General features: G+C 59.4%; 92 protein-coding genes, 4 tRNA genes, 1 rRNA gene and 1 other RNA gene (1 of these 98 running past the window's edge). 74 read left to right on the top strand and 24 right to left on the bottom strand.

Annotation, left to right across the window (positions count from 1 at the left end):
• From dppA to FT726_RS02680, 12 genes are all read left to right on the top strand, one after another.
• A protein-coding gene (dppA, locus tag FT726_RS02735) for a dipeptide ABC transporter periplasmic-binding protein DppA (protein WP_058758078.1) crosses the window boundary here: on the top strand, positions 1–784 show its end. 827 nt of this gene lie to the left of the window's left edge; 784 of the gene's 1611 nt are visible here — the last part of the coding sequence; its start codon lies off the left edge, out of view; it ends in the stop codon at positions 782–784.
• A gap of 245 nt (positions 785–1029) precedes the next feature.
• Positions 1030–2049, top strand: coding sequence for a dipeptide ABC transporter permease DppB (gene dppB, locus FT726_RS02730; protein WP_021507021.1), 1020 nt, complete (start codon positions 1030–1032; stop codon positions 2047–2049).
• 9 nt (positions 2050–2058) lie between these two features.
• Positions 2059–2961 (top strand): dipeptide ABC transporter permease DppC, encoded by a 903-nt coding sequence (gene dppC / locus FT726_RS02725; RefSeq protein WP_021507020.1) that lies wholly within the window; start codon positions 2059–2061, stop codon positions 2959–2961.
• A 12-nt stretch (positions 2962–2973) separates the two neighbouring features.
• Positions 2974–3960, top strand: a complete 987-nt coding sequence (gene dppD / locus FT726_RS02720) for a dipeptide ABC transporter ATP-binding protein (protein ID WP_021507019.1) — start codon at positions 2974–2976, stop codon at positions 3958–3960.
• Positions 3950–4960: a dipeptide ABC transporter ATP-binding subunit DppF gene (gene dppF / locus FT726_RS02715; RefSeq protein ID WP_021507018.1), complete on the top strand. Its 1011-nt coding sequence runs from the start codon at positions 3950–3952 to the stop codon at positions 4958–4960. The genes dppD and dppF overlap by 11 nt, the downstream gene beginning before the upstream one ends.
• A 474-nt stretch (positions 4961–5434) precedes the next feature.
• A complete protein-coding gene (gene bcsO / locus FT726_RS02710) occupies positions 5435–6067 on the top strand; it encodes a cellulose biosynthesis protein BcsO (protein WP_288421186.1) in 633 nt (210 codons plus the stop codon).
• Positions 6058–6858, top strand: a complete 801-nt coding sequence (gene bcsQ, locus FT726_RS02705) for a cellulose biosynthesis protein BcsQ (protein WP_031279622.1) — start codon at positions 6058–6060, stop codon at positions 6856–6858. Before bcsO ends, bcsQ (FT726_RS02705) begins: the two co-directional genes overlap by 10 nt.
• A 61-nt stretch (positions 6859–6919) precedes the next feature.
• Positions 6920–9025, top strand: a complete 2106-nt coding sequence (gene bcsA, locus FT726_RS02700) for a UDP-forming cellulose synthase catalytic subunit (protein WP_021507015.1) — start codon at positions 6920–6922, stop codon at positions 9023–9025.
• Complete coding sequence (gene bcsB, locus FT726_RS02695; protein WP_346302375.1) at positions 9022–11541, top strand: cellulose biosynthesis cyclic di-GMP-binding regulatory protein BcsB; 2520 nt, start codon at positions 9022–9024, stop codon at positions 11539–11541. Before bcsA (FT726_RS02700) ends, bcsB (FT726_RS02695) begins: the two co-directional genes overlap by 4 nt.
• Before the next feature lie 11 nt (positions 11542–11552).
• Positions 11553–15356 (top strand): cellulose synthase subunit BcsC-related outer membrane protein, encoded by a 3804-nt coding sequence (locus FT726_RS02690; protein WP_346302374.1) that lies wholly within the window; start codon positions 11553–11555, stop codon positions 15354–15356.
• A complete protein-coding gene (gene bcsD / locus FT726_RS02685; protein WP_282996014.1) occupies positions 15356–15802 on the top strand; it encodes a cellulose biosynthesis protein BcsD in 447 nt (148 codons plus the stop codon). Before FT726_RS02690 ends, bcsD begins: the two co-directional genes overlap by 1 nt.
• Positions 15803–15811: 9 nt before the next feature.
• Entirely contained in the window at positions 15812–16816 is a 1005-nt protein-coding gene (locus FT726_RS02680) for a glycosyl hydrolase family 8 (RefSeq protein ID WP_031279620.1), read from the top strand.
• A gap of 119 nt (positions 16817–16935) precedes the next feature.
• On the opposite strand, the gene bcsC is transcribed toward FT726_RS02680, so the two are convergent.
• Genes bcsC through bcsR form a run of 5 tightly spaced genes read right to left on the bottom strand, consistent with a single transcriptional unit; the run spans position 16936 to position 26159 of the window.
• Positions 16936–20316: a cellulose synthase complex outer membrane protein BcsC gene (bcsC, locus tag FT726_RS02675; protein ID WP_346302373.1), complete on the bottom strand. Its 3381-nt coding sequence runs from the start codon at positions 20314–20316 to the stop codon at positions 16936–16938.
• Positions 20309–22606: a cellulose biosynthesis cyclic di-GMP-binding regulatory protein BcsB gene (bcsB, locus tag FT726_RS02670; protein WP_407075048.1), complete on the bottom strand. Its 2298-nt coding sequence runs from the start codon at positions 22604–22606 to the stop codon at positions 20309–20311. Before bcsB (FT726_RS02670) ends, bcsC begins: the two co-directional genes overlap by 8 nt.
• 15 nt (positions 22607–22621) lie before the next feature.
• A complete protein-coding gene (gene bcsA, locus FT726_RS02665) occupies positions 22622–25237 on the bottom strand; it encodes a UDP-forming cellulose synthase catalytic subunit (protein WP_346302371.1) in 2616 nt (871 codons plus the stop codon).
• Entirely contained in the window at positions 25234–25965 is a 732-nt protein-coding gene (gene bcsQ / locus FT726_RS02660) for a cellulose biosynthesis protein BcsQ (protein ID WP_088516562.1), read from the bottom strand. The genes bcsA (FT726_RS02665) and bcsQ (FT726_RS02660) overlap by 4 nt, the downstream gene beginning before the upstream one ends.
• Positions 25965–26159 carry a cellulose biosynthesis protein BcsR gene (gene bcsR, locus FT726_RS02655; protein WP_021507005.1) on the bottom strand — a complete coding sequence of 65 codons (195 nt, stop codon included), beginning with the start codon at positions 26157–26159 and terminating at the stop codon, positions 25965–25967. The genes bcsQ (FT726_RS02660) and bcsR overlap by 1 nt, the downstream gene beginning before the upstream one ends.
• Before the next feature lie 196 nt (positions 26160–26355).
• On the opposite strand from bcsR, the gene bcsE reads away from it, so the two are divergent.
• From bcsE to FT726_RS02625, 6 genes are all read left to right on the top strand, one after another.
• Positions 26356–27900 (top strand): cellulose biosynthesis protein BcsE, encoded by a 1545-nt coding sequence (gene bcsE, locus FT726_RS02650; protein ID WP_288421172.1) that lies wholly within the window; start codon positions 26356–26358, stop codon positions 27898–27900.
• The gene (gene bcsF, locus FT726_RS02645) at positions 27897–28085 is read left to right on the top strand and encodes a cellulose biosynthesis protein BcsF (protein WP_010617915.1); all 189 of its coding nucleotides are present in this window, start codon (positions 27897–27899) and stop codon (positions 28083–28085) included. The genes bcsE and bcsF overlap by 4 nt, the downstream gene beginning before the upstream one ends.
• Positions 28078–29715, top strand: coding sequence for a cellulose biosynthesis protein BcsG (gene bcsG, locus FT726_RS02640; RefSeq protein ID WP_346302370.1), 1638 nt, complete (start codon positions 28078–28080; stop codon positions 29713–29715). The genes bcsF and bcsG overlap by 8 nt, the downstream gene beginning before the upstream one ends.
• Before the next feature lie 204 nt (positions 29716–29919).
• Positions 29920–31932 carry a biofilm formation regulator HmsP gene (gene hmsP, locus FT726_RS02635; protein WP_288421301.1) on the top strand — a complete coding sequence of 671 codons (2013 nt, stop codon included), beginning with the start codon at positions 29920–29922 and terminating at the stop codon, positions 31930–31932.
• A gap of 232 nt (positions 31933–32164) precedes the next feature.
• Positions 32165–33445 carry a dicarboxylate/amino acid:cation symporter gene (locus tag FT726_RS02630; protein ID WP_031279619.1) on the top strand — a complete coding sequence of 427 codons (1281 nt, stop codon included), beginning with the start codon at positions 32165–32167 and terminating at the stop codon, positions 33443–33445.
• A gap of 242 nt (positions 33446–33687) precedes the next feature.
• On the top strand, positions 33688–35202 hold the full coding sequence (locus FT726_RS02625) for a pitrilysin family protein (protein WP_260641735.1): 1515 nt from the start codon (positions 33688–33690) through the stop codon (positions 35200–35202).
• A gap of 133 nt (positions 35203–35335) precedes the next feature.
• Here the strand turns inward: FT726_RS02625 and FT726_RS02620 are convergent, their stop codons facing one another.
• Both FT726_RS02620 and FT726_RS02615 read right to left on the bottom strand, forming a co-directional pair.
• On the bottom strand, positions 35336–36208 hold the full coding sequence (locus FT726_RS02620) for an alpha/beta hydrolase (protein ID WP_058758092.1): 873 nt from the start codon (positions 36206–36208) through the stop codon (positions 35336–35338).
• A gap of 396 nt (positions 36209–36604) precedes the next feature.
• Entirely contained in the window at positions 36605–37543 is a 939-nt protein-coding gene (locus FT726_RS02615; RefSeq protein WP_346302369.1) for a sugar kinase, read from the bottom strand.
• 283 nt (positions 37544–37826) lie between these two features.
• On the opposite strand from FT726_RS02615, the gene pdeH reads away from it, so the two are divergent.
• Together pdeH and FT726_RS02605 are read left to right on the top strand one after the other, a co-directional pair.
• Positions 37827–38600, top strand: a complete 774-nt coding sequence (gene pdeH, locus FT726_RS02610) for a cyclic-guanylate-specific phosphodiesterase (RefSeq protein WP_021506997.1) — start codon at positions 37827–37829, stop codon at positions 38598–38600.
• A gap of 61 nt (positions 38601–38661) precedes the next feature.
• Entirely contained in the window at positions 38662–40722 is a 2061-nt protein-coding gene (locus FT726_RS02605; protein WP_058775505.1) for an AsmA family protein, read from the top strand.
• On the opposite strand, the gene ppiC is transcribed toward FT726_RS02605, so the two are convergent.
• Positions 40723–41004, bottom strand: a complete 282-nt coding sequence (gene ppiC, locus FT726_RS02600) for a peptidylprolyl isomerase PpiC (RefSeq protein WP_288421161.1) — start codon at positions 41002–41004, stop codon at positions 40723–40725.
• A gap of 200 nt (positions 41005–41204) precedes the next feature.
• Here ppiC and rep point away from each other — a divergent pair, with 200 nt between their 5' ends.
• Positions 41205–43226 (top strand): DNA helicase Rep, encoded by a 2022-nt coding sequence (gene rep / locus FT726_RS02595; protein ID WP_288421159.1) that lies wholly within the window; start codon positions 41205–41207, stop codon positions 43224–43226.
• A 141-nt stretch (positions 43227–43367) separates the two neighbouring features.
• On the opposite strand, the gene ppx is transcribed toward rep, so the two are convergent.
• Positions 43368–44852, bottom strand: coding sequence for an exopolyphosphatase (ppx, locus tag FT726_RS02590; protein ID WP_031279616.1), 1485 nt, complete (start codon positions 44850–44852; stop codon positions 43368–43370).
• A gap of 6 nt (positions 44853–44858) precedes the next feature.
• Positions 44859–46154, bottom strand: a complete 1296-nt coding sequence (gene rhlB, locus FT726_RS02585; protein ID WP_031279615.1) for an ATP-dependent RNA helicase RhlB — start codon at positions 46152–46154, stop codon at positions 44859–44861.
• 116 nt (positions 46155–46270) lie between these two features.
• Between rhlB and trxA the strand changes: the two genes are divergently transcribed.
• The 19 genes from trxA to FT726_RS02490 all read left to right on the top strand — a co-directional run bounded on the left by trxA (position 46271) and on the right by FT726_RS02490 (position 62038).
• Entirely contained in the window at positions 46271–46603 is a 333-nt protein-coding gene (gene trxA, locus FT726_RS02580; protein ID WP_021313352.1) for a thioredoxin TrxA, read from the top strand.
• 345 nt (positions 46604–46948) lie between these two features.
• Positions 46949–48208 carry a transcription termination factor Rho gene (gene rho / locus FT726_RS02575; RefSeq protein ID WP_021506991.1) on the top strand — a complete coding sequence of 420 codons (1260 nt, stop codon included), beginning with the start codon at positions 46949–46951 and terminating at the stop codon, positions 48206–48208.
• A 280-nt stretch (positions 48209–48488) separates the two neighbouring features.
• Positions 48489–49565, top strand: a complete 1077-nt coding sequence (gene wecA / locus FT726_RS02570) for a UDP-N-acetylglucosamine--undecaprenyl-phosphate N-acetylglucosaminephosphotransferase (protein WP_021506990.1) — start codon at positions 48489–48491, stop codon at positions 49563–49565.
• A 37-nt stretch (positions 49566–49602) separates the two neighbouring features.
• Positions 49603–50652, top strand: coding sequence for an ECA polysaccharide chain length modulation protein (wzzE, locus tag FT726_RS02565; RefSeq protein WP_346302368.1), 1050 nt, complete (start codon positions 49603–49605; stop codon positions 50650–50652).
• Positions 50653–50662: 10 nt separating this feature from the next.
• Positions 50663–51787 (top strand): non-hydrolyzing UDP-N-acetylglucosamine 2-epimerase, encoded by a 1125-nt coding sequence (gene wecB / locus FT726_RS02560; protein ID WP_166712334.1) that lies wholly within the window; start codon positions 50663–50665, stop codon positions 51785–51787.
• A gap of 2 nt (positions 51788–51789) precedes the next feature.
• Positions 51790–53049, top strand: coding sequence for a UDP-N-acetyl-D-mannosamine dehydrogenase (gene wecC / locus FT726_RS02555; RefSeq protein ID WP_346302367.1), 1260 nt, complete (start codon positions 51790–51792; stop codon positions 53047–53049).
• Positions 53046–54122, top strand: coding sequence for a dTDP-glucose 4,6-dehydratase (gene rffG, locus FT726_RS02550; protein ID WP_215800478.1), 1077 nt, complete (start codon positions 53046–53048; stop codon positions 54120–54122). Before wecC ends, rffG begins: the two co-directional genes overlap by 4 nt.
• 23 nt (positions 54123–54145) lie before the next feature.
• Positions 54146–55027, top strand: coding sequence for a glucose-1-phosphate thymidylyltransferase RfbA (gene rfbA / locus FT726_RS02545; RefSeq protein WP_288421150.1), 882 nt, complete (start codon positions 54146–54148; stop codon positions 55025–55027).
• Positions 55005–55700, top strand: a complete 696-nt coding sequence (gene rffC, locus FT726_RS02540; RefSeq protein ID WP_058758102.1) for a dTDP-4-amino-4,6-dideoxy-D-galactose acyltransferase — start codon at positions 55005–55007, stop codon at positions 55698–55700. Before rfbA ends, rffC begins: the two co-directional genes overlap by 23 nt.
• Positions 55700–56830 (top strand): dTDP-4-amino-4,6-dideoxygalactose transaminase, encoded by a 1131-nt coding sequence (gene rffA, locus FT726_RS02535; RefSeq protein ID WP_346302366.1) that lies wholly within the window; start codon positions 55700–55702, stop codon positions 56828–56830. Before rffC ends, rffA begins: the two co-directional genes overlap by 1 nt.
• Positions 56830–58083 (top strand): lipid III flippase WzxE, encoded by a 1254-nt coding sequence (gene wzxE / locus FT726_RS02530; protein ID WP_058758104.1) that lies wholly within the window; start codon positions 56830–56832, stop codon positions 58081–58083. The genes rffA and wzxE overlap by 1 nt, the downstream gene beginning before the upstream one ends.
• Positions 58080–59150 carry a TDP-N-acetylfucosamine:lipid II N-acetylfucosaminyltransferase gene (locus FT726_RS02525; RefSeq protein ID WP_346302365.1) on the top strand — a complete coding sequence of 357 codons (1071 nt, stop codon included), beginning with the start codon at positions 58080–58082 and terminating at the stop codon, positions 59148–59150. Before wzxE ends, FT726_RS02525 begins: the two co-directional genes overlap by 4 nt.
• Positions 59147–60490: an ECA oligosaccharide polymerase gene (gene wzyE, locus FT726_RS02520; RefSeq protein WP_021506980.1), complete on the top strand. Its 1344-nt coding sequence runs from the start codon at positions 59147–59149 to the stop codon at positions 60488–60490. The genes FT726_RS02525 and wzyE overlap by 4 nt, the downstream gene beginning before the upstream one ends.
• 28 nt (positions 60491–60518) lie before the next feature.
• Positions 60519–61253 carry a lipopolysaccharide N-acetylmannosaminouronosyltransferase gene (wecG, locus tag FT726_RS02515; protein WP_021506979.1) on the top strand — a complete coding sequence of 245 codons (735 nt, stop codon included), beginning with the start codon at positions 60519–60521 and terminating at the stop codon, positions 61251–61253.
• A 159-nt stretch (positions 61254–61412) separates the two neighbouring features.
• A tRNA-Arg gene (locus FT726_RS02510) sits at positions 61413–61489 on the top strand.
• A 90-nt stretch (positions 61490–61579) separates the two neighbouring features.
• Positions 61580–61655: transfer RNA gene (locus FT726_RS02505), tRNA-His, on the top strand.
• 16 nt (positions 61656–61671) lie between these two features.
• Positions 61672–61758, top strand: a tRNA-Leu gene (locus FT726_RS02500).
• A 36-nt stretch (positions 61759–61794) separates the two neighbouring features.
• A tRNA-Pro gene (locus FT726_RS02495) sits at positions 61795–61871 on the top strand.
• 37 nt (positions 61872–61908) lie between these two features.
• Positions 61909–62038: non-coding RNA, RtT sRNA (locus FT726_RS02490), on the top strand.
• A gap of 607 nt (positions 62039–62645) precedes the next feature.
• Here FT726_RS02490 and hemY read toward each other — a convergent pair.
• The 4 genes from hemY to hemC are packed head-to-tail and all read right to left on the bottom strand — an operon-like array spanning position 62646 to position 66677.
• Positions 62646–63842 (bottom strand): protoheme IX biogenesis protein HemY, encoded by a 1197-nt coding sequence (hemY, locus tag FT726_RS02485; protein WP_058775512.1) that lies wholly within the window; start codon positions 63840–63842, stop codon positions 62646–62648.
• Between the two features lie 2 nt (positions 63843–63844).
• Entirely contained in the window at positions 63845–64975 is a 1131-nt protein-coding gene (hemX, locus tag FT726_RS02480) for a uroporphyrinogen-III C-methyltransferase (RefSeq protein WP_346302364.1), read from the bottom strand.
• 23 nt (positions 64976–64998) lie between these two features.
• The gene (gene hemD, locus FT726_RS02475) at positions 64999–65739 is read right to left on the bottom strand and encodes a uroporphyrinogen-III synthase (RefSeq protein ID WP_288424603.1); all 741 of its coding nucleotides are present in this window, start codon (positions 65737–65739) and stop codon (positions 64999–65001) included.
• Complete coding sequence (hemC, locus tag FT726_RS02470) at positions 65736–66677, bottom strand: hydroxymethylbilane synthase (protein ID WP_288424600.1); 942 nt, start codon at positions 66675–66677, stop codon at positions 65736–65738. Before hemC ends, hemD begins: the two co-directional genes overlap by 4 nt.
• Positions 66678–66994: 317 nt before the next feature.
• Between hemC and FT726_RS02465 the strand changes: the two genes are divergently transcribed.
• From FT726_RS02465 to FT726_RS02425, 9 genes are all read left to right on the top strand, one after another.
• The gene (locus FT726_RS02465; RefSeq protein ID WP_021506974.1) at positions 66995–69553 is read left to right on the top strand and encodes a class I adenylate cyclase; all 2559 of its coding nucleotides are present in this window, start codon (positions 66995–66997) and stop codon (positions 69551–69553) included.
• Positions 69554–69678: 125 nt separating this feature from the next.
• Positions 69679–69885 (top strand): LPS translocon maturation chaperone LptM, encoded by a 207-nt coding sequence (locus FT726_RS02460; protein ID WP_288424597.1) that lies wholly within the window; start codon positions 69679–69681, stop codon positions 69883–69885.
• A 29-nt stretch (positions 69886–69914) separates the two neighbouring features.
• Positions 69915–70739, top strand: coding sequence for a diaminopimelate epimerase (dapF, locus tag FT726_RS02455; protein WP_031279612.1), 825 nt, complete (start codon positions 69915–69917; stop codon positions 70737–70739).
• Positions 70736–71440, top strand: a complete 705-nt coding sequence (locus FT726_RS02450) for a DUF484 domain-containing protein (protein ID WP_021506972.1) — start codon at positions 70736–70738, stop codon at positions 71438–71440. Before dapF ends, FT726_RS02450 begins: the two co-directional genes overlap by 4 nt.
• Complete coding sequence (gene xerC / locus FT726_RS02445; protein ID WP_288424594.1) at positions 71437–72348, top strand: tyrosine recombinase XerC; 912 nt, start codon at positions 71437–71439, stop codon at positions 72346–72348. Before FT726_RS02450 ends, xerC begins: the two co-directional genes overlap by 4 nt.
• Positions 72345–73061: a 5-amino-6-(5-phospho-D-ribitylamino)uracil phosphatase YigB gene (gene yigB, locus FT726_RS02440; RefSeq protein ID WP_021506970.1), complete on the top strand. Its 717-nt coding sequence runs from the start codon at positions 72345–72347 to the stop codon at positions 73059–73061. Before xerC ends, yigB begins: the two co-directional genes overlap by 4 nt.
• 173 nt (positions 73062–73234) lie before the next feature.
• Positions 73235–75397, top strand: coding sequence for a DNA helicase II (gene uvrD / locus FT726_RS02435; RefSeq protein WP_346302363.1), 2163 nt, complete (start codon positions 73235–73237; stop codon positions 75395–75397).
• Between the two features lie 321 nt (positions 75398–75718).
• Complete coding sequence (gene corA / locus FT726_RS02430) at positions 75719–76672, top strand: magnesium/cobalt transporter CorA (protein ID WP_010617090.1); 954 nt, start codon at positions 75719–75721, stop codon at positions 76670–76672.
• 231 nt (positions 76673–76903) lie between these two features.
• The gene (locus FT726_RS02425) at positions 76904–77956 is read left to right on the top strand and encodes an AbrB family transcriptional regulator (RefSeq protein WP_058775517.1); all 1053 of its coding nucleotides are present in this window, start codon (positions 76904–76906) and stop codon (positions 77954–77956) included.
• Here the strand turns inward: FT726_RS02425 and rarD are convergent.
• Both rarD and FT726_RS02415 read right to left on the bottom strand, forming a co-directional pair.
• Complete coding sequence (rarD, locus tag FT726_RS02420) at positions 77927–78826, bottom strand: EamA family transporter RarD (RefSeq protein WP_021506967.1); 900 nt, start codon at positions 78824–78826, stop codon at positions 77927–77929. The genes FT726_RS02425 and rarD overlap by 30 nt on opposite strands.
• A 43-nt stretch (positions 78827–78869) precedes the next feature.
• The gene (locus FT726_RS02415) at positions 78870–79340 is read right to left on the bottom strand and encodes a thioesterase family protein (RefSeq protein ID WP_288424588.1); all 471 of its coding nucleotides are present in this window, start codon (positions 79338–79340) and stop codon (positions 78870–78872) included.
• A 164-nt stretch (positions 79341–79504) separates the two neighbouring features.
• On the opposite strand from FT726_RS02415, the gene pldA reads away from it, so the two are divergent.
• From pldA to rhtC, 3 genes are read left to right on the top strand one after another with little or no spacing between them, the layout of a single operon-like run.
• Positions 79505–80383 (top strand): phospholipase A, encoded by an 879-nt coding sequence (pldA, locus tag FT726_RS02410; RefSeq protein WP_021506965.1) that lies wholly within the window; start codon positions 79505–79507, stop codon positions 80381–80383.
• Between the two features lie 20 nt (positions 80384–80403).
• Positions 80404–82227, top strand: a complete 1824-nt coding sequence (recQ, locus tag FT726_RS02405) for an ATP-dependent DNA helicase RecQ (protein ID WP_058758115.1) — start codon at positions 80404–80406, stop codon at positions 82225–82227.
• Positions 82228–82239: 12 nt separating this feature from the next.
• Positions 82240–82863 carry a threonine export protein RhtC gene (rhtC, locus tag FT726_RS02400; RefSeq protein ID WP_021506963.1) on the top strand — a complete coding sequence of 208 codons (624 nt, stop codon included), beginning with the start codon at positions 82240–82242 and terminating at the stop codon, positions 82861–82863.
• An 81-nt stretch (positions 82864–82944) separates the two neighbouring features.
• Here rhtC and rhtB read toward each other — a convergent pair whose 3' ends face one another.
• Entirely contained in the window at positions 82945–83568 is a 624-nt protein-coding gene (gene rhtB, locus FT726_RS02395) for a homoserine/homoserine lactone efflux protein (RefSeq protein ID WP_021506962.1), read from the bottom strand.
• Between the two features lie 103 nt (positions 83569–83671).
• Between rhtB and pldB the strand changes: the two genes are divergently transcribed.
• Together pldB and yigL are read left to right on the top strand one after the other, a co-directional pair.
• Positions 83672–84667 (top strand): lysophospholipase L2, encoded by a 996-nt coding sequence (gene pldB / locus FT726_RS02390; RefSeq protein WP_058758116.1) that lies wholly within the window; start codon positions 83672–83674, stop codon positions 84665–84667.
• A 32-nt stretch (positions 84668–84699) separates the two neighbouring features.
• Positions 84700–85500, top strand: a complete 801-nt coding sequence (gene yigL / locus FT726_RS02385) for a sugar/pyridoxal phosphate phosphatase YigL (protein WP_058758117.1) — start codon at positions 84700–84702, stop codon at positions 85498–85500.
• Positions 85501–85534: 34 nt separating this feature from the next.
• Here the strand turns inward: yigL and glpT are convergent, their stop codons facing one another.
• Positions 85535–86875: a glycerol-3-phosphate transporter gene (gene glpT / locus FT726_RS02380; protein WP_058758118.1), complete on the bottom strand. Its 1341-nt coding sequence runs from the start codon at positions 86873–86875 to the stop codon at positions 85535–85537.
• 404 nt (positions 86876–87279) lie between these two features.
• On the opposite strand from glpT, the gene FT726_RS02375 reads away from it, so the two are divergent.
• Positions 87280–88158: a carboxylate/amino acid/amine transporter gene (locus FT726_RS02375; protein ID WP_262264947.1), complete on the top strand. Its 879-nt coding sequence runs from the start codon at positions 87280–87282 to the stop codon at positions 88156–88158.
• Here the strand turns inward: FT726_RS02375 and FT726_RS02370 are convergent.
• Both FT726_RS02370 and metR read right to left on the bottom strand, forming a co-directional pair.
• A complete protein-coding gene (locus FT726_RS02370) occupies positions 88155–88637 on the bottom strand; it encodes a DUF1456 family protein (protein ID WP_021506956.1) in 483 nt (160 codons plus the stop codon). The two genes, FT726_RS02375 and FT726_RS02370, sit on opposite strands and share 4 nt — an antisense overlap.
• Positions 88638–88727: 90 nt before the next feature.
• A complete protein-coding gene (gene metR, locus FT726_RS02365; RefSeq protein WP_021506955.1) occupies positions 88728–89660 on the bottom strand; it encodes an HTH-type transcriptional regulator MetR in 933 nt (310 codons plus the stop codon).
• Positions 89661–89886: 226 nt separating this feature from the next.
• Between metR and metE the strand changes: the two genes are divergently transcribed.
• The gene (gene metE / locus FT726_RS02360) at positions 89887–92157 is read left to right on the top strand and encodes a 5-methyltetrahydropteroyltriglutamate--homocysteine S-methyltransferase (protein ID WP_346302362.1); all 2271 of its coding nucleotides are present in this window, start codon (positions 89887–89889) and stop codon (positions 92155–92157) included.
• 52 nt (positions 92158–92209) lie between these two features.
• Here the strand turns inward: metE and FT726_RS02355 are convergent, their stop codons facing one another.
• Positions 92210–93049, bottom strand: coding sequence for a dienelactone hydrolase family protein (locus FT726_RS02355; RefSeq protein ID WP_021506953.1), 840 nt, complete (start codon positions 93047–93049; stop codon positions 92210–92212).
• A 300-nt stretch (positions 93050–93349) separates the two neighbouring features.
• On the opposite strand from FT726_RS02355, the gene udp reads away from it, so the two are divergent.
• From udp to tatD, 10 genes are all read left to right on the top strand, one after another.
• Complete coding sequence (gene udp / locus FT726_RS02350) at positions 93350–94111, top strand: uridine phosphorylase (protein WP_021506952.1); 762 nt, start codon at positions 93350–93352, stop codon at positions 94109–94111.
• A gap of 100 nt (positions 94112–94211) precedes the next feature.
• A complete protein-coding gene (locus FT726_RS02345) occupies positions 94212–95483 on the top strand; it encodes a hypothetical protein (RefSeq protein WP_058775536.1) in 1272 nt (423 codons plus the stop codon).
• Between the two features lie 117 nt (positions 95484–95600).
• Positions 95601–97112, top strand: coding sequence for a DNA recombination protein RmuC (gene rmuC / locus FT726_RS02340; RefSeq protein WP_021506950.1), 1512 nt, complete (start codon positions 95601–95603; stop codon positions 97110–97112).
• A gap of 75 nt (positions 97113–97187) precedes the next feature.
• Entirely contained in the window at positions 97188–97946 is a 759-nt protein-coding gene (gene ubiE / locus FT726_RS02335) for a bifunctional demethylmenaquinone methyltransferase/2-methoxy-6-polyprenyl-1,4-benzoquinol methylase UbiE (protein WP_021506949.1), read from the top strand.
• A gap of 6 nt (positions 97947–97952) precedes the next feature.
• On the top strand, positions 97953–98558 hold the full coding sequence (locus FT726_RS02330; protein ID WP_058758122.1) for an SCP2 domain-containing protein: 606 nt from the start codon (positions 97953–97955) through the stop codon (positions 98556–98558).
• Positions 98555–100192, top strand: coding sequence for a ubiquinone biosynthesis regulatory protein kinase UbiB (gene ubiB / locus FT726_RS02325; RefSeq protein WP_346302361.1), 1638 nt, complete (start codon positions 98555–98557; stop codon positions 100190–100192). The genes FT726_RS02330 and ubiB overlap by 4 nt, the downstream gene beginning before the upstream one ends.
• A 110-nt stretch (positions 100193–100302) precedes the next feature.
• Positions 100303–100545 (top strand): Sec-independent protein translocase subunit TatA, encoded by a 243-nt coding sequence (gene tatA, locus FT726_RS02320; RefSeq protein ID WP_010618194.1) that lies wholly within the window; start codon positions 100303–100305, stop codon positions 100543–100545.
• Between the two features lie 9 nt (positions 100546–100554).
• A complete protein-coding gene (gene tatB, locus FT726_RS02315) occupies positions 100555–101082 on the top strand; it encodes a Sec-independent protein translocase protein TatB (protein ID WP_021506946.1) in 528 nt (175 codons plus the stop codon).
• A 2-nt stretch (positions 101083–101084) separates the two neighbouring features.
• Positions 101085–101846, top strand: coding sequence for a Sec-independent protein translocase subunit TatC (tatC, locus tag FT726_RS02310; protein WP_021506945.1), 762 nt, complete (start codon positions 101085–101087; stop codon positions 101844–101846).
• 107 nt (positions 101847–101953) lie between these two features.
• On the top strand, positions 101954–102736 hold the full coding sequence (gene tatD, locus FT726_RS02305) for a 3'-5' ssDNA/RNA exonuclease TatD (protein WP_058758125.1): 783 nt from the start codon (positions 101954–101956) through the stop codon (positions 102734–102736).
• Here the strand turns inward: tatD and rfaH are convergent.
• The gene (gene rfaH, locus FT726_RS02300; RefSeq protein WP_031279607.1) at positions 102733–103221 is read right to left on the bottom strand and encodes a transcription/translation regulatory transformer protein RfaH; all 489 of its coding nucleotides are present in this window, start codon (positions 103219–103221) and stop codon (positions 102733–102735) included. The genes tatD and rfaH overlap by 4 nt on opposite strands.
• A gap of 209 nt (positions 103222–103430) precedes the next feature.
• Between rfaH and pepE the strand changes: the two genes are divergently transcribed.
• From pepE to fre, 3 genes are all read left to right on the top strand, one after another.
• The gene (gene pepE, locus FT726_RS02295; protein WP_058758126.1) at positions 103431–104162 is read left to right on the top strand and encodes a dipeptidase PepE; all 732 of its coding nucleotides are present in this window, start codon (positions 103431–103433) and stop codon (positions 104160–104162) included.
• Positions 104163–104235: 73 nt separating this feature from the next.
• On the top strand, positions 104236–105720 hold the full coding sequence (gene ubiD / locus FT726_RS02290) for a 4-hydroxy-3-polyprenylbenzoate decarboxylase (protein ID WP_021506941.1): 1485 nt from the start codon (positions 104236–104238) through the stop codon (positions 105718–105720).
• Positions 105721–105751: 31 nt separating this feature from the next.
• Entirely contained in the window at positions 105752–106453 is a 702-nt protein-coding gene (gene fre, locus FT726_RS02285; protein WP_021506940.1) for an NAD(P)H-flavin reductase, read from the top strand.
• Between the two features lie 88 nt (positions 106454–106541).
• Here fre and fadA read toward each other — a convergent pair whose 3' ends face one another.
• Together fadA and fadB are read right to left on the bottom strand one after the other, a co-directional pair.
• The gene (gene fadA, locus FT726_RS02280; RefSeq protein WP_282996583.1) at positions 106542–107705 is read right to left on the bottom strand and encodes an acetyl-CoA C-acyltransferase FadA; all 1164 of its coding nucleotides are present in this window, start codon (positions 107703–107705) and stop codon (positions 106542–106544) included.
• Positions 107706–107715: 10 nt separating this feature from the next.
• Positions 107716–109899, bottom strand: a complete 2184-nt coding sequence (gene fadB / locus FT726_RS02275) for a fatty acid oxidation complex subunit alpha FadB (RefSeq protein ID WP_288424561.1) — start codon at positions 109897–109899, stop codon at positions 107716–107718.
• A 185-nt stretch (positions 109900–110084) separates the two neighbouring features.
• On the opposite strand from fadB, the gene pepQ reads away from it, so the two are divergent.
• The 5 genes from pepQ to FT726_RS02250 all read left to right on the top strand — a co-directional run.
• Positions 110085–111416: a Xaa-Pro dipeptidase gene (gene pepQ, locus FT726_RS02270; protein WP_058758128.1), complete on the top strand. Its 1332-nt coding sequence runs from the start codon at positions 110085–110087 to the stop codon at positions 111414–111416.
• Positions 111416–112033: an IMPACT family protein gene (locus FT726_RS02265; RefSeq protein ID WP_288424558.1), complete on the top strand. Its 618-nt coding sequence runs from the start codon at positions 111416–111418 to the stop codon at positions 112031–112033. The genes pepQ and FT726_RS02265 overlap by 1 nt, the downstream gene beginning before the upstream one ends.
• A 27-nt stretch (positions 112034–112060) precedes the next feature.
• Positions 112061–113512, top strand: coding sequence for a Trk system potassium transporter TrkH (trkH, locus tag FT726_RS02260; RefSeq protein WP_021506935.1), 1452 nt, complete (start codon positions 112061–112063; stop codon positions 113510–113512).
• Positions 113513–113529: 17 nt separating this feature from the next.
• Positions 113530–114078, top strand: coding sequence for a menaquinone-dependent protoporphyrinogen IX dehydrogenase (gene hemG / locus FT726_RS02255; RefSeq protein ID WP_058781596.1), 549 nt, complete (start codon positions 113530–113532; stop codon positions 114076–114078).
• 393 nt (positions 114079–114471) lie between these two features.
• Positions 114472–115343 (top strand): 16S ribosomal RNA (locus FT726_RS02250); the annotation flags it as partial.

Raw genomic sequence — 115343 nt, 5'->3', positions numbered from 1 at the left:
GAAGAAAGACACCAAAATCAACCTGATGGAACAGCCAGGGCTGAACGTCGGTTACCTGTCTTTCAACACCGAGAAAAAACCGCTGGATAACGTCAAAGTGCGTCAGGCACTGACCATGGCGGTGAACAAACAAGCGATCATTGATGCGGTCTATCAGGGCGCCGGTCAGGCAGCGAAAAACCTGATCCCACCAACCATGTGGGGCTACAACAATGACGTCAAAGACTACGCTTACGATCCGGCCAAAGCCAAAGAGCTGCTGAAAGAAGCGGGCATGCCGGATGGCTTCAGCATTGACCTGTGGGCGATGCCGGTACAGCGTCCGTACAACCCGAATGCCCGTCGTATGGCGGAAATGGTTCAGGCTGACTGGGCGAAAATCGGCGTGAAAGCCAAAATCGTTACCTTCGAGTGGGGCGAGTACCTGAAGCGTGCTAAAGCCGGTGAACACCAGACCGTGATGATGGGCTGGACCGGTGATAACGGGGATCCGGATAACTTCTTCGCCACCCTGTTCAGCTGCGCGGCAGCGAAAGACGGTTCCAACTACTCACGCTGGTGCTACAAGCCGTTTGAAGATCTGATTCAGCCAGCGCGTGCTGAAGCCGATCACAACAAACGTATTGAGCTCTACAAGCAGGCGCAGGTGGTGATGCACGACCAGGCGCCAGCACTGATCATCGCGCACTCAACCGTGTACGAGCCAGTGAGCAAGAAAGTGAGTGGCTATGTGGTTGATCCATTAGGTAAACATCACTTCGAAAACGTCGACATCCAGGAATAACCTTTCGGATTATCGCGGTCAGGGCCAGCATGGCTGGCCCTCGGGCGGCACCTTCGCCGCCCGTACTCCGCACTTTATTTCCGGCTAATTTCTTATAAACCCTCAATACCTTGCGCTGATGCAGCGTGAAGTATGACGGGGATTTTGAAGCGCTTCTTGCGTCGCGTCCGGCTATGCCGGCTGCGGATTGTGAGCAATGTAGTCCATGGCGTTAGCGCCACGGAAAATGACTGAGAATCCGGCTTATGCTGCAATTCATACTCCGACGTCTGGGCCTTGTCATCCCGACGTTCATCGGTATTACATTATTGACCTTTGCCTTCGTTCACCTGATCCCCGGCGACCCGGTGCTGATCATGGCCGGTGAACGCGGTATCTCCCCCGAACGTCATGCGCAGCTGATGGCCCAGTTTGGTCTCGATCAGCCGATGTGGAAACAGTACATCACTTACATCAACGGCGTGCTGCATGGCGACCTCGGCATCTCGCTGAAAAGCCGCATCCCGGTGTGGGATGAGTTTGTGCCGCGCTTTAAAGCCACGCTTGAGCTGGGCATCTGCGCCATGATCTTCGCCGTTGCCGTGGGTATTCCGGTCGGCGTGCTGGCGGCGGTGAAACGCGGCTCAATTTTCGATCACACCGCGGTGGGCATCTCGCTGACCGGCTACTCAATGCCGATCTTCTGGTGGGGCATCATGCTGATCATGCTGGTGTCGGTGCAGCTCAACCTGACGCCGGTCTCCGGCCGCGTCAGCGACACCATCTTCCTTGACGACAGTCATCCGCTCACCGGCTTTATGCTGATTGATACGCTGCTGTGGGGCGAAGAGGGCGATTTCAAAGATGCGGTGATGCACATGATCCTGCCGGCCATCGTGCTGGGCACCATTCCGCTGGCGGTGATTGTGCGTATGACGCGCTCTTCGATGCTGGAAGTGCTGGGTGAAGATTACATCCGCACCGCGCGCGCCAAAGGCCTGACGCGCATGCGCGTGATCGTGGTGCATGCGCTGCGTAACGCCATGCTGCCGGTGGTCACGGTGATCGGTCTGCAGGTGGGCACGCTGCTGGCGGGCGCCATCCTCACCGAAACCATCTTCTCCTGGCCGGGACTCGGCCGCTGGCTGATCGAAGCACTGCAGCGCCGTGATTATCCGGTGGTGCAGGGCGGCGTGCTGCTGGTGGCAATCCTGATCATTCTGGTCAACCTGCTGGTTGATCTGTTGTACGGCGTGGTGAATCCGCGCATCCGTCATAAGAAATAAGGGGGAATCATGTCTGCTGTTGATCCCGCAAGCGTCACTGCTGCACCGAAGCCGATGACCCCGATTCAGGAATTCTGGCACTATTTTAAACGTAACAAAGGCGCGGTTATCGGCCTGGTTTACATCATTCTGATGCTGCTGATCGCCATCTTCGCCGATGTGCTGGCACCGCATGCCCCGGCTGAGCAGTTCCGCGATGCGCTGTTGCACCCGCCGGTGTGGCAGGAGGGCGGCAGCTGGAAATTTATTCTGGGCACCGATGACGTCGGCCGTGACATCCTGTCGCGCCTGATGTTTGGTGCGCGCCTGTCGCTGCTGGTGGGCTGCATGGTGGTGGTGCTGTCGCTGATTCTGGGCGTGATTTTCGGCCTGATGGCCGGTTATCTCGGCGGCGTGGTGGATGCAGTAATCATGCGCCTCGTCGACATCATGCTGGCGCTGCCAAGCCTGCTGCTGGCGCTGGTGCTGGTGGCCATCTTCGGCCCGTCGATTGTCAACGCCTCGCTGGCGATCACCTTCGTCGCACTGCCGCACTACATTCGCCTGACGCGCGCGGCGGTGCTGGTGGAAGTCAATCGCGACTACGTAACCGCCTCCAGCGTGGCCGGTGCCGGTACGCTGCGCCAGATGTTCATCAATATTCTGCCTAACTGCCTGGCACCGCTGATCGTGCAGGCGTCGTTAGGTTTCTCCAACGCCATCCTGGATATGGCCGCGTTGGGCTTTCTCGGTATGGGGGCGCAGCCGCCGACGCCGGAGTGGGGCACCATGCTCTCCGACGTGTTGCAGTATGCGCAGAGTGCCTGGTGGGTCGTGACCTTCCCCGGAGTGGTCATCCTGCTGACGGTTCTGGCCTTTAACCTCATGGGCGATGGTTTGCGTGATGCACTCGACCCGAAACTCAAGCAGTAAAGAGGCACCGAGATGGCGTTATTAAATGTAGAAAAACTTTCGGTGCATTTCGGCGACGAAAAGGCACCGTTCCGTGCGGTTGACCGCATCAGCTACCAGGTAGAACAGGGCCAGGTCGTCGGGATTGTCGGCGAGTCCGGCTCCGGTAAATCGGTCAGCTCGCTGGCGATCATGGGGCTGATTGACTATCCCGGCCGCGTGAAAGCGGAGAAGCTGGAGTTCAATCAGCGCGACCTGCAGCGCATCTCCGAAAAAGAGCGCCGCCAGCTGGTGGGCGCAGAAGTGGCGATGATCTTCCAGGACCCGATGACCAGCCTCAACCCGTGCTATACAGTGGGCTACCAGATCATGGAAGCGCTGAAGGTGCATCAGGGCGGCAGCAAGCGCACACGGCGTCAGCGTGCCATCGACCTGCTGGAGCAGGTGGGCATTCCCGATCCGGCGTCGCGACTTGATGTCTATCCGCATCAGCTGTCTGGCGGCATGAGCCAGCGCGTGATGATCGCCATGGCCATTGCCTGTAAGCCGAAGCTGCTGATTGCCGATGAGCCGACCACAGCGCTCGACGTAACTATTCAGGCGCAAATCATCGAACTGCTGCTGGAGTTACAGAAGCAGGAGAACATGGCGCTGATCCTGATCACGCACGATCTGGCGCTGGTGGCCGAAGCGGCGCAGCACATCATCGTGATGTACGCCGGTCAGGTGGTGGAGAGCGGCAAAGCGGTGGATATCTTTAAAGCGCCGCGTCACCCGTATACGCAGGCGCTGCTGCGTGCGCTGCCGGAGTTTGCCGCCGACAAAGCGCGGCTGGCGTCGCTGCCGGGCGTGGTGCCGGGCAAGTATGACCGCCCTAACGGCTGTCTGCTCAATCCGCGCTGCCCGTACGTGACCGACCGCTGCCGTACTGAAGAACCTGAGCTGCGCGATATTCCGGGCCGCCAGTCCAAATGTCACTTCCCACTGGATGATGCCGGGAGACCGACTTATGAGTCTTGATAACACGAAGCAGGATTACCTGCTGCAGGCAATTGACCTGAAAAAACACTATCCGGTGAAAAAGGGCCTGTTCGGCCAGGAGCGCCTGGTGAAGGCGCTGGACGGCGTCTCCTTTAACCTCGAGCGTGGCAAAACGCTGGCGGTTGTGGGCGAATCCGGCTGCGGTAAATCCACGCTCGGACGCCTGCTGACGATGATTGAAACGCCGACCGCCGGCGAGTTGTACTGGCACGGGCAGGATCTGCTGAAACACGATCCGCAGGCGCAAAAACTGCGCCGGCAGAAAATCCAGATTGTGTTCCAGAACCCGTATGGCTCGCTCAATCCGCGTAAGAAAATCAGCCAGATTCTGGAAGAGCCGCTGGTGATCAATACCGCGCTGAGCAAAGCGGAACGGCGGGAAAAAACGCTGGAGATGATGGCCAAAGTGGGCCTGAAAACTGAGCACTACGATCGCTATCCGCACATGTTCTCCGGAGGTCAGCGCCAGCGTATCGCTATTGCGCGCGGCCTGATGCTCGATCCGGACGTGCTGATTGCCGATGAGCCGGTCTCGGCGCTCGACGTCTCGGTGCGCGCTCAGGTGCTCAACCTGATGATGGATTTACAGCAGGATCTCGGCCTGTCCTATGTGTTCATCTCGCATGATCTGTCGGTGGTGGAGCACATCGCCGACGAAGTGATGGTGATGTATCTCGGACGCTGTGTGGAAAAGGGCAGCAAAGAGGCGATCTTCAGCAACCCGCGCCATCCGTATACTCAGGCGCTGCTGTCGGCCACGCCACGCCTCAATCCGGACGAACGCCGCGAGCGCATCAAACTGACCGGTGAGCTGCCGAGCCCGCTGAATCCGCCGCCGGGCTGCGCGTTCAACGCACGCTGCCGCCGTCGTTTCGGTACCTGCGTGCAGCTGCAGCCGAAACTGAAGCAGTATGGTGAGCAGCAAATCGCCTGCTTCGCCGTCGACCAGGATGAGAATCAGCCGGTGGCGACGCCGTAATTACGGCCAGCCAGTGCGAAAGGCTCCTGCGGGAGCCTTTGTTATTGGTGGCCTGATACATGAGTAAAATTAACCTGACGTGTCTTAATCGCCTGCGATGGCAGAAATGTATTACGCGACTGAATCTTTAAATCGCTGGTCCTGAACCACAGCGAAAAGGTTAAGGCAAATTCTGAATCCGTGCCGCATTGTGTGAGCGCCGTCACGGCCAGAGATAACTGCACATTTCAATGGTAAGTTGTTTATTATCAGTGCATTACTTTAATTATCTCCCGGCTGCTATTTCCGTTAATCGATTTTTATTAATCCTGCTCAATTAATCAGTGCATGCTTTTTGCATCTGTATATTTTCAATCTTTCAGATAAAACTCTTTTGTCGAATCTGCGGTTTTAATAATCAGAATTCTCTCACCGTGTCTTAACGTGTGTGTTATATTCGCGGAAATTACCCCTCCGCTTTAACAGGCTCTGATCATGAAGAACTACGACGATCTGCAGCGTTTCCAGGAAAAAACGCAAACGCTGGACATTGCTTTTAAGGATATGTCCGGGCAATCGCTGGAAGCCGATCACAGCCAGTGGGCGATCATCCGTCAGCTGGCGACGGATGATGAGCCGGAGCTGGGTAGCGGCCAGCGCGTCGATCTGCCGCAGCCGCAGCCGATTCGCGGCGATGAGTTTGTCGCGCCGCCGCAGGCTCTCAATCCGGCGCCCGTCGCCCGCAGTGAAAAGGCATCGCTGCTGCAGAGCCTCGCCGCCAGCGCGCCGGCACCCGACACAGAAACACCGCGCAGCGCGTTATTCCCGCCAGCAAACAGCGCGCCTACTGCCGCGTCCGTGTCGTCGCTGGCACCGGCAGCCACGCACGTAGCGCGTCAGGCGGCCACTTCACTGTTCCCACCGCCGCCGGTCAGCGCGCCGGTCGCTGAACAGGCGGTTGCCCCTGCTGCTGCTGCACCGGCCACTGCGCCCGCCGTGGCGCAGCCGGAGCCTGCTACGCCCTCGCGCTTTGGCGCACTGTTCCGCTCGCGTGCGGCGGAACCGGTTCATTTATCTAAAGAAACACTGCTCAAACCGTTACTGGAGAAGATCGCGCTATGCCATTAGTTTGTGTGTGCTCGCCAAAAGGGGGAGTAGGAAAAACCACCATGGCGGCCAACCTGGCCTGGAGTCTGGCGCGTGCCGGCAGCAAAGTGCTGGCGATCGATTTTGACGTACAAAATGCGCTGCGCCTGCATTTTGGCGTACCGCTGCACGACAGCCGCGGCTTTGTGGCGCGCTCGGAAGAGCAGGCTGACTGGAGTCAGTCGATCCTCACCACCGGCAGCAACATCTTTGTCATGCCTTACGGTGAAGTGACTGAAGCGCAGCGTGAGCGCTTCGAACACAACCTGGCGCACGATGCCCATTTCTTAAAACGCGGCCTGGATACCGTTCTGAATTATCCGGGTCTGGTGATTATTGCAGATTTTCCGCCGGGACCCGGTCCGGCGCTGAAAGCCATGCAGGCGCTGGCCGATATGCATTTAGTGGTGATGCTGGCGGATACCGCCTCGGTGGCGCTGCTGCCGCAAATTGAAAACCATCGCATGATTGGCCAGCCATTAAATAATCAGCACGGTCATTATTTCGTGCTCAACCAAAGTGATAATCGCCGGAATATCAGCCGTGAAGTAACCGCATTTATGCAGCAGCGGCTGGGCGATAATTTACTTGGCGTGGTGCACCGCGATGAAAGCGTGGCTGAGGCCAATGCCTCGCAGCAGTCAATCTATGATTTCAGCCCGGCTTCGGCAGCGGCGTTTGATATTGAACTGGTGGCAAAACGGGTGGCGAATATCCTGAATATCAACGTAGGCAACGGCGAAGTTCAGGCACCGATCCGCAGTCATTATTAACAAGCCCGGCCGCCAGCGGCCTGGTTCAAATAATAACAACACAGCTTCTTCAGGGTGAATCATGAGTAAACTCGGGTTTTACCTGCTGCTGCTGGTGCTTGCACCGGTCGCTGCGGTAATCGTCATCACGCCTATGGACAGCCAGAAACAGTATATTTTTGGTTTGATCAGTATTGGCATGATGTTTTTACTGGGCTTCAGTAAAAGCCGTAAAATAACCATTGTGATGGTTTTTCTTTCCGCGCTGATGTCGACCCGATATATCTGGTGGCGCACCACGGAGACGCTGCAGTTTAATTCCGAGATTGAAGCAATTCTCGGTATCGGCTTATATCTGGCCGAGCTGTATGTCTGGCTGATCTTAATTCTCGGCTTCCTGCAAACCAGCTGGCCATTAAAACGCACCATCGAACCGCTGCCGGATGATACCCGCTTGTGGCCGACGGTCGATGTCTACGTGCCGACCTATAACGAAAGCCTCGACGTAGTGCGGGATACCGTGCTGGCGGCGCAGTGTATCGACTATCCGCGCGATAAGATCAAAGTTTACCTGCTGGATGACGGCAAACGCAGCGAGTTCGCGGTATTTGCCGCCGACGTTGGCGTCGGCTATATCACGCGCGACGATAACCGCCATGCCAAAGCCGGCAACCTCAATCACGCCATGAAAATCACCAAAGGCGAGCTGATTTGCGTGTTTGACTGCGACCACGTGGCGACGCGCACGTTCCTGCAGGCCACCGTCGGTCCGTTCCTGAAAGATCCGAAGCTGGCGCTGCTGCAGACGCCGCACTACTTTTACTCGCCGGATCCGTTCGAACGTAACCTGCGCGCCGCGCGCAGCATCCCGAATGAGGGCTCGCTGTTTTACGGTCCGGTGCAGCAGGGCAACGACAACTGGAACGCCACGTTCTTCTGCGGCTCCTGTGCGGTGATCCGCCGCAGCGCGCTGGAACAGATTGGCGGCTTCGCGGTGGAAACCGTCACCGAGGATGCGCATACCGCGCTGAAAATGCAGCGTCTCGGCTGGGGCTCGGCGTTCCTGGCAATTCCGCTGGCGGCGGGACTGGCGACCGAACGTCTGGGCCTGCACGTGATTCAGCGTACCCGCTGGGCGCGCGGCATGACGCAGATTTTCCGCGTCGACAATCCGCTGCTGGGCCGTGGGCTCAAGTGGCAGCAGCGTCTGTGCTACCTCAACGCCATGCTGCACTTCCAGTTCGGCCTGCCGCGCGTGGCTTTCCTCACTGCGCCACTGGCTTACCTGCTGTTTAACCTGAATATTATCCACTCGTCGGCGTCGCTCATCTTCGCTTACGTACTGCCGCATCTGGTGATGTCGCTGTACGTTAACTCGCGCATGAACGGCAAATTCCGCTACACCTTCTGGGGTGAAATCTACGAAACCGTGATGTGCTTCCACCTGGTGATCCCGACGCTGCTGACCCTGCTGTCGCCAAAGCACGGCAAATTCAACGTGACGGATAAAGGTGGTCTGCTGGACCAGGGCTTCTTTGATTTCCACATCGTGCGGCCTCACGTCATCGTTGCCGCGCTGCTGTCGATTGGTATTGTGGCCGGCGTGGTGCGCGCCGTGGCGCATGATTACTTCGGCGTCGATCCTTATGTGATTGCGCTCAACGTCGGCTGGGCGGTGTTCAGCCTGATCATCCTGATGGCGGCGATTGCCGTGGCACGTGAAACCAAACAGGTGCGTAAAACCATTCGTATCGAGGTGCAGATCCCGGCGGTGATTCACTATGCCAGCGGCATCTCTTCGCGCACGCAAACCAGCGATCTGTCGATGGGCGGCGCGCAGCTGGATGCGCCAGACAACCGGCATGAGCACGATGAAATCGAAGAGATCGATCTGCTGCTGAAATCGGGTGCCATCACCATTCCGGTGAGCAAGATCTCCGGTGATGAGGAGACCATTCGCCTGCGCTTTGGCGCGATGCCGCTGGCGCGCCGCCGTGAACTGGTGCGCGTGGTGCTGGCGCGGGCCGATGCGTGGATCCAGCCGGAATATAAGCAGGACAACCCGCTGGTGTCGCTCGGCACCATCATCCGTACCGTCTTTGAGCTGTTCTGGCTGAGCTGGAAAGATCGCCGTGAGGCGCGCAAGCGTGATGGCCAGGCAACGGCCAAAGAGGACAGCGCAGCATGAAAACATTGACGTACACGTTGCTGGCCAGCGCGCTGACCACCACGCTGCTGCTCGCCCCTGCCTGGGCAGAGACGCCGGCGGTAACCCAGGACAGCGCCGCGCTCTCTGACGTACCGCCGCCGCAGGGGCTGGATGGCAGTGCCGATCCGCAGCTGAAGCAGGCGGCGGGCGACGCGCCGTACACGCCGGGCGATGCAGCGCCGCTGCAGGAAAATACAGCACCCGTACAGTCGGCAGAGTCAGCACCGCCGGCAGAGGCAGCAACGCCAGCAGCATCGGCTGCGCCTGACATCGTCATACCGCCGGTGGCTGCGGAGGCACCGGCTGCCGCTGAACCCGCTGGCGCGCTGTTAAACCAGCCGGTGAGCAGCACCATTTCGGTGGCGCAGATGGGACAGCCGCGCGGCATCACCCTGACCGGCGGCCAGCTGCAGTCCGGTATTCTGTTTACCCTGCCGGGCGATGAGGTGATCACTAATGCGCGGCTCAACCTGTCGCTGCGCGTCTCTGCCGCGCTGGCGGCGCGCAACACGTCGCTGCAGCTGATGCTCAACGGCCAGCCGCTCGGCACGCTGCCGCTGGGTGCCAGCGACAGCGATGTCAGCGACTATCAGCTGGATATTCCGGCGGCGATGGTGGTTTCCAGTAATAACCTCAGCTTTAAAATCAACGATGCCGACAAGCTGCTGTGCGAAAAAGAGAGCGCGCAGCAGTATCAGGTCACCATTCTGCCGAAAACCACGCTGAGCCTCGAAGGTCAGCAGCTCAACATTGGCACCAGCCTGCGCAACTTCCCGCGTCCGTTTATTGATGTGCAGCGCATGACGCCCGCCAGCGTGACCTTTGGTTTTGCCGCTAACGTTTCGCCGGATAGCGTCAGCGCCGCCGCGCTGGTGGCTTCCTGGCTCGGCATTCAGTCGGATTACCGTGGCATTCGTTTCCCGGTGGTGCGCGGCGATCTGCCCGAGCACAACGGTATCCTGATCGGCCATCCGGGTGACAAAATCGGCAGCGTGACGCTGCCCGCAGCCCGTGGTCCGCTGCTGCAGGTGATCGATAACCCTAACAATCCGGTGTACAAACTGTTGCTGGTGGTCGGTGCAGATGATGCCCAGCTGCGCCAGGCGGCCAACCGCCTGACCACGCAGCCGCTGGCCACCGATGCCAGCAGCCTGAACGTACCGCCGCAGCCGCTTGGCACGCGCAAACCGTACGACGCACCGCGCTGGATCAACACAAGCCGCCCGGTGCGTCTCAGCGAGCTGCTGCGTAAAGATCAGAGCCTGACCACCACCGGTATCTGGCACGATGCGCTGCGGGTTAACTTCCGCGCGGCGCCGGATCTGTTCCTGTGGGACGGCGACGCGATTCCGGTCAATCTGCACTACCGCTTCCCGTCGGAAAGCTGGATCGATGAAAACAATTCGTTTCTTAACGTCACGCTGAACGGCACCTTCCTGCGCAACCTGACGGTGAACAAAGTCGGGCTACTGGAGAGCGCCTGGCACCGGCTGGGCGGGGATGCACGCCAGGAGCAGTACACGCTGAAGCTGGAGCCATACCTGATTTACGGCGACAACCAGCTGGCGCTCTACTTCAATATCAAGCCAAAGGCGGATGCGCCGTGCGGCGTGCTGCTCAACAACAACATCAAGAGCCGTATCGAAGAGGATTCGTGGATCGATCTGAGCCACACGCGTCACTTCACCATGCTGCCGAACCTGTCGTACTTCGTCGGTGCTTCGTTCCCGTTCTCGCGGCTGGCGGATTTTTCGCAAACCACGCTGCTGCTGCCGGAGGCGCCGGGTGATGCCGAGATCGCCACGCTGCTGGACATGGCCGCGCGCGCCGGTAACGCCACCGGCGTGCCGCTGGTACAGAACCAGGTATTGTTCGGCCTGCCGAATGGCGGCACCAATCTGACGCGCCTGCAGCACAGCGATGTACTGGCGGTGAGCACCATGCAGCACAGCGCCTTCACGCAGCAGATGCTGGCCGGCACCGCTTACCAGACCAGCGGCAACACGCTGGGCGTTAAAGAGCCGACCACCGTCGATAAGCTGCGCGGCTGGCTGACCGGTGACTGGTCTCGCCAGCAGCTGGATGCCGATCGCTACTTCTCCTCAAATGAAGCGTGGCGCGGCTTTGTCAGCTATCGCTCACCGTGGAGCGCCGATCGTCTGGTGGTGATGACGGTCGCCACCAGCGATCAGCAGCTGCTGCGTTTGCACGATGATTTGAATTCGGCGCGCATCAACGCCGGCATCCGCGGTGATACCGCCATCATCACCGATGAGAACGGCATCCGCAGCTTCCGCGTCGGGCCGCAGTTCCCGAGCGGTGAAATGCCGTGGTACATGATGGTGGTGTGGTATGCCAACCAGCACTCGGTACTTATGGCGCTGGCGGCGCTGCTGCTGTCGGCGCTGATCGGCAGTGCGGCCTGGGTGATGCTGAAGCGTCATGCGTGGCGCCGTCTCCACCCGAAAGACGATAGTCACTCCGGCCGGAAGTAAGGATAAAAATAATGAAAAAACAGCTGATAAGTGCCGGTATTCGTCAGGCGTTGCTGCTGGGCGGCGCGCTGGCCTTCTCACAGCCGCTGCTGGCGGCGGAGAGCACCAATCCGGCGTTACAGGCACTGTTCGACCAGGCGGCCTACTGGCATCAGAAAGCGCATGACGATCTGGCGAAAGCCTCGCTGCAAAAAATCCTGATGGTGGAGCCGAACAATACCCAGGCGCTGTATCTGCTGGCGCTCTATTCACAGCAAAGCGGCAGCGCGGCTGATGCGGCACAGTGGCGCGCCCGCCTGAGTGCGGTATCGCCCAACGATCCGCATCTGACGGAGCTGGACAACGCCCGGCAGCTGCAGAGCATACCGCAGGCGCAGCTGTCGCTGGCGCGTCAGCAGGCGCGCAGCGGTAACATCGCCGCCGCGCTGCAAACCTGGCGCAACACCTTCAGCGGCAACGAGCCGCCACCGAGCGTGGCGGCAGAATATTATCTGACCATGGCCGGCGACCGCACGCTGCTGCCCCAGGCGGTGGAGGCGCTGCGGCAGTTTGCCGCCGACCATCCGCAGGATACCGGCGCTCAGCTGGCGCTGGGCAAAGCGCTAACCTATCAGGAAGCGACGCGCCGCCAGGGCATTGATGTGCTGGCCAGCATGGCGGACGGTAATAAAGAGGCCGATCGCTCGCTGCGTCAGGCGCTGCTGTGGCTGGCGCCCCAGGCGTCAGACGCCACGCTGTATCAGACCTGGCAGCAGCGCCATCCGCAGGACAGTGCAGTGGTGGATTACTACCGCAAAAACGTCGGCGGCGCGGAGAAGGGCGCTGGCTTTAGCGCGCTGAACAGCGGCGACGTCAGCGGTGCGCAGAACAACTTTGAAAAAGTGCTGCAGGCCAACCCGCAGGACGCCGATGCGCTTGCCGGTATGGGCTACGTGGCGCAGCGCGCCGGACGCTACGCCGAAGCCGCCGATTATCTGACGCGCGCCGCACAGCTGGGCGGCGATCAGAGCCAGCAGCGTCAGCAGCAGGCGGCCGACGCCCGCTTTTACGCGCAGCTGGCGAATGCCCAGCAGGCGCTGAAAAACGGTGACAGCGCGCAGGCGCTGGCGCTGAGTGAGCCGCTGACGCAGGCCGAGGGCGAAAAAGGTATATCGGCGAAGCTGTTCCGCGCTGATGTGCTGCGCCGCAGCAATCAGCTGCAGCAGGCGGAGCAAACCTACCGGGCCATTCTGCAGAGCGATGCCGATAACCGCAGCGCCAAAGAGGGGCTGTTTTACGTGCTGCGCCAGCAAAACCGCAGCGCCGAAGCCAATACCCTGCTGGCATCATTGCCCGACAGCGTGCGCCAGAGCGTGGCGCCGCGCGGTAACAGCAGCGATCCGCTGCGTGCGCAGGCAAAACGCGAGCTGGCGGCAGGCAACCGCAGTGCGGCCATCGCCACGCTCAACAGCGCCATTCAGCGCTATCCCAGCGACGGCTGGCTGCGTCTCGATCTGGCACGCATTTACCGCGCGCAGGGCGATAGCCTGCTGGCCGCTAACGTCATGCAGCCGACCCTGCGCAGCGGTGCCAGCACCAGCGAGCTGTATGCCGGTGCGCTCAACGCCAGCGAGAGCGGTGCCTGGCAGCAGGCCAGCCAGTTACTGGCGCGCATTCCCAACGGCAGCAAGAACAGCGAGATGCGCGAACTGGCGCAGCGCGTGAATTTCAATCTGCAAATGGCCACCGCCGATCGCTATCTGGCGCAGGGATCTGACGCGGCGGCGGCCAATACGCTACGCGCGCTGGCCGCCACGCCGCCAGCCAATCCGGTCGATGCCGGTAATCTGGCGCAGAAACTGGCCAAAGCCGGCGATCTCACCACGGCGGTGACGGTGGTGCGCGGCAACATGCAGCGCGGCGTGCAGGGCAACGCCGGTGATTACGCCGCGCAGGTGGCGGTACTGAATCAGGCGGGACTGACGACCGAAGCGCAGAGCTTTCTCAGCAGTCCGGAGCTGCAGGCGCGCAGTACGCCCACGCAGCTGGCCGGTATCCGCAACGGTTATGTCATCAATGAAGTCGATCGCCTGCGCGAGCAGAAGCAGTACGCCGCCGCCTATGACAAGCTGGTGGGTGCGCTGCAGCACGATCCGCAGAATCGCGATCTGATGTTTGCCATGGCGCGTCTGTATCAGTCCGGCAAGATGAACAAAGAAGCGGGCGTGGTGTATGACTATCTGCTGACGCAGGATACGCCCACTCAGGATGCGCGCACTGGCGCTATTGATGTGGCGCTGGCGCAGAACGACATCGACAAAGCGAACACCTTAACCCGCGGCCTGCGCAATGAGCAGACGCCGGATCGCCTGTTACTGCTGGCACGCGTGGCGGAAGCCAACGGCGAGCACAGCCAGGCGATGAGCTACCTGCGCAGCGCGCGCGGCCAGCTGATTGGTCTGCAGGGCGCACAGAGCGGCAGCGTGCCGACCGTTGGCGGTCTGGCGCTGGCGGACAATCCGTTTATCAACCGCAGCACCTCGCCGGTGTCCGGTTCGCCTTCCAGCTATGGCACGGTAATGCCGTGGCAAACGGCACCGGCCACCAGCAGCAGCGCGCAGGACGTCACGCTGGCGAGCACCACGCCGGAGGTCCGGCAGAGCCAGACGCTGCGCCAGATTGACGAGATGATGGACAATCTGCAGGAGAAAACCGGCACCTGGGTACAGGGGCAGATGCAGGTGCGCGGACGCGACGGCGAATCGGGGCTCAGCAAGCTGACCGAAGCCAAAGCGCCGCTGACCTTCTCGACCGTACCGTTCGGCGAGTCGCGCTTCGACTTTACGATGACGCCGGTGTCGCTCACCGCTGGCAGTGCGGCCGGTGATGCGTGGCGTCGCTTCGGCAGCAACGCGCTGGTGCAGGGCAATGTGGTGGCATCCGGCGCGGCCAAAATAGACGACACGCCGTCTTCGTCGACCGATTCGCAAAAGGCCACCGGCGTGGAGCTGAATATGGCGTTGAAGGGCGACAGCTACAAAATCGACCTCGGCAGCACGCCGCTCGGCCAGGATCTCAGTACGCTGGTGGGCGGCGTGCAGTGGTCGCCGAAGCTGACCGATTTCCTGACGCTGATCCTCACCGGTGAACGCCGCGCCATGACCGACAGTCTGCTGTCGTACGTTGGCGTGGAGGACAAGACCAGCGGCAAGCGCTGGGGGCGCGTCACCAAAAACGGCGGCAACGCCATGCTGAGCTTCGATAACGGCGACGCGGGTTTCTACGTCGGCGGCGGCGCTTACAGCTATCTGGGCGAGAACGTGGCGAGCAACAACAGCGTGCAGGCCACGGCGGGCGCTTACGTGCGGCCTTACCACTACGACGACCGCGAGCTTAAGGTCGGCATGAGCCTGTCGTGGATGGATTTCTCCAAAAACCTGAGTTACTTCAGCTACGGTCAGGGCGGCTATTTCAGTCCGCAGAATTATGCCGCGGTGTCGTTCCCTGTCGACTTCAGCCGCAAGTTTGATGACCTGAAAGTCAACGTTGGCGGTTCGGTCGGCTATCAGTCGTACAGCCAGGACAAGAGCGCGTATTTCCCCAACGATCCGTCGCTGCAGTCCCAGCTGCAAAGCCTCGCCGATCAGGGCTTTGTCAAAAGCGCCTACTACAGCGGTGAGAGCAAAAACGGCATCGGCTATAACCTGCACGCCGGTGCCGATTATAAGATTAATAAAGATGTCACCATCGGCGGCCAGCTCGGCTATGACACCTTTGGCGATTACAACGAAAGCACAGCCAATCTGTACTTCCGTTATCTGTTTGGAGACAACTAATGAGTGAGCAACCGGGCGCACGCATCAGCCATCCGTATCAGCCGGGCTGGTTTGATCTGGTCAGCGTGATGATTGAGAGCATGCTGGACAACGCTGGCGCGGAGGCGGAAGCCTTCCTCAACGGCGTGGGCGAATTGCTGGCAACGCGCTATCCTTTGCCGGAGGCGCGCACCGTGCAGGATCTGGAGCGCGAAATTAATCTCCAGCTGGCGCGCTTTAACTGGGGCTTTGTTCAGCTACAGCCGCAGCAGAACGCGATTATGCTTGAGCACCATGCCCTGCCGCAGGGCGACAGTCAGGTTGATGCGGAACGCTGGCAGCTGGCGCTGAGCGCAGTGCTGGCCGGCGTGTACGCGCAGTGGCTGCGCGCGCAGGGTGGCAGTGCGGCGGTGCCGCTGACGCTGGAAAAAATCGACGGCGGCACGCTGCATTATCGATACCAATAGGAAGCTGTGATGAGAGTGATGCGGTTCTGGCGTCAGTGGATGCTGTGTTTCATGGTGATATTTTTCAGTGCTCAGGCGGCGGCCGATGGCTGGAGCAGTTACAAAAGCCGCTTTATGAGCAGCGACGGCCGCATCAGCGATACGGCCAACAATAACGTCAGCCACACCGAAGGTCAGGGTTACGGCATGCTGCTGGCGGTGGCGTATAACGATCGCGCCACCTTTGATTTGCTGTGGCAGTGGACGCGTACCCATCTGCGCAATCCGCAGAATGACCTGTTCTACTGGCGCTATACGCCAGGCGCAGCCGATCCCATCGCCGATAAAAATGATGCTTCGGACGGGGATGTGCTGATCGCCTGGGCGCTGCAGCGCGCGGCGCAGAAGTGGGGCGGTGATTATCAGCAGGCGTCGGATCGCATTCAGCGCGCGGTCATCAAGCTAACGGTGATCGACTACGCCGGCCGCAAGGTGATGCTGCCGGGCGCGCAGGGCTTCAATAAAACCAGCTATGTGGTGCTTAACCCTTCCTATTTCCTGTTCGCCGCATGGCAGGAGTTTGCGCAGCACAGCCATCTGCGCGTGTGGAACACGCTGATTGATGATGGCCTTGCGCTGCTGGGCGACATGCAGTTTGGCAAAACCGGCCTGCCGCTGGACTGGGTGGCGCTGAACGCCGATGGCTCCGTCGCGCCGGCGGTCGGCTATTCCAACCGCTTCAGCTATGACGCGATTCGTATTCCGCTGAATATCTGGTGGTACGATCCGCAAAGCCTGCGGCTGGTGCCCTTCCAGCGCGTCTGGCAGGGCTACGCGCGCGACACCACGCCAGCGTGGTTTGATGTGCTGGCCAATACCCCGGCACCTTACAATATGGAAGGTGGCCTGACCGCGGTGCGCGACCTGACGCTCAACCAAACCGGCTACCTCAGCGACCGCTTAGCGCCGGAGCAAAACTATTTCTCCGCCAGCCTGCAACTGCTGACCTGGCTGGCTTATCAGGAGAAGCGATAGCCGAACGCTACCTGCACCCGTCGGGATTTATACCGGAGCGCATCAAAGCGCACCCTGTAAAAACCACGCAACTATCTTGTAGGGTCGCCATTTATGGCGACCTTTTCATTTTCGTGTGCTTATTTAAAATCCGCATACGGTTCCAGTGGCTGTGGTGGCATATCCATGTCGCCGTTCCAGCCGGCCATTGAGTAGCGCACATACAGCAGCCCGTGGCTTGGGGTGTAATCTTTCGCCTGCTGAATGTCCATGGCCAAACCCAGCGACCAGTGCGGCGTGATGCGCCGCTCTATCAACGCCTGCACGGTATAGCCGAAACCGCGTCCGGAACTGCTGTCCGATGACGGATTGCTGGCCAGCGTAAAGCCGGGATTCACCGGGTAGCGCGCCTGAGCGTCGGTGGTTGACTGTGACCACGACACCGAGCCGCCGAGTTCATACGACCAGTTTTCCGTGCGCTGACGCCAGGTCAGCGGCACCGCCAGCGAGAAGTAGCGCTGCGGGCTGTAATAGCCGCCCTGGCCAAAGGTGTAGTCGCTCAAATCTTTCTGATAGTGCCACAGCATACTGTTCAGGCCGATGGTGGCGCGCTGGTTGTCGCTATTGATCAGCTTGTAGTAATAGCCTGCCATCAGCCGTTCGCGGCTGTTATCCGCCACGTTTTCACCGCTGATTTGATGGGCGCTGAGATCGGCCCACATCCCGTGCGCGCCGCCCCGATCGTAACCCAGGCCGATGCCGCCGCCGGTCGCGACGACGCCGCCCCAGTTTTTGCCGCCGTTAGTGGCCGGATCGCGCGCGCCGGCGTAAGCCAGCAGCGAACTGGAGATCGGGCGACGTGAAGCGGTAAAGGTCACCCCGAGATCGTCGATGTCGGTCTTCCAGCTTACGCCGCCGACCCAGTTAGTGACGGTGAAACCGAGCGGCGTGGTGCCGATATCGGCTGACCAGCGATCGTTGTGCCAGCCGACGCCCAGCGCGGTGCCTTCGTCCCGCTGGGTGAAATCGCGCCGGCAGCCCCCGACGTTGGCGTCGTTACAGCTGCCGAACTTTTCACTGTGGCTGCCATCAGTGGTGGAAAATGTTCCGGCAGACACCTGTACGTGATCGACGCGCACAAAGCTGCGGCCATCGGCCAGCGGGGTTTCCGCCTGCAGCATGGTGGTATGGGCGGTAAAGTCAGAGGTGCCACCGTTGCCCTTATCGCGCGAGTAGTCCTGTTCCAGCGTCACAGTGGTGTCCTGCTGGCGATACAGGTCAGCGGCGTCGCTGCGAATGCTGCGCTTCAGCCAGTCGTCCTGGGCCTGCGCGCGCGTCAGCCGGGTATAGCGGGCGTTATCGTCTGGCAGCGCTGGCGTGATGCCGCTGGCGACCATGGCCGCGCGGTAATCCTGCTGTGCCAGCGCGGGCTGACGCTGCTGTCTCTCCAGCCGCGCGGCATCACGCAGCACCAGCGCTTTTTCCTGTGACGGCGCGACAGCGGCGGCGCGGGTTTTCAGCACGCTGAACAACTGTTGCGCTTTGAGGAGATCGCCGCTGTTTTGCCAGGCGAGTGCCACGCGCCGGCCGCTGTTCAGGCTCTGCTGCGCCACGCTGTCCGGCAGGCTGTGCAGCGCTGCGCGCGCTTCGGTGGTGCGCTGCAGCGCCAGCAGCGCCTCGATGCGGCCGAGCGCGGCATCGTTGTTGCTGGCGTCCTGCTGCAGCACCTGCTGATAACCGGCCAGCGCTGTTGTGGCATCGCCCCGCTCCAGCGCCCAGTCGGCCAGCGTAATGTCGCGGCGCGGCGAGGCCGGCTGCTGTTGCAGCAAGCGGATGGCGACGGCTTCATCACCGCGGGCGCGTAGCTCCCCGGCACGCCCGAACGCCTGGTTTTGCGCCAGGCGATCCGCCAGTTCATGCATGTTGCTGTCCCAGCGGGCGGTGGGTAAACGGTGCAGCGTGGCCAGCGCGGCGGCATCGTCGTCGCCGGATGACTGCCACAGTGCCGTGGCATACAGCGCGGCTGGCTGCTGCGGCTGCTGGCGCACCATCGCGGCCATTACCGCGGCGCCTGCCTGGTTGTCACCGCTGCTGCGTAGCGCACTGGCCAGCCGCCAGGCCAGCCAGACATCATCCGGTCGCGCCTGAGCCGCCTCACGGTATTTCGCTACCGCCTGCGGCCATTGCTGCTGCTGCGCCAGCGTGTCTGCGTCGGCCAGCAGGCTCTCAATACGTAAATTGCTCAGGCGCTGCTGCGCCGTGCCGTTGCTGCGGTCAAGGCGCAGCGCCTGCTGCCAGTACTGCCGGGCTAACGCGCTGTTTTTACGCGCCTGCGCCACATCACCGAGGCCGATGAGCGCCCAGCTATCATTGCTGTCGATGGCCTGCGCGCTGCGGTACTGCTGCTCAGCGCCGGACAAATCCCCCTGCTTCAGCGCCGCGTCGCCGCTGTCGATGGCCAGCCAGTAACGATTGGTCTGTAACAGGGACTGCCACTTGCCGATTTGCGTGCTGGCCTGGCCCGCCTGAATCGCTTTCTGTAGCCAGCTGATGGCGGCGGCGCGGTGACCGGCACGCGCCTGCGCCTGGCCCATGGCACCGAGCAGTTCGGCGTCGTCCGGATTGGCCTTCAGCGCCGCCTGTAATGCGCCGATTGCCGCCGCGCCGCCGCCAGCTTCGACCAGCGCCAGGCCGCGCATGCGCTGGCGGAAGGCCGGATCGGCCAGCATTTTTTGCTGACGCGCCAGCTCATCCGCTCCGCGCTGTTGCGCATCGCCGCTGGTGAACACCTGCAGATACTGCTGCAGGCTGGCAACGCTGCGCTCGCTTACCGGCTGGTTCTGGATCTGCTGCAGCCACAGTTCGGACGCGGCATCGCGGCCGCCGTCGCGGTTGGCCAGCTGACGCAGCTGGGTCACCGCCTGATCCGGCTGATTATTATCAAACGCCATGCGCGCCAGCTGTAGCTCGACGCCGATATTGCCCGGATAACGCTGCTCCAGCGCCTGCAACTGACGCCAGGCGAGCGGCTGCTGGCCCGGCAGGCGCGCCACCAGTCGCCAGTACTCCAGTTCGGTGTTTACATCGGGAAAGACGCCGTGAAACAGCGCATCCCACGCTGCTTTGGCCTCCGGCAGCCGTCCGGCGGTGGCCAGCAGCCGCGCCTGCTGCAGCTGCTGACGCCCTTCGGGGCTCATCAGGCGCAAACCTGCCGCAGATTCGCGTGTGGCGGCGTCATCCGGCGCAGCCTTTTGCAGCGCATCGAACAGCTGCTGCGCTTTGGCCTGATCGCCCTGACGCAGCGCCATACGAATGCGTGCCGCCAGCACCTGCGGGTTATCCGGATCGATTTTTTCCAGCCGGTACAGCGACTGCTGCACCAAATCGTATTTGTTGGTGGATTCGCCGGTACGAATCTGCATCAGCAGCCACGCCACCGGCGCCACCTGCGGACCGGGCGCGGCCGCCACGCTGCCGGCCAGCGCACTGGCGATCAGCAGCGCAAGCGGTAACTTATTCATCGTCATCCAGCTCAGCCAGGCGGCGACGGCTCACCATGCGCATCAGGCGCCAGGCCATCAGGGCGAACAGGATCACCACCAGCACGGCACACACGGCCAGCCATACCGGATGGGTGGCCAGCAGATTCCACAGCCGCTCCCACCACGGCAGATGCCCGACAAAGTAGGTATCGCCCACGCGCACGCTGTTGACGCCGGACTCCCGGACGATGCTGACGGAACCGAACATCGCCGCGCGCTTACCGCTGTCGCGCAGCGCTGCATTCAGCAAATCCCAGCCGCGCGGGCTGTCAGCCAGCAGCGCCACCACACTGCGCTGATCGTGAAACGGCGACTGGAAGCCAACCAGAGCGCCGAGCGGACCGCGCGAACTGATGCCGGTCTGGCTTTCGGCGGTGCGCTCGCTGGCTGACAGTGGCACGTTGGGCGCGCTGCCCGGGCGCGATGGCATGTTGAGGGTGCTGCGCGTGCGATCCACCAGCAGATTGATCGCCGTGTCCGCCTGCAGATCCGGCGGAATGCTGCCGATCAGCAGCAGATCGGCATCGTGGTCTTTGGCGTTGCGCCAGTCATCGCTCATTTGCACGCGCAGTGCCGGATAGCCGGTCTGGGCGCCGATCGCCCCCAGCGCGTCAAGCAGCGTACTGACTTCGCCGCTCTCCGGTTTTGCCGGCACCAGCACCAGGGTTTGCGCCAGATCGGCGAAGCGGCTGAACGGGAAGCCAGCGCTGGCAAACGCGCCGAGCGAAGGCATTTCGATGTAGTGACGATAGCCGGAGAAATCGATGCTGGAGCGATCGTCGATCACCGCATGATGCGCGACGGGGGTGACGGTTTCACAGCGGCCATCGGCAGTGCCGCCGATAAAGGTATTGGCGTAGTCAAAATCAAAGCGCAGCTGGTTCACCACACCGAGACGCAGTGCCGGAATGGTCAGCTGACGGCTGTTGTCCTGCAGGCCCTGCATCAGCGGAATGCGCATCAGCTGCTGGCCCGCGCCATCTTTACTGGTCAGCGGATAATCCTGCATGAACTGATTATTGAGATGCACCGCCAGCCGTGAGCCGTCCTGCTGCACCGGTGAGGTGTAGCGATAGATCAGGTCCATATCAATGCCGCGTGCGCGCACCAGGAACAGATCCGGCGGCAGGTTGAGCGTCAGGCTAATCGGGTTGGGTTGCAGGCCATCAGCCTGCAGCTGGTTCTGATACTGCGTCAGTTCACCAAAGGTGGTGCGGCGATCGGTGCGTACCCAGTTTGGCGCATCGTACGGCTGGCGCGGGGCCAGCAGTTTCACACTGTCGATGGTGGCGCGCTCGCCGCGCAGCAGCAGTTCGCCCTGCGCAATGCCCTCTACTGCAGTGATCAGATCGTTATCGTCGCGGCCGAGAATCAGCAGCATCTTCTGATAGGGATTGTCCGGCTGGCTGACCATTTCCACGGTGGGTTTGTCCACCGGCGGCAGCGTTTGCAGGAAGTCCGGCCGGCGATCGTTGGTGGCGAACACCACCGCATGCTGTCCTTCCGGCAGCTGGTTATACAGCACCGGGAAGGACTGGCCGCGCCACTGCGCCTGGCTACCGAACCACGAGGCCAGCAGGCCTGCCGCACGCTGTTGCTGCACATCCGGCTGGCCGCTGAAGACCATCGGCAGCTGCAGCGGCCGGTTGTCGCGCGCGTCAAAGAATGGCTCCGGGAAATGGGAGAGATCGTTTTTCAGCGGCAGCTTCTGCAGCGTCAGGTCCAGTTTGCTCGCTTTACCGATATCCAGCCAGATGGTGCTGTTGGCCGGGTTTTCACACACGTTGGCGTAGTGGCCGACCAGTTCCAGACGGATGCGGTTGAAATCGCTAATGTAGCGCGGGTCGATCGCCAGCTGCGTCTGGTTCTCTTTGCCGAGCTGATCGGCGGTGACGGTGACCAGTCCCACCAGTTCATCGTTGAGATACACCTTGAGCTGCGACTGCGTCGGCAGCAGCGCCGGCGAAGGCCGGTAGTTGAGCGTCAGCAGCGCGCGCGTGACCACTTCGTCGCTGCGCACGCCGAACTCAATCTGGCTGGTGGGGACAGTGCCGCGCAGCGTCATGCTACCCGGCGGCGGTGCCACCTGGGTAAACAGCAGCTGGCTATCGCGCAGCGGGGCGCTGGTATCGAGCGGTTGGTTCACGTCGGACAGCGGCGCAGAGGTTGCCGCAGGCGGTGCAGCAGGAAGCGCCGCCGGAAGTGCCGCCTGCGCCAGAGACGCCGTGCCCAGCAGCAGGGCGGTGAACCAACTCAGTTTTCTCGTCATGGTCATATCATCAGCTTAGGTAAAATCAGTGTTGAGCGTTGCCGGTCGCGGACGGACGTTGTGCGGCAACAGCGTTGCCAGCCAGTGCAGTCCGGCGGTCAGGCCACGGAACAGGCGGCGCAGCGGTGCCGGACCATACTCCGCCAGCCGCAAATAGCCTTTGAAGCCGAGCAGCATAATGTCCGCCAGGCTCTGCACCGGTTTATCCTCCGGAAAACCGTCCTGCCACAGCGCCCAGGTATCGGCGCGCGCAAAGGTGCACTGAATAAATTCGATGTGCTGGCGGGTGGAGAGCTGGTGCAGGCGGATACCCGCGCGGCGGCCAAATACGCGCTGTACCTGGCACGGGAAGCTGAACTCCTGCTGTCCGCGCCGCAGCAGCAGCGAGACGCTTTCGTTCTCGCGCAGTGCATCCGGCTCGCGCAGTTCGACGCCCACGCCGCCGTCAGAGTAGTCGCGCAGCGTGCACGGCAGCATATGACCATCGGCGCGTGCCAGCGCCGCCGGCATGGCGATCTCCACGCGGTGCGCTTCACGGATTTGACGCGCTTCCACCGACACCGCCACCGCGCCGCCGAGAATAATCATGTTGTAAACCACCCACACCAGACTGACCCAGATGGTGAGCAGCTCATTGGCCGGGCCGTGCGCCATGCGCCAGAAGCCCATGCCGATACCGGCAATGTTCAGCAGCACCAGCAGCATATAGGGTTTGGTGATCACCCAGTCGAGATGGCGCTCTTCTACCAGGCCCCCTTTGGCGGTCACGTTGAATTTGCCTTTGTGCGGATTAAACAGCGCGACGGTGGTGGGGCGGGCGATGTACCAGGCGAGCACGGTTTCATATACCTCGCTCCAGAACGAGTGGCGCCAGCGCCCCTGGATGCGCGAGTTGGTCAGGCTGGTATGCACCATGTGCGGCAGCACGTAGATGGCGATGGCCAGCGCGGGCGCATAGATGATGTAGGCATGGCACAGCAGGAACGCCAGCGGCGCCAGCAGAAAGATCAGCCGGGGGATACCGGCAAGAAAGTGCAGCATGGCGTTGGCGTAACACAGCCGCTGTACCAGCTTCAGCCCTTTGCCAAACAGCGGATTATCGAGACGGAAGATCTGCACCATGCCGCGCGCCCAGCGGATGCGCTGGCCAATATGCGCTGACAGACTTTCGGTCGCCAGCCCGGCAGCCTGAGGAATGCGGATGTAGGCCGAGGTGTATCCGCGGCGGTGCAGTCGCAGCGAGGTGTGCGCATCTTCGGTAACGGTCTCTACCGCGATGCCGCCAATCTCATCCAGCGCGCTGCGGCGCAGCACTGCGCAGGAGCCGCAGAAAAAGGCGGCATCCCAGGTGTCGTTACCATCCTGCACCAGACCGTAAAACAGCGAGCCTTCATTCGGCGTCTGGCGGAAACGGCCGAGGTTGCGCTCAAACGGGTCTGGCGAGAAGAAGTGGTGCGGTGTCTGCAGCATGCCCAGCCGGTGATCTTTCAGGAACCAGCCCATGGTGAGCTGCAGGAATGAGCGCGTCGCCACGTGGTCGCAGTCAAAAATCGCCACGTATTCGCTGCGGCAGGTGGTTTTCAGCGCATGGTTGATGTTGCCGGCCTTGGCGTGTTCGTGGCTGGGGCGCACCACGTAATTGACGCCCACGCTGGCGGCAAACTCGCGGAACTCCTCGCGCGTGCCGTCATCAAGAATATAGATGTTGAGTTTATCCTGCGGCCAGTCGATGCCCAGCGCAGCATAGATGGTGGGTTTGACCACGCTGAGCGGCTCGTTGTAGGTCGGCACCAGAATATCGACGCTGGGCCAGCTGGCGATCTCCGGCGGCATAGAGACCGGCTGGCGGTTGAGCGGCCACAGCGTCTGGAAATAGCCCAGCACCAGTACTGTCCACGCGTAGGTTTCCGCGCCAATCAGCAGCAGACCAAACGTCAGGCTGAGCGGATCGTCCCAGTTGAGGGTTTCCGTATAGCGCCACCACAGATAGCGGCAGGAGATGGTGAGCGACAGCACAATCAGCATGATGGTCACCAGCCGGCCCGGCATACGGCGCACCAGCATGGCCAGCGCCCACAGCAGCAGCACAAACACAAACTGGGTGGTGATATCAAACGGCTGCGAGATGCACAGCAGCGCCAGCAGGCTGGCGGCGATCGCCACTACGATGAACAGCAACTGACGCACGCGCCGTGGCAGGCGCTGCAGCCAGCGTTCGCTGCGCTGCGGCACGCCGCTGTGTTCCAGCCGCGCCGGCAGCTGCGCCAGCCATTGATACAGCTGCTGGCGCCAGCGGAACAGCGAGCCAAAGGCGTTAAAACGTTTACGCTCGCTGCGCGCGCTGCCGTCCAGCGGCAGCATGATAAGCAGCCACAGGCTCTGGAGTGCATAGCGCACAATATCGAGCGGACGCGGGCGCAGCGGAGAGATATGCGGAAAGTAGCGCTGGCGCTGCTGCAGCACGCGCTGCCACGCCGGCGTTTCCAGCCGCAGCAGCGACCAGGCGAGCACGCACCACAGCAGATGCAGCGCGACCGTTAACCGCCCGGCGCCGTGCTGACGCGCCAGGCGCGCGCGCTGCTGCAATGCCTGCGAGGCCTGCGGCACCAGCAGCCAGCGCAGCGCATTCATGCGCCACCTCCGGCAACATGCAGCAGCAGCCAGTTGGCCAGCGTATTGATCTCTTCGCTGGCCAGCGCATGCGGACGCCAGGCGCCCACTGGCTGTTTCATCATCAGCGCTTCCGCTAGCGCTTCATCGCGGTGGATCACCTGTGGAATCAGGTTTTTAAGCGAGCGCAGCCACAGCTGATGCAGATCCTGCTGCAGCTGGCTGTTGGCGTTGAACTGGTTAATCAGAAACAGTGTCTGCGGCGAAAAGTGCGCGCGGTGCAGGCGCAGCTGGCAGTTGGCATCCAGCGTTAACAGCTGAAGCAGCCGATCGGCGGCCGGGATGAACGCCTGCTGCCACGGCAGCAGATCCGCCGGAAGGTCGAAAATAATCCACTGATAGCGCTGTTTCAGGGCCGGCAAAGCCTTAAGCAGCGGTTGTGCAATTTCGGCTGTCGCTGCGGTTAAGGATAAGGTCTGCTGATGCGTGAGCGTGCCAGACGGCAGGAAATCCAGCCCCGGCTGATAGCGCAGCGCGCTGTGCTGCCACGGCTGGTTATCCAGCTGCGCACGCAGCCAGCCGTGCGGCGTGTCGAGCGGCAGATTAAAGTGGGCCGCCAGTTGGTTGGCTGGCGAAAGGTCGATAAGCAGCACCGACTGCTGCAGCGCGTTTAGCGCCCAGCCCAGCGCGGCACTGAGTGCCGTCGCGCCACACCCGCCACGCAGCCCCTGTAAGGCGAGAACCGGCATTAGCGTGGTGACTCCGGTCCCTGCGTGCATTCCTGCAACAACGGCCAGCGCGACAGCAACTGTTGCAGACGCGCTTCACGGGCAATATCAATATAGCGAAACGCCTTCAGTGAAAAGGCGTCACTCAGGGCGTTAATATCATCCTGATCTTCGCTGCCGACAGCGATCAGTGAAAAAGCATTTTCAGTTTTCATTACTTTTTGCCACCAAAGAAACGACAACGGATAAAGAGGGGTGATATTTTTCTTGTCGCGTATAAACCGCAGCCAGCGATTTCTGGCCCGGTAAAGTTCAAACAGTCTGGCGCGTGCGCAGCTTTTTTATTTCAGCAATTCGAGTTATTGCCGTCTATATTAAATTAGCCTGGATTGCACAGATCGCGACGCTTATATGAAAAATCTTTTTACGCTTGGCCTGCAGCAGGTACAACAGGAATTAATCGCCCTGCAGACGCCGGGATTTTACTGGATAACCTGTCAGCGGCCCGAAGACGCACGAACACTGTTACGTCAGGTGGTTAGCCAGCAAAAGGCGGCCACGCTGGTGAGCGCGGATGAACCCCCGCAGGCGCTGTTAACGCCCGATCCGCCCGGCGGTCCGGCGCGTATTCCCTTATTTTCGCTGCCTGCCAATAAAGCCAGCCTGCAACATCTGGCCAGCGATATGGCGCGCGTAATGAATAAACGTAGCGGTCTGGTCATGTTTTATAGTCAGGCGGCGCTGTGGAACAAATTAACCCCGGATGAACTGACCGTGTGGATAAAAGGCTTGCGCCGGGTTCTGTTAAAAAAACAAATGACGCTGCTAATGATCACCTGCGGAACCGCAATTATTCCCCTGCGCAATCATCTGCAGCGTTATTTTCGTCAGCTTGATGGTGTCGCCCATTTAGAATTTCAGCAGGATAGCTGGCAATATCGAATTAACTGGTGGTACTCGGCCGATAAATTGCTGGCCGACCGCGCTATCCGCCTGAACTGTATTGATAATCAGTTTATTGCGCAGGCTGAAGCCGCCGCGTCGCAGCCGCTGAGCCTCAATGATGAAAACCAGTTTCTGGCACAGCAGGATGTGCTGGAAGGGGCGCCGCCGCTTTCCGCGCAGTGGCAACTGTTCAGCGATAACGAGAGCGTGTATGCGCGCGGGCAGCAGGCCAACGCCGCCACGGTCATCTTTAGCCTGGCCCATAATCAGGATGTGCCGACTCTGGCGAGCATGGTCCATGGTTTGCGGCGCTCGCGTGGCAACGCGCTGAAAATCGTGGTGCGGGAACTCGGTACCAGCCTGCGCTACAGTGATGAACGTTTGCTGCTGGCGTGCGGCGTTAACAGCATTGTCCCAACGGCGGCGCCGCTGTCGCGCTTGCTGACTACACTGGAAGGCGTGCAGGGCCAGCAGTTTACCCGCCACGTGCCGGCCGATCTGCCGGCGCTGGTGCAGGCGCTACAGCCGCTGCAGCAGAAAGGCTATTTGCCGCTGGAGCGTTTCTGTGCGGCGGTACAGCAGTTGATGAACAATATGCTTCTGCCTGAAAACGATAAAGGGCTTATGGTGGCGCTGCGCCCGGTGCCGCAGCTGTCGCCGCCGCAGGTGCTGACGCTGTGTAAACCGCGTCGTTTTGGCGATTTGGTGACGCTGGTCGACGATCGGCTCTATTTATTCCTCTCTTCCTGCCGCTTTAACGACCTGGACATTGCCCTGAAATCGATATTTTCCCTGCCGCACGACGAGCTGTTCAGCAATCGCATGGTGTGGTTTGCCGACAATCAGATTTTGTCGGAGGTGAATAAAGTGCGGCAGCTGACGCCGGTGGCGCAGTTCGAACCGCTCACGGTACCGGCCGCTGCGCAACCAGCCGCGCCGGCAGCGGCCGCGCCGCGCGGTCCTCAGACGCCGCAGCCGATCATCATTGACCTCGGGGAGCCGCACGTATGACGCTGATGGATGGTGTGCAGGTGGCGATCCTGCTGTTACTGATTTTACTGTTCCTGAAATCGCTGTGGCGACGCTGGCTGCCGCAGCGCAGCACCAGCCTGCTGATGCGCCTGTTACCTGCCCGCGCCCTCAAATCGGAAGGGCAGTGGCAACGCCAATCGACCAAAACGGATAAACATGGATAACACACCTTCGACGCTGCACGCGGCGCGCTGGCGCGGCCTCGGCGGCTGGAACTTTTACTTTCTGATCAAATTTGGTCTGTTGTGGTACGGCTATCTCAACTTCCATGCACTGAGTAATCTGGTGTTTCTGGCATGGTTGCTGTTTCCGCTGAAGTCAGCGCGGCTGCATCGTCTGCGCCAGTGGATTTCGCTGCCGATTGGCTTCGCGCTGTTCTGGCACGATACCTGGCTGCCGGGTCTGAACTCGCTGCTCAGCCAGGGCAGCCAGGTGGCGGGATTCTCGCCGGCCTATCTGCTGGATTTGCTGCAGCGCTTTATTAACTGGGAAATGATCGGCGCGGCCTTTGTGCTGCTGGTGATTTACCTGTTCGTGGCGCAGTGGATTCGCGTCACCGTGCTGGTGTCACTGGCGCTGATCTGGCTGAACGTACTGACGCTCGCCGGCCCGGCGGTCAGCCTGCTGCCCAGCAAAGCCGCCGCACCGCCGGTGGCGCTGAATGACAAACCGGCCGCCAGCCCGGCCGCGGCGGGACTCGATCAAAGCGCGCCGCCCACCAGCGCCAACCTCACCGCGTGGCTGAATCGCTTTTACGACAGCGAACGCCAGCGCGTCACGCACTTCCCGGATGCGCTGCCCGCCGATTCGCAGCCGTTCGATATTCTGGTGATCAACATCTGTTCGCTGGCGTGGTCAGACATTGATGTGGCGCAGCTGCGTGACCATCCGCTGTGGAAGCACTTTGATATCGTGCTGAACAACTACAACTCCGCCACCGGCTACAGCGGTCCGGCCGGTATTCGCCTGCTGCGCGCCAGCTGCGGCCAGACCTCACACAGTAACCTGTATAAAGCCACCGACCAGCGCTGCTATCTGTTTGATAATCTGGCGAAGCTGGGCTTTAAGCAGCAGCTGATGATGGACCATACCGGCGTGTTCGGTAACTACCTCAAAGAGCTGCGCGAGGACGGCAACATGCAGGCGCCGCTGATGTCGCAGGCCGGGATTGCGCCGGAGCTGACGTCTTTTGATGGTTCGCCGGTGTACAACGACGGGCAGCTGATGCAGCGCTGGCTTGATGACCGCAGCAAAAGCAGCGATGCGCGCAGCGCCACCTTCTACAACCTGATTCCGCTGCACGACGGTACGCGCGAGCTGGGCAGCACCCGCACCGCCGAGTGGCAGCCGCGCGCACGGGTACTGTTCGACCAGCTCGATACCTTCCTGACCAATCTGGAAAAGTCGGGACGCCGGGTGATGGTGCTGGTGGTGCCGGAGCACGGTGCGGCACTGCAGGGGGATAAAATGCAGATGTCCGGGCTGCGCGACATTCCGAGCCCGGGCATCACCCACGTGCCGGTTGGCATCAAATTCGTCGGCATGAAAGCCCCGCATCAGGGCCAGCCGCTGACCATTGATACGCCGCTCAGCCTGCTGGCCATCTCGGAACTGGTGTCGCGGGTGGTGGACGGTCAGGTCTTCAACGCACCGAACGTCAACATGTCGGTGCTGGCGGATAACCTGCCGCAGACGCCGGTGGTGTCGGAAAATGATAACGCCGTCGTGATGATGTATCAGGGCAAACCGTGGATTCGCCTTAACGGCGGCGACTGGGTAGCCTATCCGCAGTAAAACCTGAGCGGCAAACGGTGCGGGCTGGCGCGCACCGTTTTGTCTCTGCGCCGCTAATGGCTGACAAAATGCTGAAACAGCGCGCAAAGCGGGGCAGTTGCGTGATTTTCGCCTTTATCCCGGCGCAAAAAAATGCTGACCTGGGATATACTTGCTGCGCATTCCGGCAACTGTCACGGCCCCCGGCGGCCAGGAGAGGTTTTGTTGCGCGTCAGTCGTTCGTTAACGATAAAGCAGATGGCCACCGTGTCCGCCGTGGCGCTGGTCACCATCTGTATTTTTATCGTCATCCAGTTATTCCATTTTGTGCAGCAGCGCAGGGTGGATTACGCCCAGCAGATGGAGAACGTCGCGCATACCGTGCGCCAGCCGCTGTCCGAAGCGGTGCTCAAAGCCGATATCCCGCAGGCCGAACGCATTCTGAATACCCTTAAGCCGGCGGGCATTCTGTCGCGCGCCGATGTGGTGCTGCCGAACGCCTTCCAGGCGCTGCACGCCGACTTCGCGCCGGAGAAACCGGTGCCGCGCTTTGTCGCCCGGCTGTTCGAACTGCCGGTGCAGATTACGCTGCCGCTCTATTCGGTCGAGCGCAGCGGGCTGCCGAAGCCGATTGCCTATCTGGTGCTGCAGGCTGATTCGTCGCGCGTTTATCAGTTCCTGCTCAGCACGCTGTCCACCATGATCACCACCTATCTGCTGCTGGCGCTGATTCTGTCCGTGGCGATCAGCTGGTGTATCAACCGGCTGATCGTGCATCCGCTGCGTAATATTTCGCGTGAGCTGCAGGAGCTGCCGCCGCCCGCCATTCTCACCCATAAGCTGACGCTGCCGCACAATCATCGCGACGATGAGATCGGCATGCTGATTCGCAGCTACAACCGCAACCAGCAGGTGCTGGAGTCGATTCACGATGAGATGAGCCGGCTGACCACCCATTTCGCGGTGACCGATTTGCCCAACCGCGCGCTGTTTCTGGCGCTGCTTGATCAGCACATCCGCCATCGCCACAGCCAGCAGCCGTGGGGGCTGATGGTGATCCGCATCGAAACCCTGCAGGAAGCCAATGGCGTCCTGAGCGATGAGCAGCGCGATACGCTGATGCTGACGCTGGTGGAAAAAATCCGCAGTACCATTGATGACCATACGCTGCTGGCACAGACCGGACCGAGTGACTTTGCGCTACTGATGAAGCGTGCGCACAACCCGTTTCGCGCCATGCGGCTGGCGCGCAACCTGATGCTACGCATCAACCAGCCGGTGAACCTGTATCAGCTGCAGCTGCGCCCTAACGCCAGCATTGGCCTGGCGCTGCACGATGACAACACCGTGTCCGCAGGCGAACAGCTGGCGCGCGCCACGTCGGCGATGATGTCGGCGCGCCATCAGGGTAAAAACCAGATTCTGTTCTTTGACCCGGCGCTGACCGAGCGGGCGCAGAAGCGCTTAACCCAGGAGCACGACATCCTGCAGGGCCTGCAGGATGGCCAGTTTGCGCTCTATCTGCAGCCGCAAATCAATATGGCCACCGGCGAGCTGGCCGGCGCAGAAGCGCTGCTGCGCATGCGAATGCCGGACGGCAGCTATGGTTTATCCGAAGAGTTCATCGCCAGTGCCGAAGAGATTGGCGTCATCTCCGCGCTCGGCCGCTGGGTATTTGAAGAAGCGTGCCGCATTATCGCTGGCTGGCAGCGCCACGGCATCAATCTGCCGCTCAGCGTGAATATCTCCGCAGTACAGCTGCGCGATGCCAGCGTGGTGAGCCATCTGCAGGGGCTGCTGGAGCGCCACCGCATTGCGCCGGGTAACTTCGTGCTGGAGATCACCGAAACCGCGCAGATTGGCGATGCTGAACAGGCGATGGCGCTGCTGCGCTCGCTGCAGCAAACCGGGGTGGCGGTCGCGCTGGATGATTTCGGCATGGGCTACTCCAACCTCAACTACCTGCATCAGTTCAAAGCGCTGCCGGTTAATAAGCTAAAAATGGATCGCAGTTTTGTCGCCGCGCTGCCGGATGATGACACCATGGTGCGCATCGTGGCGGCGATTGCCGATATCATCCACCTCGACGTGATAGCCGAAGGCGTCGAAACTGCCGAGCAGCGCGACTGGCTGCTGGCGCGCGGAATTACCATTGGGCAGGGCTACTTATATGCTGAAGCCCTGCCGTTATCGGTGTTTAACCAGCGCTGGCTGGCCAGCTCGTCACCGTCTGAATAATCACCTTATTTATTGATTTTCCTTGCAGAATTGCACTGTTATGGGATGCTGAAGCGTTTCAGTTCATAGTTAGAGTTTTGTAACTTTTGTAAGGAATGTAAGGGTATACTAATCCTGTTAACAGAGTGTTATTTTCCTCGCCATCGGTAAGGTCATACGCTTCCAGGCGGCTTGCCGCATGCGTTTCTCCATAACAATGGCGGTGAATGCCGTCTATACCTGGACACCTGTTATGAAACTGTTCAAAAGCCTCTACTTTCAGGTGCTGGTTGCCATCGGCATCGGCGTCCTGTTAGGCCACTACTACCCTGAGTTAGGCGCGCAAATGAAGCCGCTTGGCGATGGCTTCGTTAAGCTGATCAAGATGATCATCGCCCCCGTGATTTTCTGTACGGTGGTGACCGGTATTGCCGGCATGGAGAGCATGAAAGCAGTTGGACGGACCGGCGCAGTAGCGCTGCTCTATTTCGAAATTGTCAGCACCATCGCGCTGATTATCGGTCTGGTGGTGGTCAACGTGATCCAGCCGGGCGCGGGAATGAACGTCGATCCGGCGACGCTGGATGCCAAAGCGGTTGCGGTCTACGCGCAGCAGGCTGAGCAGCAGGGCGTGATTGCCTTCCTGCTGGACGTGATCCCGAACAGCGTGGTCGGTGCCTTCGCCAGCGGTAACATCCTGCAGGTGCTGCTGTTCGCTATCCTGTTCGGCTTTGCGCTGCATCGCCTCGGTAACGCCGGCACCGTGATGTTCAACGTCATCGAGAGCTTCTCGAAGGTGATTTTTGGCGTGATCAACATGATCATGCGTCTGGCGCCGATTGGTGCGTTCGGCGCCATGGCGTTCACCATCGGTAAATATGGCGTCGGATCGCTGGTGCAGCTCGGTCAGCTGATTATCTGCTTCTACATCACCTGCGTACTGTTCGTGGTGATTGTGCTGGGCATTATTGCCCGCTGGGCCGGCTTCAACATCTTTAAGTTTGTTGCCTACATCAAAGAAGAGCTGCTGATTGTACTGGGAACGTCTTCGTCCGAGTCGGCGCTGCCGCGCATGCTGGATAAGATGGAGAAGCTGGGCTGTAAGAAATCGGTGGTCGGGCTGGTGATTCCAACTGGCTACTCGTTCAACCTCGATGGCACGTCGATTTACCTGACCATGGCGGCGGTGTTTATCGCTCAGGCGACCAACGCCCACATGGATGTCTTCCACCAGATCACGCTGTTAGTGGTGCTGCTGCTCTCCTCCAAAGGCGCGGCAGGGGTGACCGGCAGTGGCTTTATCGTGCTGGCGGCAACGCTGTCGGCGGTGGGACATCTGCCGGTGGCCGGTCTGGCGCTGATTCTCGGCATTGACCGCTTCATGTCGGAAGCCCGTGCGCTCACCAACCTGGTGGGTAACGGTGTGGCGACTGTGGTGGTGGCGAAGTGGGTCGGCCAGCTCGATGAAGCGCAGATGAAAGCGACGCTTTCTTCAGCGAAAAAGGTCAATAACGCTTCACAGACCAGCGCGTAACCCTCTATTTGCGTTAATTTGTCGTGAAATGCCCGCTGTCGCTTGCCCTGACAGCGGGCATTTGCATAATAACCCCATTGATTTTTTTCCCGATTTTTTTCCTCGTCGCGCGACATCCTGGCCTTCCTGTGGTCAAAGAGTCTGTCGTTGAATAAACGTGGCGGCAGCCTGCCGCCGTGGTTCGCTGAAAAGCGGCCGCCTATGGCGCGCACGAGCGTTTATCTGTTTGAGTAGGGGTTCACATGCAGGGCACCAGAATTCGGCTTTTGGTTGGCGGATGGCTGCTTGCGGCATCTGGCTTCGGCGTCCACGCCGAAACACTTCAGCCTGATCCCGCCTGGCAGGAAGGCAAACTGGACAATGGTTTCAGCTGGCAGCTGCTGACCACACCACAACGTCCGAGCGATCGCATCGAGCTGCGCCTGATAGTTAATACCGGTTCGCTGGTGGAAAGCGCCCAGCAAACCGGGTTCAGTCATCTTTTACCGCGTCTGGCAATGGTGCATAACACCGCGCTGGATACCAATCAGCAGCGCGCACTGTGGCAACAGGCGATGGATCCGCAGCGACCGCTGCCGCCGGCCATCTCATCTTATGATTTCACCCAATACAATCTCAGCCTGCCGAACAACCGGCCGGAGCTGCTGAAAGAGGCGCTCAGCTGGCTGGCGGCCACCGCCGGTAAAATGACCATCAATGAGCAGGTGGTGTCGACCGCACTGACCGCCACCGATCCCATCGCAACCTGGCCGCCCAATACGCAGGATGTGTGGTGGCGCTATCGCCTGAAAGGGTCGACCATGCTGGCGCATGATCCGGGCGAACAGCCGCGTGCGCCGGTGGATATCGCGCAGCTTAATGCGTTTTACCAGCAGTGGTACACGCCGGACGGCATGACGCTGTACGTGGTGGGCAACGTGGATAGCCGCAGCATGGCGGAGCAGATCAACAAAGCGTTCTCGCCACTGCAAGGCAAACGGGTGGCGCCCGCGGCGCTGCCCACGCTGTCGCCGCTGCCGCATCAGCCAATCAACCTGGTTAACGGCGGCATGATGCAGGATCGCCTGTCGCTGGTGTGGGATACGCCATGGCAGCCAATCCGCGACTCGCAGAATCTGCAGCGCTACTGGCAGAGCGATCTGGCGCGCGAAGCGCTGTTCTGGCACGTCCAGCGCGCGCTGGCCGACAGCAAAGCGCAAAACGTGCAGGTTGGCTTCGACTGTCGCGTGCTGTATCAGCGTGCGCAGTGCGCCATTAACATGGATTCGCCTAACGCGTCGCTGGCGCAGAACCTGAACCAGGTGGCGCGTGAGCTGGCCACCGTGCGTGATAAAGGTCTGCCGCAGGAGGAGTTTGATGCGCTGATGGCGCAAAAGCTGCTGGAACTGAACAAACTGTTTGCCACCTACGCGCGCACCGACACCGATATTCTGATGGGGCAACGTTTGCGCTCGCAGCAGAATTCCGTGGTGGATATCGCGCCGGAGCAGTACCAGAAACTGCGTCAGGCGTTTCTCAGTGAGTTAACGCGCGACCAGCTCAACCAGGAGTTGCGCCAGCAGTTAACGCAGGAGCTGACCATGGTGCTGATTCAGCCGCAGGGTGAGCCCGAAACCAACGTCAGGATGCTGCAGGACAGCTGGGACAAGGTGATGAAGGTTCCGGATGCGCCTGCCGCCGCCGCTACCCCGGATGAGGCTAAACCCGAAAATAATGGCAGCGCGAGCGCGACCGATCAGGCTCAACCCTCGTCATGACCCAGGGCGCATGAATCCCCGCAATAAGGTGCGCTGCAGTAAGGCGGCACGGGTGTCATCCTCAGAAGCTTACGTAAGCGACCGGGATGAACGCGCGCCGCCAGCGCCGCTGCGGTTCAACGTAGCAGGGGCATCAGGTCTTTGCGCGCAGCCATTCGGTCACCAGCATCGGCCAGCTGGCCAGCGGCAGATCCGCCACGCCACGAATCCCAAAGCCGTGGCCGCCTTTCTGATAAAAGTGAATTTCCGCCGGCACCTTGTGCTCCCGCAGGGCACTAAAAAACACCATGCTGTTATTAACGGAAACCGTCTCATCGTCAGCGGCGTGGATCAGCAGCGTCGGCGGCGTCTGGCCGTGCACGCGCGTCTCCAGCGAATAAGCATCAATGCTTTTCTGATCCGGCCACGCGCCCAGCAGGCGGGTGCGTGAACTTTCATGCGCCAGACCGTCGCGCATGCTGATGACCGGATAGAGCAGCACCATTGCATCAGGCCGCGGTGACAGGCTGTCGGCCTGATCCTGCAGCGGATAGATTTTTTCGCCAAAGCGGGTGCCGAGGCTGGCGGCCACGTGTCCGCCGGCGGAAAAGCCCATCATCACGATGTACTTACCGTTCAGGCCGCGCTGTGAGCGCTCGCGCAGCACGCGCACCGCACGCTGGGCATCGGCCAGCGGCGCATCCGGTCCTTCATGATGGCCGTCGTACGGCAGGCGATAGGTCATTACCGCCAGCGTGTAGCCCATCGAGGTGAAAAAGGTGGCGAGGGCGCTGCCTTCGCGGTCGATCAGTACGCGCTGATACCCGCCGCCCGGTGCCACCAGCAGGGTGATACCGTTTGAGGTTTCCGGATGCCAGATCGCCATCTCCGGGCAGCGCACACCGGTGGCGGCGCGGTCGTAAGGTTCGAACTCTCTGGCCAAATCGACGATCTGCGGCTGAGCGCGCGAGTCACTCGCGCCTGGCGCGTCGCCGTGCGGCCAGATATTGATAATTTCTGTGTGCATAAATCTGTCCTGAGCGAGTCATGTTGTCGTTATTGTGTTCGCGGTCGACCTGACAGCTTCCTGCTGTGGTTGATTAAAACATGGTCTTTTTTCGCGCGATCGTCCAGCCGAAAACCGCCGGCGTCGCCAGTTTCGGACTATGCCTGGCGGTCGGGTTTATCGTCGTAATGCATTGAATTTAAATCAGTCTGATTAGCGGCATTTAAGTGGTGAGCGTCAGGCAGAGAGGAGGCTGGATGGCGTGCGTCGTTAGTAAAAATTGCCCGGTGAATCTGCGTCATTAAGCCAAATTTTCGCGGTGATATTTTTCAGCGTAATAATCAATTTCTCGTCAGGGCAGAGGGGAAATTGTCGCGACGCGCAGCAGGCAGCGCGGCGCGACAATCGTGTGCGGTGTTAAACGGTTTTTGGCATCGCGCTGGGCGGAATAATCGCGCCGCGATGCTGGATCACCGTACTGGCGGTGAGATGGCCGCGCGCTGCGGCCTGCTCCACGCTGCCACCCGCGAGGCGCACCGCCAGATAACCGGCGCTGAAGGAGTCACCTGCGGCGGTGGTATCGACAATCTGCGCCGGAGCCAGTTTGATGGCCGCAACGTCCCGCAGCGGCTCGTCGCCGCACGCTACCAGGCAGGAGTCGGCACCACGTTTGATCACAATCTCCTGCACGCCGGCGGCGCGCGTGCGCGCAATCACGTCCCCCAGCGGCTGTTCGCCCCACAGCAGGTGTTCATCATCCAGCGTCAGGAAGGCGATATCGGTGTGGCGTAGCATCGCCGCATACGCCTGCTGCGCACTGGCGCTATCCGCCCACAGACGCGGCCGGTAGTTGTTGTCAAAAATCACGGTGCCACCGTTTTGCCGGCAGGCACTGAGCAGAGCCATCAGCTTTTCGCGGCTGGCCTCAGGCAGAATCGCCAGGCTGATGCCGCTCAGGTAGAGATAGTCGTAATGCGCCAGCTGCTGACAGATGGCCCCGGCCTGCGGGCTATCCAGCCAGAAGCGCGCGGCAGCATCGCTGCGCCAGTACCAAAAGGTGCGCTCGCCGTGGGCATCGGTTTCGATGAAGTAAAGCCCGGGCATTTTGTCCGGCAGGCGCTGCACCAGCTGCGTGTGCACCTGCTCCTGCTGCCAGGCCGCGATCATCTGGTCGCTGAAGCTGTCGGTGCCAAGCGCGGTGACATACTCCACACGCAGCTGGCTGGAATCGCTCTGCCGTGCCAGATAGACCGCGGTATTCAGCGTATCGCCGCCAAAGCCGCGTTTGATGTTCTCACCTTTTTCGGACAGCTCAATCATGCATTCGCCAATAATGGCGATGGTTTTCTGCGTCATGGTGTTTGGCCTGTAGTGAATGCTGCGCTCTAGTCTCGCGTCTGGTATGGCAGTCGTCAATGCTTTTTAAAACGCTGTTTTAATTTGCCTTAAGGCGTAAAACCGCGCTTCTGCACCGATTTAGCGGCCAAACCGGGGGTTGTTTTGCCGATTAAGCCGCAGACACGCTGCTAGACTCAACAGCTCGTGTGGCTGCGCAGACCAATAAAGTTATCCAGGGGAGAGCCGATACTTGCCACTGAGATGCTATTTGCAGGCACTCAATACCAACCAGGAAAACACCATGGTGATGAAGAATTTGAGTCATCGGCTGCCTTTTTCTCCCGAACTTGAGCAACAACAGGAAACCCGTCTCTACTGGCAGCAGTGCCAACGGTGCTACACTTTCCAGCCGATTTACCAGGTTTCTGGCCGCTTACTGGCTATTGAACTGCTTACCGCCGTGGTGCATCCCGCCGCACCGGAGCAAAACGTGTCACCCGAAGACTATTTCGAGGCGTTGACCATTGCCCAGCGTCTCGACATCGTCCAGGAGCAGCTTGAACTGTTATTACAGTGGGCTTCCTTCTTCAGCCAGCGTCAGCTGGTGGCCTCCGTCAATATTGATGGGCCCACGTTACTGGCCATTCAGCAGCATGCGCCCGTGCGCGCGCTGATCGTTCAGCTGCCGTGGGTGCGCTTCGAACTGACCGAGCACCACGCGCTGCCGCAGGAAGAGATGGTGGCACAGATGCCGGAGCTGGGCCCGCTGTGGCTGGATGACTTTGGGTCCGGCATGGCCAACTTCTCCGCGCTGACCGAACTGCGCTACGACTACATCAAGCTCTCGCGCGAGCTGTTTATGCTGCTGCGCGCCAGTGATGAAGGGCGCTCGCTGTTCTCCATGCTGCTGGCGCTGATTAACCGTTACTGTAACGGCGTGATCGTCGAAGGGGTGGAAAACGAGGAGGAGTGGCAGCAGGTACGCAACTCGCCCGCCATGGCCGCACAGGGCTATTATTTTTCACGTCCGCTGCCGTTTAACCAGCTGGAAAACCTGGTACTTGAGCTTCCGTAATTCCGTTCTGCCGCGTCTCGACTATCTTTAAGGAGACGTGGAAGGGCAAGGAGGAGGCAAAATGTCGCGTACAGGAAAAATAATTAGCTGGGTGGTCGGGATTTTATTGTTGCTGGTTGTGGTGGTCGTGGTGATTATCGCCACCTTTGACTGGAACCGCCTGAAGCCAACCATCAACCAGAAAGTCTCGGCAGAACTGAACCGACCGTTCGCTATTCGCGGCGATCTTGGCGTGGCCTGGGTGCGCAATCGCGAAGAGCCAGGCTGGCGCAGCTGGGTACCGTGGCCGCAGGTGCACGCTGACGATGTCATGCTCGGTAATCCGCCCAGCGTGCCGGAAGTGACAATGGTGCATTTGCAGCGGGTGGAAGCCACGCTGGCGCCGCTGGCGCTGCTGCACAAAGAGATTTACCTGCCGTGGATTAAGATGCAGCAGCCGGATGCGCGACTGGTGCAGACCGCCGACAAGAAAAATAACTGGACCTTCAACCTCGCCAGCAGCGAAAACAGCGACCCCAACGCGCCGCCTTCGGCATGGTCATTCCGCCTTGATAACATCCTGTTCGATCAGGGACAGCTGCGCTATCGCGACGCCATCAACAAAGCCGATGTCACGGTAAAGATCAATCCGCTGGGCAAACCGGTGCCGTACGCGCAGGTCGCGGGCGGCAACGACCAGCAAAAAGGGGCCGGCGATTTTGTGTTTGGCTGGCAGGCAAGCGGGACCTACAACAACCAGAAACTCGATGGCGACGGTAAGATTGGCGGTATGTTGTCGCTGCGCAGCAAAACCACGCCGTTCCCGTTGCAGCTCGACGTACGCAATGGCACCACACGTGTGCGCGTGGATGGCACCCTGCAGGATCCGCTCAATCTCGGCGGGCTGGATGTGCGGCTGCGCTTCTCCGGCGACACGCTGGCAAATCTGTACGGCTTAACCGGCGTGCTGCTGCCGGACACGCCACCGTATGAAACTGACGGCCATCTGATTGCGCGTTTCAACGAAGAGAAAGGGCCGCTGTTCCGCTACGAAAAATTCAACGGTCATATTGGTGACAGCGATATTCACGGTTCGCTCAGCTACCGTCAGGGCAAACCGCGTCCGACGCTGAGCGGCGAGCTGACGTCGAACCAGCTGCGTATGGCGGACCTTGGGCCGCTGATTGGGGTTAACTCCGGCAAAGGCAGTGAAAAAACGGCGCAGGCCAAAGCGCAGCGCGGTGAGGCCAGCACCCAGCCGGCGGATCGCGTGTTGCCACATGACAAGTTCGATACCAAAAACTGGGATGTGATGGATGCTGACGTGAAGTTCAGCGGCAAGCGTATCGAGCACAGCAGCAAGCTGCCGCTCAGCGATCTCTATACCCATCTGCAGCTGAAAAATGGCGACCTGCTGCTGGATCCGCTGCGCTTCGGCATGGCCGGCGGCAGCATTAATTCGACCATCCATCTGGAGGGCGATCGCTCACCGATGCGCGGCCGCGCCGACCTGCATGCGCGCAAGCTGCAACTGCGTCAGCTGTTCCCGGATGTCACCGCCATGCAGCGTAGTCTCGGCCAGCTCAACGGGGATGCCAGTCTGACCGGCACCGGCAATTCGGTGGCCGACCTGCTGGGCACCAGCAATGGCGAGCTGAAACTGTTGATGAACGATGGCCTGATCAGCCGCAGCCTGATGGAGATTGCCGGGCTGAACGTTGGTAACTATGTGGTGGGTAAACTGTTTGGCGACGATGAGGTGCGCATCAACTGTGCCGCGACCGACCTGAATATCCGTCAGGGACTGGCGACGCCGCGGCTGTTCGTGTTCGATACCGAGAACGCGGTGATCAACGTTACCGGCAACGCTAACTTTGCTAATGAGCGCTTGGATCTGTCGATCAATCCGGAGAGCAAGGGCATTCGTATCATTACGCTGCGTTCGCCGCTGTATGTGCGCGGCACCTTCAAAAACCCGGATGCCGGAGTCAAAGCCGGTCCGCTGCTGGCGCGCGGTGCCGCAGCCGTCGCGCTGGGGGCGGTGGTCGCGCCGGCAGCTGCACTGCTGGCGCTGATTTCGCCGAGCGACACCGATGACAATCAGTGCAGCAACGTACTCCAGCAGATGAAAAGCAAAAAGTGATCAGTTACGCCACAGCACTTTGATGATGTGGTAGCCAAAAGCGGTTTTCACCGGTCCGTAAGGTTGCAGCAGCGGGCAGGTGAACACCGCTTTATCAAATGCCAGCACCATCTGCCCTTTGCGAAACTCCCCCAGATCGCCCCCGTTACGCCCGGACGGGCAGGTCGAGTGTTTTTTTGCCAGTTGCTGAAAGTTCGCGCCTTTTTCCAGCTGCGCCAGCAGCGCTTTCGCCTGCGCTTCCTGTTTCACCAGGATATGTAAAGCCGCCGCGGTTTTCGCCATGATGGTGTTCCCGTTATGTATAATGTGCGACGCATTATATCCCCGTCATACTTCAAATTGCAGATGCGTTGGCTGCGTGTGTTCGCTCCGGTCACTTACTATTGTAAGCTCCCGGAGACTCACCCACTTGCCGCCTTCCTGCAATTCGAACTATTTAGGGGATCGTCCCTGTTAAACGAATTGTTGAGTGAAATTACGTTATGCGTCTTAATCCCGGCCAACAACGTGCTGTCGAATTTGTCACCGGTCCCTGTCTGGTGCTGGCCGGTGCGGGCTCCGGTAAAACCCGCGTGATCACCAATAAAATCGCCCATCTGATCCGTGAATGCGGCTATCAGGCGCGCCATATCGCGGCGGTGACCTTCACCAACAAGGCGTCGCGCGAGATGAAAGAACGCGTGGCGCAAACGCTGGGACGCAAAGAGGCGCGCGGCCTGATGATCTCAACCTTCCACACGCTGGGCCTGGAGATCATCAAGCGCGAGTACAAGGCGCTCGGCATGAAATCGACCTTCTCGCTGTTCGACGATCAGGATCAGCTGGCGCTGCTTAAGGACCTGACCAAACAGTGGCTGGAAGAAGATAAAACCCTGTTGCAGCAGCTGATTTCTACCATCTCAAACTGGAAAAACGACCTCGTCGATCCGCAGGGCGCGGCCGGCCTCGCCAAATCGCAGCGCGACCAGATTTTTGCCCACTGCTACGCGCTGTACGATCAGCATCTGAAAGCCTGTAACGTGCTGGATTTCGACGATCTGATTCTGCTGCCGACCCTGCTGCTGCAGCGGAATCAGGAAGTGCGCGAACGCTGGCAACAGCGCATCCGCTATCTGCTGGTGGATGAGTATCAGGACACCAACACCAGCCAGTATGAGCTGGTGAAGTTGCTGGTCGGCGCCCGGGCGCGCTTTACCGTGGTCGGTGATGACGATCAGTCTATCTACTCGTGGCGCGGCGCGCGGCCGCAGAACCTGGTGCTACTGAAAGAGGATTTCCCGGCGCTGGAAGTGGTGAAGCTGGAGCAGAACTACCGCTCGACGCAGCGTATTCTTAAATGCGCCAATATCCTCATCGCCAACAATCCGCACGTGTTTGAAAAGCGGCTGTTCTCTGAGCTGGGCGAGGGCAGCGAGCTGAAAGTGCTGAGCGCCAACAACGAAGATCACGAAGCCGAGCGCGTGGCGGGCGAGCTGATTGCCCATCACTTTATCAATAAAACCCAGTACAAAGATTACGCGATTCTTTATCGCGGTAACCATCAGTCGCGCGTGTTTGAAAAGCTGCTGATGCAGAACCGTATTCCTTATCGCATCTCCGGTGGCACGTCGTTTTTCTCGCGGCCGGAAATCAAAGACTTGCTGGCCTATCTGCGCGTGCTGACCAATCCGGAAGATGACAGCGCGTTTCTGCGCATCGTAAACACGCCACGCCGCGAGATCGGCCCCGCGACGCTGCAGAAGCTGGGTGAGTGGGCCAATCTGCGCAACAAAAGCCTGTTTAACGCCAGCTTTGATATGGGGCTGGAACAGACGCTTTCCGGGCGTGGGCTGGAGCATCTGCAGCGCTTTACCCACTGGCTGAATGAAATCGTTCAGCTCACCGAGCGTGAACCGGTGAATGCGGTGCGCGACCTGATTCGCGGCATCGACTATGAAAGCTGGCTGTTCGAAACCTCCCCCAGCCCGAAAGCAGCGGAAATGCGCATGAAGAACGTCAATACGCTGTTTCAGTGGATGACCGAAATGCTGGAGGGCGACGAACTTAACGAGCCGATGACGCTGGCGCAGGTGGTGACGCGTTTTACCCTGCGCGACATGATGGAGCGCGGTGAGAGTGACGAAGAGCTCGATCAGGTCCAGTTGATGACGCTGCACGCCTCGAAAGGGCTGGAGTTCCCCTATGTCTATCTGGTGGGCATGGAAGAGGGGCTGCTGCCGCATCAGAGCAGTATCGATGAGGACAATATCGAAGAGGAGCGTCGCCTGGCCTACGTGGGCATCACCCGCGCGCAGAAAGAGCTGACTTTTACCCTGTGCCGCGAGCGCCGTCAGTACGGCGAGCTGGTGCGTCCGGAACCAAGCCGCTTCCTGCTGGAATTGCCGCAGGATGATGTGGCGTGGGAGCGTGAGAAAAAGGTGATCAGCGCCGAAGAGCGGGTGAAAACCGGGCAAACGCGTGTCGCCGGCTTACGTGCGATGCTGGAGAACGCGAAGAAGGGGTAATGGTTTCGTCACAGCCGCAAGACTGGCCTCTGGCGAAATCTGTTGCGCGCGCCGCAGAGGCAAAGCGCCCGGCAAAGCAAACTTCACTCGCGTAAAGGCGCAGTTGCCGGGCGTTTTCCAACGCAGCAGCAGCAGGTTCGATCAGGAAATCGTCAGCAGCCAGTGCACATACGACTGGTAATGGCTCTCCTGCTCCAGCAGCTCGGCGCGCAGCGGATGCGCAGCCAGCCAGCCTGCCGGCAGCGTCAGGTGCAGCGCATCATCATCCGCCTGCAGACGCACCGCCGGCAGCGTGTCGTCGCGCCGCCGGCTGGAGAAGATAATTGCCAGCCGCAGCAGACGGCTCAGCCGCTCTGCCATGCGCGGCGGCACGGCGTTTTGCTGCGTCAGCAGCGCCAGATCAATGCTGCCGCTCTGGTTCTGCAGCAGGCAGGCCAGCATTTTTTTCTGTGCGGGGGTGAAACCAGGAAGATCGAGATGGCGAATCAGATACGCGGCGTGCTGTGGTGCCTGGCGGAAATCGACGCTCAGGCCAATTTCGTGGATTGAACAGGCGCTGAGGAGTAAATCGCGACATCGCTGATCCAGCTTCCAGCTGCTGCTCACCTGACGGAAAAAGCTCTCTGCCAGCTGGCGCACGCGGCCCGCCTGCTCAACATCAATGGCGAAACGACGCTGAACGTTCTGCAGCGTGCGGCTGCGAATATCGCGGTCAATCGGCAGATGCAGCATGCCGTACACCAGCCCTTCGCGCAGTGCGCCGCCGGCCAGCGTCATGCTCTCAATGCTCAGCTCGTGGAAAATGGCGATCAGAATCGACAGGCCGCTGGGAAACACCAGCGCGCGCTCCAGCGTCAGCCCTTCAATCTCCAGCTCCTCCAGCTTGCCGCACTGAATGGCACGCTGTTTGAGCTGCTGCAGTTTGCTCAGAGTGATGCGCTCATCCATGCCCTGCGCCACCATGATCTCCTGCAGCGCCTGGACGGTGCCGGACGCGCCCACGCAAATCTGCCAGCCTTTCTCTCGCAGTGCCGGCGCAATCGGACGGATCATTTCACGTGCGGCCTGTTCGGCCTGGGCAAAGTTCTCTTTGGCGAGATGACGATCGCTGAAGAAGCGCTCCAGCCAGGTCACACAGCCCATCGACAGGCTAAACAGCGTCGTGGCGTGCGCACCTTCGCCGGTCACCAGCTCGGTGCTGCCGCCGCCGATATCGACCACCAGCCGCTGATCAGAGCCGCCGGTGGTGTGCGCAACACCCTGATAGATCAGGCGTGCTTCTTCCTCGCCGCTGATGACGTTCACCGCACAGCCGAGAATCTGTTCCGCCTGAGTCAGGAAATCCTGCGCGTTGCTGGCAATGCGCAGCGTGGCGGTTGCCACCACGCGGATTTGTTCCGGGGGAATGTCCTGCAACTGCTCGGAGAACAGACGCAGGCACTGCCAGCCGCGCTGCATCGCCTCAGCCGAGAGATGGTTGGCCGCATCAAGACCTGCCGCCAGACGCACCTTGCGTTTAATTCGCGCGACGGTCTGAATACTGCCGGACACTTCGCGCACCACCAACATATGAAAGCTGTTAGAACCTAAATCAATCGCAGCATAAAGTGACGATGCGCTTAGCATGTGTGCTTAACCCGAACGTTTACGGTTGTTGTTGCGCGGGGCACCGCCGCGACGGTTGCTGTTGTTGCCACCGCGACGTGGACCGTTGCCCGAGCGGTTACGCTGCAGGCGTTTCGGTGGCGGCAGGTCGCTCAGCAGGGCGTCGCTGTTGTACTTGCTCACCGGAATACCGTGACCGATGTACTCTTCAATCGCCGGCAGGTTAAGCGCGTACTCTTCACAGGCCAGGCTGATGGAGTGACCGCTGGCGCCAGCACGACCGGTACGGCCAATGCGGTGCACGTAATCTTCGCGATCGTCCGGCAGGTCGTAGTTGAAGACGTGCGTAACTGCCGGGATGTGCAGGCCGCGCGCGGCGACGTCGGTGGCAACGAGGATATCCACATCACCTTTGGTGAAGTCGTCCAGAATGCGCAGGCGTTTTTTCTGCGCCACGTCGCCGGTCAGCAGGCCCACGCGGTGACCATCGGCAGCCAGGTGGCCCCAGATATCTTCACAGCGGTGCTTGGTGTTGGCGAAGACGATGGCGCGGTCCGGCCACTCTTCTTCCAGCAGGGTCTGCAGCAGACGCATCTTCTCTTCGTTCGAAGGGTAGAATAGCTCTTCTTTAATGCGGTGGCCGGTTTTCTGCTCGGGCTCAACTTCAACGTATTCGGCGTTGTTCATGTGCTCGAACGCCAGTTCACGTACGCGATAAGAAAGCGTGGCCGAGAACAGCATACTCAGGCGCTGGGTGGCCGGCGGCATGCGGCGGAACAGCCAGCGAATGTCTTTAATGAAGCCGAGATCGAACATGCGATCTGCTTCATCCAGTACCACGACCTGAATGGCGCCGAGGTTGATGTGATTTTGTTTGGCGTAGTCAATCAGGCGTCCGGTGGTGCCCACCAGAATATCGACGCCGTCTGCCAGCACTTTCAGTTGCTTGTCATAGCCGTCGCCGCCATAGGCCAGGCCCAGCTTCAGACCGGTGGCCTGCGCCAGCGGCTCGGCATCGGCATGAATCTGCACCGCAAGCTCACGCGTCGGTGCCATGATCAGCGCGCGTGGCTGATTAACCTGGCGGCCTTCAGCAGCAGGATGAGAAAGAAGATAATGAAACGTTGACGTCAGGAACGCCATCGTTTTGCCGGTACCGGTTTGCGCCTGACCCGCGACATCACGCCCTGAAAGCGCAAAAGGCAACGCGAGCGCCTGAATCGGCGTGCAGTTATGAAAGCCTTTCTTATCAAGGGCTTCCACTACCTGTGGGTGCAGGGCGAAGTCGGAAAACTTCTGTTCTGTTAAGTGTGTTTTGCTCATAGTGTGGTAGAATATCAGCTTACTATCGCTTTACGAAAGCGTATCCGATGAAATAAAGTCAACCTACGTTGGTATATTTTACGCCAATTCGCCAGGCATAATCTTTGGAGTTAAACATGAGCAGCGATAAAATCGTTCACCTGACCGATGACAGTTTCGACACTGACGTGCTGAAAGCCGACGGTGTGACGCTGGTAGATTTCTGGGCTGAATGGTGTGGTCCTTGCAAAATGATCGCCCCGATTCTCGACGAAGTCGCAGAAGAGTACGACGGTAAGCTTACCATCGCCAAGCTGAACATTGATGAAAACCCAGGTACTGCGCCAAAATACGGTATTCGCGGTATCCCGACCCTGCTGCTGTTCAAGAACGGCGAAGTGGCGGCGACCAAAGTGGGTGCGCTGTCTAAAGGTCAGCTGAAAGAGTTCCTGAACGCTAACCTGGCCTAAGCCCGGCGCGGTGTTTGTTCGGCAGTGGTGAATTTTTTCGCCACTGCTGGACGTCTCCCTTCAGGCGTGTTAAGTTGACCTCACTGCATTACGCACTTACCTTGTAGTTTGCATCTAAAGTTTTCCCTTGTCAGACCCAGCTCGCATTGAACGTTTTCGTGGTTTGGCAATCTGACGGCTAGCACATTCGGCATCACCTTTCGACCGTCTCCTCGCTTCCTATCGCCACATCTGACGATAACCGTCGAGCAGCGTTGAAAAAGAGCCATTAACAGGCATGGAATTTTTGCCATACCATTCACGACAAACATTTCGAGAATTACCCCGAGTTTAAGAACCATCACTATGAATCTTACCGAATTAAAGAATACGCCGGTTTCTGAGCTGATTACTCTCGGCGAAAATATGGGGCTGGAAAACCTGGCGCGTATGCGCAAACAGGACATTATTTTCGCCATCCTGAAACAACACGCGAAGAGCGGCGAAGACATCTTCGGTGATGGTGTGCTGGAGATACTGCAGGATGGATTTGGTTTCCTCCGCTCCGGAGACAGCTCCTACCTCGCCGGTCCCGATGATATCTACGTTTCTCCCAGCCAAATCCGCCGCTTCAACCTCCGCACTGGTGACACCATTTCTGGCAAAATCCGCCCACCGAAAGAAGGTGAACGCTATTTTGCGCTGCTGAAAGTTAACGAAGTTAACTATGACAAGCCAGAAAACGCCCGTAGCAAGATTCTGTTTGAAAACCTGACGCCGCTGCACGCGAACAACCGTCTGCGCATGGAGCGTGGTAACGGTTCGACCGAAGACCTGACGGCGCGCGTGCTGGATCTGGCATCGCCAATCGGTCGTGGTCAGCGTGGTCTGATCGTCGCACCGCCGAAAGCCGGTAAAACCATGCTGCTGCAGAACATCGCGCAGAGCATCGCGTACAACTACCCTGACTGCGTGCTGATGGTGCTGCTGATTGACGAGCGTCCGGAAGAAGTGACCGAAATGCAGCGTCTGGTGAAAGGCGAAGTTATCGCGTCTACCTTTGACGAGCCGGCCTCGCGTCACGTGCAGGTTGCAGAGATGGTGATCGAGAAGGCTAAGCGCCTGGTCGAGCACAAAAAAGACGTTATCATCCTGCTGGACTCCATCACCCGTCTGGCGCGCGCCTACAACACCGTAGTGCCGGCGTCGGGTAAAGTCCTGACCGGTGGTGTTGACGCCAACGCCCTGCATCGTCCGAAGCGTTTCTTCGGTGCGGCACGTAACGTGGAAGAGGGCGGCAGCCTGACCATCATCGCCACCGCGCTGGTTGATACCGGTTCGAAGATGGACGAAGTGATTTACGAAGAGTTTAAAGGCACAGGTAACATGGAACTGCACCTGTCACGTAAAATCGCTGAGAAGCGCGTGTTCCCGGCTATCGATTACAACCGTTCCGGTACGCGTAAAGAAGAGCTGCTCACCTCTCAGGAAGAGCTGCAGAAGATGTGGATCCTGCGCAAAATCATCCATCCGATGGGTGAAATTGATGCGATGGAGTTCCTCATCAATAAACTGGCAATGACCAAAACCAACGACGAATTCTTCGATATGATGAAACGCTCGTAATCTGTTGCCGCCGGTAACGGCCTGAGCCAGCCGGCTAACGGCACAAATTGCCAGGATTTATGACTAACGCCACGTCTTAACGTGGCGTTTTTCATTTGTGGGCATTAGGATTATGCCTGTCAGGAAGCAGACATATTGACTGAGGCAGCAAAGCGGCGGTTTTTTCAGCAAACGCACGCGCTGCGACAGAATTCAGACCAGGGATATACAGCAATGGCGGGAAAATTGCTTATTGTTGCCCATGATTTTAGCTGAGAGCGTTAACGTGAATTTACTCACTATGAGTACTGAGCTTGGTTTAGTATTTCTTTTTTCTTTAGCGTTCCTGTTTTTTGCTCGTAAAGCGGCTAAAAAAATTGGGCTTGTGGACACGCCGAATTCCAGAAAACGACACCATGGCGCCATTCCGTTAGTCGGCGGTATCTCCGTGTATGCGGGGATTTGCTTCGCCTTTGCCATCTCAAATTATTATCTGCCGCACGCCGTGCTGTACCTCTTCTGCGCCGGGGTACTGGTGCTGGTCGGCGCGCTCGATGACCGCTTTGATATCAGCGTCAAAATCCGTGCCGTGGTTCAGGCGGCGATTGCCATCGTGATGATGGTCGGGGCAAAACTCTATTTACTGAGCCTGGGGTTTATCATTGGTCCGGTCGAGCTGATCGTCGGGCCTTTCGGCTATGTGCTGACGCTGTTCGCGGTATGGGCAGCGATCAATGCTTTCAATATGGTGGACGGTATTGATGGCCTGCTGGGTGGCTTATCCTGCGTCACCTTCGCCGCGATGGGCATCATCCTCTATTTTGACGGACAGACCAGCCTGGCGATGTGGTGCTTCGCGATGATCGCCGCCACCATTCCCTACATTCTGCTTAATCTCGGCTTTTTAGGCCGCCGTTATAAAGTGTTTATGGGTGATGCCGGCAGTACCATGATCGGCTTCACCATCATCTGGATTCTGCTGGAAACGACGCAGGGCCTCAGCCATCCCATCACGCCAGTCACCGCCCTGTGGCTGATTGCTATTCCGCTGATGGACATGGTGGCGATCATGTATCGTCGCCTGCGCAAGGGCATGAGCCCGTTCTCGGCCGATCGTCAGCATATCCATCACCTGATCATGCGGGCCGGTTTTACCTCCCGGCAGGCATTTTTATTGATTACCGTGGCCGCCGCGCTGCTGGCCGGGATTGGCGTGCTGGGCGAATATCTGGCATTTATTCCCGAGTGGGTCATGCTGGCGCTATTCCTCGCCGCTTTCCTCCTTTACGGTTATTGCCTGAAACATGCATGGCGCGTCGCGCGCAAAATCCGTCGTATCAAACGTCGCTGGCAAAGCAGCGGCGAAGAGAAAAAATAATTACCCAGATAAGTACCCGGATAAGGACACTTTTGTTATGACCTCTGTCGTTGTGGAGAACGAACTGGATGTACGCGGCCTCAGCTGCACGCTGTGGCGTGGCAAAGGCTGGATTATTGGCCTGGCGCTGCTGTTTGCGCTGCTGGCGTGGCTGGCTTCCATGTTAATGAAGCAATCCTGGAGCGCCACGGCGGTGACCGATCGGCCGACGGTGAATATGCTGGGCGCATTCTTTGTGCAGCAGCAGTTCCTCAATAATCTGGATGTGCGCAACGAGACCGTCAGCCTGAATACGCCAGCGCCGACGGTGATGGATGAGGTCTATCAGGAGTTCACCATGCAGCTGGCGTCGTGGGATACGCGTCGCGATTTCTGGCTGCAGACTGATTACTATAAGAGCCGAAAAAGCGGTAATGCGCACAATGATGCCGCGCTGCTCGACGATCTGATCACCAACATTCAGTTCACCCCGGCTGATACCACCCACAATACGCTGGATAACATTAAGCTGATCGCGGAGACCGCCGGCGACGCCAACAATCTGCTGCGGCAGTACATTGCCTATGCCAGCGAACGCGCCGCGCGCCATCTCAACGATGAGCTTAAAGGTGCGTGGCAGGCGCGCAGCGTGCAGCTGCAGGCGCAGGTCAGTCGTCAGCAGGAAGTGGCACAGGCGGTGTTTGATCGCCGTCGCCAGCGCATCGAGCAGGCGCTGAAAGTAGCCAGCCAGCAGGGCATTAAAGAGAACCGCGCGCCGGTCAGCGGTGAAGCGCTGCCGGACAGCGATCGCTTCCTGCTGGGGCAGCAGATGCTGCAGGCGCAACTGGATACCCTGCAAGCCAGCGGACCTGCTTACGATTTAAGCTATGATCAAAACAGGGCGATGCTCAACACACTGCAGGCCGGGCCGCGCCTGGATAAACCGTTCCAGACCTACCGTTACCTGCGCACGCCGGAAGAGCCGGTCAGCCGCGATAGCCCACGTCGTCTGTTTATGATGGTGATGTGGGGCGCGATCGGTGCGCTGGTGGGTGCCGGCGTAGCGCTGGTGCGTCGTCCGCGTGCAACATTCGCCAACCGTCACTAAGAGAATCCGCGTGAAAGTTCTGACTGTATTTGGCACGCGCCCTGAAGCGATCAAAATGGCTCCGCTGGTGCAGGCACTGGCGCAGGATGCTGCCTTCGAATCGCGCCTGTGCGTGACGGCACAGCATCGTGAAATGCTTGACCAGGTACTGCGCCTGTTCCGGCTGCAGCCCGACTATGACCTCAATATTATGCGGCCCGAACAGGGGCTGACCGAGATCACCAGCCGCATTTTGCAGGGCATGAAAACCGTGCTGGCGGACTTCCAGCCAGACGTCGTGCTGGTGCACGGCGATACCACCACCACCTTTGCCGCCAGCCTGGCCGCGTTTTACCATCAGATTCCGGTGGGCCACGTTGAGGCGGGTCTGCGGACCGGTAACCTGATGTCACCGTGGCCGGAGGAGGCCAACCGCACCCTGACCGGCCATCTCGCCAGCTATCACTTCACGCCGACAGAAAATTCCCGGCAAAACCTGCTGCGCGAAAATCTGCCCGATGCGCGCATTTTCGTCACCGGCAATACGGTGATCGACGCGCTGCTGTGGGTACGCGATCGCGTGCTGGATGATGCCGATCTCAATGCCCGCCTGGCGGCGCGTTACCCGTTCCTTGAGGCCGACAAAAAGCTGATTCTGGTTACCGGCCATCGGCGCGAAAGCTTTGGCGAAGGCTTTGAACGCATCTGCAGCGCGCTGGCGCAGCTGGCGCGTCAGCATCCGCAGCTGCAAATTGTCTATCCGGTGCACCTCAACCCTAACGTCAGCGAGCCGGTGAACCGTATTCTGAGCGGTATCAACAACATCATTCTGATTGAGCCGCAGGAGTACCTGCCGTTTGTCTGGCTGATGAATCGCGCCTGGCTGATTCTTACCGATTCCGGTGGCATCCAGGAAGAGGCGCCGTCGCTGGGCAAACCGGTGCTGGTGATGCGCGAAACCACCGAGCGGCCGGAAGCGGTCGCGGCCGGTACGGTGAAGCTGGTCGGCACCGACGTGAATAAAATTGTTGCTGAAGTCAGCCTGCTATTGCAGGACGACGAGGCGTGGCAGGCGATGAGTCGCGCGCACAATCCGTATGGCGACGGCCATGCCTGCGCGCGCATCCTGCAGGCACTTAAACAACACAGAGTTTAACTATGCGTTTTTCAACCATTTCCGTTATCGGACTGGGCTACATTGGGCTGCCGACGGCAGCCGTTTTTGCGTCGCACGGGAAACAGGTCATCGGCGTGGATATCAATGCGCGCGCGGTGGAAACCATTAATCGCGGCGAAATTCATATCGTCGAGCCTGAGCTGGGCGACGTAGTACGTGCAGCGGTGCACAACGGCAACCTGCGCGCCACCACCCAGCCTGAAGCTGCCGACGCCTTTCTGATTGCCGTGCCGACGCCGTTTGTCGGCGATCATCAGCCGGATCTCAGCTACGTGCAGGCGGCTGCGCTGTCGATTGCGCCGGTGCTGAAGGCCGGCGATCTGGTCATCCTCGAATCAACTTCGCCGGTGGGCGCTACTGAACAGATGGCGCAATGGCTGGCGGCGGCGCGCCCGGATCTGCGCTTCCCGCAGCATGGCGAGCAGCCTGACGTGTTTATCGCTTACTGCCCGGAGCGCGTGCTGCCGGGGAAAGTGATGGTCGAGTTGCTGGAAAATGACCGTGTGATTGGCGGCATGACGCCGGCCTGTTCGGCGCGCGCCAGCGAGCTGTATCGCATTTTCCTGCGCGGCGAGTGTGTGGAAACTAACGCGCGCACCGCAGAGATGTGCAAGCTGACGGAAAACAGTTTCCGCGATGTGAACATCGCCTTTGCCAATGAACTGTCGCTGATCTGCGCCGAACAGGGGATCAACGTGTGGGAACTGATTGCGCTGGCGAACCGCCATCCGCGCGTCAATATCCTGCAGCCGGGACCGGGCGTTGGCGGCCACTGCATTGCGGTCGACCCGTGGTTTATCGTGGCGCAAAACCCGCAGCAGGCACGGCTGATCCGGACCGCGCGTGAGGTTAACGATGCCAAGCCGGGCTGGGTGCTGGATCAGGTTAAACGGGCGCTGGCCGAGTGTCTGACGGCCAGCGGCAAGCGTGCCACGGACGTGACCATTGCCTGCTTCGGTCTGGCATTCAAACCTAATATCGATGACCTGCGTGAAAGCCCGGCGATGTCGGTGGCGCAGCGTATTGCGGGCTGGCACAGCGGCCGCACCTGGGTGGTCGAGCCGCATGTGGCGGATATTCCGCCGCAGCTCGCCGAACGCGCTACGCTGGTGTCGCTGGCTGATGCCCTGCAACACGCCGACATTCTGGTGATGCTGGTCGATCATGCGCAGTTCCGCGCCGTCACCCCTGAACAGGTGACGCAGTCGTGGATTGTGGATACCAAAGGAGTCTGGCGATGAAACAGTTTTTAGTCACCGGCGGCGCCGGTTTTATTGGCTCCGCGCTGGTGCGCTTCCTGATTGCCAATACCGACCACCGGGTGGTGGTGGTGGATAAGCTGAGCTATGCCGGCAATCTGGCGTCGCTGGCACCGGTCGAGCAGGATGCGCGCTTTGCTTTTGAGCAGGTCGATATCTGCGACCGCGCCGCGCTGGATCGCGTGCTGGCGCAGTACCAGCCGGACTGCATCATGCATCTGGCGGCTGAGAGTCACGTGGACCGCTCGATTGACGGACCAATCGCCTTTGTCGAAACCAATATTGTCGGCACCTACCAGCTGCTGGAGGCGACGCGCCATTACTGGAACGGCATGACGGATGAGCGCAAGAAAGGCTTCATCCTGCACCACATCTCTACTGACGAGGTGTTTGGCGATCTGCACGGCACGGAAGATTTCTTTACCGAAACCACGCCGTACGCCCCGAGCAGCCCTTATTCGGCGACCAAAGCCAGCAGCGACCATCTGGTGCGCGCGTGGCTGCGCACCTACGGACTGCCTGTGGTGGTCACCAACTGTTCCAACAACTACGGGCCTTACCATTTCCCGGAAAAACTGATTCCCCTCACCATTATCAATGCGCTGGCCGGTAAGCCGCTGCCGGTGTACGGCAACGGCAGCCAGATTCGTGACTGGCTGTATGTGGAAGATCACGCCCGCGCGCTGTACACCGTGGTCAGCAGCGGCAAAGTGGGCGAGACCTACAACATTGGCGGCCACAACGAGCGGCGCAATATTGAGGTGGTGGAGACGCTGTGTGATTTGCTGGATGAGCTGGCACCGCAACAGCGCGCTGCCGGGCTGAGCAGCTACCGGGAACTGATCACCTTTGTTCACGATCGTCCCGGCCACGACCTGCGCTATGCCATTGATGCCAGTAAAATCGCCCGTGAACTGGGCTGGACGCCGCAGGAAACATTCGACAGCGGCATCCGCAAAACCGTGCAGTGGTATCTGGCCAATCCGCAGTGGTGGCAGGCGATTCTCAACGGCAGTTATCGCGGCGAGCGTCTGGGCTTAGCCACCCCGCATTAAGCACGCATGCAGGAGGAGCAACGATGAAAGGTATCATCTTAGCCGGTGGCTCGGGCACACGCCTGCACCCGATAACCCGGGCGATATCCAAGCAGCTGCTGCCGGTGTACGACAAACCGATGATCTACTATCCGCTGTCGGTGCTGATGCTGGCGGGGATTCGCGACATTCTTATTATTACCACGCCGGACGATCGCGCCCATTTTGAGCGGCTGCTGGGTGACGGCAGTGAATTTGGCCTGCAGCTGCAGTATGCCGAGCAGCCGAGCCCGGATGGCCTGGCGCAGGCCTTTATCATCGGTGAATCCTTCATTGGTGACGACAGCTGTTGTCTGGTGCTGGGCGACAATCTCTACTTCGGCCAGGGCTTCAGTCCGAAACTGAAAAAGGTGGCCGCGCGCAGTCGCGGTGCCACGGTCTTTGCCTATCAGGTCATGGATCCGGAACGTTTTGGGGTGGTGGAGTTTGATGACGACTTCAACGCGCTGTCGATTGAAGAGAAGCCGCAGCAGCCGAAATCGCGCTGGGCAGTCACCGGCCTCTACTTTTACGACAACCGCGTGGTGGAGTTTGCGAAGCAGGTGCAGCCTTCGGCGCGCGGCGAGCTGGAAATTACCGCCATCAACCAGATGTATCTGGAGCAGGGCGAACTGGCGGTGGAGCTGCTGGGGCGCGGCTTTGCCTGGCTGGACACCGGCACCCACGACAGCCTGATTGAGGCCAGCGTGTTCGTGCAAACGGTGGAGAAACGCCAGGGCTTTAAAATTGCCTGCCTCGAAGAGATTGCCTGGCGCAACGGCTGGCTGAGCGATGAGCAGCTGCTGGCAGCGGCACAGGCGTTGACCAAAACCGGCTACGGCCAGTATCTGCTGGATATTCTGCATGCCCGTCCGCGTCAGTATTGATCCCCTTGCGTGGGAGAGCGACTTCTTCCGCTGCGCCACGGCGCGGCTGACGCTGGACGGCGATGTGCCGCTGGCCGAGGCGCTGCAGCAGCCTTACACGCTGTGGCAGGTTAAGGTGCCGGCGCAGGACAGCGCGGCGATAGATGCGCTGAGCCAGCATGGTTTTCAGCTGGTGGAAGGCGAAGCGGATCTGGCGATCAATATCAAACGCACCGAACGGCAGACCGGCGTGCGCATCGCGCGCGAAGCGCAGATCCCGCAGTTGCGCGCGGCAGCGGCCCAGGCGTTTAGCCAGAGCCGTTTTCGTGCTCCCTGGTTTGACGCTGAAGACAGCGGCCGCTTCTACGCACAGTGGATTGAGAACGCGGTGCGCGGCACTTTTGATCACCAGTGTCTGATCGCCTGCGACGAGCAGGGCGCGCTGCAGGGGTTCGTCTCCATGCGCGAAGTCGCTGGTGACGCGCGTATCGGTCTGCTGGCGGTGCTGCCGGCGGCGCAGGGCAACGGCGTCGGGCAGCGTTTGTTGCTGGCGGCAGCCGACTGGGGCCGGGTGCGCCAGCTCGAACGTCTGCGGGTCGCAACCCAGCTCAGCAATCTTACGGCGATGCGCCTCTATTTACGCAGCGGTGCCCGGCTGGAAAGCACCGCCTACTGGTTTTACAGGAAAGCCTGATGATCCCATTTAACGCGCCCCCGGTTGTGGGCACCGAAGTTGACTATATGCAGTCGGCGATGGCCAGCGGCAAGCTGTGCGGCGACGGCGGTTTTACCCGGCGCTGTCAGCAGTGGATGGAGCAGCACTTTGGCAGCAAAAAAGTGCTGCTGACGCCCTCGTGCACCGCTTCGCTGGAGATGGCCGCGCTGCTGATCGATATCCAGCCCGGCGATGAAGTGATCATGCCGAGCTACACCTTTGTCTCCACCGCCAACGCCTTCGTGCTGCGCGGTGCCACCATTGTGTTTGTCGACGTGCGTCCGGATACGCTGAATATCGACGAAACGCAGATTGAAGCGGCAATCACGCCGAAAACGCGCGCCATCGTGCCGGTACATTATGCGGGCGTGGCGTGCGAGATGGATACCATCATGGCGCTGGCGGCGAAGCACCAGCTGTATGTGATTGAAGATGCGGCGCAGGGCGTGATGTCGCAGTACAAAGGGCGCGCGCTGGGCACCATCGGCCATATTGGCTGCTTTAGCTTCCATGAGACGAAAAACTACACCGCTGGCGGTGAAGGCGGCGCCACGCTGATCAACGAGGCGAAACTGATCGAGCGTGCGGAGATCATCCGCGAAAAAGGCACCAACCGCAGCCAGTTCTTCCGTGGACAGGTGGATAAATATACCTGGCGCGATATTGGTTCCAGCTACCTGATGGCGGATTTGCAGGCGGCTTATCTGTGGGCACAGCTGGAAGCGGCGGAACGCATCAATCAGCAGCGTCTGCGCCTGTGGCAGAACTATTACGACGCGCTGCAGCCGCTGGCGGCCGGCGGGCGCATTGCGTTACCGGCGGTGCCGGCCAGTTGCCGTCACAACGCCCACATGTTCTATCTCAAATTGCGCGACAGCGAGGATCGCCAGGCACTGATTAACTGGATGAAGGAAGCGGAGATCCTCACCGTGTTCCACTATATCCCGCTGCACTCCTCACCGGCCGGCACGCGTTTTGGCCGCTTCCACGGCACGGATGCGTTCACTACGCGCGAGAGCGAGCGCCTGCTGCGGCTGCCGCTGTTCTACAACCTGTCGGACAACAACCAGCGTACGGTAATCAGTTCGCTGCTGAGCTTCTTTGCCTGATGTCGTTAGCCAGAGCCTCAGTGTGGACCGCCTCGTCCACGCTGGTAAAAATTGTCGCTGGCCTGCTGGTGGTGAAACTGCTGGCGGTGAGCTTCGGCCCCGAGGGCGTCGGCCAGGCGGGTAACTTTCGCCAGCTGATTACCGTGCTCGGCGTGCTGGCCGGCGCGGGTATCTTTAACGGCGTAACCACCTATGTCGCGCAGTTCCGCCAGCAGCCGGCGCAGCTGCGTGCAGTGACCGGCACTGCGTCAGCAATGGTGCTGGGGTTTTCCACGCTGCTGGCGCTGCTGTTCCTGCTGGCGGCGGAGCCCATCAGCCGGGCGCTGTTTGGTCACGCCGCCTGGCAAAACGTGGTGCGTATCGTCGCCTTTTTGCAGCTGGGCATTGCCTGGGCCAACCTGACACTGGCGTTGCTGAAAGGTTTTCGCGATGCGCGCGGTAACGCGCTGGCGCTGATCGCCGGCAGCCTGATCGGCGTGGTGGGTTATGTGCTGTGCTGGTGGCTGGGTGGCTATGCCGGTGCGCTGGTCGGGCTGGCGCTGGTGCCGGCGCTGCTGGTCGGGCCGGCGCTGTGGATGCTGCGACGCCACCGCGAGGAACTGCCGCTGCGCTGGCTGATGCCGCAGTGGCAGCCGGCGCTGGCGCGTAATCTGGCCAAATTTACCCTGATGGCGCTGATGACGGCCGTGACCCTGCCGGTAGCCTGGGTGATGATGCGTAATCTGCTGGCGCAGCAGCAGGGCTGGGCGCAGGTCGGGCTGTGGCAGGGCGTCACCAGCATCTCCGATGCGTATCTGCAATTTATCACCGCCACGTTCAGCGTCTGGCTGCTGCCAACGCTGGCGCGGCTGGAGCATAAAGCTGACATCGCGCGCGAAATTGGCCGTGCGCTGCGCTTTGTGTTGCCGGCGGTGGCGGCGGCCAGCTTTTGCGTCTGGCTGCTGCGCGATGTCGCCATCTGGCTGCTGTTTTCCCCGCAGTTCAGCGCCATGCGCGATCTTTTTGTCTGGCAGTTGTGCGGTGACGTCTTTAAAGTAGGCGCCTATGTTTTCGGATACCTGGTGATCGCCAAAGCCTCACTGCGCTTTTATATTCTCACGGAAATCAGCCAGTTTGTGCTGCTGACCGCCTTTGCGCACTGGCTGATCCCACTGCACGGAACGGCGGGCGCGGCGCAGGCTTATATGGCGACCTACGTGCTCTACTTTGCCCTTTGCTGTGGCGCTTTCTTGATTTATTGCCGGAAAAAATGACGCTATTTCACGTGCTGGGCTCCGATATCCCGCATCACAATCACACGCTGCTGCGCTTCTTTAACGACGTCATGAGCGTTGAATCGCCAGCCGACGCGCCGCGTCAGTTTATGGTGGTATCGGCCGCGCCGGATACCCTGCTGGCCTATCCTCAGCTGCAGATCGACGTGTATCCCAGTAAACGCGCGCTGGCGCAGGCGGTGATCGCACGCGCCGCCGATCGCCGTCAGCGCTTCTTCTTTCACGGCCAGTTCAATCCGCGCCTGTGGCTGGCACTGCTCAGCGGCAAGCTGCGGCGACAGCAGGCGTTCTGGCACGTCTGGGGCGCCGATCTCTACGAAGAGGGCGCCGGGCTGAAGTACCGCCTGTTTTATCTGCTGCGGCGTATCGCCCAGGGGCGCATGGCGCAGGTGTTTGCCACGCGCGGCGATCTGCACTTTTTCCAGCAGCGCCATCCGCGCGTACCCACTTCGCTGCTCTATTTTCCAACGCGCATGCCGGAGGCCGCGATACCCGCCCCTGCCGCCAGCGACAGCTTTAGCATTCTGCTCGGCAACTCGGGCGATCGCAGCAACCGGCACATTGAAGGATTGCAGGCGATTCGCCGCCAGTTTGGTGAGCAGGTTAACGTGGTGATCCCGCTCGGTTATCCGGCCAGCAACTATGAGTACATCGATGAGATTGATGCTGCCGCGCAGCGCCTGTTTCCGCGCGGCCAGGTGACGCTGCTGCGCGACAAAATCGACTTCACTGCCTATCTGCAATTGCTGAGTCGCTGTCAGCTCGGTTATTTTATGTTCGAGCGTCAGCAGGGCATCGGTACGCTGTGCCTGCTGATTCAGGCCGGCATTCCGTTTGTGGTTAACCGTAAGAATCCGTTCTGGCGTGACCTGAGCGAGCAGGGGCTGCCGGTGTTATTTAGCGCTGACGCGCTGGATCGCACGCGCGTGGCGGAGGCGCAGCGTCAGCTGGCGCAGTGCGATTGTTCTGCTATCGCCTTTTTTGCCCCGGGCTATCTGGCGGGATGGCGCCACGCGCTGGCGGAGAGTGAAAGGGAGTCGACATGAGCCTGCTGCAGTTTAGTGGTCTGCTGGTGGTGTATCTGTTTTCGCTGGGCTTCATTCTGACGCTGACCTGGCGCGAATTTAAACGGGTGCGTTTTAATTTCCACCTGTTTTTTACCCTGCTGTTTTTACTGACATTTTACTTTGGCTTTCCGCTGACCAGCGTGCTGGTATTCCGCTTTAACGTCAGCGTGGTGCCGGCAGACTATCTGCTGCAGGCGCTGCTGGCCGCCACCAGTTTCTACGCCATCTATTACGTCAGCTACAAAGTGCGGCTGCGGCCTGCGCAGGCGGCGCCGCGCAAACCCTGGCTGACGATGAACCGGGTGGAAACCCATCTGACCTGCCTGCTGCTGGCGCTGGTGGCGGTGGGAACCGTCACGGTGTTCTTTATGCATAACGGCCTGCTGCTGTTCCGGCTGTCGGCTTATAACCAGATCTTCTCCAGCGAAGTGTCCGGCGTGGCGCTCAAGCGTTTTTTCTACTTCTTCATTCCGGCGATGCTGATCCGCTATTTCCTTAATCCTACCCAGCGCCAGTGGCTGCTGTTTTTGCTGATCACGGTGGCGTTTGGTCTGCTGACCTATGCGCTGGTGGGCGGGACGCGCGCCAATATCATCATCGCCTTTGCGCTGTTCCTGTTCATCGGCATTACGCGCGGCTGGATTACGCTGTGGATGCTGGTGGGAGCCGGCGTGATGGCGATTGGCGGCATGTTCTGGCTGGCGCTGCGTCGTTACAATCTCGACGTGGTGGGTGATGAAGCGTTTTACACGTTTCTCTATCTGACGCGCGACACCTTTTCGCCGTGGGAAAACCTTGCGCTGCTGCTGCAGAATTACGACAAAATCGATTTTCAGGGGCTGGCCCCGATCTGGCGTGATTTCTACGTGTTTATCCCGGGCTGGCTGTGGCCGGATCGGCCATCGATGGTGCTCAACAGCGCCAACTATTTCACCTGGGAAGTGCTGAATAACCACTCCGGGCTGGCGATTTCACCCACGTTGCTCGGGTCGCTGCTGATCATGGGCGGTGCAGGCTTTATTCCCCTTGGGGCGATAGCGGTCGGGCTGTTGATGAAAGGGTTTGATTCTCTCTACCAGCAGGGGCGCGAAGCTGGCAACCGCTACAGCGGTGCCATTTTGCAAAGCTTCTGCTTTGGCGCGGTGTTCAATATGATCGTGCTGGCGCGCGAAGGGCTGGATGCCTTCGGCTCGCGCGTGGTGTTCTTTTGCCTGATTTTCGCCGCCTGCGTTGGGCTGGCGAAGTTACTTTTCTGGCTGTTAGCGCGTGCCGGGCTGATTCGCCCGCGCGCGGAGCCAGTTTTATCGCGCTCTGCTTAACCTCCGGGCCTGACGGGAAATACCGACCATGGAAACCGACCATCCGCGTTATACCCTGCGCGGCATCGATTTACACGCTTTCGCCGATATGGCGAGCTTTCTTCACTTTCTGCTGCCGGACGGCAAGCCGCGCAGCGGCACGCTGGTGGCGATCAACGCCGAAAAGATGCTGACGCTGGAAGAGGATGCCCAGCTGCGCGCGCTGATCGCCGCCGCGGAGATCAAATACCCGGACGGCATCAGCATTGTGCGTTCGCTGCGAAAAAAATACCCGCAGCTGACGGTGAACCGCATCGCCGGCGCCGATCTGTGGGAAGCGCTGATGGAACAGGCGGGCCGCAGCGGTATTCCGGTGTTTTTAATCGGCGGGCGTGAGCAGGTGCTGCAGGAAACCTGCGATAAATTACGCCGTCAGTGGAATGTCAACATCGTGGGCAGCCAGAACGGCTACTTCGCTCCAGCCGAACGCGAGGCGCTATTTGCGCGCATTGCCGCCAGCGGGGCGCAGATTGTGACCGTGGCGCAGGGATCGCCGCGCCAGGAGCTGCTGATGCGCGACTGTCGCGAACACTGGCCGCACGCGCTGTATATGGGCGTCGGCGGCACCTATGATGTCTTTACCGGCCACGTCACGCGTGCGCCGCGCATCTGGCAGCAATTAGGGCTGGAGTGGCTGTATCGCCTGATACGTCAGCCATCACGCTGGCGTCGTCAGTTAAAACTGCTGAAATATTTACGCTATCACTGGCGCGGCGATCTGTAACGCGGCAGGAATAGTGCTGTAATTCCGGCAGGTTAAGCAGGCAAATTGCGTTATTTATCGACGGAATGCACAAAGCGTAAGCAAACGCGATTTTTTTATGAAAAAGCACTGGACAGCCTGGAGTCAAATACGTAGTATGCCCATCCGCAACGGCGCTACGCGCCCGTAGCTCAGCTGGATAGAGCGCTGCCCTCCGGAGGCAGAGGTCTCAGGTTCGAATCCTGTCGGGCGCGCCATTTAGTTTGTGCGCAAGAGCTTCGGTGGTTGGTTTAACCGCGTTATGCAGTGCATTAAGTAAGCGGTTACGCTTACGCACCAGAATTATGGTGGCTATAGCTCAGTTGGTAGAGCCCTGGATTGTGATTCCAGTTGTCGTGGGTTCGAGTCCCATTAGCCACCCCAGATTTTGCTGGGACATGCGAAGGTGGCGGAATTGGTAGACGCGCTAGCTTCAGGTGTTAGTGTTCTTACGGACGTGAGGGTTCAAGTCCCTCTCTTCGCACCAGGCAAAACAAGTAAGCAGTAACAGGCAGTACAAAATCGGCGAGTAGCGCAGCTTGGTAGCGCAACTGGTTTGGGACCAGTGGGTCGGAGGTTCGAATCCTCTCTCGCCGACCATCATTTAAGAAACCTGCTTTGCAAAAAGCAGGTTTTTTTCGGCTGTAGGAAATAGAGGATGAGAACCTCCGAAGGAGGTTTGAGCCGAGCGCAGCGAGACAACGTTGCGTCAGCAACGGCCCGCAGGGCGCTTCTCGCAGAGAAGCGTAATCCTCTCTCGCCGACCATATTCGAAAAGCCCGCTTTGCAAAAAGCGGGCTTTTTTCGTTCGTAGCAAAAGAGGATGAGAACCTCCGAAGGAGGTTTGCGCCGGGCGCAGCGATTGTCGCTATTACGCGACATATAACCTGCTGATTTTTAATAGTCTTACCTTTCCTTGCACAGCCTGTCGCTCAGCGGAGACAGCTTTAAACCGGTCTGTCGCGTTTTCGCGACATCGTAACCGCTGTTAGCAGGCAGGGGTCATCTAACTGACTGATATAAAATAACTTCCCGTGATTCATGCCATTCTGGCACGCTTTGTGCAATAATCTCAGCGTAGATGCTCATTCCACCTCTTATGTTTGCTAATGCTACATAAACCTGGGAATGATGCAGAGCCCCTTACGGTATCCGTTGTCCAGCTGGCAGTAACGTGTACGCGCTACTGCAGTAAGAAGGACATTACGTTGAGTCGGATACCATCAGTTGTCTTACCGACCTGATCTTACACCTGCTTCTGGCAGGTGTTTTTTTATCTGCCGTTCACGGATTGATGCCGTATTCCCTGCACGCTCTTTCAGGCAAAAAAAAGCCGGGACTGGCCCGGCGTGCACAAAAATAACAACAGTAAAATCAGGCGCCAGGATTGTTCTTCAGCGTCAGTAACAGACCTTCGCGACGCATTTTAGCCGCGTCTTCCGGGCGATGCAGGCGATCGTAAACGTCCGCCAGCCAGGCATAGTCAAAGCCATCCGGACGCTGTGCCAGCGCCTGCTGGAAGGCTTCTGCGGCCTGCTGCCATTCACCGTGACGCATCAGCAGCTGGCCGAGCGTGCTGTGCAACAGCGGCGTGGCACCGTGCTGCTTAATCTGCTGACGCAGCGCTTTCTCCAGCGCCTGCGGGTCACCGCTTTTGATACGCGGCATCAGCAGCACCAGCCGATCGTCATACTGACGCTTGAGTCCTTCCAGCACGATGCTTTGCGCGGTGTCCGGATCGTCGCACTCGATCAAATGCTCAGCCATCGCCACCTGCAGCGCGGTCTCCTGACGGGTTTTGCGACTCTGGTTCTGCCACCATTTTTTCAGGCCTTCGCTGCCCTGATCGGCCATGGCCTGATTCATCAGACCCAGCCACGCCTGCTGCTGCAGCGCGTTACGCTGGTTCTCATCGTTAATCTGCGCCTTCTGCATGGAGGGCAGGATATCCAGCAGTGCGCCCCAGGCGCCGGTGCGGATATAAGCCTGCTCGGCCAGACGCAGCACTTCCGGATGGCGCGGCGCCACTTCCAGCAGGCGATCAATACCGTGACGTGCGGCGTGATCTTCGTTACGCGCCAGCTGCAGGCGCACGCGGGTGATCTCAACCGGAATGGTATCGTTCTCGGAGAGCTCAGAGGCGCGCTCCAGATGCTGGTTAGCACGGATTTCATCGCCGCGCTGCTGCGCTGCTTCCGCCGCCAGCAGGTAGTTCGCCACCGGCTGATCGGCGTGATCGGCATTCTTTGACAGCAGCTTTTCTACCTGACGGTAATCGCCTTCCGCCAGCTTCATCAACGCGCTTTGCGTGTGACGCTGGGCGCTGCGACGTTTCCGCCCGGTGAACCAGCCGCGAGTGCGGGCGCCGGTGCGGAACAGGCGACGCAGAATCCACTCGACCAGCAGAATCACCAGCAGGCTGAGAATCAGGATGATGGCCAGGCCGGTGACGCTGGTCTCAATGTTCCAGTTATCGGTCTGGATCAGCACGTAGCCCTGATGGCCGGCAACCATCGGCCCCAGCACAATGCCGGCAATCAGCAGCAGGAAAAGCACCAATACTTTCAGCATGGTTAGCCTCCCTGTTGATCAGCCGCAGCCGATGGCTGCGCCAGCAGATTGCGCACGCGCGTTTGCATCAGTTTTTCCAGCAGCGCCTGGCTCTCCAGCGTGTCCGGCACGTCCATCGAAATACTTTGCTGACTCAGCTCGTCGAGCTGGGCGAGGAAGGCTTTGGTTGCCGCATCGTTAGTGTCGTACCAGGCACGCACCCAGGTGGATACCGCATCGATGGACTGTTTGTAGATCTCATCCTGATGGCGCGGCACCGCCTGCGCGGCAATCAGCAGACGTGAACGGATGTTTTCGCGCAGATAAACATCCTGATTCGGTGCCAGCAGCGGCTGCGCGGTGTTATCGCGGCGGCGGATGGTGATGAAATCATCCATGAAGTTGTGCCAGCTCTTCACCAGATTCTGGCGCCATTCGTGCAGCGAGCTGGAGAGCTCACCGCTGTCGGCATCCATCGGCGACTCATCGCTGTCGTTATCGGCCAGACGCAGATTATCCACGCCGTTCGACAACTGGTTCAGCTTGAGGATGATGCCGTCGTAGTCCACCTGGCTGACCGCCGCCAGTGAACTGATGTCCTGAGTCAGCGCGCGGCGCACGTTCATGATGCTGGGATCGTTCATCTCCGCCAGGCTGGTGTCCGCGCTTTTCAGCAGCGCTGCCGCGGTGGTGACGTCCTGATCGCTCCACAGTTTGCGACCCGCCAGTTTGACGAGGTAGTCGGCCTGCGCCAGCAGCCAGGTGCGGGTATCGTTGCCGGAAATAGTGGCCACTTTTTCACGCAGCGTCTCCAGCTCTTTGGCGCTGTTATCCTGCTGGCTGCGCGCTTCCTGCAGCGCGGTATTGGCGTCCGCCAGCTGCTGCGAGAGCTGTTGTTTATCGCTGCCCAGTTGCTGCTGCAGGGCGCTCAGCTGCTCGCTCAGGGTCTGGTTAGTCTGAGCCTGTAAGTCGGCCTGGTGTTTCCCATTCAGGTAAAGTCCCGCGCCAATCGCCAGTGCAATGACAATTGCCACCGCGCTCAGCACCTTGCCGTCGCTCTTTTTCGCACGAGGCGGCTGGCTGGCTGGCGTCGGGGAAGTGTCCGCAGGGGTGGTTTCTTCAACCATGGCGGAGGAGTCTTTTTGTTCCGTCATTGTGGCTCATCCCAATGTTAAGTTCAGCGTAACGCACGCAGCAGCGCGTCGTTATCCGCACCATCGGCTACCTCAATCTCCTGCCAGCCTAATTCGGCGGCCTGGGTAGCCAAACGTTCACTGACGACCAGTAGTCGACAGTGCAGCAGCCATTCCCGCCGATCGATTGGCGGAAACAGCGCAAACAGTTGTTGTAACATTTCACCGCTGGTCACCACCAGCGTGGTAATACCGCGATCGCGCCAGCGACGGCCTTCAATCGCGCCGTCGTACTGCTTTTCACAGCGCTGATAGCACTCACAGTATTGCACGTCCGCGCCGCGGGCGATCAGCGTCTCCGCCAGCAGTTCACGGCCCGGACTGCCGCGCAGAATCAACGCACGCTTGCCGCTGACCTGCTGCAGGCGATTCAGCCGCACCAGCTCTTCGCTGGTTTCCCGCGCATGCGGATAGTCAACGTTCAGATTACTGACGGTGTGCAGCGCCAGCGCGGTGCTGCGACCAATGGCATAATAGTCGAGAAATGCCGGCCACGCGCTGCGCTGCTGCTGTAAAGCGGGCTGGGCAAAGTGCACCACCTGCTGCGACAGCAGAAATACCAGGTCACCGGGCTGCAGGGCGGCCAGCTTCAGCGGCAGTTGGGGGAGATCGCGACCCGGCGTGAATTCAATCAGCGGAAACGACCACGCCAGTTTGCCCTGGCTGCGCAGGCGCGCAACCAGTTCGCTGGCGGCGGGTTCCGGACGGGTCACGAGGATAGTCATGCGGGCGGCTGTCCCTGATAAACTTCACGCAGAATGTCACGCGCACCGCCGTCCAGCAGCTCTTCGGCCAGTGAGATCCCCATCTGTTCGGCGTGTTCACGCGGGCCGCGGCGTTCACCCACCACCATCTGGCTGCCATCCGGCGCACCGACCAGGCCGCGCAGCCACAGCTGATCGTCTTCCAGCACGGCAAAACTGCCGATCGGCACCTGACAGCCGCCTTCGAGACGGGTATTCATGGCGCGCTCGGCGCGCACGCAGACGGCTGTGTCGCTGTGGTTCAGCGCCTGCAGCAGCGTAATTAACGGCTGATCGTCGAGGCGGCACTCAATGCCGACCGCGCCCTGGCCCACCGCCGGCAGGGAAAACTCCGCCGGCAGCGCCTGGCGAATGCGATCTTCCAGTCCAAGGCGTTTCAGCCCGGCGGCAGCAAGAATGATGGCGTCATACTCGCCGGCGTCCAGTTTGCTAAGACGCGTACCGACGTTACCGCGCAGCGAGCGAATCACCAGATCCGGGCGCCGTGCGCTGATCTGGCACTGGCGACGCAGGCTGGACGTGCCGACCACCGCGCCCTGTGGCAGCGCGTCAATCGAGGAATAATGATTCGAGACGAACGCGTCGCGCGGATCTTCGCGCTCGCAGATGGTCACCAGTCCCAGACCGTCGGGAAAATCGACCGGCACATCTTTCATGGAATGCACCGCCATATCGGCACGGTTTTCCAGCATCGCCAGCTCAAGCTCTTTGACAAACAGTCCTTTGCCACCCACTTTCGCCAGCGGCGTATCAAGGATGACATCACCTTTGGTGACCATCGGCACCAGCTCAACCTGCAAGCCGGGATGCGCAGCCATCATGCGCTGTTGGACATATTGTGCCTGCCACAAGGCAAGCGGGCTTTGCCTGGTAGCAATTCTGAAAATTTTGTTTAACATGCTGTTAACCATTTTGATCGTTCATCGATTATCCTATCATTGATAGGGGAATGCTGTCAGTTTCAACGGATTGACCAGGCTGCAATCTCAGACCGGAGCCCGCTTTTTACGGCGTCAGATTCTGAGGCTGGAGTCCGAAAATGCAGGGCTACGTTTGGAACGTGCTAAACTGTCAGGTAGCGCAACTTTCTTTACGGTCAATCTTCCAGGTGTTAGATTGATCACGTTTCCAGCAATAATTTGCCCGACATCTTTATTATTAAGCGGCAGATTTTGGAAACAGGGTGCTTAACACTGGGACAATCAGGCGAAACGTCTTGTACCTCTACATTGAGACACTGAAACAGAGACTGGATGCGATTAACCAGCTGCGTGTAGATCGCGCACTGGCTGCCATGGGACCTGCTTTCCAGCACGTCTACAGTCTGCTGCCAACATTACTGCATTATCATCATCCGCTGATGCCGGGTTACCTTGAAGGTAGCGTTCCCCATGGCGTCAGCTTCTTTGCGCCTGATGAAAACCAACAGCAGCTGCTGCAACAGTTAGCGGGCGACCATCCGCTTGACCTCAGCAGCGCGGTGAAGGGCGAACTGCCTATCACCGGCATCTACTCGATGGGCAGCACCTCGTCCGTCGGCCAGAACAGCGTCTCCGATCTCGACATCTGGGTATGCCATCAGTCATGGCTGGATAACGAAGAGCGTCTCAATCTGCAGCGCAAGTGTACGCTCCTGCAAAAATGGTGTGTGTCGCTGGGTGTGGAAGTCAGCTTCTTCCTGATCGACGAAAACCGCTTCCGCCATAATGAGAGCGGCAGCCTCGGCGGTGAAGACTGCGGTTCTACCCAACATATTTTACTGCTGGATGAGTTCTACCGTACCGCCGTGCGCATGGCGGGCAAACGCATTCTGTGGAACATGGTGCCTGGCGAAGAAGAACATCACTACGACGATTACGTGATGTCGCTCTATTCACAGGGCGTGCTGACGCCGAATGAGTGGCTGGATCTCGGCGGTCTCGGCACGCTGTCGGCGGAAGAGTATTTCGGTGCCAGCCTGTGGCAGCTGTATAAAAGTATCGATTCGCCGTACAAAGCGGTGCTGAAAACCCTGCTGCTGGAAGCTTACAGCTGGGAATACCCAAACACGCAGCTGCTGGCGATGGATATCAAACAGCGACTGCACGACGGTGAAATTGTCTGCTTCGGTCTCGATCCCTACTGCATGATGCTGGAGCGCGTGACGCGCTATCTGACCAGCGTCGATGACACCGCGCGCCTTGATTTGGTGCGCCGCTGTTTTTACCTCAAAGTGTGCGAAAAACTCTCCAGCGAGGAGCAGCATCCGCGCGCGGGCTGGCGGCGTGAAATTTTGTCGCAGCTGGTGAAAGAGTGGGGCTGGGACGATGAGAAGCTGGCGGTGCTGGATAATCGCGCGCAGTGGAAAATCGAACGGGTGCGCGAGGCGCACAACGAGCTGCTGGATGCGATGATGCAGAGCTATCGCAACCTGATCCGTTTTGCCCGTCGCAACAATTTAAGCGTCAGCGCCAGCCCGCAGGACATCGGCGTGCTGACGCGTAAATTGTACGCCGCGTTTGAAGCGCTGCCGGGCAAAGTCACGCTGGTGAACCCGCAAATCTCGCCCGATCTGTCGGAAGAGAACCTGACCTTTATTCATGTGCCGGCCGGGCGCGCCAACCGTGCCGGCTGGTATCTGTATAACCAGTCGCCGGACATGAGCTCAATCATCAGCCATCAGCCGCTGGAATATAACCGCTATCTCAACAAGTTAGTGGCATGGGCGTGGTTCAACGGACTGCTGACGCGCAAAACCCGTCTGCACATTAAGGGCAACGAGTTCTGCGATCTGCCGCGCCTGCAGGAGCTGGTCAACGATGTCTCCAGCCACTTCCCGCTGCGTCTGCCGGCGCCGACGCCGAAAGCGCTCTACAGCCCGTGCGAAATCCGGCATCTGGCGATCATCGTTAACCTCGAACACGATCCGACCTCGGCGTTCCGCAATCAGGTGGTGCACTTCGACTTCCGTAAGCTGGATGTATTCAGCTTTGGTCAGCAGCAGCAGTGCCTGATCGGCAGCATCGATCTGCTGTACCGCAACTCGTGGAACGAAGTGCGTACGCTGCACTTCAGCGGCGAGCAGGCGATGATTGAAGCGCTGAAAACCATCCTGGGCAAAATGCATCAGGACGCCGCACCGCCGGACACGGTGGAAGTATTCTGCTACAGCCAGCATCTGCGCGGCCTGATTCGTACCCGTGTGCAGCAGCTGGTGTCGGAATGCATTGAGCTGCGCCTGTCGAGCACGCGTCAGGAGCCGGGCCGCTTTAAAGCGCTGCGCATGGCCGGTCAGACCTGGGGGCTGTTTTTCGAGCGCATGAGCGTCTCGGTGCAGAAGCTGGAAAACGCAGTCGAATTTTACGGCGCGATTTCCAACAACAAGCTGCACGGTTTGTCGATCAAAGTTGAATCGAACCAGACGCCGCTACCACCGGTGGTTAACGGCTACGCCAGCGAAGGCATCATTCAGTTCTTCTTTGAAGACACCAGTGACGATCGCGGCTTCAACATCTATATCCTTGATGAAAGCAACCGGGTTGAGGTGTATCACCATTGCGAAGGCAGCAAAGAGGAGCTGGTGCGTGACGTCAGCCGCTTCTATTCGTCGTCGCACGATCGCTTTACCTACGGCTCGAGCTTTATCAATTTCAACCTGCCGCAGTTCTATCAGATTGTGCACGCCGGCGATCGCTTCCAGGTGATTCCGTTCCGCAGCCAGACGCTGACGCAGCTGTGCGCCACCCAGCCGGACAACGACAACGGCGACTTCCAGCCGCGCTACCAGATGCACTAAAGCCGCTGCGCTGCACGCAGTGGCCTGCCCCCGTTTCTGAACCTTCTGCCGGATATTTCCTGTTGCTTTTACAACGTCAACTGCGATGATAAGCAGCTGGGATTTGGATAAAAAGAGCAGACAGAATGATACGAGTGATGAGCCAGCTGGGTATGGCGCTGGCACTGGTCAGCCTGGTAGGCTGTGGCCTGAAAGGACCGCTGTATTTCCCGCCCAACGATCGGCCGCAACAGAAAAATCAGCCGGTGACTGAGCAGCAGCAGAAAGCGGCACAGGATGCGGATACCAGCGGCCTGGTCACCAGCAAATCGGCTGGCGTGCAGGCGAATTAAACCCGATGAGTCATCCGGCGGAGCAGAAAATGCAGTTCTCGAAAATGCACGGTCTCGGTAACGACTTTATGGTCGTCGATGCCGTGACGCAAAACGTCTTTTTTTCGCCGGAACTGATTCGCCGCCTGGCGGATCGGCATCTGGGGATCGGCTTCGATCAGTTGCTGATCGTCGAGCCACCTTACGATCCGGATCTCGATTTCCACTACCGCATCTTCAACGCTGACGGCAGCGAAGTGGCACAGTGCGGCAACGGCGCGCGCTGTTTTGCCCGCTTTGTTCGTCTCAAAGGGCTGACCAATAAAAGCGACATTCGCGTCAGCACTCAGACCGGCCGCATGGTACTGAGCGTCACCAGCGATGAGCTGGTACGCGTTAACATGGGCGAGCCCAACTTTGACCCGCAGCAGGTGCCGCTACGCGCTAACAAGGCGGAAAACCTCTATCTGCAGCGCGTGGCCGAGCAGACCGTGATGTTTGGCGCGGTATCAATGGGCAATCCACACTGCGTGATTCAGGTTGAAAGCGTGAAAACCGCCGCGGTGGAGACGCTCGGTCCGGCACTGGAGAGCCATGAGCGCTTTCCCGAGCGCGTGAACGTCGGCTTTATGGAAGTGGTCAATCCGGAACACATCCGTCTGCGCGTGTATGAACGCGGCGCGGGCGAAACCCAGGCGTGCGGCAGCGGCGCCTGCGCCGCAGTGGCCTGCGGCATTCAGCAGGGCATTCTGGCGGAGAAAGTGCGCGTCGATCTGCCCGGCGGCACGCTGCATATCGCCTGGAAAGGGGCCGGTCAGCCGCTGTTTATGACCGGGCCAGCCACACACGTCTATGATGGGTTTATTCATCTATGAAAAATATCGAAGAGCAGACCGACAGCGCGGTTTTGCTGGACGATCAGGCGGTGAGCGCCTGGCTGCGTCACAACCCCGATTTCTTTATTCGCAATGCGCGCCAGGTTGAGCAAATGATGGTGCCGCATCCGGTGCGCGGCAGCGTATCGCTGGTGGAGTGGCATATGGCGCGTCAGCGCAACCACATCCAGCAGCTGGAAGAGGAGATCACGCTGCTGATGGAGCAGGCAACCGCCAATCATCAGCTGTTCGATCGTCTGCTGGCGTTGCAGAGCCATCTCGCGGCGGCCGATAGCCTGCAGGAGATGCTGACGCGCCTGCACCGCTGGGCGCGCGAGCTTGGCCTGGCGGGCGCCAATGTGCGGCTGTTCAGCGACCGCTGGCGCATCGGCGCACCCTCCGATTTCACCCAGCTTGGTCTGTCACGCCAGGCGTTTGAGCCGCTGCGCATCCAGCGCTTTGGTCAGCAGCATCACTACCTTGGCAGCCTGAACGGACCGGAGCTGCTGCTGCTGCTGCCGCAGGCAAAAGCCGTCGGATCGGTGGCGATGTCGCTGATGGGCGAGCAGGGCGATCTCGGCGTACTGATCTTCAGCAGCCGCGACAACCAACACTATCAGGCGGGCATGGGCACGCTGCTGCTGCAGCACCTGGCACAAATGCTGCCCGACCTGCTGTCTCGCTGGGTTGAGCGCGCATGAGTAGCGCCAGCCCGCTGTTGCCGGCCGTTGAGGGCTTTCTGCGCTATCTGAAAGTCGAACGCCAGCTCAGCCCGCTGACGCAAAAGAATTACCAGCGCCAGCTGCAGGCGCTTATTGCCATGGCGGATGACATGCACATTACCGCGTGGTCGCAGCTGGAACCGGCACAGGTGCGCAGTCTGGCGGCGCGCAGCCGGCGCGGCGGTCTCGGTGCCAGCAGTCTGGCGCTGCGCATGTCGGCGCTGCGCAGCTTTCTCGACTGGCAGGTCAGCCAGGGCATGCTGAGCGCCAATCCGGCGAAAGGCATCGCCACGCCGCGCAACGCACGGCATCTGCCAAAAAATATGGATGTCGACGAAGTCAGCCAGCTGCTGGAGATCGAGCTCGACGATCCGCTGGCGGTGCGCGACCGCGCCATGCTGGAAACCATGTACGGCGGCGGTTTACGTCTCGCTGAGCTGGTGGGCATCGACTGTCGTCATCTGGACCTGGAGAGCGGTGAAGTCTGGGTGCGCGGTAAAGGCAGCAAAGAGCGCCGCGTGCCGATTGGCGGCACCGCCGTCACCTGGCTGCAGCACTGGCTGCCGCTACGCAACAGCTTCGGGCCGCAGGATGATGCGGTTTTTGTGTCGACGCGCGGCAGCCGTATTTCGGCGCGCAATGTGCAGAAACGCTTCGCCGAATGGGGCATTAAGCAGGGCGTCGCCAGCCATATCCACCCGCATAAGCTGCGCCACTCGTTTGCTACCCATCTGCTGGAATCGAGCGGCGATCTGCGCGCGGTGCAGGAGTTGCTCGGCCACGCCAACCTCTCGACCACGCAAATCTATACCCACCTGGATTTCCAGCATCTGGCGTCGGTATACGATGCGGCACACCCGCGTGCCAAACGAGGAAAGTCTGAATGAAGTTTTATCGCCCGCTGGGCCCGATCAAAGCCATCACCTTCGATCTCGACGATACGCTGTATGACAACTATCCGGTGATCCGCAAAACCACGGCGGAATCGCACGCTGCGCTGCAGGCGTATCACCCGGCGCTGCGCGAGTTTACGCCGGAAGATTATCAGGCGTTGCGCGATGAACTGCTGCTGCGTGAGCCGGAAATTTATCACGATGTCTCTGAGTGGCGTCGCCGCTCGGTAGAGCTGGCGCTGCTCAACGCCGGACTGCCGGCCGCGCAAGCCAGCGCAGGTGCCCGCGACGTGATGAGCGTGTTTCATCAGTGGCGCAGTGCGGTGGAGATGCCAGAAGAGACGCATCAGACGCTGGCCTGGCTCGGCGAGCGCGTGCCGCTGGTGGCGATCACCAATGGCAACGCCGACCCGCAAAAGCTCGGCATTGATCACTACTTCCAGTTCGCGCTGCGCGCCGGTCCGCACGGGCGCGCCAAGCCGTGGCAGGATATGTACCATCTGGCCGCCGAACGGTTGGGCATTGCGCCGCAGCATATTCTGCACGTCGGCGATGACCTGACCACCGACGTCGCCGGTGCGCTGCGCGCCGGTCTGCAGGCGTGCTGGATCAACCTGCGTGACGGCAATCTGATGAAGATTGATGACGCGCGCCTGTTGCCACACGTGGAAATTCATCAGTTGGCATCGCTGACCTCGCTGCTATAATGGCTGTAAATTTATCCAGTCGTATTCTGTATTCTGCAACGCGCGGCCGTGCAGGCTGTGTGTCACCAGCCTGATCGCTTAGCTGATTACGCCCTCGCAGATATCTGCCCTTGCCGCCAGGCGGCAACGCGAACGGTGCAGGATACGCATCCTACTTGCTTAAAACGGTGCTTATGGACGTTTCCGATCTGCTTAACGGCTTGAATGACAAACAGCGCGAAGCGGTCGCCGCGCCGCGCAGCAATCTGCTGGTGCTGGCCGGAGCAGGCAGCGGTAAAACCCGCGTGCTGGTGCATCGCATCGCCTGGCTGTTGTCGGTAGAGAGCTGCTCGCCTTACTCAATCATGGCGGTGACCTTCACCAACAAGGCGGCGGCGGAGATGCGCCACCGTATCGACCAGCTGATCGGTACCAGCCAGGGCGGCATGTGGATTGGTACTTTCCACGGCCTGGCGCACCGTTTACTGCGCGCGCACCACCTGGATGCCGGGCTGCCGCAGGATTTCCAGATCCTCGACAGCGAAGATCAGCTGCGTCTGCTCAAGCGCCTGATCAAAGCCATGAACCTCGACGAGAAACAGTGGCCGGCGCGTCAGGGCATGTGGTACATCAACGGCAAAAAGGACGAAGGGCTGCGGCCTAAGCACATTGAAAGCTACGGCAATCCGGTGGAGCAGACGTGGCTGCGTATCTATCAGGCGTACCAGGAAGCCTGCGATCGCGCCGGGCTGGTCGACTTCGCCGAACTGCTGCTGCGGGCGCATGAGCTGTGGCTCAACACGCCGCAGATTCTCAATCACTACCGCGAGCGCTTCAGCAATATTCTGGTGGACGAATTCCAGGACACCAACAACATTCAGTACGCGTGGATTCGCATGCTGGCTGGCGACAGCGGCCGGGTCATCATCGTTGGCGATGACGATCAGTCCATTTACGGCTGGCGCGGCGCGCAGGTGGAGAACATCCAGCGTTTCCTGCAGGATTTCCCAGGCGCGGAAACCATCCGTCTTGAGCAGAACTATCGCTCCACCAATAACATACTGAAAGCAGCTAACGCCCTGATTGCCAACAACAATGGCCGTCTGGGGAAAGAGCTGTGGACCGACGGCAGCGACGGCGAAAAGATTTCACTGTATTGCGCGTTCAACGAGCTGGATGAAGCGCGCTTTGTCGTCAATCGCATCAAAACCTGGCATGAAAACGGCAACGCGCTGCAGGATTGCGCCATTCTCTACCGCAGCAACGCCCAGTCGCGCGTGCTGGAAGAGGCGCTGCTGCAGGGCAGCATGCCGTACCGCATTTACGGCGGCATGCGCTTCTTCGAGCGCCAGGAGATCAAAGATGCGCTGGCCTATCTGCGGCTGCTGGCCAACCGCAACGACGATGCGGCATTCGAGCGCGTGGTCAACACGCCGGTGCGCGGCGTTGGCGATCGCACGCTCGATGTGGTGCGCCAGACCGCGCGTGAGCAGCAGCTGACGTTGTGGCAGGCCACGCGCGCACTGCTGCAATCCAAAGCGCTGGCTGGCCGTGCCGCCTCGGCGCTGCAGCGCTTCTGCGAGCTGGTGGATGCGCTGGCGACGGAAACCGCTGAGCTGCCGCTGCACGTACAGACCGATCGGGTGATTAAAGACTCCGGCCTGTGGCTGATGTACGAGCAGGAAAAGGGCGAAAAAGGCCAGGCGCGTATCGAAAACTTAGAGGAACTGGTCACTGCCACGCGCCAGTTCAGCTATCAGGACGAAGACGAAGATCTGATGCCGCTGCAGGCGTTTCTGTCGCACGCGGCGCTGGAAGCTGGCGAAGGCCAGGCGGACAAGTGGCAGGATGCGGTGCAGCTGATGACGCTGCACTCGGCGAAAGGGCTGGAGTTCAGCCAGGTGTTTATCGTCGGCATGGAAGAGGGCATGTTCCCGAGCCAGATGTCGCTGGACGAAGGCGGCCGGCTGGAGGAGGAGCGTCGCCTGGCCTATGTCGGCGTGACGCGCGCGATGGAGAAGCTGACGCTCACCTACGCTGAAACCCGCCGCCTTTATGGTAAGGAAGTGTATCACCGGCCGTCGCGTTTCATTGGTGAACTGCCGGAAGCGTGCGTGGAAGAGGTGCGGCTGCGCGCCAGCGTGAGCCGGCCGGTGAGCCATCAGCGCATGGGCACACCGGTGGCGAAGAGCGACAGCGGCTTCGCGCTCGGGCAGCGCGTGCGCCACGCTAAGTTCGGCGAAGGCACCATTATCAATCTGGAAGGCAGCGGCGAGCACAGTCGTCTGCAGGTGGCCTTCCAGGGGCAGGGCATCAAGTGGCTGGTGGCGGCTTACGCCCGGCTGGAAACCGTGTAGCGCGGTTGCGCTACCTTGACGACTTTTTCGTCTCAGCGTAACATGCGCGCACTATTATCATGAGAGGACAATGCCTTGGACGCGCCCAGTCGATGCTGGCTCTATACCCTGGTTAACAGGGACAATTTCTAAGGCTACCTCTTTAACGCGGGTAGCCTTAGCGGTTATCAGCGACCTCCCTTTTTGATCCCGTCGCACGAGTCAGCACTGATTTACCCTTGAAGCGAAAGTTTCCGCGTTCAGGCTTTGCCGTGCCCGTGGTGCCAGCAGCACTGCGGTTCACCGCCTTGTCCCATGTCGTCTGCAATGGGGAGTATTGCTATGCTGAGCGCATTTAAACTGGAGCGCGATCGCCTGACGCGCATTGAGCTGGAAGACAACAACGACAAACTCAACACCTCGGTGTGGGTCGATCTGATCGAGCCGGACGACAGCGAGCGTGAGCGCGTGCAGTCAGAACTGGGGCAGAGCCTGGCAACGCGCCCCGAGCTGGAGGACATTGAGGCCTCGGCGCGTTTCTTCGAAGACGAAGACGGCCTGCACATCCACTCCTTTTTCTTTTTTGAAGATGCTGAAGACCACGCTGGCAACTCCACCGTGGCGTTTACCATCCGCGAAGATCGCCTGTACACACTGCGCGAGCGTGAGCTGCCGGCGTTCCGCCTGTACCGCATGCGCGCGCGCAATCAGCAGCTGACTGACGGCAACGCCTACGAACTGCTGCTCGATCTGTTCGAAACCAAAATCGAGCAGCTGGCGGATGAGATCGAGAACATCTATAGCGCGCTGGAAAAACTCAGCCGCGTGATTATGGAAGGGCAACAGGGCGAAGAGTACGACGACGCGCTGTCGCGCCTGGCGGAGCTGGAGGATATCGGCTGGAAAGTGCGTCTTTGCCTGATGGATACCCAGCGTGCGCTGAACTTCCTGGTGCGTAAAGCGCGGCTGCCGGGCAATCAGCTGGAGCAGGCGCGCGAGATCCTGCGCGACATCGAATCGCTGCTGCCGCACAACGAATCGCTGTTCCAGAAGGTTAACTTCCTGATGCAGGCGGCGATGGGCTTTATTAACATCGAGCAGAACCGCATCATCAAAATCTTCTCGGTGGTGTCCGTAGTGTTCCTGCCGCCGACGCTGGTGGCCTCCAGCTACGGCATGAACTTTGAGTTTATGCCGGAGCTGAAGTGGAGCTTTGGTTATCCCGGTGCGATTGGCCTGATGATTCTCGCCGGGCTGGCGCCGTATCTCTATTTCAAACGGAAGAACTGGCTGTAATCGCACAGCATTGCATCATCGCACAGAACCGTAGCGGCGCGATTCATCGCGCTTTGTCTAACGGATGCTCAGCATATTGCGTCGTGGCATTCGCGTTATTAATACGCAAACCTGAGCGCAATAAATTGCGCCGCTACAACAGCGTGCGGTCTTTTGCTGGCGCCTTACCCCTGACGCGCCAGCGCTAATCTGCTAACCTGTTGCCTCAACTCACTTTCTGATTTCCACCTTATGGCGCGTTTCTCTTTGCGGCAGCAGTGGGCGCTGCTGCTGACGGCTTCGCTGGTGCTGGGCTGCCTGTTGCAGCTGTTGCACCTGCCGGCTGCACTGCTGCTCGGTCCGATGATTGTCGGTACCATTATGGGTCTGAGCGGCGCAACCGTGCGCATCGACAAACGGCTGTTCGTGCTGGCACAGGCGGTGCTGGGCTGCATGATCGGCCAGAGCCTGTCGCCTGCGATCCTCTCACCGCTGCTCGATGACTGGCCGGTGGTGCTGGCGGTGCTGCTGCTGACGCTGGCGGCCAGCGGGCTGTCCGGTTTTCTGCTGGTGCGCTTTAGCTCGCTGCCGGGACCGACCGGCGCGTGGGGATCGTCGCCGGGCGGCGCGTCCGCAATGGTGGCGATGGCGGGCGATTTCGGCGCCGATGTGCGGCTGGTGGCGTTTATGCAATATCTGCGCGTGCTGTTTGTTGCTACCGCGGCCGCCGTGGTGGCCCGCATCGGCCTCGGCAGCAGCGGTGCCGCCGCCCACATTGTCTGGCTGCCGCCGCTGCACAGTGGCTTCGTGCTAACGCTGCTGGTGATGGTGGCGGGTGCGTGGCTGGGGCAGAAACTGCGTATCCCATCCGGCGCGCTGCTGCTGCCAGCGCTGATGGGTGCCACGCTGCACGGAACAGGTGTCGCGACGCTGCAGGTGCCGGAGTGGCTGCTGGCACTGGCCTATGCGCTGATCGGCTGGAGCGTTGGCCTGCGCTTTACCCGGCCGATCTTTTTGCTGGCGCTGCGCACGCTGCCGCAAATGATCGCCTCGATTATCGGTCTGATGCTGTTGTGCGGGGGGCTGGCGTGGATGCTGACGCGCGTGCTGCACGTCGATCTGATGACCGCTTATCTGGCAACCAGCCCGGGCGGGCTGGATACGGTGGCGATTATTGCTGCTGGCAGCCGGGTCGATATTGCGTTTGTTATGGCGCTGCAGACGCTGCGTCTGTTTACCATTCTGCTTACCGGCCCGGCGATGGCCCGTTTTATCTCACGCTATGCGCACGCGCGTGCGGGCTGAAAACAGCAGCGCGTCCAGAATGAAGATCGCCAGCGCCAGCCAGATGAAGCCGAAGGTCACCATTTTATCCGGCGTCAGGCTCTCACCGTAAAACAGCACCGCCAGCAGGAACATCAGCGTCGGCCCCAGATATTGAAAGAAACCGACCGTCGACAGGCGCAGGCGCGCGCAGGCGGCGGCGAACAGCATCAGCGGAATGGTGGTAATGATGCCGGCGGCGATCAGCTTGAGATTCAGGCTGAGCGGATTGGCGCTGAGGTGGCTGGTGGCGCTGTCGGCAAAGCCAAACAGATAGATGGCCGCCAGCGGGAACAGCCACGCGGTTTCAATCAGCATACCGCTCTGTGCATCAACCTGAATCTTCTTGCGCACCAGCCCGTACAGCGCGAAGCTCAGCGCCAGGCCGAGGCCGATGACCGGCAGCGAACCGAACTGCCACAGCTGCACCAGCACGCCGGTGGCCGCCAGCAGCACCGCCAGCCACTGCAGACGGCGGAAGCGCTCACGCAGAAACAGCATGCCAAACACCACGTTAATCAGTGGGTTGATAAAGTAGCCGAGGCTGGCCTCCAGCATATGCTGATTATTCACCGCCCAGATAAACAGCAGCCAGTTGCCGCCGATAGTCAGTGCGGTCAGCGCCAGCAGCAGCACTTTTTTCGGCTGGGCCAGCACGCTGCGTACCTGACGCCAGCTGCGGCTCAGGGTAATCAGTCCCAGCATAAACAGGGCCGACCAAATCACACGGTGGGTCATAATTTCCGTCGGTGGCACTTCTTTGACCAGCTTGAAATAGGCCGGTGCGATGCCCCAGATAAAGTAAGCGCCCAGCGCATAAAAAATGCCCTGACGCGTTTGTTGCGTATCCATCATCTATTCCAGAAAAGCGGCGAGTGTGGCAGGCCGCACGAAGTTAACCAATAAGATAGGTCGCAGTCGCAGTGGCGATGTAATCGCCCTGCTGATTGTGCAATTCGACGCGCGCAACCGCGACTTTATTCCCGGCGCGCAGCAGGCTGCTGGTGGCGACAAAGCGCTCGCCGCGTCCCGGGCGCAGGTAGTCGACGCGCATATCAATGGTGCCCATGCGTGACAGGCGCTGACGCAGCTCCTCTTCGCTGATGCTCTGCTGGCGCGACAGCGCATGGCTGACGCACACCAGCCCGGCGGCAACATCCAGCACTGAGGCAATCACGCCACCGTGCAGAATCTGCTGCGCGGCGTTACCCACCAGCATGGTTTTATTGGCAAAGCCGAGTTCGGCGTAATCGGTTTCAAGGCGATCCAGCTCAAGGCCCAGTGCCTGATTAAACGGCATGTGATAGACAAAAATTTCGCCAATCAGCCGGCGCGCTTCCTGCTGTGTCAGCATCGGGGATGACATTTTTCCTGCCTTAAGATGTTAAAGAATTGTGTATATTATGCCGCGTTCGCGCCGCTTTCCAGTTTCAGAAATCCGCGCTAATCAACCACCGGGTTTGCGTGTAGAATGGCGTGCTTTTTGAACCGTCGCCCGACGATAACTTTTGCAGCGCTCTGGAGAATTCTATGCGTAAGCAGTACGCCTTGCTGGCCGCGGCATTTATGGTTCCTGCGCTGGCGCAGGCCGATGAAGCCACCGTGAAAGAGGTTCATGACGCACCAGCGGTGAAGGGCAGTATTATCGCTAACCTGCTGGAAAAACACGATAACCCATTCGTGCTTTATCCCTATGAAAATAACTATCTGCTTTACACCTACACCAGCGACATGAATAAAGAGGCGATTTCCTCTTACAACTGGGCAGACAAAGCGAAAAAGGATGAAGTAAAATTCCAGCTCAGCCTGGCGTTTCCGCTGTGGCGCGGCATTTTGGGTGACAACTCGGTGCTGGCCGCGTCGTATACTCAGCGCTCCTGGTGGCAGTTGTCGAACCGGGGGGCTTCATCACCGTTTCGTGAAACCAACTATGAGCCGCAGATTTTTCTCGGCTGGGCCACCGACTATTCGCTGGGCGGCTGGACATTACGCGACGTCGAGCTGGGTCTGAATCATCAGTCAAATGGCCGCAGCGATCCCACGTCACGCAGCTGGAACCGCGCTTACGCCCGTCTGATGGCGGAGAATGGCAACTTCCTGGCGGAAATCAAACCCTGGTATCGTCTGCCGGAAAGTGCCAGCAACGACGATAACCCGGACATCACCAAATACATGGGCTACTACCGCGCGAAGCTGGGCTATATGCTCGGCGACAGCATTTTCAGCGTGGAAGGCAACTACAACTGGAATAGCGGCTACGGCGGTGCCACCTTCGCGTGGAGCTATCCGATTTCTGAACACGTGCGCTTTTACACGCAGCTGTTCAGCGGTTATGGTGAATCCCTTATTGACTATAACCATCGCCAGACGCGTCTTGGCGTCGGCGTAACGCTTAACGATCTGTTCTAACCAGTCAAAACAGGATTACCGTGGCAACATCGGCAGTGCTTAATCAGGAAATGCTGGCGCAGCAGGTATTACAGGATACCTTCGGCTATCAGCAGTTCCGTCCGGGTCAGCAAACCATCATCGAAACCGCGCTGTCAGGGCGCGACTGCCTGGTGGTGATGCCGACCGGCGGCGGCAAATCGCTGTGCTATCAAATCCCGGCGCTGGTGCGCGAAGGGCTGACGCTGGTGGTTTCGCCGCTGATTTCACTGATGAAAGATCAGGTCGATCAGCTGCTGGCGAACGGCGTGGCGGCGGCGTGCCTTAACTCGACGCAGACGCGTGAGCAGCAGCAGCAGGTGTTTGCGGACTGCCGCAGCGGCAAACTGCGGCTGCTGTACATCGCGCCGGAACGTCTGATGATGGATAACTTCCTCGACACCCTGCAGCACTGGAATCCGGTGATGCTGGCCGTTGATGAAGCACACTGCATTTCGCAGTGGGGCCACGATTTCCGTCCGGAATATGGCGCGCTCGGTCAGCTGCGCCAGCGCATTCCGCAGCTGCCGGTGATGGCGCTGACCGCCACCGCCGATGAAGCCACGCGTAACGACATCGTGCATCTGCTGCAGATGCACGATCCGCTGATTCAGATCAGCAGTTTTGACCGTCCCAACATTCGCTACACGCTGGTGGAGAAGTTCAAGCCTACCGAGCAACTGCTGCGCTATGTGCAGGATCAGCGCGGCAAAAGCGGCATCATCTACTGTAACAGCCGCGCCAAAGTGGAAGACACCGCTGCGCGTCTGCAGAGTCGCGGCATCAGCGTTGGCGCTTATCATGCCGGCATTGACAGCGAGCAGCGCGCACGCGTGCAGGAAGCCTTTCAGCGTGACGATTTGCAAATCGTGGTCGCGACCGTGGCGTTCGGCATGGGCATCAACAAGCCCAACGTGCGTTTTGTGGTGCACTTCGACATTCCGCGCAATATCGAATCCTACTATCAGGAGACCGGCCGCGCCGGGCGTGATGGTCTGCCGGCGGAAGCGATGATGCTGTACGACCCGGCCGACATGGCGTGGCTGCGTAAGTGTCTGGAAGAGAAAGCGCCAGGGCCGCTGCAGGATATTGAACGCCACAAACTCAACGCCATGGGCGCGTTTGCCGAGGCGCAAACCTGCCGTCGTCTGGTGCTGCTTAACTATTTTGGTGAAGGTCGCCAGCAGCCGTGCGGCAACTGCGATATCTGCCTCGATCCGCCGCGTCGCTATGACGGCCTGGTCGAAGCGCAAAAAGCGCTGTCGGGCATTTATCGTACCGGGCAGCGTTTTGGGATGAGCTATATTGTTGAAGTTTTGCGCGGCTCAACCAACCAGCGCATCCGCGATAACGGCCACGACAAACTGCCGGTGTACGGCCTCGGGCGCGAGCAGAGTCAGGAGCACTGGGTCAGCGTGCTGCGCCAGCTGATCCATCTGGGCATGGTGACGCAAAACATCGCCATGCACTCGGCGCTGCAGCTCACCGAGGCCGCGCGCCCGGTGCTGCGTGCTGAAGTGCCGCTGATGCTGGCGGTACCGCGCACCGTGACGGTGAAAAGCCGCAGCAGCGCGCCAAAAGTCTACGGCGGCAATTACGATCGCAAGCTGTTCGCCAAGCTGCGTAAGCTGCGTAAAGCCATCGCCGACGAAGAGAATATTCCGCCTTACGTGGTGTTTAACGACGCCACGCTGATTGAAATGGCAGAACAAATGCCGGTCAGCGCTTCAGAGATGCTGAGCGTGAACGGGGTCGGTCATCGCAAACTGGAGCGCTTCGGTAAGCCGTTCCTGCTGATGATCAAAGAACATCTTGATGAAGAATAAGGGAAATAAACCATGCTGATGTTATTTGCCACCGTCGCGCTGGTGCATCTGGTTGCGCTGATGAGTCCGGGACCGGACTTCTTTTTTGTCTCACAGACCGCCGCCAGCCGCTCGCGCAAAGAGGCGATGATGGGCGTGCTCGGCATTACGCTGGGGATTGTGATTTGGGCCGGCGTCGCGCTGATGGGCCTGCATCTGATTCTGGAAAAAATGGCGTGGCTGCATGAAATCATTATGGTCGGTGGCGGTCTGTATCTGCTGTGGATGGGCTGGCAGCTGCTGCGCTCGGCGCGTCAGCGTCACAAGCAACCTCATACGGAAGCGCCGGTGGTTGAGCTGCCAAAGCGTGGTATGAGCTTCCTCAAAGGGTTTCTCACCAACCTGTCTAACCCGAAAGCCATCATCTACTTCGGCAGTGTGTTTTCATTGTTCGTGGGCAACGATGTGGGCGCGATTGAGCGCTGGGGCCTGTTCCTGCTGATCGTCGGTGAAACCTTTGCCTGGTTTACCCTGGTGGCGGCGATTTTTGCCCTGCCGTGGATGCGCGATAAGTATCAGCGGATGGCGAAGTGGGTGGACGGTATGGCGGGCGTGCTGTTTGCCGGGTTTGGTATTCACCTCATCATCTCCCGATAAGATTCCGAAACGTAGCGGCGCAATTTATTGCGCGTTTCAACTGGGCGCGATAAAGCGTGCCGCTACGATCAGTGCCAATCGTTACGCCATTTTACGTGCGCTGGCCAGCAGTGCGCCGACCGCCATAAACAAGCCACCAAACACCCGGTTCAGCAGTTTCATCTGCTTCGGACCTTTGATCCAGCCAGCAATGCGCGTCGCCAGCGTGGCGTAACCAATCATCACAATGATGTCGACCACGATGGTGGTCACGCCGAGCACCAGATACTGCATCAGCTGCGGCTGGTGCGGCACGATAAACTGCGGAAACAGCGCGGCGAGAAACACAATGCTCTTCGGATTGGTGAGATTCACCAGCAGCGCGCGCTGAAACAGACGACGACGCGGCATCGCTTTGGCCACCGCATTGAGATCGATTCCGCCCGCTGAGCGCCACTGCTGAATGCCAAGCCACACCAGATAGGCCGCGCCCGCCCATTTCAGTACCTCAAACGCCAGCACCGACTGCGAAAAAAGCGCGCCCAGACCGGCGCCCACCAGCACAATATGCACGGCGAGACCCAGCTGTAATCCAGTAATTGAGGCTGCCGCACCGCGATAGCCGTGGCTGATGCCGGTGCTCATGGTGTTGATCGCGCCGGAACCAGGCGAGAGGCTGAGGATGGTCGTGGTTAACAGGTAGGTTAACCACCATTCAATGGTCATGGGTGACATTCCCTGAAGAGAGTGAAGTGTGACACAATACGCCAGAAAATCGCGCTGCGCTATTAAGTGCAGAGCCGCGTTTGACGTTTTTTCAGGGGGACGGATGCAGCAGCATAAACAGAGTTGGCTCGGACGTGAGCACGCTTTTTCAGCCTTTGCTACCGGTCCGCTGCTCGACTTCTGGCGTCAGCGTGAAGAGTGTGAATTCAGCGGCGTGGGCAATCTGACCATTCGCTATGTGCGCTTCACCTCACCGCAACACCGCCGTGTCATCCTGATTGTGCCCGGACGCATCGAAAGCTACATCAAATACCCCGAGCTGGCCTATGACCTGTTCCACTGCGGCTACGATGTGGTGATTATCGACCATCGCGGTCAGGGGCGTTCAGACCGGCTGCTGGCCGATTCGCATCGCGGTCACGTGGTGGAGTTCAGCGATTATGTCGACGATCTGGAAACGCTGTATCTGAAAGAGATCGTCAGCCATCACTATCAGCAGCGCTACGTGCTGGCGCACTCGATGGGCGGCGCAATTGTGGCGCTGTTTCTGGCGCGTCAGCCGCAGGCCTTCCACGCGGCGGTGTTTTGCGCGCCGATGTTTGGTATCGTGCTGCCGCTGCCGCCGTTTCTGGCGCACCGCATTCTCGACTGGGCGGAAAAGCTGCCCGCGCTGCGCGACGGCTACGCGCTGGGCACCGGACGCTGGCGCGCCAGCCCGTTTGGCATTAACCGGCTGACGCACAGTCGCGAACGTTATCGTCGCAATCTGCGTTTTTATGCCGACGAGCCGGCGATTCGCGTCGGCGGCCCCACCTATCACTGGGTGCGGGAAGGGATTCAGGCCGGACGCCATATCCTTAATCAGGTGGCGCAGATTACGACACCGATTCTGCTGCTGCAGGCCAGTGAAGACGACGTGGTGGATAACCGCGCGCAGGATCTGTTCTGTGAAGCCATGGCGGCAGCGGGACATGCGGTGGAAGGCTCCACGCCTTACATCATTCAGGGCGCGCGTCACGAGATCCTGTTTGAAACAGACGCCATGCGCGCCGAAGCGCTCAATGCGGTGGTCGACTTTTATCAGCGCCACCGTGACTAATGTATTCTTAGACATCAATACCAGAGGCCTACATGTACCACATCGTTGCATCCGACCTGGATGGCACGCTGCTTTCTCCGCAACATCGTCTGACGCCGTTTGCCCGCACCACGCTGCAGGAACTGGTGGCGCGCGATGTGCATTTTATCTTTGCCACCGGACGCCACTACATCGACGTCGGTCAGATGCGCGATAAGCTCGGCATTCCGGCGTATATGATCACCTCAAACGGCGCGCGCGTGCATAATGCCGACGGCGAACTGGTGTTCAGCCACAATCTGGACAGCGATATCGCCAGCGAGCTGTATGGCCTGAAGTATCACGATGAGAAAATCCTGACGCACGTTTACCGCGACGATGAGTGGCACATCAGCCGCCATAATCCGCAGGAAGCGGAGTTTTTCCAGGAATCGGTGTTCACCTATCAGGTGTATCAGCCCGGCATGCTGGCGACCGACGGCATCAGCAAAGTGTTCTTCACCTGCGACGATCCGGAGCATCTGGTTCCGCTGGAACAGGCGATTGAAGCGCGCTGGGGTGACCGGGTTAACGTCAGTTTCTCGCTGCCCACCTGTCTGGAAGTGATGGCTGGCGGCGTCTCGAAAGGGCACGCGCTGGAAGCGGTGGCGAAACAGCTTGGCTATTCGCTGAAAGAGTGCATCGCGTTTGGCGACGGCATGAATGATGTCGAGATGCTGAGTATGGCGGGCAAAGGCTGCATCATGCGTAACGCCCATCAGCGACTGAAAGATACCCTGCCGACGCTGGAAGTGATTGGCAGCAACGCCGACGATGCGGTGCCGCAGACGCTGCGTAAATTATTCCTCGCCTGAATAAAACGGGCCGGTATTCACCGGCCCGCTCAGATTATGCCTGCTGCTGCTTGTGGCGATGCTCGCTGACCATGGTCAGCAGCAGTAACACCACCGCCAGCACCGATCCGACAATCATCACTAAGAAACCGCCGTCCCAGCCGAAGAAATCCACGGTGTAACCGACAATCGCACTGGCTGCTACCGATCCACCGAGATAGCCGAACAGACCGGTAAAGCCTGCTGCAGTGCCGGCCGCTTTTTTCGGTGCCAGCTCCAGCGCGTGCAGACCAATCAGCATCACCGGACCGTAGATCAGGAAGCCAATGACGATCATGCAGATCATATCCACGCCCGGATTGCCCGGCGGGTTCAGCCAGTAAATGATGGTGGCGATGGTCACCAGCGTCATGAAAAACACCCCGGTGGCACCGCGATTGCCGCGGAATACCTTGTCCGACATCCAGCCGCACAGCAGCGTGCCCGGAATCCCGGCGTATTCGTACAGGAAATAGGCCCACGAGGATTTATCCAGCGTGAAGTGCTTCACTTCTTTCAGATAGGTCGGTGACCAGTCGAGGATGCCGTAACGCAGCAGATAAACGAATACGTTGGCCAGCGCGATGTACCACAGCAGCTTATTCGGCAGCACGTACTGCATGAAAATCTGCTTCGCCGTCAGCTCCTGTTCGTGGTTCTCGCTGTAATCCGGCGGATAGTCATTCTTCCATGCCTCAATCGGCGGCAGCCCGCACGACTGCGGCGTATCGCGCATCAGCGCAAAAGCGATGATGGCGACGAGGATGGCACCAAACGCCGGCATATAGAGCGCGGCTTTCCAGTCGTTAAACCACGCCATGCCGAGCAGGAACAGCAGCGGAGGAATGCCGCCACCCACGTTGTGCGCGCAGTTCCATACCGACACAATGCCGCCGCGCTCTTTCTGCGACCACCAGTGCACCATGGTGCGTCCGCACGGTGGCCAGCCCATGCCCTGGAACCAGCCACACAGAAACAGCAGCACGAACATCACCATGATGCTCGAGGTTGCCCACGGCACGAAGCCCATCACCAGCATCACTGCGGCGGCGAGAATCAGGCCGGCGGGCAAAAAGACCCGCGGGTTGGAGCGATCCGAGACCGATCCCATGATGAATTTGGAAAAACCGTAGGCGATGGAGATGCCGGAGAGGGCAAAGCCAAGGTCGCCGCGGGAAAAGCCCTGTTCGACCAGGTAAGGCATCGCCAGCGCAAAGTTTTTGCGCACCAGATAATAGGCGGCGTAGCCAAAGAAAATGCCGAAGAAGATCTGCCAGCGCAGACGACGATAGAGCGGATCGACGCGATCGTCCGCCACCTGGGGCTGGTGTGGTGCAGGTTTAAAAATACTCAACATCAGAATGGCCCTCCAGGGCGCAATATAGTTATCGATTCCCAGCAGGTTGGGGCAAAAACAAAGTACGACAGCGAACAGAAAGCAACCTTTCCATTTCGCGCACAGAATAGTGATGGTTACGCGCAGTTACTGTGACGTGTGACACATATGTTACAGTTTTATGACAATAAAGAGCGTTATAAACCAGTAAATGTTGGATTTCGCGCATTTGTGCCAGAATAACGGCGCGCCGCCTCATAAAAATTGCCGCCCGCCGGTCAACCCGCCATGCGGACGCGTGCCTGTTAACCGGGCAGTGAAGATGCGATCGTGTTTAATTTCATCATATGTCAACCAGATTATCCCGCCAGCGCGCTGTAGTTTGTTTACACTAGCGCCAGTGTTGAACTTTAGGATGCATAACCGTGCTGTTGCTGATCGTTACCACCATTCTGTGGGCTTTTTCTTTTAGTTTAATCGGGGAGTATCTGGCGGGGCAGGTGGATACCTGGTTCTCGGTGCTGATGCGTTTAGGCCTGGCGGCGCTGGTCTTTCTGCCGTTTCTGCGCTGGCGCGGTTACCGCGCCTCAACGTTGCTGCTCTATATGCTGGTGGGCATGCTGCAATTAGGCATTATGTATCTGATCAGCTTCGAGGCTTATCTCTATCTCAGCGTGCCGGAATTCCTGCTGTTTACGGTGATGACGCCGCTGTATGTCACGCTGATTTATGACCTGCTCAGCAAGCGCCCGCTGCGCATTGGCTATGCCTTTAGCGCGCTGCTGGCGGTGCTCGGTGCGGCCATTATCCGCTACGACAAAGTCAGCGATGATTTCTGGTTCGGACTGCTGCTGGTGCAGGCGGCCAACATCTGCTTTGCGATTGGCATGGTGGGCTATAAGCGCCTGCAGGAAGTCCGCCCGATGCCGCAGCACACCGCGTTCTCGTGGTTCTATCTCGGCGCAGTGCTGATCGCGGTGATCGCCTGGTGCATCTGGGGCAATCCGCACAAGCTGCCGACCACCACGCTGCAGTGGAGCGTGCTGGTGTGGCTGGGCGTGGCCGCGTCCGGGCTGGGTTACTTCATGTGGAACTACGGCGCGACCCAGGTCGATGCCGGGACGCTGGGCATTATGAACAACATGCACGTGCCGGCAGGATTACTGGTGAATTTGGCGATCTGGCAGGAGAAGCCGCACTGGCCGAGCTTTATCGCCGGGGCGATAGTGATTTTTGCGTCCCTGTACGTGCATAAACGCTGGGTACTGGGACACACGGCCAAAAGCAGCAGCTCAGGCGCTTAGCTTTTTTTCGCGGGTGTCGATGGCCGCTGAATCAGCGTTAAACCTTTCAGGAAGTTACGCAGAATCTGGTCACCGCACTCGCGATAATTTTTATGATCCGGGTTGCGGAAAATCGCGCCGATTTCAGCCTGTGACACCTTGAAGTTAGCCTTCAGTAAGATATCCGGGATATCGGTGGTTTTCAGCGCGAAGGCGATGCGTAACTTTTTGAGAAAGATATTATTGTTCATGCGGCGCTCAACCGACGGGGCCGGCGCGTCTTCGCTTTTGCCGCGACGGTAGAAAATCAGACCGTTGAGGAAGTAGCCCATCAGCACATCCGGCAGTTTACGAAACGCTTCATCGTCATCTTTCTTCAGCCACGCCTGCACATCTTCACGCGGTACTTCACTGCCCGCCAGCGCAAAAATCTCCACCACTTTGCTGTCGCTCAAATCCAGCATATAGCGCACGCTGCGCAGCACATCGTTATTGGTCATGGTGAAACTCTCCGGTAGCGGTTAAGGCGGCGCATTATAGAGCAGGCAGGGCGGGGATAACAGCACGGGCGACATTGGCCGCCCGCGGCATCAGGACGAGACCGGCTGCAGGGAGCCGGGGCGCGAGGCATCGCGCACGTAAGGCAGGTGCTCGCAGGCGTGCTGACGGGCAAAGCGCACAAAGGCCTCCAGCACCGGCTGCCGCTGCTCGCCGTCGCGCATCGCCGCGTATAAACGGCTCCACAATCCGTCGCCCAGCGTGCGTGTCACCACCAGCCCCTGGTGCTCAAAGCTCTCTACCACCCAGTGCGGCAGCGCGGCAATGCCCATGCCGGCCGACACCATCTGGATCAGCAGCAGCGTATTATCCACGCTCTTCAGCGCCGGGCTGACGCCGGCTGGCTGTAAGAAGTTACGCCACACGTCCAGCCGCTGACGCTGTACCGGATAGATCATCAGCACCTCATCGGCCAAATCTTCCGGCGTGATGTGAGCCAGTTGCGCCAGACGGTGATCCGGCGCCAGCACCAGCCGCACCTCAAAATCAAACATCGGCGCATAGAACAAACCGCTGCGCGGCAGAATATCGGACGTCAGCACCACGTCCAGTTCGCCCTGCTGCAGCGCCGGTTGCGGATCAAAGGTCACGCCGGATTTGAAGTCCATCACTACCTGCGGCCAGCTCTGACGGAAATTGTTCAGGGCCGGCGTCAGCCACTGGATGCAGCTGTGGCATTCGATAGCGATGCGCAACGTGGTCTGATGCGGCTCATGACAGGCCTGCAGCGCCTGCTGGATCTGCGGCAGAATCTGCTCCGCCAGCTGCAACAGAATCTCTCCCTGCGGCGTAAAACGGAGCGGCTGGCTCTTACGCACGAACAGCCGAAAGCCCAGCCGCTGTTCCAGGTCGCTGAACTGGTGAGACAACGCCGATTGCGTCTGATGAAGCTGGGCGGCGGCGGCAGCCAGCGAGCCGGTGTGCCGTAACGCCTGCAGCGTCCGCAGGTGTTTGAGTTCGATCATGAGAGTCCTTCACATCGAGATTGAACAAATTGCGCTTGAGACACATACAGTACCCGCAGATTATAGCGGTGTAAACATCTGGACGGCTAAACATCTCAGTCAGACGTGACGGCCACTTTACCTTTGTCCAGCTAACACGCTCAGCGCACGGCAGGATTGCCCGCTGGATGAACGTAAATCGGTTGCTGCGACTGTCGCACAGCGAACAACTTCTGGAGAATCTCACATGACCATTCTGAACCATACTCTCGGTTTCCCTCGCGTCGGACTGCGCCGCGAACTGAAAAAAGCGCAGGAAAGCTACTGGGCCGGGAACAGCTCACAGGACGAACTGCTGGCGGTGGGTCGTGAACTGCGCGCCCGTCACTGGCAGCAGCAGAAAGACGCCGGTGTTGATCTGCTGCCGGTCGGCGATTTTGCCTGGTACGATCACGTGCTGACCACCAGCCTGCTGCTCGGTAACGTACCGGCACGGCACCAGAATAAAGACGGCTCGATTGACCTCGACACCCTGTTCCGCATCGGCCGCGGTCGGGCGCCCAGCGGCGAGCCCGCGGCGGCGGCGGAGATGACCAAATGGTTTAACACCAACTATCACTACATCGTGCCGGAATTTACCCAGGGTCAGCAGTTCCGTCTCAGCTGGACGCAACTGCTGGACGAGGTGGATGAAGCGCTGGCGCTCGGCCACACCATCAAACCGGTGCTGCTGGGGCCGGTGACCTATTTGTGGCTGGGTAAGGTGAAAGGTGACGCCTTTGACCGCCTGTCGCTGCTGCAGGCCATTCTGCCGGTGTACCGTCAGGTGCTGGCTGAACTGCATCAACGCGGCATCGAATGGGTGCAGATTGATGAGCCAGCGCTGGCGCTGGAACTGCCGCAGGCGTGGCGCGAGGCGTTTAAACCGGCGTACGACGCGCTACAGGGCGAAGTAAAACTACTGCTGACCACCTACTTTGACAGCATTGGTCAGAATCTTGATGTCATCAAAACGCTGCCGGTGCAGGGCCTGCACGTGGACCTGGTGCACGGCAAAGACGATCTTCAGCAGCTCAACCAGCAGATCCCGGCGGAATGGCTGCTGTCGCTGGGGGTGATCAATGGCCGTAACGTCTGGCGCGCCGATCTCACCCGCTGGTTTGAGCGCCTGCAGCCGCTGATCGGCCAGCGTCAGCAGCTGTGGATCGGTTCCTCCTGTTCGCTGCTGCACAGCCCCATTGACCTGAGCGTGGAAACCCGCCTCGACGACGAGGTCAAAAGCTGGTTCGCCTTTGCGTTACAGAAGTGCACGGAGCTGTCGCTGCTGAGTCAGGCGCTGAACCAGCACGATGCCGCTGCGCTGCACGCCTGGAGCGCGCCGATTCGCGCCCGGGCAAACTCTGCTCGCGTGCACAACCCCGCCGTGGCGCAGCGTCTGGCGCAAATCCAGGCCAGAGACACTGAGCGCAACAGCAGCTACACCGTGCGTGCTCAGGCGCAGCGTCAGCGCTTTAACCTGCCAGCGTGGCCCACCACCACCATCGGTTCTTTCCCGCAGACGACCGAGATTCGCGGCCTGCGCCTCGACTTCAAAAAAGGCAACATTGACGGTGGCCACTACCGCACCGGTATCGCGGAACACATCCGGCAGGCGATTGCGGAGCAGGAGCGTCTGGGGCTCGACGTGCTGGTGCATGGCGAAGCCGAGCGTAACGACATGGTGGAGTACTTCGGCGAAAACCTCGACGGCTTTGTTTTCACGCAGAACGGCTGGGTACAGAGCTACGGCTCGCGCTGTGTTAAGCCGCCGGTGATCATCGGGGACGTCAGCCGCCCGCAGCCGATCACCGTCGAGTGGGCAAAGTATGCGCAGTCGCTGACCGACAAACCGGTGAAGGGCATGCTGACCGGACCGGTCACCATCCTGTGCTGGTCGTTCCCGCGGGAAGACGTGACGCGCGAAACCATCGCAAAACAGATTGCGCTGGCGCTGCGCGACGAAGTGCAGGACCTGGAAAAAGCCGGTATCGGCATCATTCAGATTGACGAACCGGCGCTGCGTGAAGGCTTGCCGCTGCATCAGTCTGACTGGGCAGCCTACCTGCGCTGGGCGGTGGACGCGTTCCGCCTCAACGCTGCGGTGGCGCAGGACGAGACGCAGATTCACACCCACATGTGTTATTGCGAGTTCAACGACATCATGGATTCGATTGCCGCGCTGGACGCCGACGTCATCACTATCGAAACCTCACGTTCTGATATGGATCTGCTGGATGCGTTTAAAGCGTTTGAGTATCCGAACGAAATCGGGCCGGGCGTGTATGACATCCACTCACCCAACGTACCGAGCGTGGAATGGATGGAAGATCTGCTGCGCAAAGCGGCGCAGAGTATTCCGCAGCAGCGTCTGTGGGTGAACCCGGACTGCGGCCTGAAAACGCGTGGCTGGAGTGAAACGCGTCAGGCGCTGGCCAACATGGTGAAAGCGGCGCAGAAGCTGCGCGCCGAAACCGTTTGATGGCAGGATAATACGTTGTGTTGTTGAGTTGGGGCGCGCTGGCGCCCCTTTTTTATTCCGCGTTCGGCGCGACGCCATACTGCTTAAACCACGCCAGCATGCGCTGCCAGCCATCCTGTGCGGAATCGGCGTGGTAGCTCGGACGATAGTCGGCGTTGAAGGCGTGACCAGCTTCCGGATACACCACAATCTCGGCTTTGGCATTGGCCGCGTGCAGGGCCTGGCGCATCTTATCGATACTCTCCAGTGGAATGCTTTCATCCTGGCCACCGTACAGTCCCAGCACCGGTGCATTCAAATCCACTGCAATATCAATAGGATGTTTCTGCTGCTTCAGCGTTTTCTCGCCCTCCAGGCGACCGTACCAGGCGGCGGCGGCGCGCACCTGCGGATTATGGGCGGCAAACAACCAGCTGATGCGACCGCCCCAGCAGAAACCGGTGATCGCCAGACGACGGATATCGCCGCCGTGGCGCGCCGCCCAGTTGGCCACGTGGTCGAGATCCGACAGTACCTGCGAATCCGGCACTTTGCTCACCAGCTCTTTGAACAGGGTAGGGATATCGTTGTAATCGTTGGGATCGCCTTCGCGGAAATAGAGCTCCGGCGCCACGGCGAGATAGCCTTCCAGTGCCAGACGGCGGCACAGATCGCGGATGTGCTCGTGCACGCCGAAAATTTCCTGCACCACCAGCACGACCGGCAGCGTGCCGCTAAACTGTTGCGGACGAGCATAATAAGCCGGCAGGTTCTCACCCTGGCTCGGCACGGACGTCTCGCCCGCGTGAATGGCATCGCTGGCGGTAATGATGGTGCTGGCTGCGGTGGGCTGCACCGCTGGCGCAAAGCCGTCGGTGGCAGATTTTTGTGCCATATTGTCTTCGGTTTTCATGGTTCTCTCCATGCTAGCAAGTGCGCAATCACGTAACTATAGCCTGGCCTTACGGCAAGGCTGGCGTAGGGTACGGGGGATGGTTAACCTGATCTGCTTCTCTATTAACACTGCCTTTTACGGTTACACAGCACCGCTTGTAGCAATTCAGCGCAGCAGACCGCTAATATGTGATTAGAGTCACACAATATCTTTAGTTCAATGTAACTTTCATTATTGATAGTGAATTCAGTCACATATTTATCCGGGCCGCTGACGTAAAGTGGCGCGCTTATTCCCCTTATCTTCCAGGAGTCTGATATGGCCCAGTCTGACGTTTTCCACCTTGGCATCACCAAAGCCGATTTGAAAGGAGCCACGCTGGCGATTGTTCCTGGCGATCCGGAGCGCGTGAAGAAAATCGCGGCGCTGATGGAGAATCCTCAGCACCTCGCGTCGCACCGTGAATTCACCACCTGGCTGGCGGAGATCGACGGCAAACCGGTGGTTGTCTGTTCCACCGGTATTGGCGGTCCGTCCACCTCTATCGCCGTTGAAGAGCTGGCGCAGCTGGGCGTGCGTACCTTCCTGCGTGTAGGTACCACCGGCGCGATTCAGCCACACATCAACGTGGGTGATGTGCTGGTGACCACCGCCTCGGTCCGTCTGGACGGTGCCAGCCTGCATTTTGCGCCGATGGAATTCCCGGCGGTGGCTGACTTCGCCTGCACCACCGCGCTGGTGGCCGCGGCAGAAGCCTGCGGCGCGACCACGCATATTGGTGTCACTGCCTCGTCAGACACCTTCTATCCTGGCCAGGAGCGCTACGACACCTTCTCCGGACGCGTAGTGAGCCGCTTCCAGGGCTCGATGAAAGAGTGGCAGCAAATGGGCGTACTTAACTATGAAATGGAATCCGCTACACTGTTAACCATGTGCGCCAGTCAGGGACTGCGTGCCGGCATGGTGGCTGGCGTCATCGTGAATCGCACGCAAAAAGAGATCCCGGATGCGGCCACTATGAAGCAGACAGAAAGCGATGCGGTGAAAATTGTGGTGGATGCCGCGCGTCGCTTACTTTAGCGCGCCAGTCAGGGAATGATTTCGAGACCAGGCTTATAGGGAGCTCAGCAATTGCCTGATTAGAATGCGCGCAATTTCAGCCGATTCTGAGAAATTTCCTATGCGCAAAACGATCTCTGTCCCACGTCCGGGTTTTACCAGCCGCCCTGCTGCAATGCAGGCCCGCGTTGAGAGTGCCGCCGCGCGGTTTCGTCAGGCAATGGCCGCGTCAGATTATCCTCTGGCGCGCCAGTGCTGCGAAGAAGTGCTGCGCGTCATGCCTAACCAGATGCAGGTGCTCAGCGACTACGCGCTGACGCTGATGCGCGTCGGCGAACATAAAAAATCCTACAAGATTTACCAGAAAATCTATCAGGCCCCGGCGGCGCAGCGCGCGCAGGCGTCGGAAACCTGGCTGGATGGCCTGACGGAAGTGTGTGGCTGGCTGAATAAGAAAGATGAAGTGGCGCGTTATGGCCTCGAATCGCTCACCCAATCCGACATGCGTTTCAGTCAGGGCGCGAAAGCGACTTTTCCTGCACCGGCGCCTGCGCCGATTAACCGCAGCAATCCGGCAGAAAATATCATCTCCTTCAGCCTGTACGGCGGTCAGCCGCGCTACTGCGAAACCCTGATTAAAAACGTTGAGGTGGCGCGCGAGCTCTATCCGGACTGGATGTGCCGCATCTATCTCGACGACAGCGTGCCGCAGCACGTGTGGCAGCGCCTGACCCAGCCAAACACCCAGCTGGTGGATATGTCGCAGGAGAAAACCATTTTCCCTACGCTGTGGCGCTTTCTGGTGATGGACGATGCCAGCGTAAAACGCTACATCGTGCGGGATGCGGATTCGCTGCTGTCAGAGCGCGAAGTGGCGGCCGTCGACGCCTGGCTGGCTTCGCCATTCTGGTTCCACCACATGCGCGATTATTATTCGCACACCGAGCTGTTACTGGCCGGCATGTGGGGCGGCTGTCACGGCGTGTTTCACAATGTGGAGCAGCAGATGCGCGACTTTATCGCGCAGTATGACGGCAGCGAGCGCTTTACCGACCAGTACTTCCTCAAGGTAGCGCTGTGGCCGACGGTGCGCGACAGCATCCTCAATCACGACGATATCTTTCACTTCCACCACGCGCAGCCGTGGCCGGCGCATGCGCCGATTCGCTGGCAGACCGACAGCTTCCACGTCGGCAGCAACGCCGGTTTCGCCAGCATGGCCGGCAAAGTGGCCAACGCCGAAAATGGCCAGCAGCAGGTAGAGCTGACCTACGGCGGCAACAGCTGGTGCTATCCGGCGAAGGTGAAAAGCGACAGCGAATGGGTGCTGCCGATGCCGTTTTTCCTGATCGACGCCTGGAAAGCCGGCGACCTGACCGTGCGCGCCCTGTAGTTGCCCGGACGGTGCCTATCGCGCCCGCGATAAAATCCGCGGGTTGCCATGAATGTTCTGGACATTCATACAGTGGCGCTCTACCTTCTCCTCAGCGAGACGATCCGCGGGGGGATTATGGATCAGCAACTTATCATCAGCGGCGCGCTGGCGCTGGCCGGTTTGGGCATTGGCTGGATTATTGCCCAGCTGCGCGCCGGCCATCAGCACGCCAGCTTCACCACCGAACGCCGCCTGCTGGAACAGGCGCAGCAGCGTCAGCAGCAGCAGCTGGAACAGCTGCAACAACAACTGCAGCAGCGCGAACAGGAGCTGCGCCAGCTACACGGCACGCTAAGCGGCGCGCAGGAGCGCCTGCAGCAGCTGGATTACTGGCGGGCCGAGAGTGAACAGCTCAGCCGCGAACTGCGCAATCAGCTGGAAGTAAACAGCGCGCAGGAAGCCGAACTGCGGGAAGTCACCATTCGATTAGAAGAGACGCGTTTCGCCGCTGAGGAGAAGCAGCGTCTGCTGACCAACAGCGAACAGCGCCTGAGTGCGCAGTTTGAAAACCTCGCCAACCGAATCTTCGAAAACAGCGGAAAACGCGTCGACGAGCAGAACCGGCAGAGCCTCAACAGCCTGATCGGCCCGCTGCGCGAACAGCTGGACGGCTTCCGCCGCCAGGTCAACGATAGCTTCGGCCAGGAAGCACGTGAACGCCACACGCTGGCGCACGAGATTCGTCAGCTGCAGCAGCTCAACGCGCAGATGGCGCAGGAAGCGATCAACCTCACCAAAGCGCTGAAGGGCGACAATAAAATTCAGGGCAACTGGGGCGAAGTGGTGCTCAGCCGGGTGCTGGAGGCGTCGGGCCTGCGCGAAGGCTACGAGTACCAGACTCAGGTCAGCGTGCAGCTGGAGCAGCAGGGCCGTATGCAACCGGATGTGATTGTGCGTCTGCCGCAGGGTAAAGATGTGGTAATTGACGCCAAAATGACGCTGATTGCCTATGAGCGCTACTTCAACGCCGACGACGAGCTGACGCGCGAACAGGCGATTCAGGAGCACATCAACGCGGTGCGCGGCCATATCCGGCTGCTGGGGCGTAAAGATTATCAACAATTGCCCGGTTTACGCTCGCTGGATTATGTGCTGATGTTTATTCCGGTCGAACCGGCGTTTCTGCTGGCGATCGACCGCCAGCCGGAGCTGATCAGCGAAGCGCTGCAGCAAAACATTATGCTGGTCAGCCCGACCACGCTGCTGGTGGCGCTGCGCACCATTAATAATCTGTGGCGCTATGAGCATCAGAGCCGTAATGCCCAGCGCATCGCCGACCGCGCTGCGCGCTTGTACGACAAGATGCGGCTGTTTGTCGATGACATGAGCGGCATCGGGCATAGCCTCGACAAAGCGCAGCAGAGTTATCAGCTGGCGATGAAAAAGCTGGCGCAGGGGCGCGGCAACCTGATCGCCCAGAGTGAGTCGTTTCGTGCGCTTGGCGTAGAGATCAAACGGCCCATCAACCCGCAACTGGCAGAGCAGGCGCAGCCCGACGCGGCGGATGATACATGGGCCGATGACAGCGAGCCCGCTGAAAATGCGGCAGATTCTTCCGCCGCTTCCCTGCGCCGCATCAACGAATAACACGCCGGTGGCGTGCTCGGATCGCCCGACTCTGATACACTTCGGGAAGTATTGTTTGTGGAACAGGTAAAACCGATGGCAGATGAATCACAGCAGGAAACTACCCATTTTGGCTTTCAGACCGTCGCCAAAAGTGAAAAGGCCGATAAAGTCGCGGACGTGTTTCACTCCGTCGCGGCGAAATATGACCTGATGAACGATCTGATGTCGTTCGGCATCCATCGCGTCTGGAAGCGTTTTACCATCGACAGCAGCGGCGTGCGCCGCGGTCAGCGCGTCCTGGATCTGGCCGGCGGTACCGGCGATCTGACGGCAAAATTCTCGCGCCTGGTCGGTGAAACCGGTCAGGTGGTGCTGGCGGACATCAACAGCTCAATGCTGAAGATGGGACGCGAAAAGCTGCGCAATCTCGGCGTAACCGGCAACGTCAGCTACGTGCAGGCTAACGCAGAAGCGCTGCCGTTCCCGGATAACTATTTCGACTGCATCACCATCTCCTTCGGCCTGCGTAACGTGACCGAAAAAGAGAAGGCGCTGGCGTCGATGTTCCGCGTGCTCAAGCCGGGCGGCCGTCTGCTGGTGCTGGAGTTCTCTAAACCGGTTTTCGATCCGCTGAGCAAAGCCTACGACACTTACTCTTTCCACATTCTGCCGCGCATCGGCCAGCTGGTGGCAAAAGACGCGGAGAGCTATCGCTATCTGGCGGAGTCGATTCGTATGCATCCGGATCAGGAAACCCTGAAGGCGATGATGAACGACGCGGGCTTTGAAAATACCAGCTACTACAACATGACCGGCGGCATTGTGGCGCTGCATCGTGGCTTTAAGTTCTGATTAATCATGACTTTTACCCCTCTCATCACCGGCGGTCTTGAGACCGCCCTGAACCGTGTGTTGTACCGCGATCGCAGCCTGAAAACCGCACGCCAGCGTCTGGCCGGCAAAGTCCTGCTGCTGCGCCTGCAGGAGCTGGATTTTCCGCTGGTGCTGGTGTTCAGTGAAAACCAGCTGGATGTGCTGAGTGACTGGCAGGACCGCAGCGACTGCAGCGTCAGCCTGCGTTTCAGCACGCTGCCTAAGCTGCGCGATCGTCAGCAGCTGACCAGCCTGATTCGCAGCGGTGAGCTGGACGTGGAAGGCGATCTGCAGGTGGTACAGCAATTCTCCGCGCTGATGGATCTGGCTGAACTCGACCCGGCCGAATATCTCGCGCCGTGGGTGGGCGACATCGCGGCACAGGGCATCAGCCAGGCCGCTCAGCGTGCGCTGGCCCAGCTCAGACAGCAGGTCACCCGCCGTCAGGATTATCTGGGGCAGGTGCTGACCGAAGAGTGGCGCGTGGCACCTGGGGCGCTGGAGCAGGCGTGGTTTTGTGAGGAGGTAGAAGCGATGGAACGTGCGCTTAATGCGTTTGAGGCGCGTTTGGCACAGCTGGAGGCGAAATGACGCTGGGAGAAATTCGGCGCTTATACTTCATTATCAAAGTTTTTCTGACCTACGGGCTGGATGAACTGATTCCGCATATGCGCATTACGCTGCCGCTGCGGCTGTGGCGGCGCTGTGTTTTCTGGATCCCCAACCGGCACAAAGAAGCCGAGATGGGCATCCGTCTGCGTCTGGCCATGGAGCAGCTCGGTCCGGTTTGGATCAAGTTCGGTCAGATGCTCTCGACGCGCCGCGACCTGTTCCCGCCGAAAATTGCCGATGAGCTGGCGATTCTGCAGGACCGTGTGGCGCCGTTCGACGGCGTGAAAGCCAAAGCGCAGATTGAGCGTTCGATTGGCGGCCCGGTGGAAACCTGGTTCGACGACTTCGATATCAAACCGCTGGCATCCGCTTCGATTGCCCAGGTGCATACCGCGACGCTGAAATCCAACGGCCGCGAAGTGGTGATCAAAGTGATTCGCCCGGATATCCTGCCGGTGATCAAAGCTGACATGAAGCTGATTTACCGCCTGGCGCGCTGGGTGCCACGGCTGCTGCCGGACGGTCGCCGTCTGCGTCCGATGGAAGTGGTGCGCGACTACGAAAAAACGCTGATTGATGAACTCAATCTGCTGCGTGAAGCCGCCAATGCGATTCAGCTGCGCCGCAACTTTGACCAGAGCCGCATGCTGTACGTGCCGGAAGTGTTCTCCGACTACTGCAGCGAAACCATGCTGGTAATGGAGCGCATTTATGGCATTCCTATCTCCGACGTTGCCACGCTGGAGCAGCACGGCGTCAACATGAAGCTGCTGGCCGAACGCGGCGTGCAGGTGTTCTTCACTCAGGTAGTCCGCGACAGCTTCTTCCACGCCGATATGCATCCCGGCAACATCTTCGTGAGCTACGAGCATCCGGAAGATCCGCAGTACATCGGCATTGACTGCGGCATCGTTGGCTCGCTGAACAAAGAAGATAAGCGCTACCTGGCGGAAAACTTCATCGCCTTCTTCAACCGCGACTACCGCAAAGTGGCCGAGCTGCACGTCGACTCGGGCTGGGTACCGCCGGATACCAACGTGGAAGATTTTGAGTTCGCGATCCGTACCGTATGCGAGCCGATTTTCGAAAAGCCGCTGGCGGAAATCTCCTTTGGTCACGTGCTGCTCAATCTGTTCAACACCGCGCGCCGTTTCAATATGGAAGTGCAGCCGCAGCTGGTGCTGCTGCAGAAAACCCTGTTGTACATCGAGGGCATCGGCCGTCAGCTCTATCCGCAGCTCGATCTGTGGAAAACCGCCAAGCCGTTCCTGGAGGACTGGATTAAGGATCAGATCGGCATTCCGGCCATCCTGCGGGCGGTGAAAGAGAAGGCGCCGTTCTGGGCGGAGAAACTGCCGGAGCTGCCGGAGCTTTTTTACGACAGTATGCGCCAGCACAAGTTATTGCAGCACAGTGTCGATAAACTCGTCACCGATTTAAACGCGCAGCGCACCCGGCATCATCAGGCACGTTATCTGTTTGGCGTCGGGGCTACACTGTTATTAAGTGGCACCGCCGTGCTGTTGAGCCGGCCTGACTGGGACTTCTTCCCGGCACTGTTAATGGCCGCCGGCATCGTCACCTGGCTCATCGGCTGGCGCAAGACAAACTGATTGTCTGCCTGGTGCAAATCGCGTAATGTCGCAGGCTTAAGTCCGGGTAAAAACGGACTTTCTGTGCGTTACAGTTAACCGTTTTTCACAGAATATTAGAGGCATATCTCATGGGCGGTATCAGTATTTGGCAATTGTTAATCATTGCCGTCATTGTTGTACTTCTGTTCGGTACCAATAAGCTTCGTAACCTGGGTTCGGATTTAGGCTCTTCCATTCGCGGCTTCAAAAAAGCCATGAGCGATGAAGACGAGAAAAAGGATCAACCGAAAGAGCAGGACGCTGACTTCAACGCCAAACTGGCAGACAAACAGCACACCCCGGCGAGCAAAGACGACGCCCGGGACAAGTAAGGTAAAACTGTGTTCGATATTGGTTTTAGTGAACTGGTATTGGTGTTCGTGATCGGGCTGATTGTACTGGGCCCGCAGCGCTTACCGGTTGCGGTGAAAACCGTTGTTGGCTGGATCCGGGCCATTCGCTCGCTGGCTGCTAATGTGCAGAACGAACTGGCCCAGGAGCTGAAACTGCAGGAGCTGCAGGACAGCCTGAAAAAGGTCGAAGAGGCAGGACGCGGCACGCTGTCGCCGGAGCTGAAACAATCCATGGAAGAGCTGCGTAAAACCGCGGACTCCATGAAGCGCTCGGTGCAGCAGAGCATCGATATCGAAAAAGCGGAAGATGAAGCCAACACCATTCATCAGCCGCCCGCTGCTGCGCCACAGCCCGCTGCCGCACCGCAGCCCGCTGAGCCGCACAGCGTTGTGACGCCGGCCAGCGCGGCGCATCAGGCCAGCGCCCCGGCGCAGGCGCCGCAGCCTGCACCAGCCACCAGCCACACCGATTCCGTCGCGCCTGCGACCACTCCTCCCGTAAAAGATGAACGATAAACATGGCCGTTGAAGATACCCAACCGCTCATCAGCCACCTGATTGAGCTGCGCAAGCGTCTGCTGAACTGCATCATCGCGGTGTTTGTTATCTTCCTGTGTCTGGTTTACTTCGCCAACGACATTTATCACGCGGTGGCAGCGCCGCTGATTAGCCAGATGCCCGCCGGCGCCAGCATGATCGCCACTGACGTGGCCTCACCGTTCTTTACGCCGATCAAACTGACCATCATTGTGTCGGTGTTTCTTGCGGTGCCGGTGATTCTTTATCAGGTCTGGGCGTTTGTCGCCCCCGCGCTGTATCGCCATGAGCGCCGCCTGGTGATGCCGCTGCTGTTCTCCAGTACGCTGCTGTTTTATGTCGGCGTGGCCTTTGCCTACTTCATTGTATTCCCGCTGGCATTTGGCTTCTTCGCCAAAACCGCGCCGCAGGGCGTCACCATCGCCACGGACATCACCAACTACCTCGACTTTGTCATGACGCTGTTCATGGCGTTTGGCGTGGCGTTTGAGGTACCGATTGCCATCGTGCTGCTGTGCTGGACCGGCATTACCAGCCCGGACGATCTGAAAAAGAAACGGCCGTATATTCTGGTCGGCGCGTTTGTGGTTGGGATGTTGCTCACACCGCCGGACGTTTTCTCGCAAACTTTGCTCGCTATTCCGATGTACTGCCTGTTTGAAGTCGGCGTATTCTTCTCCCGCTACTATGTGGGTAAAGGACGTCAGGCGGCAGACGATGAGGAACAGAACCCCGACGCCTGATGTCTTTTATGCAGGGCATCCCGCTGATGGGGTGATGATGAATCTTAACCGCCCGCCTGCCGGGCGGTTTTTCTATCCGTCGCTTTAAGACGGAATGGGGAGCAAACATGTTTGATATCGGTGTAAACCTGACCAGCACGCAATTCGCAAAAGATCGCGATCAGGTGGTAAAACGCGCGCGCGAAGCAGGCGTCACCGGCCTGTTAATCACCGGCACCAATGCCCTGGAGAGCCAGCAGGCGCGTCAGCTGGCGACCCGGCACGCGGGCTACTGCTGGTCGACCGCCGGCGTGCACCCGCATCATGCCAGCGAGTGGTCGGCGGAAACCGCCAGTACGCTGCGCCGCCTGGCTGACAGCGAGCAGGTGGTCGCGATTGGTGAATGCGGGCTCGACTTCAACCGGAACCTTTCCGCGCACGAGCAGCAGGAGTACGCGTTTGATGCGCAGCTCCAGCTGGCGGCGGAACTGCAGCTGCCGGTGTTTTTACACTGTCGTGAGGCGCATGAACGTTTTCTGGCGGTGCTGCAGCCGTGGCTGCCGAAACTGGTGGGCGCGGTGGTGCACTGTTTTACCGGCACGCGTGACGAGCTGGAAGCCTGCCTGGCGCTGGGTTTATCGGTGGGCATTACCGGCTGGGTGTGCGATGAACGGCGCGGAATGGCACTGCGTGACATGCTGCCGCTGATTCCGGCAGATCGTCTGCTGCTGGAGACCGACGCGCCCTATCTGCTGCCGCGCGATATGCGTCCGCGTCCGACCTCGCGCCGTAACGAACCCTGCTTTCTGCCGCATATCGTTCAGCAGGTGGCGCACTGGCGTGGTGAACAGCCAGACGCACTGGCGGCACGCGTCGACCACAACGCACGTCAGCTATTCAGGCTGGCTTAAACCTTACGGAACTGCTTGTTGTCCACGCTGCGCATCACCTGTTTATTCAGCAGGTTAAGCAGCAGGATTGAGCGGGTTTCACCATCGGGCTCGGCAAAAATAGCGCGCAGCCCTTCAAAGGTGCCGTCGGTGATCAGCACTTCATCACCGACCTGCGGCGTTTCCGGATCCAGCAGGATCTGCGGCGCATCAGTTTGCAGCGCTTCGATCACTTCATACGGCACCGTCGCGGGCATGGCACCAAAGCGCACAAAGTGGCTGACGCCGCGCGTGCTGCTGATGGTGGTGGTGTGAATCGCTTCCGGATCGAATTCGATAAACAGATAGTTGGGAAACAGCGGCTCACTCACGGTGGTGCGTTTGCCGCGCACAATCTTCTCCAGAGCGATCATCGGGCTGAGGCAATTCACCTCCTGCCGCTCAAGATGCTCCTTCGCGCGCAACAGCTGACCACGTTTGCAATAGAGTAAGTACCAGGATTCCATAACTGCTCCCAAATAATGGACGCTAAGAATAACAAACCTGTTGTCAGAGTTATAGCGCATCGGCGGCCGGAAACCCGGTCACACAAGAAAAATCTCTACGAATTTTCCGATTGGTGCGGCGAACTAACGCTTTTCAGCAAGAAAATTGACGTCTGGCGATCATCTGTATCAGACTGCCAACCCATTAGACGAAGAAAAAGGACGGGCTGATGGAACTGTTTTTACTGAGTAATGGCAAAGTGGCCGACGATGCGCCGCTGCTGAGCTATGCGCATCCGCAGCTGCACGCGATGATTGCCCAGCGCGGTATCACCTCGGCGGTGCTGGTGCCCTACGCCATTATTCGTGACGATCACGCCCAGCGTGCGCAGGCGTTGTCTCAGTCACTGGGCATTCCGGTGCGCACGGTACATGAGTTCGAGACACCGGTTGCGGCCATTGAGCAGGCGGAGCTGATTCTGGTGAGCGGCGGCAATACCTGGCTGCTGAACCAGATGCTGCACGAGCAGGGGCTGATCGTGGCAATTCAGCGCGCAGTGCGCGAGCGCGACGTCCCTTACGTTGGCTGGAGCGCGGGCTGCAACGTGGCGACGCCGTCGATTCGCACCACCAATGATATGCCGGTACGCAGCAGCGTGGTGCTGCCTGCGCTGGGGCTGTTCCCGGTGCAAATCAATCCTCACTATCTTGATGCGCACGTCAGCGGCCATATGGGCGAAACCCGTGATGAGCGTCTGGCCGAGTTCTGCGCGGTGAATCCGCAGGAGTCGGTGATTGCGCTGCGTGAAGCCAGCTTCCTGCACGTCAGTGAGAACCGTCTGCGCTACTACAGCGCGCGCGGTGAAGATTTCAAAGTGTTCCGTCACGGTGAAGCGATTGCCGCTTATCACGATGTGCTGGCCCTGCAGTCGCTGGTGCCGTTTTCCTGTCAGCCCGCCTGACGCAGAAACTCAAACACGCTGGCGTGAACAAACTTATAATGACGCTTCACTCTGGCCGGAAGACTAACGCCGCATGAAATATCAGGATTTACGAGACTTTCTCGCGCTGCTGGAACAGCGCGGCGAGTTAAAGCGCATCACTCAGGAGATCGATCCTGTCCTTGAGATGACCGAAATCGCCGACCGCACGCTGCGGGCCGGTGGCCCGGCGCTGCTGTTCGAAAACCCGAAGGGCTACAGCATGCCGGTGCTGTGCAACCTGTTTGGCACGCCGAAGCGCGTGGCAATGGGTATGGGCCAGGAAGAGGTCAGCGCGCTGCGCGAAGTGGGTAAGCTGCTGGCGTTTCTGAAAGAGCCGGAGCCGCCGAAGGGGTTCCGCGATCTGTTCGATAAGATGCCGCAGTTCAAACAGGTGCTGAACATGCCGACCAAACGGCTGCGTAATGCGCCGTGTCAGGAAGAGATTTTCAGCGGTGACGAGGTCGACCTGGCGCGCATCCCGGTCATGAAATGCTGGCCGGGCGATGCGGCCCCACTGATCACCTGGGGTTTAACCGTCTCGCGCGGACCGCATAAAGAGCGGCAGAACCTCGGCATTTATCGTCAGCAGGTGATTGGTAAAAATCGGGTGATCATGCGCTGGCTGTCGCATCGCGGTGGCGCGCTGGATTTCCAGGAGTGGTGCAAAGCGCATCCCGGTGAACGCTTCCCGGTAGCGGTGGCGCTGGGCGCCGATCCGGCCACCATTCTTGGTGCGGTCACGCCGGTGCCGGATACGCTATCGGAATATGCGTTTGCCGGTCTGCTGCGCGGCAACAAAACCGAGGTGGTGAAGTGCGTCTCGAACGATCTGGAAGTGCCGGCCAGCGCCGAAATCGTGCTGGAAGGCTACATCGAACCGGGCGACATGGCGCCGGAAGGGCCGTACGGCGATCACACCGGCTACTACAATGAAGTAGACAGCTTCCCGGTGTTTACCGTGACGCACGTAACCCAGCGGCGCAACCCGATTTACCACTCCACCTACACCGGCCGTCCGCCGGATGAGCCCGCGGTACTGGGCGTGGCGCTGAACGAAGTGCTGGTGCCGATTCTGATCAAACAGTTCCCGGAGATTGTGGATTTCTATCTGCCGCCGGAAGGCTGCTCTTATCGCCTCGCGGTAGTGACGATTAAAAAACAGTATGCCGGTCACGCCAAGCGCGTGATGTTCGGCGTGTGGTCGTTCCTGCGCCAGTTTATGTACACCAAGTTTGTGATTGTGTGTGACGATGACGTCAACGCGCGTGACTGGAACGACGTGATTTGGGCCATCACCACGCGGATGGATCCGGCGCGCGATACGGTACTGGTAGAAAACACGCCAATTGACTATCTCGACTTCGCTTCGCCGGTTTCCGGACTTGGCTCGAAGATGGGACTGGATGCCACCAACAAGTGGCCGGGTGAAACCCAGCGTGAATGGGGGACGCCGATTGTGAAAGATCCTGCGGTTACGGCGCGTATTGATGCAATCTGGGATGAGTTAGCGATCTTTGCCGAGCCGCCGCAGCGCTGATGGCGGCTGAGAACCATAAAAAAGGGCACCTATGACGACGTTAAGCTGCAAAGTGACTTCGGTTGAAGCAATTACGGACACGGTTTACCGCGTGCGGTTAATTCCGGCGGCGGATTTTAGCTTCCGCGCCGGCCAGTATCTGATGGTGGTGATGGATGAGCGCGACAAGCGCCCGTTTTCGCTGGCATCGACGCCAATGGAAAAGGACATCATTGAGCTGCACATTGGTGCCTCAGAGCTGAACCTGTACGCCATGGCGGTGATGGATCGCATCAAAAATGATCGGCAGATCACCGTAGATATGCCGCACGGCGACGCCTGGCTGCGTGAAGACAGCGCGCGGCCGATTGTGCTGATTGCCGGCGGCACCGGCTTCTCCTATGCGCGTTCGATTCTGCTGACCGCGCTGGCGCAGCAGCCGGATCGCGATATCGCTATCTACTGGGGCGGCCGCGAGCTGAGACATCTGTACGATCTGGATGAGCTCAATGCGCTGGCGGTGAAGCATCCGAACCTGAAAGTGATTCCGGTGGTGGAGCAGCCGGCGGAGGACTGGCAGGGGCGCAGCGGCACGGTGCTGACCGCGGTGATGCAGGATTATGCCAGCCTGAGCGGACACGATATCTATATTGCTGGCCGGTTTGAGATGGCAAAAATTGCCCGCGAGCGCTTCTGTGCCGAACGTGGTGCGTTAGAAGCGCAGATGTATGGCGATGCGTTTGCCTTTATCTGATGTGTGATGCGGTGCGCATGCACGTGCCGCTGCAAAAAAAAGCCCGCCCGGTTGGGCGGGAACACGTGCAAGTGTAGTGGTCAACGTATTAAACCCGTTCGAATACCGTCGCGATGCCCTGGCCTAAGCCAATGCACATGGTTGCCAGACCAAACTGTGCATCGCGACGCTCCATCAGATTCAGCAACGTGGTGCTGATACGAGCTCCGGAACATCCCAGCGGATGCCCGAGTGCGATTGCGCCGCCGTTAAGGTTCACTTTCTCATCCAGCTGCTCCAGCAGCCCTAAATCTTTCAGGCACGGCAGCGTCTGCGCGGCGAAGGCTTCGTTGAGTTCGAACAGATCAATATCCTGCACGCTCAGCCCGGCGCGCTTCAGCGCCAGCTTACTGGCCGGTACCGGACCGTAACCCATGATCGACGGATCGCAGCCAACCACCGCCATGCTGCGGATGCGTGCGCGCGGCGACAGCCCCAGTTCGCGCGCGCGGCTTTCGCTCATGATCAGCATGGCGGCCGCGCCGTCGGACAGCGCCGACGAACTGCCGGCGGTAACCGTGCCGTTGACCGGATCGAACGCCGGACGCAGCGCGGCTAAGTCTTCAAGGCTGGTGTCTTCGCGAATCACTTCATCGCTGTCATAGCGTTTCAGCACGCCATCGGCATCGTGGCCGTAGGTCGGCACGATTTCGCGTTTGAAATCACCGCGCTGAGTGGCGGCCGCAGCGCGCTGGTGTGAACGCAGCGCGAAGGCATCCTGCTGTTCACGGCTGATGTGGTGCATGCGCGCCAGCATCTCGGCGGTCAGCCCCATCATGCCCGCCGCTTTCGCCACGGTGCGCCCCAGGCCGGGATGAAAATCCACGCCGTGGTTCATCGGTACGTGGCCCATATGTTCCACGCCGCCAATCAGACAGCTGTGGGCATCGCCGACCATAATCGCGCGCGCCGCATCGTGCAGCGCCTGCATGGACGAGCCGCACAGGCGATTGACGGTGCTGGCCGGCACGCGATGCGGGATCTCCGCCAGCAGCGCGGCGTTGCGGGCGATATTAAAGCCCTGTTCCAGCGTCTGCTGCACGCAGCCCCAGATAATGTCATCCAGCGCGGCGGCATCGACGGCCGGATTGCGGCTGAGGAGTTCGCGCATCAGATGGGCGGAGAGATCCTCGGCGCGCACCTGGCGAAAGGCGCCGCCTTTGGAACGGCCCATCGGCGTGCGCACGGCATCAACAATCACTACGTTTTCCATGTTCATTACCTCAGGCAGTTTGCAGCGCCGCTGCGTCAATCGGTTGAGCGACGGGATACCAGCTCTGATGCTGGTGGGCTTTCTGAACCAGCAGCTCAGGCAGCGCGTACAGCGGGCCGAGCGCGAGGTAGCGTTTAGCCTGATCGACGACATTGCTGATGCCCAGCGTGTCCATATAGCGGAACGCGCCACCGCGGAACGGCGGGAAGCCTAAGCCATACACCAGCGCCATATCCGCCTCGGCGGGGGAAGCGATGATGTTTTCTTCGAGGCAGCGCACCACTTCGTTGAGCATCGGCAGCATCATGCGGTTGGCGATCTCTTCATCGCTGAATACCCGCTTCGGTTCACATACCGGCTCCAGCAGCGCATCGACCTCTGCATCGGCGCGCTTCTGCGCTTTGCCTTTTTTGTCCTGTTCCCAGCGGTAAAAGCCCTGGCCATTTTTCTGGCCGTAGCGTTTGGCTTCAAACAGCACATCAATGGCATCGCGGTAATCTTTCTGCATCCGCGACGGGAAGCCCTGCGCCATCACCTGTTGCGCATGATGCGCGGTATCAATGCCCACCACGTCCAGCAGCCACGCCGGCCCCATCGGCCAGCCAAACTGCTTCTCCATCACTTTATCGATCTGGCGGAAGTCCGCGCCGTCGCGCAGTAGCAGGCTGAAGGCGGCAAAGTAGGGGAACAGCACGCGGTTCACAAAGAAGCCGGGGCAGTCATTCACCACAATCGGTGTTTTGCCCATCTTGCTGGCCCACGCCACCACTTTGCTGATGGTGGCTTCAGAGGTTTGCGTACCGCGAATCACTTCGACCAGCGGCATACGCGGCACCGGATTAAAGAAGTGCATGCCGCAGAAATTTTGCGGACGCTGCAGTGCCTGCGCCAGCTGGCTGATTGGAATGGTGGAGGTATTCGAGGCCAGCACGGCATCATCCCGCAGCTGCTGCTCGGTTTCAGCCAGCACTTTAGCTTTGATTTGCGGGTTCTCGACCACCGCTTCGACCACCACATCGGCGCGATCAAAGCCGCTGTAATCCAGCGTCGGCTGAATGCTCGCCAGCACGCTCGCCAGCTTCGTGCCGTCGATTTTGCCGCGCTCCAGCTGCTTGTTAAGCAGCTTGCTGGCTTCATTCATGCCCAGCGTCAGCGCCTGCGGATTAATATCTTTCATCTTCACCGGCACGCCTTTCCAGGCCGACTGCCAGGCGATCCCGCCGCCCATGATGCCTGCGCCGAGTACCGCCGCCTGCTCTGGCGTGCCGGCCGCGCTGCTGTGTTTTTTCGCCAGGCCTTTTACGTACTGGTCATTGAGGAAGATGCCGACCAGCGCGCGTGCCACATCACTCTGCGCCAGCGGCACAAAAGCAGCGGTTTCCAGCTTCAGCGCATCATCACGACCTAAGCCCGCTGCCGCTTCGATGGTTCGCACCGCGGCGATCGGCGCCGGATAGTGTTTACCGGCGGTTTGCTGCACCATGCTTTTGGCGAGGGTAAAACTCATCGCAGCTTCAATCGGGCTGAGCTTAAGCGGTGCCAGCTTCGGCGCGCGACGCGCCTGCCAGCTGCCCTGGGCTATGGCATCCTGCAGCATGGTCAGCGCCGCGCTGCGCAGCTTCTCGCTGCTGACCACCGCATCCACCAGACCGAGCTTCAGCGCGCCCGGGCCATCAATATCTTTACCGGCGGCGATGATCTCCAGCGCGCTGTCGGCACCGAGCAGGCGCGGCAGACGTACGCTGCCGCCGAAGCCCGGCATAATGCCGAGTTTGGTTTCCGGCAGGCCAATGCGCGCGGTGGGCGTGGCCACGCGGAAGTCGGTCGCCAGCACACACTCGCAGCCCCCGCCCAGCGCGTAGCCGTCGATGGCGGCGATGGTTGGCACCGGCAAATCTTCCAGACGATTAAAGATGCTGTTGGCGAATGTCAGCCACTGGCTAAGCTGCTCAGCGGGCGCATCAAACAGCGACAGGAATTCTGTGATATCCGCCCCGACAATAAACGCCGGTTTGGCGGAAGAGAGCAGCAGGCCGCGCAGCGTGCTTTGCTGCTCCAGTACGCTCAGCGCCTCGCCTAAGGCGGCGACGGTTTTGGTATCAAGTTTGTTCACCGAACCGGGCGCATCAAAAACCAGCTCGGCGATGCCATCGTCAAGCCAGTGCACTGAAAGGGTATCGCCTTGGTAGAGCATGTCCGTCTCCTGAAACGCGAAAGGTGATCTGGTCATACCAGATGATCAGGAGTGTGGGTGTCATGTTAATTTTTTGCAAACGAGAGTTTGCTTATTTGATACGGCGATCACAGCGCGCGCAGCACGGCATCCCCCGCGCGGCTGTGCTACACTGCCGCCACTTTCGCGACATCGGAGACAAGTCCATGGATTCACTGAAAACCCTGTATCACGCGCATATCTCAACGCTGCAGCAGCGTGCGCAACAGGTGCTGGCGCGCTTTAAGCTGGACGCCATGCTGATTCATTCAGGCGAGTTGCTGACCGTATTTCTTGACGATCATGACTATCCGTTTAAGGTGAATCCCCAGTTTAAAGCCTGGGTGCCAGTGACCCAGGTGCCCAACTGCTGGCTGTGGATCGATGGCGTGAATAAACCCAAACTGTGGTTCTACTCGCCGGTCGATTACTGGCACAACGTCGAGCCACTGCCTGACAGCTTCTGGACCCAGGATGTCGAGGTCATCGGCCTGAAAAACGCTGACGATATCGCTCAGCTGTTGCCGGCACAGCGCGACAATGTAGCCTATATCGGGCCGGTACCGTCCCGCGCCACCCAGCTGGGCATCCGCAGCGAGGGGATCAATCCTCAGGGCGTGATCGACTTCCTGCACTATCATCGCAGCATCAAAACCGATTACGAGCTGGCCTGTATGCGTGAAGCGCAGAAGCTGGCGGTAGCGGGCCATCGCGCAGCGAAAGAGGCGTTCTTCTCCGGCATGAGCGAGTTTGATATCAATCTTGCCTATCTGACCGCCACCGGCCACCGTGACATTGATGTACCGTATGGCAATATCATCGCGCTGAATGAACATGCTGCGGTGCTGCACTACACCCGGCTTGACCATCAGCCGCCGGCGAAACGTCACAGCTTCCTGATAGATGCCGGCGCAGAGTATCTTGGCTATGCGGCAGACCTGACGCGCAGTTACGCGGCGCAGAGCAAAACGCGCTACGCGGAAATGGTTGCTGCGATGAATAAAGAAGAGCTGGCGCTGATCGCCACGCTGAAAGCTGGCGTGCGCTATACCGATTACCATCTGCAAATGCATCAGCGCATCGCGCGTCTGCTGCTGAAGTTTGAACTGGTGCAGGGGCTGAGCGAAGAGACGCTGGTGGCGGAAAATCTCACCGGGCCGTTTATGCCGCACGGCCTCGGCCATCCGCTCGGCCTGCAGGTGCACGACGTTGCCGGGTTTATGCAGGACGACAGCGGCACGCATCTGGCGGCGCCATCGCAATATCCTTATCTGCGCTGTACACGGGTGCTGCAGCCGGGCATGGTGCTGACCATTGAACCGGGCTTCTATATTATCGATTCACTGCTGGCGCCGCTGCGCAGCGGTAAGTTCAGTCAGCACTTTGACTGGCAGGCGATTGATGCCCTGAAGCCGTACGGGGGCATTCGTATCGAGGATAATGTGGTGATTCACGCCAGCCGCATCGAAAACATGACGCGTGACTTGCATCTGGCCTGATGGACGCTTACGACATTCCCGCTGAGGTCGTCAGTCTCAGCGAGGAGACCATCAAAAAGAGCCGCTTTATTACCCTGCTGGCGCATACCGATGGGGTGGCCGCTGCGCGCGCCTTTGTGCAGCAGGTAAAGCACGAACACCCGACCGCGCGGCATCACTGCTGGGCCTGGGTGGCGGGCGCGCCCGATGATTCACAACAGCTGGGGTTTTCTGACGATGGCGAACCCTCCGGCACGGCCGGTAAGCCGATGCTGGCGCAGCTGATGGGCAGCGGCGTGGGCGAGATCACCGCCGTGGTGGTGCGCTATTATGGCGGAATCATGCTGGGCACCGGCGGGCTGGTGAAAGCCTACGGTGGCGGCGTGCAGCAGGGGCTGAAGCTGCTGGCGCGCCAGCGCAAAGTGCCGATGCAATGTTTCACCCTGCAGTGTGACTATGCGCAACTGAGCGATATAGAGCGCCTGCTGCAGCGTTTTGACGGCAGCATTGAACAGAGCCATTATCAGGATCGCATTACGCTACGTCTGGCGTTGCCCCATCCGCAGATTGATGGCTTCAGGCAAAACCTTTCTGATTACAGCCGGGGCGCTTTGGCGCTGATCCCGCTGGACAACTAACCGCATCTGTTTAAAGGAAACGGCTGAATGCATTTTCGCGCCATTACCCGCATCGTGGGCCTGCTGGTGATTCTGTTCTCTGTAACCATGATCCTGCCTGGCTTAGTGGCCCTGATTTATCGCGACGGTGCCGGGCGCGCGTTCAGTCAGACGTTTATGATGGCGATTGTCATCGGTTCGCTGCTGTGGTGGCCCAACCGCAAACAAAAAAGTGAGCTGAAACCGCGTGAAGGCTTTCTGATTGTAGTGCTGTTCTGGACCGTGCTGGGCAGCGTGGGGGCAATGCCGTTTATCTTCGCCGAGCAGCCACATCTGTCGGTGACCGACGCCTTCTTCGAATCCTTCTCTGGCTTAACCACCACCGGTGCCACCACGTTAGTAGGGCTCGACTCGCTGCCCAAAGCGATTCTGTTCTATCGTCAGATGCTGCAGTGGCTCGGCGGTATGGGGATCATCGTGCTGGCGGTGGCCATTCTGCCGATTCTCGGCGTCGGCGGTATGCAGCTGTACCGCGCCGAGATGCCGGGACCGCTGAAAGATAACAAAATGCGCCCGCGCATTGCCGAAACGGCGAAAACCCTGTGGCTGATTTATGTGCTGCTAACGGTGGCCTGTGCGCTGGCGCTGTGGCTGGCGGGCATGCCGATGTTTGATGCCATCGGTCACAGCTTCTCGACCATCGCCATCGGCGGTTTTTCTACCCATGATGCCAGCATCGGCTACTTCAATAGCCCGACCATTAATACCATCGTGGCGATTTTCCTGCTGATCTCCGGCTGTAACTACGGCCTGCACTTCTCATTGCTCAGCGGGCGAAACCTGAAAGTCTACTGGCGCGACCCGGAATTCCGCATGTTCATTGGCGTGCAGCTGACGCTGGTGCTGATTTGTACCCTGGTGCTGTGGTTCCATAATGTCTATTCCAGCGGCTGGCAAACCCTCAATCAGGCGTTCTTCCAGGTGGTATCAATGGCGACGACGGCGGGCTTTACCACCGACAGTATTGCGCGCTGGCCGCTGTTCCTGCCGGTGCTGCTGCTGTGTTCAGCCTTTATCGGCGGTATGGCGGGTTCGACCGGCGGTGGCCTAAAGGTGATTCGTATTCTGCTGCTGTGCAAGCAGGGGTCGCGCGAACTGAAACGCCTGGTGCATCCCAATGCGGTCTATACCATTAAACTGGGGAATCGTGCGCTGCCGGAACGTATTCTCGAAGCGGTGTGGGGCTTTTTCTCGGCTTACGCGCTGGTGTTTCTGGTCAGCATGCTGGCGATTATCGCCACCGGCGTGGATGACTTCTCGGCCTTCGCCGCGGTGGCGGCGACGCTGAATAACCTTGGCCCGGGGCTGGGTGTGGTGGCAGATAACTTCACGTCGATGAATGATGTCGCCAAGTGGATTTTAATCTCCACCATGCTGTTTGGACGCCTTGAAGTGTTCACGCTGCTGGTGCTGTTCACGCCCACCTTCTGGCGCGAATAATAAAACAGGAATGAGTGATGAAAGCGTTAATTCTTTATTCCAGCCGTGACGGGCAAACCCGTGAAATCGCGGCGCGTATTGCCCGCACGCTGACACCGCAGCAGCTATGCGATGTGCTGGATCTGGCACAGGCGCCGCAGGTGGAGTGGGCACAGTATGATCGCGTGCTGATTGGCGCCTCGATCCGCTATGGTCATTTCCAGCCCGAGCTGATGAAATTCGTCACGCAACATAAGGCGGCACTGCAGCAGCGCGTCAGCGGCTTTTTCAGCGTCAATCTTACTGCGCGCAAAGCCGATAAGTGCACGCCGGAAACCAATGCCTATACGCGTAAGTTCCTGGCGCAGTCACCGTGGCAACCGGATCGCTGTGCGGTGTTTGCCGGTGCGCTGCGCTATCCACGCTATCGCTGGTTCGATCGCATCATGATTCAGTTCATTATGCGTATGACCGGCGGCGAAACGGATACATCGAAGGAAGTTGAATACACCGACTGGGAGAAAGTTACGCGTTTTGCCCAGGATTTCGCACAGTTACCAGGCAAATTGCCGCAAAATAACGCGTAGTGGTGAAATTTAGGCCGAACGATCATTTTTTTGCAATAAACCCTTGTCAGCCAGAATTAACTCCCTATAATGCGCCACCACTGAGACGGCAAAGCGGCAACGCAGACGGCTCAGCAGGGCGTGAAGCGATTCACCCCGCCGGAGAAAAACGCTGAAAAAAGTGTTTGACTCTGAAGGAGGAAAGCGTAATATACGCCACCTCGCGACAGCAGGCCGAACGCCGCGTCGCACCGCTCTTTAACAATTTATCAGACAATCTGTGTGGGCACTCGCAGGATTGATATCAGCGTCTCCGGACGTAAAAAATATCAAGTCTTTGCTGAGTGAACACGTAATTCATTACGAAGTTTAATTCACAGAGCATCGCTGCACTCGTTGCAGCAAATCAAACTTAAATTGAAGAGTTTGATCATGGCTCAGATTGAACGCTGGCGGCAGGCCTAACACATGCAAGTCGAACGGCAGCACAGAAGAGCTTGCTCTTTGGGTGGCGAGTGGCGGACGGGTGAGTAATGTCTGGGAAACTGCCCGATGGAGGGGGATAACTACTGGAAACGGTAGCTAATACCGCATAACGTCGCAAGACCAAAGTGGGGGACCTTCGGGCCTCACACCATCGGATGTGCCCAGATGGGATTAGCTAGTAGGTGGGGTAATGGCTCACCTAGGCGACGATCCCTAGCTGGTCTGAGAGGATGACCAGCCACACTGGAACTGAGACACGGTCCAGACTCCTACGGGAGGCAGCAGTGGGGAATATTGCACAATGGGCGCAAGCCTGATGCAGCCATGCCGCGTGTATGAAGAAGGCCTTCGGGTTGTAAAGTACTTTCAGCGGGGAGGAAGGCGGTGAGGTTAATAACCTTGCCGATTGACGTTACCCGCAGAAGAAGCACCGGCTAACTCCGTGCCAGCAGCCGCGGTAATACGGAGGGTGCAAGCGTTAATCGGAATTACTGGGCGTAAAGCGCACGCAGGCGGTCTGTTAAGTCAGATGTGAAATCCCCGGGCTTAACCTGGGAACTGCATTTGAAACTGGCAGGCTTGAGTCTCGTAGAGGGGGGTAGAATTCCAGGTGTAGCGGTGAAATGCGTAGAGATCTGGAGGAATACCGGTGGCGAAGGCGGCCCCCTGGACGAAGACTGACGCTCAGGTGCGAAAGCGTGGGGAGCAAACAGGATTAGATACCCTGGTAGTCCACGCCGTAAACGATGTCGACTTGGAGGTTGTGCCCTTGAGGCGTGGCTTCCGGAGCTAACGCGTTA

It is taken from the genome of Pantoea sp. Morm (assembly GCF_016643525.1).
Classification (GTDB): Bacteria; Pseudomonadota; Gammaproteobacteria; order Enterobacterales; family Enterobacteriaceae; genus Pantoea; species Pantoea dispersa.
The sequence above is the reverse complement of the archived record's forward strand: the minus strand, read 5'-3'. Positions and strand labels throughout refer to the sequence as shown.

Excerpts from the sequence above, each read along its gene's own strand:
- wecC (WP_346302367.1), top strand. The coding sequence starts at position 51,790 with ATGCGTTTTTCAACCATTTCCGTTATCGGACTGGGCTACATTGGGCTG.
- bcsR (WP_021507005.1), bottom strand. The coding sequence starts at position 26,159 with ATGAAAACTGAAAATGCTTTTTCACTGATCGCTGTCGGCAGCGAAGAT.
- corA (WP_010617090.1), top strand. The coding sequence starts at position 75,719 with ATGCTGAGCGCATTTAAACTGGAGCGCGATCGCCTGACGCGCATTGAG.
- rhtB (WP_021506962.1), bottom strand. The coding sequence starts at position 83,568 with ATGACCATTGAATGGTGGTTAACCTACCTGTTAACCACGACCATCCTC.
- bcsF (WP_010617915.1), top strand. The coding sequence starts at position 27,897 with ATGACGCTGATGGATGGTGTGCAGGTGGCGATCCTGCTGTTACTGATT.
- bcsB (WP_346302375.1), top strand. The coding sequence starts at position 9,022 with ATGAAAACATTGACGTACACGTTGCTGGCCAGCGCGCTGACCACCACG.
- FT726_RS02345 (WP_058775536.1), top strand. The coding sequence starts at position 94,212 with ATGCGCAAAACGATCTCTGTCCCACGTCCGGGTTTTACCAGCCGCCCT.
- hemG (WP_058781596.1), top strand. The coding sequence starts at position 113,530 with ATGAAAGCGTTAATTCTTTATTCCAGCCGTGACGGGCAAACCCGTGAA.
- ubiD (WP_021506941.1), top strand. The coding sequence starts at position 104,236 with ATGAAATATCAGGATTTACGAGACTTTCTCGCGCTGCTGGAACAGCGC.
- FT726_RS02330 (WP_058758122.1), top strand. The coding sequence starts at position 97,953 with ATGACTTTTACCCCTCTCATCACCGGCGGTCTTGAGACCGCCCTGAAC.
- fre (WP_021506940.1), top strand. The coding sequence starts at position 105,752 with ATGACGACGTTAAGCTGCAAAGTGACTTCGGTTGAAGCAATTACGGAC.
- rmuC (WP_021506950.1), top strand. The coding sequence starts at position 95,601 with ATGGATCAGCAACTTATCATCAGCGGCGCGCTGGCGCTGGCCGGTTTG.
- FT726_RS02355 (WP_021506953.1), bottom strand. The coding sequence starts at position 93,049 with ATGAAAACCGAAGACAATATGGCACAAAAATCTGCCACCGACGGCTTT.
- bcsD (WP_282996014.1), top strand. The coding sequence starts at position 15,356 with ATGAGTGAGCAACCGGGCGCACGCATCAGCCATCCGTATCAGCCGGGC.
- bcsO (WP_288421186.1), top strand. The coding sequence starts at position 5,435 with ATGAAGAACTACGACGATCTGCAGCGTTTCCAGGAAAAAACGCAAACG.
- wzzE (WP_346302368.1), top strand. The coding sequence starts at position 49,603 with ATGACCTCTGTCGTTGTGGAGAACGAACTGGATGTACGCGGCCTCAGC.
- FT726_RS02630 (WP_031279619.1), top strand. The coding sequence starts at position 32,165 with ATGAAACTGTTCAAAAGCCTCTACTTTCAGGTGCTGGTTGCCATCGGC.
- rffA (WP_346302366.1), top strand. The coding sequence starts at position 55,700 with ATGATCCCATTTAACGCGCCCCCGGTTGTGGGCACCGAAGTTGACTAT.
- hemC (WP_288424600.1), bottom strand. The coding sequence starts at position 66,677 with ATGTTAAACAAAATTTTCAGAATTGCTACCAGGCAAAGCCCGCTTGCC.
- metR (WP_021506955.1), bottom strand. The coding sequence starts at position 89,660 with ATGATCGAACTCAAACACCTGCGGACGCTGCAGGCGTTACGGCACACC.
- pldA (WP_021506965.1), top strand. The coding sequence starts at position 79,505 with ATGCGTAAGCAGTACGCCTTGCTGGCCGCGGCATTTATGGTTCCTGCG.
- tatA (WP_010618194.1), top strand. The coding sequence starts at position 100,303 with ATGGGCGGTATCAGTATTTGGCAATTGTTAATCATTGCCGTCATTGTT.
- rho (WP_021506991.1), top strand. The coding sequence starts at position 46,949 with ATGAATCTTACCGAATTAAAGAATACGCCGGTTTCTGAGCTGATTACT.
- ubiB (WP_346302361.1), top strand. The coding sequence starts at position 98,555 with ATGACGCTGGGAGAAATTCGGCGCTTATACTTCATTATCAAAGTTTTT.
- dppD (WP_021507019.1), top strand. The coding sequence starts at position 2,974 with ATGGCGTTATTAAATGTAGAAAAACTTTCGGTGCATTTCGGCGACGAA.
- pepE (WP_058758126.1), top strand. The coding sequence starts at position 103,431 with ATGGAACTGTTTTTACTGAGTAATGGCAAAGTGGCCGACGATGCGCCG.
- wzyE (WP_021506980.1), top strand. The coding sequence starts at position 59,147 with ATGAGCCTGCTGCAGTTTAGTGGTCTGCTGGTGGTGTATCTGTTTTCG.
- bcsQ (WP_088516562.1), bottom strand. The coding sequence starts at position 25,965 with ATGCCGGTTCTCGCCTTACAGGGGCTGCGTGGCGGGTGTGGCGCGACG.
- tatC (WP_021506945.1), top strand. The coding sequence starts at position 101,085 with ATGGCCGTTGAAGATACCCAACCGCTCATCAGCCACCTGATTGAGCTG.
- trkH (WP_021506935.1), top strand. The coding sequence starts at position 112,061 with ATGCATTTTCGCGCCATTACCCGCATCGTGGGCCTGCTGGTGATTCTG.
- pepQ (WP_058758128.1), top strand. The coding sequence starts at position 110,085 with ATGGATTCACTGAAAACCCTGTATCACGCGCATATCTCAACGCTGCAG.
- FT726_RS02615 (WP_346302369.1), bottom strand. The coding sequence starts at position 37,543 with ATGACGCAGAAAACCATCGCCATTATTGGCGAATGCATGATTGAGCTG.
- FT726_RS02625 (WP_260641735.1), top strand. The coding sequence starts at position 33,688 with ATGCAGGGCACCAGAATTCGGCTTTTGGTTGGCGGATGGCTGCTTGCG.
- FT726_RS02265 (WP_288424558.1), top strand. The coding sequence starts at position 111,416 with ATGGACGCTTACGACATTCCCGCTGAGGTCGTCAGTCTCAGCGAGGAG.
- bcsC (WP_346302373.1), bottom strand. The coding sequence starts at position 20,316 with ATGAATAAGTTACCGCTTGCGCTGCTGATCGCCAGTGCGCTGGCCGGC.
- rfaH (WP_031279607.1), bottom strand. The coding sequence starts at position 103,221 with ATGGAATCCTGGTACTTACTCTATTGCAAACGTGGTCAGCTGTTGCGC.
- dppB (WP_021507021.1), top strand. The coding sequence starts at position 1,030 with ATGCTGCAATTCATACTCCGACGTCTGGGCCTTGTCATCCCGACGTTC.
- udp (WP_021506952.1), top strand. The coding sequence starts at position 93,350 with ATGGCCCAGTCTGACGTTTTCCACCTTGGCATCACCAAAGCCGATTTG.
- wzxE (WP_058758104.1), top strand. The coding sequence starts at position 56,830 with ATGTCGTTAGCCAGAGCCTCAGTGTGGACCGCCTCGTCCACGCTGGTA.
- rffG (WP_215800478.1), top strand. The coding sequence starts at position 53,046 with ATGAAACAGTTTTTAGTCACCGGCGGCGCCGGTTTTATTGGCTCCGCG.
- dapF (WP_031279612.1), top strand. The coding sequence starts at position 69,915 with ATGCAGTTCTCGAAAATGCACGGTCTCGGTAACGACTTTATGGTCGTC.
- pdeH (WP_021506997.1), top strand. The coding sequence starts at position 37,827 with ATGGTGATGAAGAATTTGAGTCATCGGCTGCCTTTTTCTCCCGAACTT.
- dppC (WP_021507020.1), top strand. The coding sequence starts at position 2,059 with ATGTCTGCTGTTGATCCCGCAAGCGTCACTGCTGCACCGAAGCCGATG.
- hemY (WP_058775512.1), bottom strand. The coding sequence starts at position 63,842 with ATGCTGAAAGTATTGGTGCTTTTCCTGCTGCTGATTGCCGGCATTGTG.
- rffC (WP_058758102.1), top strand. The coding sequence starts at position 55,005 with ATGCCCGTCCGCGTCAGTATTGATCCCCTTGCGTGGGAGAGCGACTTC.
- FT726_RS02680 (WP_031279620.1), top strand. The coding sequence starts at position 15,812 with ATGAGAGTGATGCGGTTCTGGCGTCAGTGGATGCTGTGTTTCATGGTG.
- glpT (WP_058758118.1), bottom strand. The coding sequence starts at position 86,875 with ATGTTGAGTATTTTTAAACCTGCACCACACCAGCCCCAGGTGGCGGAC.
- FT726_RS02620 (WP_058758092.1), bottom strand. The coding sequence starts at position 36,208 with ATGCACACAGAAATTATCAATATCTGGCCGCACGGCGACGCGCCAGGC.
- metE (WP_346302362.1), top strand. The coding sequence starts at position 89,887 with ATGACCATTCTGAACCATACTCTCGGTTTCCCTCGCGTCGGACTGCGC.
- FT726_RS02425 (WP_058775517.1), top strand. The coding sequence starts at position 76,904 with ATGGCGCGTTTCTCTTTGCGGCAGCAGTGGGCGCTGCTGCTGACGGCT.
- bcsB (WP_407075048.1), bottom strand. The coding sequence starts at position 22,606 with ATGACGAGAAAACTGAGTTGGTTCACCGCCCTGCTGCTGGGCACGGCG.
- rhtC (WP_021506963.1), top strand. The coding sequence starts at position 82,240 with ATGCTGATGTTATTTGCCACCGTCGCGCTGGTGCATCTGGTTGCGCTG.
- xerC (WP_288424594.1), top strand. The coding sequence starts at position 71,437 with ATGAGTAGCGCCAGCCCGCTGTTGCCGGCCGTTGAGGGCTTTCTGCGC.
- dppF (WP_021507018.1), top strand. The coding sequence starts at position 3,950 with ATGAGTCTTGATAACACGAAGCAGGATTACCTGCTGCAGGCAATTGAC.
- fadA (WP_282996583.1), bottom strand. The coding sequence starts at position 107,705 with ATGGAAAACGTAGTGATTGTTGATGCCGTGCGCACGCCGATGGGCCGT.
- tatD (WP_058758125.1), top strand. The coding sequence starts at position 101,954 with ATGTTTGATATCGGTGTAAACCTGACCAGCACGCAATTCGCAAAAGAT.
- hemD (WP_288424603.1), bottom strand. The coding sequence starts at position 65,739 with ATGACTATCCTCGTGACCCGTCCGGAACCCGCCGCCAGCGAACTGGTT.
- ppx (WP_031279616.1), bottom strand. The coding sequence starts at position 44,852 with ATGCTAAGCGCATCGTCACTTTATGCTGCGATTGATTTAGGTTCTAAC.
- FT726_RS02370 (WP_021506956.1), bottom strand. The coding sequence starts at position 88,637 with ATGACCAATAACGATGTGCTGCGCAGCGTGCGCTATATGCTGGATTTG.
- pldB (WP_058758116.1), top strand. The coding sequence starts at position 83,672 with ATGCAGCAGCATAAACAGAGTTGGCTCGGACGTGAGCACGCTTTTTCA.
- FT726_RS02605 (WP_058775505.1), top strand. The coding sequence starts at position 38,662 with ATGTCGCGTACAGGAAAAATAATTAGCTGGGTGGTCGGGATTTTATTG.
- ppiC (WP_288421161.1), bottom strand. The coding sequence starts at position 41,004 with ATGGCGAAAACCGCGGCGGCTTTACATATCCTGGTGAAACAGGAAGCG.
- FT726_RS02690 (WP_346302374.1), top strand. The coding sequence starts at position 11,553 with ATGAAAAAACAGCTGATAAGTGCCGGTATTCGTCAGGCGTTGCTGCTG.
- bcsE (WP_288421172.1), top strand. The coding sequence starts at position 26,356 with ATGAAAAATCTTTTTACGCTTGGCCTGCAGCAGGTACAACAGGAATTA.
- bcsA (WP_346302371.1), bottom strand. The coding sequence starts at position 25,237 with ATGAATGCGCTGCGCTGGCTGCTGGTGCCGCAGGCCTCGCAGGCATTG.
- bcsA (WP_021507015.1), top strand. The coding sequence starts at position 6,920 with ATGAGTAAACTCGGGTTTTACCTGCTGCTGCTGGTGCTTGCACCGGTC.
- yigB (WP_021506970.1), top strand. The coding sequence starts at position 72,345 with ATGAAGTTTTATCGCCCGCTGGGCCCGATCAAAGCCATCACCTTCGAT.
- ubiE (WP_021506949.1), top strand. The coding sequence starts at position 97,188 with ATGGCAGATGAATCACAGCAGGAAACTACCCATTTTGGCTTTCAGACC.
- bcsQ (WP_031279622.1), top strand. The coding sequence starts at position 6,058 with ATGCCATTAGTTTGTGTGTGCTCGCCAAAAGGGGGAGTAGGAAAAACC.
- uvrD (WP_346302363.1), top strand. The coding sequence starts at position 73,235 with ATGGACGTTTCCGATCTGCTTAACGGCTTGAATGACAAACAGCGCGAA.
- FT726_RS02450 (WP_021506972.1), top strand. The coding sequence starts at position 70,736 with ATGAAAAATATCGAAGAGCAGACCGACAGCGCGGTTTTGCTGGACGAT.
- rfbA (WP_288421150.1), top strand. The coding sequence starts at position 54,146 with ATGAAAGGTATCATCTTAGCCGGTGGCTCGGGCACACGCCTGCACCCG.
- wecA (WP_021506990.1), top strand. The coding sequence starts at position 48,489 with ATGAGTACTGAGCTTGGTTTAGTATTTCTTTTTTCTTTAGCGTTCCTG.
- wecG (WP_021506979.1), top strand. The coding sequence starts at position 60,519 with ATGGAAACCGACCATCCGCGTTATACCCTGCGCGGCATCGATTTACAC.
- FT726_RS02415 (WP_288424588.1), bottom strand. The coding sequence starts at position 79,340 with ATGTCATCCCCGATGCTGACACAGCAGGAAGCGCGCCGGCTGATTGGC.
- rarD (WP_021506967.1), bottom strand. The coding sequence starts at position 78,826 with ATGGATACGCAACAAACGCGTCAGGGCATTTTTTATGCGCTGGGCGCT.
- yigL (WP_058758117.1), top strand. The coding sequence starts at position 84,700 with ATGTACCACATCGTTGCATCCGACCTGGATGGCACGCTGCTTTCTCCG.
- hemX (WP_346302364.1), bottom strand. The coding sequence starts at position 64,975 with ATGACGGAACAAAAAGACTCCTCCGCCATGGTTGAAGAAACCACCCCT.
- rhlB (WP_031279615.1), bottom strand. The coding sequence starts at position 46,154 with ATGAGCAAAACACACTTAACAGAACAGAAGTTTTCCGACTTCGCCCTG.
- fadB (WP_288424561.1), bottom strand. The coding sequence starts at position 109,899 with ATGCTCTACCAAGGCGATACCCTTTCAGTGCACTGGCTTGACGATGGC.
- FT726_RS02460 (WP_288424597.1), top strand. The coding sequence starts at position 69,679 with ATGATACGAGTGATGAGCCAGCTGGGTATGGCGCTGGCACTGGTCAGC.
- trxA (WP_021313352.1), top strand. The coding sequence starts at position 46,271 with ATGAGCAGCGATAAAATCGTTCACCTGACCGATGACAGTTTCGACACT.
- rep (WP_288421159.1), top strand. The coding sequence starts at position 41,205 with ATGCGTCTTAATCCCGGCCAACAACGTGCTGTCGAATTTGTCACCGGT.
- FT726_RS02525 (WP_346302365.1), top strand. The coding sequence starts at position 58,080 with ATGACGCTATTTCACGTGCTGGGCTCCGATATCCCGCATCACAATCAC.
- bcsG (WP_346302370.1), top strand. The coding sequence starts at position 28,078 with ATGGATAACACACCTTCGACGCTGCACGCGGCGCGCTGGCGCGGCCTC.